We start from the raw sequence: 113,814 nt of genomic DNA on the forward strand, positions 1-113,814 counted from the left end.
TGGCCGCGCCGGCGCCGTAGAGACCGGCACCGGCGACGGCACACGCGGCGGCTATGGCCGCGATACGCAGTGGTTTTTGCATGACAGACGTTCTACGCGCGTCACCCGGGTGGGCGCGAGACCCGCCGGGCAAAAAACGGGTCAAGCACCCCGGGAGGTCAGTTCATCGTGGCGCCGATGGTCGTCGAGCCCGTGGTGAGGAAGGTCGTGGCCGGCAGGGTGCCGCTGGAGCCGCGGGCGTTGTACGTCGTCGAGGCGTCCGTGGAGCGGAAGGCCGGCGTCGGGATGCCGGAGTCCCAGTTGTTGCCGGACGAGGTGACCGAGGAGCCCTTGCTGACCGAGCCGCCGCGGTTGCTGACGGCGAGGTTCTTGCCGAGTCTGGCCGCGCCGGTGGCGAAGTAGTAGCCCCACTTGCTGTTGGCGTAGGCGGTGGTGCGGTTGATGACGATGGCGCCTTTGTTGGAGTTCTCGGTGAAGCCGTTGCCGGCGTTGCCCCAGGCCGCCGAGTTGTTGACGACGTGCGCGACGACCTCGCCGTCGCCGCCCAGCTTGTAGCCGTTGCCGTCGCCCGCGAAGGCCGGGTCGGACCAGCGGTTGACGCCGTTGCCCATGGCCCAGGTGTGCTCGACGGTGACGGGCGAGGAGAAGGACCAGAAGTCCAGACCGTCGTCCGAGTTGTTGTAGAGGCGGGCGCCGGTGATCAGGTTGCCGGTGCCGGAGCCGAACTTCACGGCGATGCCGTCGGCGTTCTCGCCGTGGCCCGCGGCGTCGTAGTGGCCGTAGGAGTCGATGTTCTTGACCGTGTTGTTGACGGTCCCGTCGCCGGTGAGCGTGAAGCCGGAGTCGCCGCCGTTGATGGTCCTGATGTTGTTCCAGACCGTGCCGGTGCAGGACTGGCAGACGACCGCGCTGTCCGGGGAGTTCTGGAAGGTGATGTTGGAGACGTTCCAGTAGTCCGCGGTCAGCTTGAAGATCCAGTCGCCGTCCGGCAGGTTCGAGCCGTCGATCTTCACGGTCTCCGAGCCGTACGCGGTGAGCTGGACGGGCGAGGACGAGGTGCCGTTGGCCGTGGACTGGAGGGTGGCCGTCGGGTAGTAGGTGCCGCCGCGGACCTGGATGACGGTCCCGGCGGTGGCGTTCTTGATGGCGGCCGACAGGTCGGCGGAGTTGCTGACGACGACGGCCTGGGCCTGGGCCTGGCCGGGGAGGACGGCGATGCCCGAGCCGAGGGCCAGGGCCGTCGCCGCGAGGAGAGCGGTACGACGAGACATGGAGTGCGGGTCCTTTCTCGCGGGTGGGGGGGAGGGTCACAGGACGCTGTCGAGCCAGCGGAAGACCTCGTCCTGCATGCGGTCGGCGAAGACATGGCCGAACTCGGGCCAGGTCCTCAAGGACAACCGCTCCTCGGCGTGACGGGAGTGCCAGACGGCGCGCAGCTTGTCGTGGGCGGCCTGGACACCTTCGGCGGTGAACAGCGGGTCGAGCCCGCCGTCGTAGAACAGCATCGGCCTGGGGGCGGCGATGCTCGCCACGTCGGGGAAGTCGAGGAACCGGGCGAGCCCGGGGTGGAGCATGTAGTAAGCGGACTGCCCGCGCAGCGCGTTGTTGCCGGGCACCATCATGTCCTTGAGGCCGGTCATCCAGCAGACGGCGGCGGTGGCGGAGACGGTGTCGGTCAGCGCGGCGGTCTGCCAGGCGCGGAAGGCGCCCATGGAGAACCCGAGTGCCGCGATCCGGCGGGGGTCCACGCGCGGGAGGCCGGCGAGGAACCCGGCGGCGCGGGCGTCCTCGCGAGCCATGAGCCCGGCGAGCGAGGCACCGAGCTGGTAGAAGGTGCTTGCCAGCGCCTGCTGTTGCTCGTAGGTGACCGGTCCGCGATCGCCCCAGCCGGGGGCGTCCAGGCACAGCACGACATAACCCCGTCGGGCCAGTTCGTCGCCCACGAACCGGCCGCCGTAGCACTGGTCGGCCCACGCCTGGGCGGGGTCGAGGCGGGTGTCGTCGTACCAGGGGCGTACGAGCTTCTCCTTGCCGATGCCGAACTCGGCCCCGTGGTCGTGGAGCAGCAGGACCGCGGGGAAGGGCCCGTGGCCGTGCGGGGTGAGCAGGATGCCGCGCACCCGCTCGTACCGGGTGAGGCAGAGGGTGACCAACTCCCGTGTGAAGCCGTTCGCTTGGTCGGCGTCGCTGTACTCGGGCGCGTACGGCGTCCGGTCCTCCCGGTCCACCAGAAGGTGGTCCTCGACCTTGCTCCGGGCCGCCATGCGCCAGGCCGGGAAGTCACGGATGGGGGAGGTGCCCCAGGCGAGCGGGAAGTCGAGCTCCTTCTTCAACGCCGGGTACAGGCTGTCAGGGGCGGCCATACGGCCTCCCCGCGCCGGCGTGGGTGAGGACGTGACGCTCCACCGCCGCGGCGGACCTGAGCGGCCGGTAGTCGTAGACGTCGGCCGGGTCCCAGCCGACGTCGTCGCTCAGTCCGAGACCGGCCGCCACCTCGCCCAGTCGGGCCGGGCGGCCGTCGGCCCAGGACCCGGTGTCGTGGAAGTGCTCGCCGCCGTAGACGGCCAGGACACGACTCGGGTCGTGGCGGAAGACGTTGCGCTCGGAGTAGAGGGCGGACTCGACGCCCACGCCCAGCGCGTAGAGCGGACTCGCGCCCCGGTAGACGTTGTTGACGACGTGCACCTGTCCGAAGCGGACGCGGGGCCCGCGCTGCGTGATGTCGGTGAACAGGTTCCGTGCGAAGGTCACCTTCAGGTGCCCGCGGTCGCGGTCGCCGCGGCCGTCGCCGGAGCCGATGAGCAGGGCCTTGTCGTGGTCGGTGAACCGGCTGTCGGAGACGGTGATGAGGTCGGAGCCGTCCTCGATGTCCAGCAACCCGTCGTGGCGCTGAACGTGTTCGCCATGGAAGCCGAGCGGTGCCTCGCGGTCGGGGAAGCGGCCGTCGGTGAAGGTGCAGTGGTCGACCCAGATGTGTGTGCCGGTGATGACGGTCATGGCGTCGAAGCGGGCGTTCCAGCTGCCCTGGGCGCCGTCTCCGGGTGACCAGCTGGTGAAGTGGTCGACGGGCGCCTCCAGTCGGAGGTTGCGGACGATGATGTTCGTGCCGGTGTCGACCGTCAGGAAGACGCCCAGCAGCCGGGCGTCGCGGCCGACGCCGACCAGGGTCGTGTTGCTCGGCACGGTCAGCTGGATCTGTGCCTTCTCCCGGTTGGAGCCGGTCTGCCTCAGCTGCCGCTGTTGTCGGCAGTAGTCGTGGCGGGTGTCGGACCAGGTGGTGCCGTCCTCGCCGAAGCAGGACATGTACCGGGCGAGGTCGTAGCCGGGCGCGTAGTCCTGCTCGCCGAGCAGTGAACCGTCGTCCGCCTCATGGCCGTTGACGTCCCCGACGACCCGGATGACCTTGGGCGCGGTGGGGTCGCCGGAGTTGGCCAGGGCTTCCTTGAGCTCGGCGCGGGTGCGCACCGTCCATGGGGTGCCGCCCGCGCCGCCGGTGGTCCCGGCGCCGGTGAACGCCCAGCCGACCGGGCCGTGTTCGGCCGCGGTGGCCCGTGGTGCCCAGCCCAGGACCAGGCACGCGCAGGCCAGGAGGGCGGCGGCCGCCCTACGCACGGGGCCGCCAGTCGCCGAGGTAGGTCGCCTTGGTGTGCGACCTGGCCTCCTCGGCGCTCAGTTGGGGCCGGTTCTCCGGGACCGAGATCACCGCGCCCGGACCACAGTTGCGGTACTCCCGAAAGCGCATGGTCTGCCAGGGGTACTGCTCGCGCATGTTCGTGTACGGCGTCACCGGGTCGATGCCGGGCCCGATCCGGGTGTCCCGCACCACGAGGGAGGGCCAGGCGGTCGTCTCGTACGACGGGACCCACGGCCGCGCCAGCTTGTACGCCGAGTCCTCGGCGCCGGAGGTGACGCGGCAGCGGACGGCGAGGATGCCGTGGGGGTTGGCGCGGGCGGTGGACGGGGCGAAGACCATGCCTTTCGGGGTGAAGCCGACGTCCCGCTGGAGGGTGTGGAAGTGGCAGTCCTCGAAGACGGCGGTGGCCCGGCCGAAGACGAAGTCGACGTCGCCCTCGATGTGGCAGCGGTGGAAGTACTGCCGGTCGAAGGAGGTGAGCGCGGTCGTCTCGACGAAGAGGGTGTCCTGGTGGGCGAGGAGCCGGACGTTGTCGAAGTGGGTGCGGTCGCCGTAGGTGTACGCGGCGACCGCCTGGGTGCCGGTGATGTCGGGGTGGTCGGCGCGCAGCCAGTCGTTGGCGATCGTCAGGTCGCGGACGGTGAGGCCGGGGGCGGCCGAGGTGAAGGTGGCGGAGCCCGCGGTGCCGTAGGTGGTCCCGTCGGGCTTCTTCGTGCCGTTCGCGTTGTCGTACACGAGGACCGTGTCGCGCGGGTCGCGGGAGGCGCCGCGCAGGGTCAACTCCGCCGCGCCGACAGGGACGTTGACGACCTCGCGATAGGTCCCCGGGTGCACGACGATCGTCCAACCGGGCCCGGTCACCGCGTCCACGGCGGCCTGGACGGAGTCGCCGGGGCGGACGTGCAGGACCCGGCGGGCGCCACGTGCGAGGGCCGGGGTGGCGCCGGTGGCGAGGACGCCCCCGGCGATGCCGGTCAGCAGGGTACGTCTGCGCATCTCAGCAGCCCTCCCGCCACGGCTTCCAGTCCCCGAGGTAGGCGGCGGCCGTCGCCGACTCGGCCTGGGCGCTGGTGAGTTGGGGCCGGTTCTCCGGGACGGTGATCCGGGCGCCGGGGCCGGTGTTGCGGTACTCGGCGAAGCGCTGGTTCTGCCACGGGAAGGAGTCGGACATGTTGGCGTAGGGGGCGACCGCGTCGATGCCCGCGCCGAGGTGCGTCTGACGGACGACGAGGCTCGGCCTGGCGGTGGGGTCGGAGCTGGGCACCCAGGGACGGGCCAGCTTGTAGGCGCCGTCGGGGGCCTCGCTGCTGACGCGGCTCCTCGTCACGAGGTGGCCGAGCGGGTTGGCGCCGGCCGTGGAGGGGGCGAAGACGAACCCGTACGGGGCGGAGGACAGGTCGGTGCGGGTCAGGGTGCGGAAGTGGCAGTGCTCGAAGACGGCGGTGGCCCGGCCGAAGACGAAGTCGACGTCGCCCTCGACGTAGCAGTGCGCGAAGTACTGGCGGGCGAGGACGGTCAGTGCGGAGGAGTCCGCGTACAGGGTGTCCTGGTGGCCGAGGAAGCGGCAGTGGTGGAACGCGGAGCGGTCGCCGAGGACCTTGACGGCGACGGCCTGGGTGCCGGACACACCGGGGTGGTCGGCGCGCAGCCAGTCGTTGGCGAAGGTGATCCAGCGGGCGGTGAAGCCGTCGGGGCGGATCAGGGTGGTGGCCGAGCCGGTGGTGCCGTAGGTGCCGGAGCCGTCGGGCTTGGGGGTGCCGGCCGCGTTGTCGTACACGACGACGACGTCACGGGGGTCCTCGCTCGCGCCGATCCAGGTCAGCCCGGTGGCCGTGGCGGGGACGGCGACCGTCTCGCGGTACTCGCCCGGCGCGATCACGAGCGTGTATCCGGCGGCGGTGACCGTGCTCACGGCCGCCTGGACGCTGGTGAAGTCGCCGCGGCCCCGGGTGTCGACGTAGAGGGTGGTCGGGGTGAGGCGGGCGGCCGGTGACCCGAACCGGCCGAAGGGCCGCCGGTTCCCGGCCGACGCGGGTACGGCGGCCAGTCCGAGCGCGGCGGCGGCGCCGGTGCCCGCGATGAGGAATCCCCTGCGGGACAGGGGGAGTCGGCGGTGGGGCGAGGGCATGGTGATGCTCCTTGGAGGTGCGGCTCTTCAGCGGTGTGCTCGGGGTACTTCCTCGCCGTGGGGGGTGTGGGCCGGGGCGGTGCGGTCCGCCCCGGCCGTTCGGGAGCGGCGTCAGCAGATGCGGCCGGCGCCCGCGCGGTGGTCGACGATCGCCGGGACCGCCCGCACCGGGTCGACCTTGGTGCGCAGGGTCGGGGTCCAGCCGGCGCCGGACGGCAGGGTCTCGGCGGGGATCTCGGCGTTGTGGACGGCGATCAGGTCGGTGACCTTTCCGTTGACGGTGTTGTCGGCGGCGGTCACCGGCGACACGTTCCACCGCTTGAGCACCTTGGCCGCGCTGATCCCCTCCGGCAGCGTGAACGCGTTGTGCTCGGCGACCAGTTGGGACTCCTTGCCGATGCCGAAGCTGTAGGAGTAGTCGCCCTTCGCCACGAAGTGGTTGTTGTAGGAGTCGACCTGCCCGAAGCGGACGCGCGGGGCGCGCTCGACGAGGTTCGAGAACAGGTTGTGGTGGAAGGTGACCTTGAGCTTGCCCCGGTCCCCCGCCGCCGTGGACTCGCTGTCGCTGTTGCCGATCAGGATCGTCTTGTCGTGCTCGGTGAAGACGTTCCAGGAGGCGGTGACGTAGTTCGAGCCGCGCACGATGTCCAGCTCGCCGTCGTGCTGCTGGTAGAGCATGCCGAAGTAGGTCGGCGCGGCACTGTCGGGGTGGCTGCCGTCGGTGAAGGTGTTGTGGTCCATCCACACATGGGTGGAGCCGTAGACGACGGCGGTGTCGTACTCGGAGTTCCAGTTGCCCTTGGCGCCGTCGGTCGGGTCCCACTGCGGGAAGCAGTCGATGGGGCTCTCGAAGGCGAGGTTGCGGATGATGACGTTGTCGACGGCCTTGATCTGGAGGCTGGCGCCCTTGATCCCGGCGTTCCTGCCGATGCCGATGATCGTGGTGTTGGAGGGGATGCTCGCCTTGATGGCCTTGTCCTGGTTGGCGGCGGAGGCACGGCGCAGGCCCTCGGGGCTGTCGTCGGGCTCGGCGCTGAGATCGGTGTCGAGCCCCCAGGTCTCCGGCGCGTACCTGGCGAGGTAGGCGTCGAAGTCGTACCCGGGGGCGGCGAAGGCCTCGCAGCCCTCGGAGACGGCGTCGATGGTCCCCCTGACCTTGATGATCTTCGGTGCGTCACCTCCGGCGGCGAGGGCGGCCTTGAACTGGGCCCAGGTGCTGACGGTGTGGACGTGCGCGGCGTCGGCGTCGGCACCGCCGGTGGTCCCCGTCCCGTACGAGGCCCAGCCGTCGTTCGCCGGAAGCGTCTGCCGGGCGGTGTCCCGGCCGCCCGCCTGGGCGCCTGGGCCGGTCACGGCCAGGACGAGCCCGGTGCAGCCGACGACGACGGCGGCACGCGCCACCTTCGCCGCTGTGTCATGCCCATGCCATTTCGATGTGCTCATGGTGCGGCTCTCTTCCGAATCCAGGGGGTGTCTAAGCGGTCGTGGCCTCGGGCCAGGTGATCCACGAGGCGGGGATCTCCTCGTCGAACCGTCGTACGTCCTGCGGGCGCAGCACCCGCGTCCGCAGCAGCTCCTGGGCGACGAGCCGCGCCACGGCGATCGCGCCCGGCGGGTTGAAGTGCGTGTTGTCCTGCTCGGTCGCCGTCCAGTTGAAGTAGGTCTTCGTCTCCTCGACCCCGAGCCTCTGCCACAGGGCGAGGGACAGCGCCTGGATGTCGAGCAGCGCGACCCGCTCCTCCTCGGCGAGCGCCCTCATCGACGCCGGGTAGTCGCCGTGGGTCGGCAGGGCGTTGCCGCTCGCGTCGAACTTCCTGCGCTCCACGGAGGTCGCGAGCACCGGCCGGGCACCCCGGGCGCGGGCGCCGTCGATGTAGAGGCGCAGGTGGTCCTGGTAGGTGGTCCAGGGCTCGGTGTAGCGGGTCGGGTCGGCGACCTTCTCGTCGTTGTGCCCGAACTGGATGAGGAGGACGTCGCCGGGTCTGATGGCACCGAGGATGACGTCGAGGCGGCCCTCGTCGACGAAACTCTTCGAACTCCGCCCGTTCACCGCGTGGTTGGAGACGGCGCGGTCCTTGTGGAGAAAGAACGGCAGTGCCATGCCCCACCCGGTCTCGGGAGCGGCGTCGGCGTACTTCTGGGCGGCGGTGGAGTCACCGGCGAGGTAGAGGGTGCGGGGGCGGCGGGTGCCGGCGGAGGCGGTACCGGTGGCCGCGAAGGTGAGAGGGACGGCGGCGAGGGCCGCCGAGGTGAGCTGTCTGCGGGTAAGGGACACAGCAAAGCCTTTCGTTGACGGACCCAGGGGCGCGGGGAACTGCGCGACCGGCCACGACGGACCCGCAGCTCCCCACCACCCGATGCACCCGAATGCTCAGCCGTTCTGCGACTTCCACTCGGCCTGCGCCTCGTTCAGCTGCTCGGCGAGCGTGTCCAGGAAGTCCTTCGCGCTCATCTTCCCGAGCAGCACCTTCTGGAAGTTCGGCTCGTTGTCGGCCTTCGAGATGGTGCCCCAGTCAGGCAGGTAGTACGGCAGCTGGACGATGGTCGTGGAGCCGTCGCTCAGCGCCGCCGCGGCCAGCTTGGTGGGCTCGGCCTTGGAGATCCACGCGTCCTGCGCGGCCTCGTTGTTCGCGGGCACCTGCCCGGCGGACTCGTTGAACTTCGAGTTCTCCTCGTGCGAGAGGGCGAACTCGATGAACTTCCAGGCGGCGTCCTTGTTCTTGGAGCTCTTGAACAGGCCGACGCCGTCCACCGGGTTGGAGACCTGGACCCGCTTGCCGTCGGGGCCCGTCGGCTGCGGGATGCCCCGGAACTTCTCCACGCCCAGCGCCTTCACATGGTCCTGGTAGGAGCCCAGGTTGTGGTTCAGCATGCCGATCGTGCCGGAGTCCCACTGCGCGACCATCTTGGTGAAGTCGTTGTTGAGGTCGGCGGACGGCGTGACCTTCTTGTAGAGCGCGGCGTACTTCTCCAGCGCGTCGACGTTCTTCGGGTCGTTGACCGTGGTCTTGTCGCCGTTCCAGAACGACGTGATCCCGGACTGCCCGTACATCGCGTCCAGCGCCTGCGCGATGGAACCGGCACCGCCGCGGATCGTGTAACCGAACTCGTTCTTCTGGGCGTCGGTGAGCTTCTCCGCCGCCTCGTAGAACGTGTCCCAGGTGTTCGGCTCGTCCAGGCCCGCCTTCTTGAACAGGTCGGTGCGGTAGTACAGCACACCGTTGTTCGCGGAGGTCGGCACCGAGTACAGCCGTCCGTCGCCACCGCCCGCGGCGGTCAGGGACTCCACCATGTCCTCGTTGAGCTTGCCGTTGAGGGAGGACTTGGCGAGCCGGCTGTCCAGCGGCTCCAGGGCGCCCTGCGCGGAGAACGACGCGAGCATCGCCGCGCCGACGCCACCGACGTCGGGGAGGCTGTCGGCCTGGATGGCGGTGTCGACCTTGGACTGGTAGTCGGTGGCGGCGATGCCGACGTACTCGACCTTGATGTCCGGGTTCGCCTTCTCGAAGTCGGCGATGATCTCCTTCCAGATGTCGGTGCGGACACCGCCGTTGTTGTCCCAGAAGACGATCTTGCCCTTGCCGCTGCCGTCGTCGCCCTTGTCTGCGCTGCCACTGCCGTCGTCACCGCAGGCGGTGGCGGTCAGCGCGAGGACGGAGCCCAGGGCGACGGCCACGGCGGCGCGCCTGCTTCTGCGGATGCTGATCTTCATTGGTCGGCTCTCTCTTCTGGATCACACACGGGATATGAAGTTGTGGGGGTCAGTTGCGGGCGTACGGCGCCCAGCCGTCCGTGCCCTGGAGGTAGTCGGCGACGGTGTGGGAGCGGGCGTCCGCCGCGCTCATCTGCGGCCGGTCCGCGGTGACTTCGGCACCGGGGCCGTAGTTGCGGTACTCGGTGAAGCGGGCGTCCTTCCACGAGAAGCCGCTCATGTCGGTCCACGGGGAGGCCTTGATCGCGGCGGGCAGCTCGGTGTCGCGGATCAGGACCTGGGCGACCGCCTCCGGCTCCCCGCCCGGGTGCCAGGGCCGGCCGAGGTGGAAGCTCCCGGCCGGGGCGTCGCTCACGATCCTCGAGCGGGTGATCAGGAAGCCGTACGGGTTCCCGGTCCACGTCGAGGCGGCCGTGATGTAGCCGTTGTTGGTCGCCGAGCCCCGGCTCAGCGCCTTGATGACCGACCGCTCGATCACGGTCGTCGCCCGGCCGTAGACGAAGTCGACGTCGCCCTCGATGTACGAGTCGCGGAGGTAGACCCGGCTGACGGTGGTCAGCTTGGGGCTGTCGGTCATCAGGGTGTCCTGGTTGCCCAGGAAGGCGGTGTCCTCGAAGACGATCCGGTCACCGGTCGTCTTCATCGCGAGCGCCTGCTCGCCCTTCAGCTCGACCGCGGCCTCGTCGAAGTCGTTGCTGAAGGTGAGGTGGCGCGCCGTGACGTCGTTCGCGGCGATCCGCACGGTGGCGCTGCCGGTCGAACCGCCGTACTCGGCGGGCGTGTCGTAGACGATGACGGTGTCGGACCGATCGTGTCCAGTCCCCTGCAGCACGATGTTCGGCTTGGTCGCGGGGATGAGGACCTTGGCGCGGTACGTGCCCGGAGCGACGGCGATCGTCACGGGCACGCTGTTGCCGTCCGGCACGGCGTCCACGGCGGCCTGCACGGTCGGGTAGGCGGCCGGGACGCGCAGGGTCACCCCGATCTGCCGCTGCGGTCCGGCGAACCGCTTGAGCAGCGCCGGGACGGCGGCGGCCGGGTCCAGCCGGTAGGTGTAGAACTCCCGGGGGTCAAAGGCCGTGCCCCAGGCGTCGGTTCGCCCGCTGGTGTTCCTCAGGATGGACCCGCGCTGCACCAACTCGGCCGTGCTGTCGGCCTGGTAGGGGTGCTGGACGCCGTCGTAGTAGCTGTTCTCTATGACCATCCTGGTCCGGCCACGTGCCCAGTTCCCGTACGTCCACGTCGGGTCGCCGTCGGTGACCTGGGCCGACAGGTAGTTGTTGTAGAGGTGGGCGTAGGCGCAGTTGTCCGCCGAGGGATTGCGTTGCTTGGTGCCGGTGAACCAGTTGTGGTCGATCGTGATCTCGGTGAGGGCGTTCGTCGTCCAGCCGATCCCGAACGCCTTGTTGTGATGGTCGAACCGGTTGTAGGAGACGGTGACGTACCGGCTGTCCTTGCGGATGTCGAGCAGCCCGTCGCCCATGTGCGTGAAGCGGTTGTGGTCGATCCAGACGTGGTCGGCGGTGTCCATCTGGAGGGCGTCGAAGTCGGTGGTCTTGCCGTCCCAGTCGCCCTCGACGTAGGAGTCCCGGATCGTCAGGTTGCGGATGATGACGTTGCTGGTACCGGGGTTGAGGTGCAGCTCGCCGTGGACGATCTCGCCGGTGTCGCCGACGCCGATGATCGTCTTGTTCGAGGTGACGACGACGTCCGAGCCGAACGGCTCGACGGCTATCGACCCCGAGACCCGGATGACGTACGGCTCCTCGGCCGCCGCGTACGTCATCAGCGAGGCCTGGTCGGTGACGGTGACGACCTTGCCGCCCGCCCCGCCGGTGGTGCCGCCCGCGAGGGAGGCGAAGCCGTGCGGCTGGTCGGTCCAGCGGGAGGCGGCCACCGGCGCGGGTCCGGTGCCGGTGGCGTCGGCCTCCCCGGCCGCCCCCAGCACGAGGGCGGCCAGCAGACTGACCACGGTGACCAGGACCCTGCCGGGACCAAGTCCCAACAAGCGCTTGCTATGGAGGTGCGTCATTGCGCTCCCAACAGGCGTACGAGGAGGGGTGTGCTACAGCTGGTTGATCCTGAAGCGCGTGAAGGTCGCCGCGCCGGCGTGCCCTTGTCCGCTGGGCGCGAGGGCGACGAGACCGAGCAGGGCACCGACCCAGCGCCACGGGGTGGCCGCGAAGACGGGACCGGACGGACGCGGGCCGTCGCCGACGTCGTAGGAGAAACGGCACCGCGCGCCCGCGCCGATCTCGATCCGCAGCCGGACCCGGCCCTCGGGGGCCGGCACGGGGTGGGCGGCGTCCCGCTCCCGTTCGGCGACCGACTCCGCGAACCGGTGGACGACCCGCACGGTCCCGTCCTCGTCCCGCTGGAGCCCGATCCAGCAGAACGCGTCGCCGAGCACCGCGAGGCCGGCCCGGGCACCCGGCGCCTCGCTGTCCAGGCGCAGCTCCACCTCGACGGCGGACGGCGTGCCGGGCAGCCGCTGGGTGAGCACGTTCGGCAGTCTGCGCAGGTCGTGCGCGTCGGCCGAGCGGACGCAGGTCAGCCGGAGCCCGTCGCCGGAGTGGTGGGTGGCCCAGCCGTCGCGCGGGTTGGCGGTCCAGCTCCACTGGCGGCCGAACCGCCCGCCGGGGAAGTCGTCGTCGGTGGCGGGCGCGGCGTCCGGCTGCGGCGGCAGCGCGGGGACCCGGTGGACGGCGACGGGGGCGCCCTCGTCCCCGAGCACCGGCCAGCCGTCGGGGTCCCAGCGCATCGGCTGGAGGTGGACGACCCTGCCGTAGGCACCCCTGTGCTGGAAGTGCAGGAACCAGTCCTCGCCGGACGGGGTGCGCACCCAGCCGCCCTGGTGGGGGCCGTTGACGTCGGTGTCGCCCTGTTCCAGGACGGTCCGCTCCTCGTACGGCCCGAAGAAGTCGCGGGAGCGGAAGGCGCCCTGCCAGCCCGTCTCCACTCCCCCGGCGGGCGCCAGGATCCAGAACCACCCGTCGTGCCGGTAGAGCTTGGGGCCCTCCAGGGTGAACCATCCCGGGATCCGGTCGCCGTCGACGATCACCTTGCCGTCGTCGAGGAGTTCGGTGCCGTCGGGGTTCATCCGGTGGCCGGTGAGGCGGTTCTTGACTCCGGAGCGGGACTTGGCCCAGGCGTGCACCAGATAGGCCTCGCCGGTCTCCTCGTCCCACAGGGGGCAGGCGTCGATCAGGCCCTTGCCGGCCTTCAGCAGGTGCGGCCGGCTCCAAGGGCCCCTGATCGCGGGGGCGTTGATCTGGAAGATGCCCTGGTCGGGGTCGCCCCAGAAGATCCAGAACCGGTCGTCGTGGTGGCGCAGCGACGGCGCCCAGACCCCGCAGTCGTGCCGGGGCGCCCTGAACTCGACGGCGGGCTCCAGGCGTTCGAGCGCGTGGCCGACCAGGGTCCAGTGGACGAGGTCGCGGGAGTGCAGCAGGGGCAGGCCGGGGGCGCGGCCGAAGCTGGAGGCGGTGAGGTAGAAGTCGTCGCCGACGCGGACCACGTCCGGGTCGGACCAGTCGGCGTTCAGGATCGGGTTGGTGTAGGTCCCGGCTGTCTGCGTGCGGGTCGCGGCGGTCACTGGTTCACCGCCTTGCGGATCAGGGCGGCGGCGCCGTCCCGGTCGAGCCGGCCGTCGGCGACGACCGTGACCACCCGGCGGACGAGGGTGTCGCCCGGGGTGATCGGCACCCGCTCCTGGTGGGCCAGCGACGAGCCCACCCCCGGGTACTCGCCGGTGCGCACGAACCACGGGTCCCGGCGAGTCTGCTGGGTGGCGCCGGCGAAGAGGAGCGTCCAGGTGGAGCCGGCGAGGGCGAGCCAGTCGGCGCGGTGACCGTGGACCTGCTCCTCGCCCTCGGCGACCGGGGTGAAGACGTCCGGGGCGCGCTCCTCCTTGCGGGCCCGCCAGAAGAAGCCCCCGTACGCGGCGCCCGGGCGGCCGTTGGTCGCCGGGCTGCCGATCGACAGCGGGTCGGAGGTGACGTTGGTCAGCGAGAATGTGAAGTCCAACGACCAGGCGGTGTCCGTGAGTCCGGTGGCCGCGACGGTACGCCGCTCACGCAGCAGCTCCGCCCCCGCGGCCACCCAGCGCAGCTCCTGGACGAAGCCGTCCGGGTCGCTCAGCTGGAAGGAGCTGTGGCGCTGGGCGCCGTGGTTGTCGAGTTCGGTGGGGCCCTGGTCGCGGACGTAGGTGCGGCCGCCCCAGAAGTTGAACCCCTCGACGTCGGGAACGGCGACACCGACGCCGAGGTGATGGAGGTGGTCGGCGGGGCTGAGCTCGGTGACTGCGGTGCCGGCCAGGGTGGTGACGGGGTGCAGATAGGGGCGCGGGGAGAGCCGCGCGGGCAGCTCGGGCCGGGTGACGTAACGGCCGACCGGGCGGCCCGCGACGCGCAGGACCGGGGAGTCGGTGGTCGTCATCAGGTACTCACCTCTTTCGGTAGGGCATCCACGACCCAGGGCGTGCCGAGTTCGGAGTAGAGGGCGAGGGTGTCCGCGGAGGCCGCGACGAGCCCCTCGACACCGGGCACCACCCTGCGGTCCTCGCCCGGGACCCGGTGCCAGGCGCTCGCGGGCAGCGGGGCGGGGTCGGGGGCGGTACGGATCGCCTCGACGACCTTCATGAAGGCGCCGGTGGCGTCCGGCGGGACCAGCAGGTCGGTGCCGTCGGTCAGGTGGTCGGCCAGGTTCTCCAGCAGGTCGGTGCGGCCGTACTCGTACTCCTGCGGGCCGTGGTCCGCGCGCTGGAGCAGGACGCGGTCCTGCTTGTACCAGAAGGTGATCCGGCCGCGCGTGCCGTGCACCAGGACGTACGGGTCGTCCGGGTGCTCGGCGCACAGGGTCGCGGCGACGGTGACCGGGCGGCCCTGGGCGGTGCTCACGCGGACGCAGGAGGTGTCGTCGGACTCGATGTCGTTGGCGCGCAGCAGCTCGGTCTCGATGCCGGTGACGTCCTCGGCGCGCGTGGAGCCGTTCAGGGCGAGACCGGTGGCGACGGCGTGCGCGAGCGGGTTGGTCAGGGCGCCGTCGATCACGTCGACGCCGTTCAGGCGCCGTTTGCCCGCCCAGGGGGCCCGCGTGTAGTACGCCTCCGGACGCGCCCAGGCACCGGCGCCGCCGACTCCGACCAGCTCCCCGATCGCCCCGTCCGCGATGAGCCGCCGGATCGCGGGCACGGCGTGCGAGCCCAGCGACTGGAAGCCGATCTGGCAGACCACCCCGGCCGCGGCGACCCCGTCGGCCATGCGCCGGTACTCGGCGTAGGACGGCGCCGGGGGCTTCTCCAACAGGATGTGCACCCCGTGGGCCGCCGCGACGAGCGCCAGGTCCGTGTGGGTGGGGATCGGCGTGCAGATCACCGCGATCCGGGCGCCCGTGGAGTCCAGGAGCGCCCCGAGGTCGGCGGACTGCTCGGGCGTGCCGAGGCCGTCCGGGATCTCGCTCGCGGTCAGCGGGGTCAGCTCGCAGATGCCCGCCAGCCGTACGATCCCCTTGTCCTGGAGCCGGCGGATGTTCTCCAGGTGCCAGCGGCCGTGACCGCGCGCTCCCGCCAGGACGATGTCTACGGTGCTCATGGGAGCCTCCCTGCGCCCGCGCCGCGCGCCACCTCTCGGTCGGCCACCTCGGCGCTGTCGATCTTTGTGTGCAGGGTAGGCGTCCAGCCGACGTCGGCCGTGAGGTCGCGCTCGCTGCCGGAGTTGTAGGCGTTGTGGATCGGCAGCAGGTCGACCGGGAAGCCGTTGAAGAGGGTGCCCTCGTCGTGCAGGGCGGTGCCGTTCCAGCTCTTGACCAGGTCGGCGACCTCGATGCGGCCGAGGGTGGTGAACGCGTTGTTCTGGACGTGGAGGGCGGACTCGGTCGAGACGCCCAGGGAGTAGCGGTAGTCGTCGGTGGGCACGACGTACCGGTTGTTGTAGACGTGCACCTGACCGAAGCGGACGCGGGGTGCGCGCTGGACGACGGAGTCGAACTCGTTGTGGTGCAGGGTGACCCGCAGCTTCCCGCGGTCCGCGGTGGCCGAGTCGCTGTTGCCGATGAGCATCGCCTTGTCGTGGCTCAGGAACCGGCTCCAGGAGACGGTGACCAGATCGGAGCCGCTGGTGATGTCCAGCAGGCCGTCGTGGCGCAGGTAGTTGCGGCCGAAGTAGGTCGGCTCCTTCTCGTCCGGGTGGCCCTTGTCGCTGAGGGTGGCGTGGTCGACCCAGACGTGGTGCGAGCCGGTCAGCCAGATGGTGTCGTACGCCGTCTTCCAGTCGCCGAGCCCGCCGGTGTTGGGCTGCCAGACGGGGAAGCAGTCGTAGGCGTCGCGCAGGTCGAGATTGCGGATGATGACGTTGGAGGCGTTCTTGACCTGGAGGCCCGCGCCTTTCAGGACGGCGCCCCGGAGCCCGACGATCGTGGTGTTGGAGCCGACCGGGAGGGTGACCCGCTCGGCCTGCCGGGCGGCGGAGGCCTGCCGGGCCTCCTCCTGTGGGCCACTGGGCTTGGCGGAACCCCAGGTGCGGGGGTCGTAGGCGGCGAGGTACTTCTTGATCGAGTAGCCGTCGGTCGCGTAGTCCGCGCAGTCCAGGTGGTCGCCGTCGGCGTCGGTGTTGGCGTCGATGGTCCCGGCGACCTTGATGATCTTCGGGGTGGCGCTGCCGCCGTCGAGGGCCTGAGCGAGCTCGGCGCGGTCGGTGACCGTGAAGACATGGGCGTCATCGGCGGCGGCGCCACCGGTGGTGCCCGCACCCTCGGCGGCCCAGCCGTCGTTCGCGGGCAGCGGGTCGCGGCTGATGTCGCGGTCCTCGGCGTGGGCGGGGACGCACAGCAGCCCCAACACGCCTGCAACGGCGGCGATCTGACGAAGTCTCATCACCAGGCCACCGTCCCTGTGCGGGCGTCGGTGATCAGGCGTGCCCGGTGACCGCCGGCCCGCCTGGCCGTCCGCGCGCCGCGGCGGACAGCGCCCGCTCCGGCTCGGGCTCCGGCGCCCGGCGATCCGGAGGCGCCGCCTGCCACGGTCGTCCGACGGAGGCTCATCCCTTCACCGCCCCCGCGCTGAAGCCGGTGATCAGCCACTTCTGGATGAAGGCGAAAACGATCACGACGGGTACGGCCGCGATGATGCCGCCCGCGGCGAGTGCCCCGTAGTCGACGCTGTCGGCGCCCATCAGGGTGTTGAGACCGACCGGGATGGTCTGCTTGTCCTGGTTGTTGAGGAACATGAGGGCGAACAGGAAGTGGTTCCAGGAGTGCACGAAGGCGAAGGAGCCGACGGCGATGAGACCCGGCCGCAGCAGGGGCAGCACGACGATCCGGAACGCGGTGAAGCGGTTGCAGCCGTCCACCCAGGCCGCCTCCTCCAGGGAGTACGGCACGTTCTTGATGAAGTTGCTGATCAGGATGATCGACAGCGGCAGCTGGAAGACCGTCTCGGCGATGATGACACTGGTCAGCGAGTTGATCATCTTCAGCTCGGCGAAGATCTCGAACAGCGGCACCAGCAGCAGCGCGCCCGGCACGAACTGGGAGCACAGCAGGCCGAGCATGAAGGCCCGCTTGACCTTGAAGTTGAACCGGGCGAGGGCGTACCCGCCGGCCAGCGCGACGAGGGTGGTCATCACCAGGGTGGCGAGCCCGACGTAGACGCTGTTCTCGAAGTAGGTACCGAACTGCCGTTCCGTCCAGACCTTCTCGAAGTGGTCGAAGGTGATCGGCCAGGGCACCAGTGAGGTCGAGCCGGACGGGCGGACGGCGAAGAGGAGGATCCAGTAGAACGGGATCAGGGTGAAGAGCAGGTAGATCGACAGCGGCAGGTAGATGTGCCAGCGGGGGACCTCGTCCCAGGAGCGCTGGTGCTTCTTCGGCCGGGGCGGCGTGGGCTCGGCCGCCTGCGGGGCGGGGGCGAGGGGGGTGGCTTCCTTGGTGATCACTTGTCGTCGCCTCCGAACTTGCTCAGGCGCAGGTAGACCATCGAGCAGAAGAGCAGGATCACGAACGCCACCGTGGTCAGGGCCGACGCGTAGCCGAAGTTGTGGGCGTCGACGGAGGTGTTGGCGATGTAGAGCGGCAGGGTCGTCGTCTCGCCCGCGGGTCCGCCGCCGGTGAGGGTGTAGAGCAGGTCGACGTTGTTGAACTCCCAGACCGCGCGCAGCAGCGTGGACAGGACGATCGCGTCCTTCAGGTGCGGCAGGGTGATGTGCCAGAACTGCTTGATCTTGCCGGCGCCGTCGACCTCGGCGGCCTCGTACAGGTCCTTCGAGACGGACTGGAGGTCGGCGAGGATGAGGATCGCGAAGAAGGGGACGCCGCGCCACAGGTCGGCGACGATCGCCGCCGGGAACACGGTGGAGGTGTCCGACAGCCAGCTGGTGCCGTAGGAGCCGATTCCCATGTCGGCGAGGTAACGGGTGATGCCCGTCTGGGAGTTGTAGAGCAGGACCCAGATCGCGGAGGTCAGCACGCCCGAGACGGCCCACGGGGAGAAGACCATCGCCCGGCCCAGCGAGCGGCCCACGAAGGTCTGGTTGACGATGAGCGCCAGCGCGAGACCGAACAGCAGCTGGAGGCCGACCTCGACGAAGACCCACTTGGCACTGAAGACCAGCGTGTCCCAGAAGATCGGGTCCTCGGTGAAGGCGTGGACGAAGTTGTCGAAGCCCGCGTACCCGTTCCGCCAGGGCTTGGTGGGGTTGTAGTTCTGCAGGCTGTAGTAGAAGACGCTGATCACCGGGTAGGCGATGAAGCCCAGCATGAGCAGGGCGGCCGGGGCGATCAGCAGGTAGGGAAGCCTGCGCGGGGTGGCGGAGGCACGGCGCCGCCGGGGTGGCGCGGGCGGTTTCGCCACGGCTGCGGCTTGGGCCATGACAGTTCTCCGTTCTCGTACGGCTTGCGTGGTGCGTTCGTGGTGCGTTCCCGACGCGTTCCTGGTGTCGGGAAGCGCTTTCTCGATGTGCAGAGCTGTGCTGGTCGTGCCGGTGCGCTGTTCGCTGTGGTTCAGCCCGCGTTGGGGTCCGCCACCGTGCCCGGGCGGGCGAGGAACTCGAAGTCGCAGCCGGTGTCGGCCTGCGTGATCTGCTCGTTGTAGAGCGCGCCGTAGCCCCGTTCGTAACGGACCGGCGGCGGCGTCCACTCGGCCCTGCGCCGCTCCAACTCCGCGTCGTCCACGTGCAGATGGAGAGCGCGTGCCTCGACGTCCAGGGTGATCCGGTCGCCGGTGCGGACCAGGGCGAGCGGTCCGCCGATGTACGACTCGGGGGCGACGTGCAGCACACACGCGCCGTAACTCGTGCCGCTCATCCGGGCGTCGGAGATCCGGACCATGTCCCGCACCCCCTGCTTGAGCAGATGGTCGGGGATGGGCAGCATGCCGTACTCGGGCATGCCCGGGCCGCCCTTGGGTCCCGCGTTGCGCAGCACCAGCACACTGTCGGCGGTGATGTTCAACGACTCGTCGTTGATGGTGCGTTGCATGGTCCTGTAGTCGTCGAAGACGACGGCGGGACCGGTGTGCTTGAGCAGGTGCGGCTCGGCGGAGATGTGCTTGATGACGGCGCCGTCCGGGCAGAGGTTGCCGCGCAGGACGGCGACCCCGCCCTCGGCGGCCACCGGGTTCTCACGGGTGCGGATGACGTCGTCGTCGTGCACGACGGCACCTTCGAGCTGCTCCCCCAGCGTGCCGTTGACGGTCGGCCGGTCCAGGTGCAGCAGGTCGGTGATCCGCGAGAGGAAGGCGGGCAGTCCGCCGGCGAAGTGGAAGTCCTCCATGAGGTACGTCTGTCCGCCGGGCCGCACGTTCGCCAGCACCGGGACGGTACGGGCGACGCGGTCGAAGTCGTCGAGGGTGAGCTTGGTCCCGGCCCGGCCCGCCATCGCGATCAGATGGATCACCGCGTTGGTGGAGCCACCGAGTCCGAGCACCGTGGTGACGGCGTCCTCGAAGGCGTCCCGGGTGAGGATCTCCGAGGGCTTGAGGCCGGTCCAGGCCAGCTCCACGGCCCGGCGCCCGGAGGCGGCGGCCATCCGCTCGTGCCCGGACTCCACGGCGGGGATCGAGGACGCGCCCGGCAGGGTCATGCCGAGGACCTCGGCCGCCGCGGTCATCGTGGAGGCGGTGCCCATGGTCATGCAGTGACCGGGGGACCGCGCCAACCCGCCCTGGAGTTCCCGCAGTTCGCAGTCGGTGAGGTTGCCCGCGCGGTGCTCGTCCCAGTACTTCCACATGTCGGTGCCGGACCCGAGAGTCTCCCCGCGCCAGTGTCCCGGCAGCATCGGGCCGGCGGGCACGAAGATCGAGGCCACGTCGGCGGAGGCCGCGCCCATGAGCAGCGCGGGCGTCGACTTGTCACAGCCGCCGAGCAGGACCGCCGCGTCGATCGGATACGACCGCAGCAGTTCCTCGGTCTCCATCGCGAGGAGGTTGCGGTAGAGCATCGGGGTCGGCTTCTGGTAGGTCTCCGAGAGGGTGGAGACCGGGAACTCCAGCGGGAAGCCACCCGCCTGCCACACCCCCCGCTTGACCGCCTCGGCGCGCTCGCGCAGGTGGACGTGGCAGGGGTTGATGTCGGACCAGGTGTTGAGGACGGCGATCACCGGGCGCCCCCGGTACTCCTCGGCCTCGTAACCGAGCTGGCGCATCCGGGCGTTGTGCGACCAGGTGCGCAACTGGCCCTCGGTGCCGTACCACTGGTGGCTGCGCAGTTCCTCGGGGCGTTTTCTCGGTGCGCTCACAGGGACCACCCGGCGGCTATCTCGGCGACCTCGGCGCGTTCGTCCTCGGGCAGCGGCTTGCTGGGCGGGCGGACGTCGCGGCGGCACAGGCCGAGGGAGGCGAGGGCCTCCTTGACGACGGTGACGTTGTTGGCGGAGCCGTTGGCGGCCCGCAGCTCCTCGAAGCGGCGGATCTGCTCCCAGACCTTCATGGCGGCCGCGAAGTCCCCGGCCCGGAGCGCCTCGATCATGTTCAGCGAGATGGCCGGGGCGACGTTCACCAGCCCCGAGGTGAAGCCGGTGGCGCCCGCCGAGAAGTACGAGGGGGCGTAGGGCTCGGCGAGCCCGGCGACCCAGACGAATCTCTCCAGACCCGCGTCCCGGGCGAAGGCGGCGAACCGCGCGGCGTCCGGCACGGCGTACTTCACGCCGATGACGTTCGGGCAGTGGTCGGCGAGTTCGGCGAGGCGGGCGCCGACGAGCTGCGCGTTGCGGATGTACGGCACGACGCCCAGCTCGGGCACGGCCTCGGCGATCGCGCGGTGGTAGTCGACCCAGCCGGCCTGGGAGACGTACGGGTGGACGGGCTGGTGGACCATCACCATCTGCGCGCCCAGCTCCCGGGCGTGCCGGGCGGTGGCGACGGCCGTCGGCACGTCGTGGCCGACCCCGACGAGGATCCCGGCGCGGTCGCCGGCCTCGTCGACCGTCAACTCGGTGACGAGCTGCCGTTCCTGGGGGGTCAGGGCGTAGAACTCGCCGGTGTTCCCGTTGGGGGTGAGGGTCGTGATCCCACCGTCGAGGAGACGACGCAGCAGGGCCCGGTGGGTGTCCTGGTCGACGGTGCCGTCCTCGGCGAACGGTGTCACCGGGATCGCGACCACGTCGGCCAGGGCCGCCCGCTGGGTCTCGAACGTCGTTGTCATGCCTGACCGTCCTCTCCCTGGGGCTCGGACCCGGCGTCCGGGAAGGCCCGTTGCACGAACGACGCGATGTGCGCGTGGAGGGCGCGGGCCGCGCCGTCGGCGTCACCGGCGAGGGCGAGCCGCAGGATCTCCCGGTGCTCACCGGCCTCCCGCTCCCAGGACGGCGAGGCAGCCCAGGCGACCGCGGAGACCAGCGCCGCCTGGTCGCGGACCTCGTCGAGCATCCGGCCGAGCAGCGGGTTGCCGCACGGCAGGTACAGGGCGCGGTGGAACTCCCGGTTGGCCAGGGAGCGTTCGGCGGTGTCGGTCGCCCCGTCGGCGCGGGTGAGCGCTTCGCGGGCCTCGTCGAGGGAGGCGCCGCGCTTCACCGCCCGCTTCAGGGCCTCGGGTTCGAGGAGGAGCCGGACGTCGTAGACCTCGCGCGCCATGTCCGCGTCCACCATGCGCACCGTGACGCCCTTGTACTGGTTCATCACGACGAGCCCGGTGCCGGCCAGGGTCTTGAGCGCCTCGCGCACCGGAGTCTTGGACACCCCGAACTGTGCGGCGAGCTCGGTCTCGACCAGAGCCTGCCCCGGCGTCAACTGGCCGGTGAGGATGCGGCGTTTGATCTCCTCCAGCACGAACTGCGTGCGGGAGGGGATCGGCGTGGGCACAGAGGTCATGCGCGCCTCTCGGATCTTCGCGGGCGTATCTCGCGTATGAGATCTCGCGTATCGCGTCTCATATATGACGTACGAAGTACGACGCGTTGAACCTAGGAGGGGGGCCGTGTTCCGTCAATGCTTCTGACAGAAGAAGTTGACGTTGCCGTCAGACGGCGTGCGTCTCACGGACGCGGGCGGTGGCGGTGGGGCCGCCGAAGACGGAGGCGGCGCGCACGGTGGCGTCCTCGGGGGTGAGGGTGGGGCCGACGTGGGTGACGAGAAGGCGGCCGACCCCTGCGCGGCGGGCCGTCTCACCGGCGTCCTCGGGGGTGAGGTGAACCTGTTCACCTTCGCGATGTGCGTCGATGTCGGCCTCGCACAGGAACAGGTCGGCGTCGCGGGCGAGTTCGGTGAGGGCGGCACAGGGCCCGCTGTCCCCGGAGTACGCGAGGACGCGGCCGGCGCTCTCGGCGCGCAGCGCGTACGCCTCGACGTCGTGGGCGACGGCACGGGAGGTGAGGATGAGATCGCCGTGCCGGACGACGTGGCCGTCGTACAGGGTCCGGAAGTCGAGGACGCCGCTCAGGAAACCGGTGTCGGGCCGCCCGAAGAACCCGGCCAGACGCCGGTCGCACCCGGCGGGCGCGTACACGGGGACGGGCCTCGGCGGGGTGAGCCCTCCGTAGGCCAACCCGTAGACGGCGGCGAGCAGATCGGCGCTGTGATCGGCGTGCAGATGCGAGATCCAGATCGCGCCGAGCCTCGCCGGATCGGTGTGCCGCCGCAACTCCGCGAAGGTCCCGAACCCGGCGTCCACCCACACCTCGGCGCCGCCGCCCCGCAGCAGATAGCCGGAGGAGGGCGTGTCCGGGCCGGGGTGCGGAGAGGCGGTACCGAGGACGGTGAGGGTGAGAGACATGCGGGGAGCGTAGGTGCCCGCTCCCCGCGGCGCCTCTGAATACCAGCTGCGCCTACGGTCGCCGCCACCCCGGGTCGCGCCCGCTCAGCCCGATCGCCCGGTCCAGCAGCGGCGCGCCCTCCGGCACCGGCACCACGGGACCGAAGATGCCGCCGCCGCACTCGTCGTCCTTGGTGGCCGCGAGGAGGAAGTCGTACGCGGCCTCCAGGGCCGCCGGGTCCGGTTCGTACGGGAGGCCGGTCGCGCGGGCCAGGTCCCAGGCGTGGACGACCAGTTCGTCGACCGCGACGGCGGCGGCGACCTCGCCGGGCAGGTCGACCCCGCCCGCCCGGGTCATCCCGGTCCACGCGTCCGGTGCCCGCCAGGCCTCGGCGAGTTCGTCGAGGACCTTGGGCAGTTCCTCGCGCCATCCGGGACCGATGTCCGGCACGGCCGACGCCGGGTCGGTGTCGGTCGTCGGCCCGAGGTCCTTGCGGGCGGCGTCGCGGAAGGCGACGGTCAGGCCCAGCAGGTGGCCCAGCAGATTGCGGACCGCCAGGTCCGGGCAGGGGGTGGGGTCCGCCAGCTGCTCGTCCCGCACGGCCTGCGCGAGGCGCGCCACGATGCGGGTCTGAGGGCCGAGGTCGAGAGTCATGCGCGCTCCTCCGGGACAGGCACCCGTCGGGGTGGGTGCCCTTCGGAAGATGGACCGACGGCGACCCCGGAACTCATCGGCGTACGGAAGACTCGTCGCCACAGGGAAGCCGCAGGGAAGCCGCAGGGAACGCGCAGGGGAAGCCGTCGGCCCCGCGCGCCCCCTGAGGCGCCGTCCCGCCCTCTCAGAGGCCGGCGAGAGCCTCGCGGACCCTCTCCAGGTCGCCGTCCGACGCCAGCCCCGCGTGGTAGAGCCGCATTTCGGTGGCGCCCAGCTCACGCGCGCGTGCCGCGTCCGCCGCGAGGGTGCCGGGGCTGCCGCCCATCCCGGAGACCACGCCGAAGTTGGCGGCGATCACCGCGCCCTCACGGCCCTGCTCGGCGAACGGCGTCAGCAGGCCCGGCCCGCCCGCGCACGGCACGACCACGCCGTCCGCCACGGACAGGATGTGCGCGGGGTCCACGCCCGGGTTGGCGCCGACGTGGTAGGTCACCGGGTCGGCGTGCAGCAGGATCTGGAAGCCCTCCGGGGCCGCCGCGCGCACCGCCCCGACCGCCGCCTCCTGGAGGGTGCGGGCGCTCCCGTCGCGCCACGCGCGCGTGGCCGCCGCGTTCTGCGAACCGAGCAGCTTCTCGACGCCGGCCCAGCCCCCGTCGTCCGGCGCGCCCTGCCACAGCGGCTCCAGGGCCCGCCGTACGGCGGCCGCGAGCGCGTCGGCGTCCAGGCCCTGGGCGGCGTATCCCTCGCGGCAGACCGCGCAGAAGCAGAGCGCCATCAGGTACATCCCGGCGTCGCCGAGACCGACGCCGCCGGTCTTGTCGTGGGCGTGCAGATGCTGAAGGCCGTACCAGCCGAGGGACTCCAGTTCGGTGCCGCGCGCGCCCGGCCGTACCGCCGCCTCGGCGGCCAGGTCGACGAGGTACGCGCGCGTGGCGGGCTGGGCGATGCAGGGGGCCCAGGGGTAGCGGTCGCCGTAGGCGTTGACGACGGAGGTGTCCGGGTGTTCGGCGCCCAGGCGGGAGTTGTGGGCGAGGACCACCCAGGAGTGCACCTCCAGGCCCGCCTCCGTCAGCGCCGCCGCCGCCTCGCCGAACGCGTCGCCCGGGGCCCAGTCACCGGCCGCGTAGGGGCGCAGCTCCCGTCCCTGCCAGCGGTCGTCGGTGGGGTACAGCACGGACGCGTGCTCGGCGGTGACGATGCGGCGCCGCGGGTGGCGGGGCGTCAACGCGCGCGTGGAGTGGTAGGCGGCGGCGAGCGTCACCTGCCGCACACCGAGGGAGGCGATGCGCGCGGCGGCCTCGGGGTCCCCGTTGACGTCCCAGGGGTAGACGAATGTCGACGCCTTCACTTGGTGCCCTCCTCCAGCGGCGCCGCCGTCCGGGTGCCGCCTTCCGACGGCGCCCCCACCTGGGCGCCCTCTTCCCGCGGCGCCGTCCGCGCGCCCTCCTCCAGCAACGCGTAACCGCGGTCGATGATCCCCGCGAGCCGCTTCACATGGTCCTCGGTCGGCTCGTGCAGCGGCGGCCGGACCTCCCCCACGTCGAGCCCGCGCAGCCGTACACCGGCCTTGACCAGGGAGACGGCGTACCCGCGGCCCTCGGCGCGCAGTTCGACGAACGGGCGGTAGAAGCCGTCCAGGAGTCGCTCGGCGGTCGCCGTGTCGCCCGTCTCCAGCGCCCGGTGGAAGGCGAGGGCGATCTCCGGGGCGAAGCAGAACACCGCGGAGGAGTAGAGCGGGACGCCGACGGCACGGTAGGCGAGCTGGGTCTGCTCGGCGGTCGGGAGCCCGTTGAAGTAGAGGAAGTCGCCCGGGACGTCGGTGCGCACGGCGCTGACGATCCGCTGCACGAGGTCCAGGTCGCCGAGGCCGTCCTTGAGCCCGATGATCCCGTCGGTGCGGGCCAGCTCGACCACCGTCCGCGGCGTGAACACGGCGTTGTCGCGCTGGTAGACGATGACGGGCAGCGCGGTGGCGGCGGCGATCTCCCGGTAGTGCCGCAGCAGCCCCTCCTGCCCGGCGATCACGAGGTACGGCGGCAGCGCGAGCAGTCCGTCCGCCCCGGCCGCCTCCGCCAGCCGCGCGTACCGCACGGCGAGCGCGGTGCCGTACCCGGTGCCCGCGACGACCGGGACCCGCCCGGCCGTCTCCGCCACGGCCGCTCGGACGCAGGCCTCGAACTCCTCCGGTGCCAGCGCGTGGAACTCCCCGGTGCCGCAGCAGGCGAAGACCGCGGCGGCCCCGGCGTCGACGCCGCGCCGGACGTGCGCGCGATAGGTGTCGAGGTCGACGGAGCCGTCGGGGGCGTAGGCGGTGACGGGGAAGAACAACGGGCCGCTGGGGATGCCGAGTCGGGTGGCGAGGTCGGCAGACGTCACGGGCTCTCCCTGGGACGAGGAACGGATGCGTGCGGACAGCGAAAGCGTACGGGATTCTGATTGAAGTTTATGGTTATGAACAGCGGTCGCACCACCCTTGTCAAGGCCGCACCCTTGACGAGGCCGCGCACTGATCCTTAACTTGTCCATGAATGTGAATGCCGTGCGCCCTTGCGGCCGTCGGCCGCTCGTCGATCGCCACCGCCCCTCCCCCGCAGCCCCAAGGAGAACCGAGGATGCCAGCGCCCCGCACCGTTCTGCTCACCGGCGCCGCCGGCGGGGTCGGCACCCTGATGCGGGAGCTGCTGCCCGCGTACGGCTACGAGCTGCGCCTGCTCGACCTGGTCCCCATCGAGGGCGAGCCGGACGCGATCGTCGCCGACCTCGCCGACCGGGAGGCCGTGCGCGAGGCCGTACGGGGTGTCGACGCGATCATCCACCTCGCGGGCATCTCCCTGGAAGCTTCCTTCGACAAGATCCTCAAGGCGAACATCGAGGGCACCTACCACCTGTACGAGGCCGCCCGCGAGGAGGGCGTGCCGCGGATCGTCTTCGCCTCCTCCAACCACGCGGTGGGCTTCACCCCGCGCCCCCAGGGCGACGAGCCGCTGATCCCGATCGACACCCCGCGCCGCCCGGACACCTTCTACGGCCTGTCCAAGTGCTTCGGCGAGGACCTGGCCCAGCTCTACTGGGACAAGCACGGCCTGGAGACGGTGTCGGTGCGCATCGGCTCCTGCTTCCCGGAGCCCACCAGCGTGCGCATGCTGTCGGTCTGGATGAGCCCCGCCGACGGCGCCCGGCTCCTGCACGCGGCGCTGACCGCCGAGGACGTCCAGCACACCGTCGTCTACGGCTCCTCCGCCAACACCCGCCTGTGGTGGGACCTGAGCACCGCCAGGGCGCTCGGCTACGACCCGCAGGACGACTCCGAGCCCTATGCCGAGAAGCTGATCGCCGAACAGGGCGAGCTGGACCCCGACGACATCGCCCACGCCAACCTGGGCGGCCACTTCGTGAGCGACCCGCCGATCTGGCCGCACTGACGGTCACAGAACGGACCGGCCCGCGGGTCGATACGGGCATCGCGGGCGCCGTGGATCGTGGCGCGCGGCGCCACGTCCAGGGGCGCGGGGAACTGCGCGACCAGCCACGACGAGCCCGCGGCCGCCACACAGCCGCACCCTCCGAGCCCGTAGGCCCGCTCCGCCCGAACGGGCACACCCGGTCACGATCGCCGCCGTAACAGACCTGGTCACCGCCACTCACCCGCTGTAGAACTTCCTCCATAAGGCCCGAACGGGCAGTACCACCGGGGAAGGCGGGTGACATGACCGGCACCGCAGAGGACCGCCAGCGGCACATCGTGCGGGCCGCCCGCACCACAGGCGCCGTGGACGTCAACACGCTCGCCACCCAGCTCGGCGTGGCGAAGGAAACCGTGCGCCGAGACCTGCGCGCCCTGGAGGACCACGGCCTGATCCGCCGCACCCATGGCGGCGCCTACCCCGTGGAGAGCGCCGGCTTCGAGACGACACTCGCCTTCCGCGCCACCAGCCACGTCCCCGAGAAACGCCGGATCGCCACCGCCGCGGCCGAGTTGCTCGCCGACGCCGAGACGGTCTTCGTCGACGAGGGCTTCACCCCCCAGCTCATCGCCGAGGCCCTGCCCAGGGACCGCCCCCTGACCGTGGTCACCGCCTCCCTCCCGGTCGCGGGCGCCCTCGCCGAGGCCCCGAACACCAGCGTCCTCCTCCTCGGCGGCCGGGTCCGCTCGGGCACCCTGGCCACCGTCGACCACTGGACGACGAAGATGCTGGCCGGTTTCGTCATCGACCTCGCCTACATCGGCGCCAACGGCATCTCCCGTGAACACGGCCTCACCACCCCCGACCCCGCGGTCAGCGAGGTGAAGGCGCAGGCGATCCGGGCCGCGCGCCGCACGGTGTTCGTGGGCGTCCACACCAAGTTCGGGGCGGTCAGCTTCTGCCGGTTCGCGGAGATCGGCGTGTTGGAGACGATCGTCACGAGCACGCTGCTGCCCTCGGCGGAAGCACACCGCTACTCCCTGCTCGGCCCCCAGGTCATCCGAGTCTGATTTTCCAACCCACCCGGTCCCCCGAAGTCCAGAAGTCCAACCGAGGGCACCCCCTTGCCAGACGGGCGCCCTGAATCTCCCCATACGTCCAGGAGCGATCCATGCGAACCCAGAGCCGACGACGGCCACCGCGAGCGAGGCTCGCCCTGGCCGCCGCAGGGACGCTGCTCGCCCCGCTGCTCTCCGGCTGCTGGGCCGGGGCCGGCGGGGCGGGGTCGGGCGGCGACGCCATCAACGTCCTGATGGTCAACAACCCCCAGATGACCGAGCTGCAGAAGCTCGCCCCCCGCTTCACCGAAGAGACCGGCATCGAGGTCAACTTCACCGTGCTGCCCGAGAACGACGTCCGCGACAAGATCAGCCAGGACTTCGCCAACCAGGCGGGCCAGTACGACGTCGCCACCCTCTCCAACTACGAGATACCGATCTACGCCCGCAACGGCTGGCTGCGCGAGATGGACTCCTACGTCGCGAAGGACCCGGCGTACGACGAACAGGACGTTCTGAGGCCCATGCGCCAGTCCCTGACCGGCGACGACGGCAAGCTCTACGGCCAGCCCTTCTACGGCGAGTCGTCCTTCCTGATGTACCGCAAGGACGTGTTCGCCCAGGCCGGTCTGACCATGCCGGCCCACCCCACCTGGACCCAGGTCGCCGACCTGGCCGCGAAGCTGGACGGCGCCGAGCCCGGCATGAAGGGCATCTGTCTGCGCGGACTGCCGGGTTGGGGCGAGGTGATGGCCCCCCTGACGACCGTCGTGAACACCTTCGGCGGCACCTGGTTCGACAAGGACTGGAAGGCCCGGCTCGACTCCCCCGCCTGGCAGAGGGCGACCGAGTTCTACGTCGGCCTCGTCCGTGAACACGGCGAGTCGGGAGCGCCCCAGTCGGGCTTCGCCGAGTGCCTGAACAACATGACGCAGGGCAAGGTCGCGATGTGGTACGACGCCACGAGCGCCGCCGGTTCCCTGGAGGCGAAGGGCTCCCCCGTCAAGGGCAGGATCGGCTACGCGCCCGCCCCCGTCGAGGAGACCAGGTCCTCCGGCTGGCTCTACACCTGGGCCTGGGGGATCCAGGACGCCTCCCGCAACGCCGACAAGGCCTGGAAGTTCGTCTCCTGGGCCTCCGGCAAGGAGTACGAGCAGCTGGTCGGCGACGAGATCGGCTGGTCCAACGTCCCGGCCGGCAAGCGCGCGTCGACGTACGCCAACCCCGCCTACGTCAAGGAAGCCGCCGCGTTCCAGGAGATGACCAGGGAGGCCATCGAGGGCGCCCGGCCCGACAACCCGGGGGTGCAGCCGCGCCCCGCGCCCGGCATCCAGTTCGTCGGCATCCCCGAGTTCACCGATCTCGGCACCAAGGTCTCCCAGGAGATCAGCGCGGCCATCGCCGGCCGCCAGTCCGTGGAGTCGGCGCTGGAGAAGTCCCAGCGGCTCGCCGAGAAGATCTCCGAGGAGTACGAGGGACGATGACAGCGACCACGACGGCCCCCGTGGCCGCGACCCCCCTGCGCACCGCCCGCCCCCCGTCGGCCCGCCTGCGCACCTGGGCCACCCGCGCCCCGCTCCTGCCCGCCCTGATCTTCATGATCGTGGTCACCCAACTCCCGTTCGTGGCCACGCTGGTGATCTCCTTCTTCGACTGGAACGCCCTCTACCCCGACGCCCGCCGCTTCACCGGCGTCGACAACTACCGCCAGGTCCTCACCGACGCCGACCTGCGCCACTCCGTGGGGACGACCGTCCTGCTGACGGCGACCGTGGTCCTGGTCAGCCTGGTCCTCGGCCTGGTCCTCGCGCTCCTGCTGGACCGCCGCTTCCGTGGCCGCGGGGTGGTCCGCACCCTCCTGATCGCCCCCTTCCTCGTGGTCCCCGTGGCGGCGGCGCTGCTCTGGAAGCACGTGCTCTACAACCCTGAATACGGCCTGCTCAACGGGTTGTTGCACTATGTGGGCGGCCCACAACCCGACTGGATCTCCCGCACCCCGCTCCTGGCGGTGGAGGCCTCGCTCGTCTGGCAGTGGACCCCGTTCATGATGCTGATCCTGCTGGCCGGCTTGCAGAGCCGCGACCCCCAGCAGATCGAGGCGGCGAAGGTGGACGGCGCGAGCGACTGGCAGATCTTCCGCCACCTCACCCTCCCCCACCTGCGCCGCTACCTCGAACTGGGCGCCCTGCTGGGCTCGATCTACATCGTCCAGAACTTCGACGCGGTCTTCACGATCACCTCCGGCGGCCTGGGCACCGCCAACCTCCCCTACACCGTCTACCAGAGCTTCTACCAGGCCCACGAGAACGGCCTCGCCTCGGCCGCGGGCGTCCTGGTGGTCATCGGCTCGATCGTCATCGCGACCTTCGCCCTGCGCGTGGTGTCGTCACTGTTCCGTGAGGAGGCGGGTCGCGCATGAGCACAACGACCGTGCGCCGCAAGGGCGTTGGCCTGGGTCTGCTGGCCTGGCTGCTGGGGGTGGTGTTCTTCCTCCCCATCGCGTGGATGGCCCTGACGTCCTTCCACTCCGAGGCGGACGCGGCGACCAACCCGCCCTCCTTCGGGGCCGCCCTGACCCTCGACGGCTACCGTGAGTTCTTCGGCACGGGCGGCGGCGCGAGCCCCTGGCCCGCGCTGATCAACTCGACCGTGGCATCGGTGGCGTCGACGCTGTTGGTGCTGCTGCTGGCCCTGCCCGCGGCGTACGCGCTGTCGATCCGTCCGGTGAGGAAGTGGACGGACGTCCTGTTCTTCTTCCTGTCGACCAAGATGCTGCCGGTGGTGGCGGGCCTGCTGCCGATCTACCTGTTCGCCAAGAACACCGGGATGCTCGACAACATCTGGCTCCTGGTCATCCTCTACACCTCCATGAACCTGCCGATCGCGGTGTGGATGATGCAGTCCTTCCTCGCCGAGGTGCCGGTGGCGATCATCGAGGCGGCCCGGGTGGACGGGGCACGCCTGCCGACGATCCTGGCACGCGTGGTGGCCCCGATAGCCCTGCCGGGCATCGCCGCGACCGCCCTGATCTGCTTCATCTTCAGCTGGAACGAACTGCTGTTCGCCCGGGTCCTGACGGGGGTCGTCGCGGAGACCGCCCCCGTCTTCCTGACCGGCTTCATCACCAGCCAGGGCCTGTTCCTGGCGAAGGTGTGCGCCGCTTCGCTCGTCATCTCCCTGCCGGTGCTCGCCGCGGGGTTCGCCGCCCAGGACAAACTCGTCCAGGGCCTGTCCTTGGGAGCCGTGAAATGAGGGCCGCCGTCATCGAGTCCGTCGGCAGGGCAGTGGTCACCGAGGTCCCGGACCCGACGCCGGGGCCGCGCGAGGTGGTGGTGGAGGTCGCGGCCTGCGGCCTGTGCGGCACCGATCTGCACATCCTCCAGGGCGAGTTCGCGCCGAAGCTGCCGATCGTGCCGGGACACGAGTTCGCGGGCGAGGTGGTCGGCGTCGGCACCCAGGTGACGGAACTGTCGGTGGGCGACCGGGTGGCCGTCGACCCGTCCCTGTACTGCCACGAGTGCCGCCACTGTCGTACCGGCCACAACAACCTCTGTGAACGCTGGGCCGCGATCGGCGTGACCACGGCCGGGGGCGCGGCGCGGTACGCGGTCGCGCCGGTGGCGAACTGCGTACGGCTCCCCGAGCACGTCCGCACCCAGGACGCGGCCCTGGTGGAGCCCCTGTCCTGCGCGGTACGCGGCTACGACGTCCTGCGCTCCCGTCTCGGCGCGCACGTCCTGATCTACGGCTCCGGGACGATGGGTCTGATGATGCTGGAGCTGGCGAAGCGGACCGGCGCGGCGAGCGTGGACGTGGTGGACGTGAACCCGACCCGTCTGGAGACGGCCCGTCGGCTGGGGGTCTCGGCGGCGGCGGTGAACGCGGACGAGCTGGACCGTCCGCGGGGCTGGGACGTGGTGGTCGACGCGACGGGGAACGGGGCGGCGATCCAGGACGGCCTGGAGCGGGTGGCGAAGGCCGGCACGTTCCTCCAGTTCGGCGTGGCGGACTACGCGACCCGGGTCACGATCGACCCGTACCGCATCTACAACCAGGAGATCACCATCACCGGCTCCATGGCTGTCCTCCACAGCTTCGAACGCGCGGCGGAACTCTTCGCCAACGGTGTCCTGGACCCGGAGATCCTCATCAGCGACCGCGTCCCGCTGGAGCGGTACCCGGAGGCACTGGACCAGTTCGCGGCGGGCGTGGGCAGGAAGATCGTGGTCGTGCCGTAGGCCTTTTCCTCGCCCCCGCCGCCCTTACCCGTTCCCATCCCCAGGGGCTACCGCCCCTTCACCCCCGCTCCCGCTCCCGCTCCCGCTCCCAGGGGGCGCTGCCCCCTGGACCCCCGCTCCTCAAACGCCGGAGAGGCTGAATCAAGCTCAGCTCCTGCGGGGGCATCGCCTCTCGACGCAGGCCCAGGCAAACTCAGCCCGTCCGGCGCTTGAGGACGAGGCCCGTTCAGGGCCGATGCGGGGGTCCGGGGGCGGCAGCCCCCGAGGACGGGACGGGTAGGGGCGGCGGGGGCGAAAACCATTGGGGCCCGCCCCCACCGGCCCCCTACCATCCCCGCATGCCAAGCCCCCAGGGATTCCACTACGAGGCCCACACCAACGGAACCGTCCACATCACCCACCACCACCGCCCCGCCACCACCCTCCACGGCCCCCGAGCGGCCCAGTTCCTCGCCGAGGTCGAATCGTCCTCCGACCCCCAGCTCGTCATGGCCCGCTGGACCGGGAACTACAAGCGCGGCAACGAACGCACCGCCCGCAACCACCCCAGAAACCGCCGCTGACCCGATCGCTCGCAGGTAAGGGAACGGCAAAGCGGGCTCGATCGTTCACCCGGCATGACAGCTATGACCCCCGGCTCGAACATCCCTCTCTCCGCCGCGCGCGTGACAGTGGACGTCGCCGCTCCGGTGCGGCTCGACGTATCGGGCCTGCTGCTCACCGCCGACGGCAAGGTGCGCTCGGACGACGACTTCATCTTCTACAACCAGCCCAACGGCCAGGGCGTGACGTATCGCGCGGGCGGTGGCTCCGCCCCCGACGCGATCGTGGTCGACACCGCCGCGCTCCCGCCCGGCATCGAGAAGATCGTCGTCACCGCCAGCCCGGACGCCGCCGGCCAGACCTTCCAGGGCATCGAACCGACGGCGACGATCCGCAGCGCCGACGACAACTCCGTCATGGCCACCTTCACGCCCCCGCAGCTCGGGGCCGAGACCGCCCTGGTGGTCGTGGAGATCTACCTGCGCAACGGCGCGTGGAAGGCCCGCGCGGTCGGCCAGGGGTACGCCAACGGCCTGGCCGGCATCGCCACCGACTTCGGCGTGAGCGTGGAGGAGCCCGCCCCGGCGCCCGTCGCCCCGCCCCAGCCGGTCGCCCCGGCCCAGCCCGTCGCCTCGCCCCAGCCCGTCGCCCCGGCCCAGCCGGTCGCCCCGCCGGTGACCACGCCCCCGCCGCCGCCCGCGCAGGCGCCCGGCACCGGGAAGATCAACCTCGACAAGGGCCGCGTCAGCCTCCAGAAGAACCAGACCGTCTCGCTGGTCAAGGGCGGCCGCCCGCTGCTCTCCTCGGTGAAGATGGGCCTCGGCTGGGAGCCGGCGTACCGCGGCAAGGACATCGACCTGGACGCCTCGGTCATCGCGTACGGCCCGCAGCGCAACCACGTCGACAGCTGCTACTTCGGCAAGCTCCAGATCGTCGGCGGCGCCATCCGGCACTCCGGTGACAACCTCACCGGCGAGGGCGGCGGCGACGACGAGGTGATCACCGTGGACCTCGGGCAGCTGCCGCAGGAGGTCACCGGTCTGGTCTTCACGGTCAACTCCTTCTCCGGGCAGAAGTTCACCGAGGTCGCCAAGGCCTACTGCCGGCTGCTGGACGGCACCACCGGCGAGGAGCTCGTCCGTTTCGACCTCACCAGCGCCGAGCCCCAGACCGGCGTGATGATGGCCAAGCTGATCAAGCAGTTCTCCGGCGAGTGGGAGATGACGGCGATGGGTGACTTCGTGAAGTCGCGCACGGTACGCGGCATGGTGAAGCCGGCCGCCCAGGCGCTGTAGCCGTCAGGGGTCCGGCCCGGTTCCCGCGGGCCGGACCCGCCAGGATCCAGAACAGCGTGCCGTTCCCGTGCGGCGCCGACCGGCCGCCCGGGCCCGGGCGGGCAGCCAGGCGGAAACGGCAGGCGCCGCTCAGGGGTGTGGCCCGCACTCCCCGTGAAAGTGCGGGCCACGCTCGTCAGGGCTCAGACGGCCCAGGGCCAGTCGGCGTCGCGGGCGCTCTCCAGCAGCGGAGCCATCCGGAACGCCGCGTCCGTGAGGCCGCCGAAGGTGTGCCGGTTCGCCTTGCCGGACGGGCCGTGACCCGCTCGGTAGCCGGCCAGGTTCCAGGTGTAGACCGGGACATGGGCCGGGACCTGCTGGGTCGGGTCGCCGTGCCGGTTGAAGGCGTACTGCTCGTCGGTGACGATCAGCACCCGGTCCTGCCCCCGGTAGTGCGCCCGCACCGCCGAGGTGGTGTCGGTGCCGCCCAGGTCGCCGAAGCGGCCCAGGATCTTCAGCACCGATTCGCCCTTGTCGTACGGCAGGTTCCGGCTCGTGGTGCCGAACTCGACGAGGTCCGCCCGCTCGGCCCGCAGCGCCAGCGCCGTGCCGAAGATCGCCGCGGCGTCCGCCCGGTTCAGCTCCGAGCGGTCCGACAGCCGCGCCCACATCGAGCCCGAGCGGTCGACGAGGACCAGCGTCCGCCCCGGCAGCGCGGGCACGTTGGCCAGCGAGTGGCCGAGCGCCTGCTCCAGCGGGTACGCCCAGCGCAGCGAGGGCGCGTGCTGGTACGCGGCGAGGTACCGGAAGGGGAACTGCCGCGACCGTACGACCTCGGCCGGGTCACTGATCCGTGCCGCCACCTGGGCCGCGACCTCGTCGCAGACCCCGGCCTGGTCGAAGTTGCGCAGGTTGCGGACGAGCGCCATGGCACCCATGGACGGGATCACGGCCTCCCAGGCCGCCTTGTCCATCGGGCCCTGGAGCCAGCCGGCCAGCGCCTCCCACGTCATCCCGGCCGCCGCGAGCCGCTCGGCACCGCCCTCGGAGGTGACGACCGCACGCCGCCGCTCGACGGGCAGCGCCATCAGCTCGCGGTGCGCGGTCAGCACGGTGTTCGACACGGGCGGCACGGCCGTGTCCGGGTTGTGCCGGCGGTCCAGCGCGTACCGGAACAGCTCACCCTGCCACGGCTTGTCGGGGTCCGGGGACGCGTGCACCAGGTTGAGGATGTCGCCGAAACGGTAGCCCTTGGACGCGGTGTCGTACTTCAGCAGCGACCTGCCGCTGTAGAGCCGCCGCACGGCGTCGGCGATGCCGCGCTTGACGGGCTTGGGCACGTTACGGCCGTAGGTCGCCGTCCAGTACGCGAGCAGCTCGCCGGGCTCGTCCGGCCGGCGCAGCACGGAGTCGACGACCTGCCGGTTGGACGGGCCGCCGGTGGCACCGGCCGCCAGCCGGGCGTGCACGTACTCCGCGGCGCCCACGATCGAGGCCGTCCGCAGGTTGCCCTCGCCGCGCAGCCAGCCGAGCAGACCGGCCGTCCACTCGGGATCGGAGACGGCGAGCTCACGCACGAGCTTCGCGAAGCGCGCGTCACGGTCGTCGCCGGTCTCGTAGAAGGTCTTCTGGGCGACGAAGTTGGCGACAGCGAGCAGGAAGAGCTCGGAGCGCTTGTCCCGCTCCCGGCCTCGGCCGCCCTCGAAGGTACGGAGCAGGCGCCCCGTGGACGTCACGCGGGAAGTGGGCTGGGCCTTGGCGGCTCGCCTGTTGAATCGCGACATGCTGAATTCCCCCGAATTCATGGAAGGTTCGGAGGGAGGCACAGCAGAAGGAGGGTGTCCGAGGTCGAATTCGACTGCGGTGACTATAAACTGGCGCGTCTTTCGTTCCGCCACATCGACCCTGGGCCGATGACGGGATTTGAACCCGCACCCTCCGCGAGGAGGACCAGTTCCCTGAAGTATCCGCCGCCTGCGCACCGGACACCCACCATGAGCTGCGCCTCCCGAGATCAAGTCGGCTGCGGCATCGGATTCTTTTTGGAGAAGAAGTAGCCGCGGCCTGCGCACCGGGAGGTGCATGAAGTTGTGGTGTCCAGAGTTCAGGTCGGCGGAACCGACATTAGGTGCTCTAACCCCTGAGCTACACCGGCATGTTGTACCGGTGGCGGGACTCGAACCCGCGGCCGCCCCATTATGAGTGGAAGTAGGTCCTGCCTTCGCACCTGGACATTCATCACTCTAGGAGGGGAGCCGCGGGACGGGCGAGCGAATTAATCAGCCGCGCTTCTGGCGCTTCCAGGGGCCGGTGATGGCGAGCATGATGCCGGGCGTCTGGATGTTGGCGTACAGGGTCCGCCCGTCGGGCGAGAAGGTGACGCCGGTGAACTCGCTGTACTCGGGCTGGTCTTCGGTGCCGATGTTGAGTTCGTTGCGGGCGATGGGGTAGGTGCGGCCGCTGTCGGTGGCACCGAAGAGGTGCTGGACGCCCTCGCCGTCCTCAGCGATGACGAGGCCGCCGTAGGGGGAGACGGTGATGTTGTCGGGGCCGTCGAAGGTGCCGTCCTTGGACGGGTCGGGGTTCACGCCCAGTAGGACCTTCAGCGTCAGGGTGCGGCGCCTGGGGTCGTAGAACCAGACCTGGCCGTCGTGCTGGACGGGGCTCTCGGCGCGGGCGAAGGAGGAGACGATGTAGGCGCCGCCGTCGGCCCACCACATGCCCTCCAGCTTGCGGGCGCGGGTGATCTCGCCGTCGGCGAACTGCTTGCGGACGGGGACGGACCGGGCGTCGCGGTCGGGGACGTCGACCCAGTCGACGCCGTAGACCGTGCCGACCTTCGTGGCGCGGGAGAGGTCGTCGACGAACTTGCCGCCGGCGTCGAAGCACTTGGGGGCCTGGAGGACACCGGCGTCGTCGGCGAGGGTACGGAACGTGCCGCGGCCGTAAGTGAAGCCCTTCGGCGGGGTCCAGCGGAAGAGCAGGCCGTTGGGGTTCGCGGCGTCCTCGGTGAGGTAGGCGTGGCCGCGCTTGGGGTCGATGACGACGGCCTCGTGGTCGTAACGCCCGAAGAACTTCAGGGGCTTGGGGTTCTGGTTGGCGCGGCGGTCGATGGGGTCGACCTCGAAGACGTAGCCGTGGTCCTTGGTCATGCCGTTCGTGCCGGCCTTGTCGGAGTTCTCCTCGCAGGTGAGCCAGGTGCCCCAAGGGGTGCGCCCGCCCGCGCAGTTGGTGGAGGTGCCGGCGATGCCGACCCACTCGGCGACCCGTCCGTCGGGGCGCACCTCGACGACGGTGCAGCCGCCGGACGCGGCGGGGTCGTAGACGAGGCCCTCGGTGAGCGGGACGGGGTGCGGCCAGTTGGCGCGCGGGCCCTTCAGCTCGTGGTTGTTGACGAGGAGGGTGGTGCCGCGGGGGCCGTCGAACGTGGCCGTGCCGTCGTGGTTGGAGGGCGTGTACTCGCCGGACTCCAGCCTGGTCTTCCCGCTGTGGGTGATGACGCGGTACGTGAATCCGGCGGGCAGGGCGAGGATGCCGTCGGGGTCGGGCACGAGCGGCCCGTAGCCGACGCCGCCGTGCCCGTGACCGTGGCCGTCCGCCTCGCTCTCGGTGTCGGTGGAGGCGAGGGCGTTCGGCGCGGTGGCGAGGGCGCCGACGCTGCCGGCGAGGGCGACCCCGGCACCGGTGATCGCGGACTTCCTGGCGAAGTCCCTGCGGGTGAGCGACATGGTGTCTCCTGAGACGGTGGGTGTGGCCTGGGAGGGTGGGGGACCTCGGGTCGGCGCCACCGTCCCGCCCACGTCTGAACGGAGGTTGAACACAGGGCGACGCCCTCGGCCCCGCTTCCGTGAATCCGTACGCCACCCCACGCGCAGCCCCGCGACCCCATGTCCACCGGCCCCGGCCCAAGCCCCGGCCCGGGCCACACACCGACCGCACCGCCACGACCGGTCGCCGACAGCCGAGTCGACAACCGAGCCGACACTGCCAGCCGACACCGACGGCCGCGCCGACACCGACAGCCGCGCCCTGCCACCGTCTCCGCCACCCGGTCACCGGCCGCGACCACACCCACCGCGCCGCCACCGCCCGGCCGACCACCGCGCCGCCACCACCAACCGGCCGACCGCCGCACCACCACCGACCGCAGCGCCCCGCACCGGCCCCCGCCCCCGCCCCCGCCGCAACGCCCGCAAAGCCAGCGCCAGCGCAGGCGCAGCCGCGGCTTCCGTCACCCCCCCTGCTGCGAGCGCGCCTTGAACGCCGCCTTCCGCGCTTCCTTGGCGACCTTCTTGTCGGGGTGCAGCCGCCCCATCGCCTCGAGCACGTCCGCGGTGGCGGGGTGGTCCACCCGCCAGGCGGCGGTGAAGAACCCGCTGTGCTGCTGGGCGAGTCCCTCAACCAGTGCCCTCAGTTCGTCGGAGTTCCCCTCGGCCGCCAGCTGGGCGGCGACCGTGTCGACGGTGAGCCAGAAGATCAGCGCCTCTGACGGCGGGGGTACGTCGGAGGCGCCCTGCTCGGTCAGCCAGACCCGGGCCAGACCGCCGAGCTCGGGGTCGTCGAGGACCTCCCGCAGCGCGGGCTCGGCCGTGCCGCCGACGAGGGTCAGGGCCTGCTGGCAACGCAGCCTGCGCAGCGGGGCGCCCGAGTCGCCGCCCCGGGCCGCGGCGAGCAACTCCCGTGCCGCGGCGAGGGGTTCGCGTCGGGCCAGCCACTGCTCGGTCTCGGCCTGGGCGGCGGCGGGCGGGAAGTGGGCGGTTCCGTCGAGCAGCGCGTCGGCGCCCTTGTCGGCGAGGTCCCCGACCGCGGGTGCCTCGAACCCGGCCTCCAGCAGCCGGGCCCGCAGCCCGTACAGCCCGAGCGGGGTGAGGCGCACCATGCCGTACCGGGAGACGTCGGTGTCGTCGACCGGAGCGGCGGGCTCCTCGTCGGGGTCGGCCATGAGCGCCTCGTCGACGGGCTGGTACTCGACCAGACCGACCGGCTCCAGGAGCCGGAACTGGTCGTCCAGGCGCATCATCGCGTCGGAGACCTGCTCCAGGACGTCGTTGGTGGGCTCCCCCATGTCGCTGGGGACGATCATCGACGCGGCGAGCGCGGGCAGCGGGACGGGGCCTTCGCCGGGCCCGTCCTCGTTGACGGTCAGCAGATACAGGTTGCCGAGCACCCCGTCGAGGAACTCCGCCTCGGCCTCCGGGTCCCAGTCGAGGGCGGAGAAGTCGATCTCGCCGCCGTCGTCCATGGCCCCGACCAGGTCGTCGAGGTCGGGCACGCTCGCGTCGGCCAGCACCGTCTCCAGGGCCGCCTGCCACACGGCGAGCACGTCGTGCGGGGTGCCGCCGGTCAGCAGGGCGAGGTCCTCGCCCGGGGTGACGCTGCCCTCGTCCTCGTCGGTGAGGGCGACGAGCCCGGTGTCGACGGCGACCCGCCAGGCCTCGCTCGCGTACGCGGCGGCGTCGTCCCCGGTCAGGCCGAGCACCTCGGCGGCGGCGGGCAGCTGCTCCTCGACGAGCCCGCCGCCGGCGTCGACGCGGGTGTCGGGTCCGGCCCAGCGGGCGAGCTTGGCGGCCCGGGACAGCAGGGGCGTGGACAGCGCGTCCCGCGCCAGCTCCGCTTCGGGGTGCAGCCGCACCGGCGGCAGGGAGGAGCTGTCTGACATCGGCTGGTTCTCCTAGAGACGCGTCGTACCACTCGTCGGCAGGGTCGCGCGGCGGCTGGGACCACCGAGCCGCCGGACCACACAGCCGCTCAGCCTAGACGGATTTCCACCCATGCCGCCCGGTTCATCTCTCCGTCGGGCCCCGTACATGGCCGAAACCTTGACAAGTGGCCTGACCAGGCAGGAGATTACGCGCGTAGAAATCTGCTGGTCATCTGTTCCCTGTATTTTCTACGCGCGTCGCACCGCCCCACCGGTTCGGCTCCACACACGTTTCACCCTCGTCCCGGCGCCCACGTACGTCCCCGGAGGGATCCCGTTGCCGAGCAAGTCCACCGCGCGCCTCGCCGCGCTCACCGTCGCCGCCGCCTGTTCCGCGGCGTCCACCCTCGTCCTGACCTCCCCCGCGCACGCGGACTCCGTGCGTATCCACGACATCCAGGGCACCACGCGGATATCCCCGTACGCGGGCAAGGCCGTCACGGATGTGTCCGGAATCGTCACCGGCATCCGTGCCTACGGCTCCTCCAAGGGCTTCTGGATCCAGGACCCGGACGCCGACGCGAACCCGGCCACCAGTGAGGGCGTCTTCGTCTTCACCAGCTCCACCCCGAAGGGCGTCGCCGTCGGCGACCTCGTCACGGTGTCGGGCACGGTCTCGGAGTACGTCCCCGGCGGCGCCTCCTCCGGCAACCAGTCGATCACCGAGATCACCAAGCCGGCGTTCACCGTCGTCTCCAGCGGGAACGCCGTGCCGGCCGCGAAGGTCGTCGACGCGAGGTCGGTGCCGGCCGCGTACACCCCGGCGGGTGACAGCGCCGCGAACAACTCGATCAACGGTCTGACCCTGGAGCCGTCGAAGTACGCCCTGGACTACTACGAGTCCCTGGAGGGCGAGAACGTCCAGGTCGCGAACGTGCGCGTCGTGGGCGCCACCGACCCGTACACCGAGCTGTGGGTCACGGTGAAGCCTCGGGAGAACGCGAGCCCCCGCGGCGGTACGGTCTACGGCTCCTACACGTCGCAGAACACCGGCCGGATCCAGATCCAGTCCCTGGGCGCGACCTCCGCCTTCCCCAAGGCGAACGTCGGTGACGTCCTGGAGGGCGCGACCACCGGCCCGTTGGACTACAACCAGTTCGGCGGCTACACCCTGGTCGCCCACACGATCGGCACGCTGAAGAGCGCCGGTGTGGCCCGCGAGACGACCGAGAAGCAGAAGAACGGCGAGCTGGCGGTCGCGACGTACAACGTCGAGAACCTCGACCCGTCCGACGACACCTTCGCCGCGCACGCCGCCGCGATCGTGCACAACCTCCAGTCGCCCGACATCGTGTCCCTGGAGGAGATCCAGGACAACAACGGCGCCACCAACGACGGTACGGTCGCCGCCGACCAGACGGTGCGCAAGCTGATCGACGCGATCGCGGCCGCGGGCGGCCCGACGTACGACTGGCGTTCCATCGACCCGGTCAACGGCACCGACGGCGGCGAGCCGGGCGGCAACATCCGCCAGGTGTTCCTGTTCAACCCGGAGCGGGTCTCCTTCACGGACCGCGCGGGCGGCGACGCCACGACGGCGGTCGGCGTGACGAGGGAGAGGGGCAAGGCGGCCCTCACGGTCTCCCCCGGCCGTATCGACCCGGCCAACGCGGCCTGGGCGAACAGCCGCAAGCCGCTGGTCGGCGAGTTCGTCTTCCGCGGCCGTACGGTCTTCGTGATCGCCAACCACTTCAACTCCAAGGGCGGCGACTACGGTCTGACCTCGGCGACCCAGCCGGTGCCGCGCAGCTCGGAGACCCAGCGCCACCTCCAGGCGACCGCGGTGAACACGTTCGTCAAGGACATCCTGGCCACCCAGAAGAACGCGGACGTCATCGCCCTCGGCGACATCAACGACTTCGAGTTCTCCGACACGGCCAAGATCCTGGAGGACGACGGCGCCCTGTGGTCGGCGATCAAGTCGCTGCCGAGGAACGAGCGTTACTCGTACGTCTACCAGGGCAACGCCCAGGTCCTGGACCAGATCCTGGTCTCCCCGTCGATCCGGCGCGGCTGCGACTTCGAGTACGACAGCGTGCACGTCAACGCGGAGTTCAACGACCAGATCAGCGACCACGACCCGCAGGTGCTGCGCTTCAAGCCGTGACTCCCCCTCGGTCAGGGCTGGTCGAACACCGTGTTCGGCCGGCCCTGCCAGGCGGTCCCGCGCTCCCTGCTCAGGGGACCAGTCCGAGCACATGCTGGTACCGGCTGCCGGTGAAGCCCAGGACACCGGGGTACGTCCGCACCCGCTCCCACTGCGGCGACTCGGCCCCGCCGATGGCCTGGTCGTAGGCCTGTTCGCTCTCCCACTCGGCGTAGTTCAGCACATGCGTGCCATCGGTACTGAGATGGAAGTGCGCGGAGATCAGCCCCGGGTCGGCGTCCGGCCCGCCGAGGGCGTCCACCACGAGGTCCACCCAGTCGGCCCGCTTCTCGGCAGCGTCCGGCGCGAAGTCGATGCGGACGGTCACGACCAGACCGGGCTCCCGGGTGTCACCGGCGGACCGGTGATGACTGCGCCGGAGCCGGTAGCGCTCCAGCCGGACCCGCTCGATGCCGGGCACGGCGGTGTCGATCTCGTCGTTGCGTTCCTGGCGACGGGTCCTGAAGAAGGCCTCGTACCCCTCCTCGCTGCGCCACTGGGAGTGGTGCATCAGCGTCGTACCGTCGTGACCGGCGTAGACGTGGTAGCCGAGCAGCTCCGCGCTCCCCCAGGGCCGGCTCTCCCAGGTGCGGGCGATGGCCTCGACGGCCCGCGCCTGCCGCTCGGGGATCCCCACCCGCCAGGTGCTGAAGAACGGGGCGCCGGTACGGGGGTCGGTCAGGTCGGGATGGGTGTCGGTACGACGAGTCATGGTGGACTTCTCCGTTCGCTCGCGAGGGATGCGGTGCCCACCCTCCAACCTCAACCGAGATTCAGGTCAAGCCCGCGCTTCACCGCGGGATTTCGGGAGACTCGCCCGCTCATGGACGAGGATGAGAAGGACGACACGGACAGTCCCTCCGAGCTGCCCGCACGGTCCTGGCGGGCGGTGGTGCGGCGCACGGCGACGGAGTTCCTCGACGACGAACTCTCCGACCGGGCGGCCGCGCTGACGTACTACGGCGTGCTGTCGCTGTTCCCCGCGCTGCTGGTGATGGTGTCCCTGCTGGGCGTGGTCGGGCAGAGCGCCACGGACAAGATCCTGGACAACATCGGGGACCTGGCCCCGGGCCCGGCGCGGGACATCCTGCGGGACGCGGTGGTGCAGTTGAGCGACACCGGCGGCACCGGCAGCGTGCTGGCCGTCGTCGGCCTGCTCGCCGCCCTGTGGTCCGCCTCCGGATATGTGGCCGCGTTCATCCGGACGTCCAACGCGGTGTACGACCTTCCCGAGGGCCGGCCCGTGTGGAAACTGACGCCGCTGCGGCTGGTGTTGACCGTCGCGCTGATGCTGATGCTCTGCGCGAGCGCGGTGATCGTCGTCTTCACGGGCCCCCTGGCGGAGCGGGCCGGTACCGCGATCGGCCTCGGCGACGCGGCGATCGCCCTGTGGGGCATCGCCAAGTGGCCGGTCCTGCTGATCCTGGTGATCATGATGATCGGCCTGCTCTACTGGGCCGCCCCCAACGTGCGTGGCCGCGGCTTCCGTTGGATCTCCCCCGGCAGCTGTCTGGCCACCCTCGTCTGGCTCGTGGCCTCCGCCGGCTTCGCTCTCTACGCCGCCAACTTCGGCTCCTACAACAAGACGTACGGCACCCTCGCCGGCGCCGTCGTCTTCCTCGTCTGGCTCTGGCTGTCCAACCTCGCCATCCTCCTGGGCCTGGAGTTCGACGCGGAACTCGCCCGCGAACGAGCCATCAGCGAGGGCCAGTCCCCGACGGAGGAGCCCTACGTGGAACCCCGCGACACAAGGAAGTGGCCCCGCACGTGGAAGGCGGCCCGAGAAGCCTGACGGTCCTGCCGTGCGGGTTCACCGGGGCGGCTCGCAGGCGGCCCGGTGAACCCGCACGACGACGCCGACCGGTCGACGATCACCGGTCGGCGTCCCCCACTCACCTGCACCCGCTCCTCGCGCGCCCCGCCTCACCGGCGCCTGCGCACCATCTCCTCCACGACGATCAGCCCGACCACGGCGCCCACGACCATCATCGGCCGCGGATTCCGCAAGCCCATCCGAATGACGCTGCGCACCGGCCGCGGCGCGTTGTGCTCCACCGCGTGCCCCGCGTGACTCGCCTTGCCCTGGACGGTGTGCCCCACCGCCGCCGCCCGCTCCTGGACGACGTGCCCCGTCCTGCCGGCCCGGTCCTGCACCACGTGCCCGGCCTGCGCCACAGTGCTGCGCAGCTGCACGGTCATCGCCCCGGCCTTGTCCCTGAGGTCCGCGGCACGGGCCATCGCCCGTCCCTTCACATCCGCCCGGCCCGCCAACTCCTCGACCGTGTAACCGAGTTGGCTGCGCGTCCGCTCGATCTGCCGGCGAAGCTCCTCGGGGCCCTTGGCCCCGCCCGTCACGTCCGGCGTCGTCCTGTTCGTCATCGGTGCGCCCTTTCCTTGATCTCCTCGACATCGGCCCTGACGCTGCCGAGCGCCTCCTCGGGCGTCGGCGGCGCGGCACGACGCAGCTGAGCGCGTCCGCTCGCGGCGAGTACGGCCGCGATCACGAACAGCACCACTGTCACGATGAGCACCGCGGCCCAGACGGGCAGCGCCAGCGAGAGGGCGGCGGCGGACGTGCCGGCGAGGAAGAGCAGACCGGCGTAGGCGAACGCGCCCGCCGCGCCGAGCAGCCCGCCGCCCCGGCCCGCGCGTTTGCCCTTCTCGGTCAGCTCCTCCTTGGCGAGGGCCATCTCCTGCCGCACCAGCCGTGACAGCTGTTCGGTGGCCTGTCCGACCAGTTCACCGACCGAATGGTGTTCGTTGGGGTTCGTGGTCCCGGGCACGGTGTCCGCCTCCTCTCGGTTCGGAGCACCGGGTACCCGGAGGGGTCCCCTCTACCCGTGGGTCCCGCCGCCCGGCCCGGGCTCACCGAGCCTCGCCAGCTGCGTCTGGAACCAGTCCAGCCTCGCCTGCAACAGAGCCGCCTCCGCGGCCAGTTCGGGCACTCCCAGCCCGCCCGCCGCTGCGTCCACCCTGCCGTCCACCACCACCGCTCCGCGGTCCGCCACGACCCGCAGCCCGTCCCCGGCCAGCCGGGCGAACGTGGCGAGCGAGACGGACGTACGACCGCGCAGGCAGCCTGCGCAGGAGGGCGCGAGGGCGCGCCAGCCGGGGCGGCCCCAGGCGGCGTCGGCCAGCGCGGAGGCCACCGTGCCACAGGCGCAGGGGCCGACGGTGGCGGTGCGGATCCGCTGCCGGGCGTAGCGGAAACCCAGCTCGAAGCGGAGATAGCGGCCGAGCACCGTCACCTCCAGCAGGACGGCCGACCGGTGCTCGGCCGTGCACAGCAGTGCCTCGGCCGTCGAGCGGTCGTGCACGCAGTGGAAGCCGCAGTCGCAGCGGCGGTGCGGTGCCCGGTGCCGCAGGCCGTAGACGCAGGACGCGTCGGCCAGGACCCCGTACGGCAGCGCGCCGCCCAGCGACACACCGGTGAAGCCGGCCCGGGTGCCGTCGTGGGACAGCACCGGGTGGGCGATCTTGTATCCGGTCGGCGGCTCCGCAGGGCGTTCCTCCGGGAGCCGCAGTCTCATCGGGCGGCCGGGGCCTCTTCGGGCGCCGTCAGTTCCTCGATCTCCTCGGGCAGTCGCAGTTCCGGCTCTTCGATGCCCTGAGCCTCCGTCTGCGCCCGCTCCTGCGCGACTCCGGTGGCGAGTGCCTTGCCGAGCTTCATGACGCCTCCCATGACCAGGGGCCGATGACCGTCCTGGCCATGGTGACCCATGGGCACCCCATCTGGACATAGGGCCTGCCCCGGCGGACCTGACCCCGTCCTCTCAGTAATGCTTATCAATACAGCGTAGGAAATTTAAGTGGAGCTTCATGGTGATGGTGCCGAGACTACTCCCATGACGTATCCCGGCCCCTCGGCCCCACCCTTCGGCCGCGCTCTCTGCGCGATGATCACGCCCTTCACGCCGGGCGGCACCCTCGACCTCGACGGCGCCCAGCGGCTCGCCGAGCGGCTCGTGACCGAGGGGTGCGACGGACTGGTGCTGTCCGGCACGACGGGCGAGTCGCCGACGACCTCGGACGCCGAGAAGGCGGACCTGGTGCGCGCGGTGCGGGAGGCGGTGGGCGGCCGGGCGTCGGTCCTGACCGGCGTCGGCACCTTCGACACCCGGCACACCGTGGAACTCGCCCTCCAGGCCGAGAAGGCGGGCGCGGACGGCCTGTTGGCGGTCAGCCCCTACTACAGCCGGCCCCCGCAGGACGCCGTGGAGGCGCACTTCCGGCACCTCGCGGACTCCGTGGGACTGCCGATCGCGCTCTACGACATCCCCGGCCGCACCGGCACCCGCATCGAGCCCGACACGATGCTCCGCCTCGCCGAGCACCCGAGAATCGTCGCGGTCAAGGACTGCTCCTACGACTTCCTGGCCGCTCAGAAGGTCATCGCCGCAACAGAGTTGGCGTACTACGCGGGCTGCGACGAGCACAATCTCGCCCTGTACGCGGTGGGCGGCGCCGGATACGTGAGCACCGTGGCGAACATCGCCCCCGCTCAACTCCGCGCGGTCCTGGACCTGTTCGACGCGGGCGACACGACCGGCGCGGCCCGGCTCCAGCGACGCGCCACGCCCCTCATCGAGTTGACGATGTCGGCGGGCCTGCCCGGCACGGTCACCGTGAAGGCCCTCCTCGACGACCTGGGCCTGCCCGCGGGTCCGGTCCGCGCACCGCTGCTGCCCGCCGACCGGGAGACGGTCGACGGGCTGCGGGCGGCCTACGAGGAGCTGACGGCCGGCTGATCAGCGCACGGCGAAGACGGGCTCCCACGGCTCCGGGCCGGTCTCCGGATGCTCGCGGACTCCGCTCAGGGGTACGACCTTGTCGCTGCCGATCGTGACCAGCACGAGCCGGTCCTTGTACAGCTCGTCGTCACCGGTGGTCCGCTCCCAGGCGATGAGCCGCTGGTCGTCGACCCAGGCGAGCAGTTCGGCGCCGCGGACCTTGGTGATCTCCTTGCCGGTGAGGGGGTCCTTGATGGAGGAGTACGACTTGACGGCCATGGTCCTGGTCCCCGGGGCGCTGGGAGGCTCGACCGCCTCCACCGGACCGAGGGCGGCCAGCTCGCCGTTCGGGGACAGCCGCGCGGGCACGTCCCACCGCAGGTGTTTCTCGTTCGCGGGCGCGGCGGTCTCCTTGCCCGACAGGTCGTAGAACGTCGGCCGGACGAGGGTGCCGAGGCCTCCGCCGGCCGCGTACAGGTGCTGGTCGTCACGGGTGAAGGCGAAGTCGGCGCGGCCCGCCGCGGAGGAGCTCGGGACCGGGTGCCAGACACCCCCGCCCTTCGCGGCCAGGTCCAGGAGGAGGAATCCGGTCCGGCTCACCCTGTGCACGGACGTCCACTCGCCGTCGAGCTTCTCGAGCGTGTCGGGGCGCTCGGAGTACGTCGTGGCGACCAGCTCGGTCCCGCCGTTCGAGAACGCCAGCCCGGCGACCCCCTTCCCGACCGGGATCCACCGCTCGACCTCCCCCGTCGCGAGGTCGAGCAGCCCGATCCGGGTGGCGGGCAGGGTCCGCTCCAGCACGGCGGCGGTCTTCAGCCCCGGTGCCACGGCGACGAAGGACCACCGGCTGTCCTTCTTGTACCTGCCGGTGTCGGGATCGAGCAGCCAGTAGGTCCGCTCGTGGGTCGCCTCCTTGTCGTTCTTCGCCACGAGCGCCGTCGTGCAGTACGCGGCGAGCGCCGACCGCCCCGCCGCGATCGCGTCGCTCGGCGGTGACTGGTCGGGGTGGGCGCTGATCCCGTCCTGCTGGGAGACGCTCGCGGGCCGTACGTCCTCCCGCCCCTGGTCCAGCAGCGGCACCGCCACGCCGACGGCGATGACGGCCGCGGTGGCGGCGGCGACGGACACGAGCCTGCGCGTACGGCGGCGCCGGCGGACGGCCAGCACCCGGTCCGCGAACCCCGCTCCGGCAGGCGGCTGATCGACGGCGAGCTCCCGCAGGGAGTCCCGCACAAGTTCCTCGACGTTCACGGACGTACCTCCACGGGTGCGTTGTCACGGGTCCGGCGCACGGCGTGCTCGCCGCCACCCAGGGCGGCCAGTTCGGGCGCGAGGGTGCGCAGCCGGGCGAGCGAGCGGTGGGCGGTGGACCGAACGGTGCCGACGGAGCAGCCCAGGATGCGGGCCACGTCCGCTTCGGGCAGGTCCTCGAAGTAGCGCAGGACGAGCACGGTGCGCTGCTTGGCGGTGAGCCGGGCGAGCGCACCCCGCATCACCAGACGCAGCTCGGCGGCGGACGAGGCGTCGGCGTCCGCCCGCCCCTCCGGCGGCTCGGCGACGCTCAGCTCGCGTCTGGGCCACTTCAGCCGCCACCGGCTGATCTGCTGCCGGTACAGGATCTGCCGTACGTAGGCCTCGGGTTCGTCGATGCGGTGCCAGCGGCCGGCCGCCTTGATCAGCGCGTTCTGGAGCAGGTCCTCGGCGGTGTGCCGGTCCCCGCCGCTGAGCAGCACGGCCGTCTTCAGCAGCGCGGACGACCGGTGCTCCACGAACTCCCGGAACCTGTCCTGCGCTTCGGCATCCATCGTCACCTTCTCTTCCCCCGGGGCGGACCCTGTGCCCGCCCCCTGTGCCCCTTGTGACGCGCGCGGAGCCGGGCCGCTATGCCTGTCCACCCGAGGAGATTCGACCCGCCGGTGCCCGGGACATGGGTGAGCGCCCTCCCGCACAGTGCGGAAGGGCGCTCACCGTCGGACGCGGGGCGTCAGTTGTGGCTGTGCAGGATCTCGTTCAGGCCGCCCCAGACCGCGTTGTTCGGGCGGGCCTCGACCGTGCCGGTGACCGAGTTGCGGCGGAAGAGGATGTGGGAGGCGCCGGAGAGCTCGCGGGCCTTGACGATCTGGCCGTCGGGCATGGTGACGCGGGTGCCGGCGGTGACGTAGAGCCCCGCCTCCACCACGCACTCGTCGCCCAGCGCGATCCCGACGCCCGCCTCGGCGCCGATGAGGCAGCGCTCGCCGATGGAGATGATGACGTTGCCGCCGCCGGACAGGGTGCCCATGGTGGAGGCGCCGCCACCGATGTCGGAACCGTCACCGATGACGACACCGGCGGAGATCCGGCCCTCGACCATGGAGGTGCCGAGCGTGCCCGCGTTGAAGTTGACGAAGCCCTCGTGCATGACGGTGGTGCCCTCGGCGAGGTGCGCGCCGAGCCGTACCCGGTCCGCGTCGGCGATCCGGACGCCCTTGGGGGCGACGTAGTCCGTCATGCGCGGGAACTTGTCGATCGAGGTCACCTGGAGGTGCAGTCCCTCGGCGCGCGCGTTGAGCCGCACCTTCTCGACGTCGTCGACGGCGACGGGGCCGAGCGAGGTCCAGGCGACGTTGGCGAGGAAGCCGAACATGCCGTCCAGGCTCTGGCCGTGCGGCTTGACGAGCCGGTGCGAGAGCAGGTGGAGCCGCAGGTAGACGTCGTGGGCGTCGATCGGCTTCGCGTCCAGCGAGGAGATGACCGTACGGACCGCGACCACCTCGACGCCGCGCCGGGCGTCCGGCCCGATCGCCTTCGCGGCACCCTCGCCGAGCAGCTCGACGGCCGTCTCGGCGGACAGCCGCTCGGTACCGGACGGACCGGCCTCCGCCTTCAGCTCGGGCGCGGGGAACCAGGTGTCGAGAACAGTGCCGTCGGCGGCGATCGTGGCGAGGCCGGCGGCCACCGCCCCGGTGGTGCTGGGTGCAGTCGTGTCGGTCATGAGGGCAACCTAACCGTCCGGAGCCCGAGGAGGCCAACCAGCGAGCCGGCGTCTCAGGTACCGAACCGGACCCGGGCGCCGGGCTGCTCGGTACCGGACACCACGCGCGTGTCGGCGCGGCGCCGCCGGTCAGAGGCCCGGGCGTCCGGGGGCGGCGGCACTCGTGCCTGCGGAGACGACCCGCCCCAGCACCTCCCGCGCGTACTGCTCGTCGTACTCCCCGTCCGTCAGCAGCACCTGGAGGCAGATCCCGTCCATCAGCGCCACCAGCGCCCGCGCGGTGACCCGGTCGGTGCGGCGGGCCAGCCGTTCGGCGAGGGCCTCGGCCCACTCCGCGGCGACCGGCCGCAGCGCGGGGCGCCGCAGGGCGGCGAGATACAGCTCGTACTCCAGCTCCACGCCGGTCCGGTCCCCCGCGAGCCACTCCCCCAGCCATCCCGCGAGTTCGGCGGCGAGATCCGCGTCCGGGTCCTCCAGGCCGCCCCGGGAGGCGATCACCTTGGCGAAGCCCTCGTTCGCCTGCCGCAGCGCGGCGACCATCAGCTCGTCGAGGGTCTTGAAGTGGTACGTCGTGGAGCCGAGCGGCACGTCCGCCTCGGCGGCGGCGCTGCGGTGGCTGAGCCCCGCCAGTCCCTGGCGTCCGACGACCCGGATCGCCGCGTCGATGATCCGCTGCCGCCGCTCGGGGTCGTGGCGCCGGGCCATCAGTGCGCCCCGCCCAGGTTCAGCACGACCACCCCGACGATGATCAGCACGATTCCGGCGGCCTTGGCGGTCGTCATCCCCTCCCCGAGGAAGACCATGCCGATGGTGGCGATGGTCGCGGTGCCGACCCCGGCCCAGATCGCGTACGCGGTGCCGACCGACACCGACTTCAGGGTCTGGGCGAGCAGCGCGAAGGAGACGACGTAGCCGAGGACGGTCAGCAGTGACGGCAGCAGCCGGCTGAAGCCCTCGCTGTACTTCATGGCGGTCGTCGCGGCCACTTCGGCGGCGATGGCTCCGGCGAGCAGCACGTATCCCATGTGTACGAGCGTACACAACGCTGTGTACGACCGTACACAACGACGATCGCGCAGACCCGGGCGGTGACGCCCCCCGGTTCGTCGAGGAAACGATCTGGAAACCGCTCTCTCAAAGGGGCTGCTTGCTGAGCACACCGTCCACTACTGTGCCGTCTGCTTCACCGTTCAACCTAACCCCCCTCACATCCGCGGCCTGTTCCATGGGCTCCGCCGGAGGAACCGCGCATGCCAGAAACCCAGAACCGTCCTTCTCAGCCATGGGAGAACGGGTGGAATCCCGACACCTCCCGGGCCCCCGGGACCCGACGGCTCTATCTCGCGGGCGTGCTGGCGGTGGCCACGATCGCCGCCTGCGTCGGGGCGATCGCCTGGACGGACAAGGGCCCTGACACCCTGTCGGGCCCGGCCGCCGGGGACACCACGTCGTCGGACGGTCTGATCTCCTTCGCCACCCCGACCGGCACCGAGACCGTCCCGCCGAAGGGCAAGAGCGGTCTGATCACGGCCGAGGCCACCACGTCCGCCCCGCGCCAGCAGGGCTCCACGCCCTCACCGGCCCCGGAGCCGTCGTCCAAGGCCCCCTCGTCGCACCCGAGTTCCCCGGCCACCCCGAAGCCGGCGGCCACCTACCGCTCGGTGCGCTCGGTCAACTACCCGGACCGCTACTGGCACGTGAGCGGCGGCTATGTGAAGCTCGACCGGGTCGGCGGCTCGCAGTCCCGTGCGGACTCCACCTTCAAGCTGGTCAAGGGCCTGGCGAACGGCTCCTGTTACTCCTTCGCCACCCACGACGGCACCCACCTGCGCCACCGCGGCTTCGTCCTGGTCGCCGAGCGCGACGACGGCTCGTCCCTGTTCCGCCAGGACGCCACCTTCTGCCCGCGGTCCTCGCCGGTCCACGGCGCGACCATGCTGGAGTCGGTGAACTACCCGGGCCGCTTCCTGCGCCACCAGAACTTCCAGCTGCACCTTGACCCCTACCAGAACAGCGACCTGTACCGCGCCGACTCGGCGTTCCAGCTGGTCGGCGGACTGGCCTGAACAACCGAAAAAGCGGCGGCACCCCTCGGGGCGCCGCCGCTTCTCCTGGTGAACTCAGACGTTGAACCCGAGCGCCCGAAGCTGCTCCCGGCCATCGTCCGTGATCTTGTCCGGGCCCCACGGCGGCATCCAGACCCAGTTGATGCGCAGCTCGTTGACGAGGCCGTCCGTGGCGGACTTGGCCTGGTCCTCGATGACGTCGGTCAGCGGACAGGCCGCCGAGGTCAGGGTCATGTCGATCGTCGCGATGTTCGCGTCGTCGATGTGGATGCCGTAGATGAGGCCGAGGTTGACGACATCGATGCCCAGCTCGGGGTCGACGACGTCGTACAGGGCCTCGCGGACTTCCTCTTCGGAGGCCGGCTTCATCTCAAGGGTCTCGCTCATGCCGTCTTCCTTTCGGCGTCGGCCCCACCCAGGGCCTGGGCCGTCGCGTCCTTCCACGCCATCCAGCTGAGGAGGGCGCACTTGACCCGGGCCGGGTACTTGGAGACACCGGCGAACGCGACCGCGTCCTCCAGCACCTCCTCCATGGCGTCGTCGGGCTCGATCCTGCCCTTGGACTGCATCAGCTCCAGGAACGTCTCCTGGATCTTCTGCGCGTCCGCCAGCTCCTTGCCGACCAGCAGGTCGTTGAGCACGGAGGCCGAGGCCTGGCTGATCGAGCAGCCCTGGCCCTCGTAGGAGACGTCCTCGATCTTCGTGCCGTCGTACTTCACGCGCAGCGTGATCTCGTCGCCGCACGTCGGATTGACGTGGTGCACCTCGGCGTCGCCATCCCGCAAGCCCCGCCCGTGCGGGTTCTTGTAGTGGTCCAGGATGACTTCCTGGTACATCGAATCAAGCTTCACGACCAGCCCTTCAGCCGAAGAAGTTCCGTACGTGCTCCAGACCGTCGACCAAGGCGTCGATCTCGGCCGGCGTGGAGTACAGATAGAACGACGCTCGCGTGGTCGCAGGAATTCCGTACCGGAGGCAGACCGGGCGGGCGCAGTGGTGACCCACACGGACCGCGATGCCCTCCTCGTCCAGTACCTGGCCCACGTCGTGCGGGTGGATGTCCCCGAGCGTGAAGGAGATCGCCGCGCCCCGGTCCTCGGCCGTGGCGGGGCCGATGATCCTGAGGTCGGGGACCTCGCCGAGCCGCTTCACCGCGTACTCGGTGATCGCGTGCTCATGGGCGAGGATCTTGTCCATGCCGATCGAGTTCAGGTAGTCGATCGCCGCGCCCAGACCGACCGCCTGCGCGATCGGCGGGGTGCCCGCCTCGAACTTGTGCGGGGCGGGAGCGTACGTCGACGAGTGCATCGACACGGTCTCGATCATCTCGCCGCCACCGAGGAACGGGGGCAGGTCCTCCAGGAGCTCCTGGCGGCCCCACAGCACGCCGATGCCCGTCGGGCCGCACATCTTGTGACCGGTGAAGGCCACGAAGTCGGCCTGCAGGGCCTGTACGTCCAGCGGCATGTGCGGCGCGGCCTGCGAGGCGTCGATGCAGACCAGTGCGCCGACCTCCTGCGCGCGGCGCACTATCGCCTCGACCGGGTTGACCGTGCCGAGGATGTTCGACACCAGCACGAAGGAGACGATCTTCGTCTTCTCGGTGATGATCTCGTCGATGTTGGAGAGGTCGAGCCGGCCGTCGTCGGTCAGGCCGAACCACTTCAGCTTCGCACCCGTGCGCTGCGCCAGCAGCTGCCACGGCACGATGTTGGAGTGGTGCTCCATCTCCGTGATGACGATCTCGGTCTCGTGGTCCACGCGGTAGGGCTCGTCGGCCCAGCCCAGCATGTTCGCGACGAGGTTGAGCGACTCGGAGGCGTTCTTGGTGAAGATCACCTCGTTGCGCGAGGGCGCGTTGATGAACTCCGCGACCTTGTCGCGCGCGCCCTCGTACAGCGCCGTGGCCTCCTCGGCGAGCACATGCACACCGCGGTGGACGTTGGCGTTGTAGCGCTCGTAGTACTCGCTCAGGGCGTCCAGTACCTGGCGCGGCTTCTGCGAGGTCGCCGCGTTGTCCAGGTAGACGAGCTTCTTACCGTCGTGGACCTGGCGGTCCAGGATGGGGAAGTCCTTGCGGAGCGCCTCGGTGTCGAGGAGGCCCGGCAGCTGTGTCACGCGGATACGCCACCCTTCGTGTCGACTCCGTCGAGCTTCGCATATGCCTCGTAGCCCTCGTTCTCCAGCTTGTCGGCGAGCTCGGCGCCGCCGGACTCGACGATGCGACCGCCGGAGAAGACGTGGACGAAGTCGGGCTTGATGTAGCGCAGGATGCGCGTGTAGTGCGTGATCAGCAGGGTGCCGACCTCGCCGGTCTCGCGGACGCGGTTGACGCCCTCGGAGACGACGCGAAGGGCGTCGACGTCGAGGCCGGAGTCCGTCTCGTCGAGGATCGCGATCTTCGGCTTGAGCAGTTCGAGCTGGAGGATCTCGTGGCGCTTCTTCTCACCGCCGGAGAAGCCCTCGTTGACGTTGCGCTCGGCGAAGGCGGGGTCCATGTTCAGGCGCTGCATGGCCTCCTTGACCTCCTTCACCCACAGGCGGAGCTTGGGGGCCTCGCCGCGGACGGCGGTGGCGGAGGTGCGCAGGAAGTTGGAGACCGAGACCCCGGGGATCTCGACCGGGTACTGCATCGCCAGGAAGAGGCCGGCGCGGGCGCGCTCGTCGACCTCCATCTCCAGGACGTCCTCGCCGTCGAGGGTGACGGTGCCGCCGGTGATCGTGTACTTCGGGTGACCCGCGAGCGAGTAGGCGAGCGTCGACTTGCCGGAGCCGTTGGGGCCCATGATGGCGTGCGTCTCGCCCTGCTTCACGGTGAGGTCGACACCCTTGAGGATTTCCTTCGTGCCGTTCTCGACCTCGACGGTGACGTGCAGGTCTCGGATTTCAAGCGTTGCCATGGGTGCCTCAGGACTCCTGGGAAAGGGAGACGAGCACATCGTCCCCTTCGATCTTTACGGGGTATACGGGGACGGGGCGCGTCGCGGGAAGGCCGGACGGCTTGCCGGTGCGGAGGTCGAACGCGGAGCCGTGCAGCCAGCACTCGATCTGGCAGTCCTCCACCTCGCCCTCGGAGAGCGAGACGTTCGCGTGCGAGCAGATGTCGTGGATCGCGAACACCTCCCCCTCGGTACGGACGACCGAGACCGGCGTGCCGTCGAGTTCCACCCGCTTCGGGGTGTCCTCCTCCAGCTCGCTCAGCCCACAGGCGCGTACGAAGGCCATCAGACGGACGCCTCCAGCTCTTCGTCGATCTTCTCGAGCAGACGGGCCTCGATGTCGTCGACGTCGATCTGCTGGACCAGTTCGGCGAAGAAGCCGCGGACCACCAGGCGGCGGGCCTCGTCGGCCGGGATGCCGCGGGCCATCAGGTAGAAGAGCTGCTCGTCGTCGAAGCGGCCGGTCGCGGAGGCGTGTCCGGCGCCGACGATCTCGCCGGTCTCGATCTCCAGGTTCGGCACGGAGTCGACACGGGCGCCGTCGGTGAGCACCAGGTTGCGGTTCATCTCGTAGGTGTCGGTGCCCTCGGCCTTGGCCTCGATCAGCACGTCACCGATCCACACGGCGTGCGCGTCCTGGCCCTGGAGCGCGCCCTTGTAGACGACGTTCGACTTGCAGTGCGGGGTGTTGTGGTCGACCAGGAGACGGTGCTCCTGGTGCTGGCCGGCGTCCGTGAAGTACAGACCGAACAGCTCGGCCTCGCCGCCGGGACCGGCGTACGCGACGCGCGGGTGCAGGCGGACGAGGTCGCCGCCGAAGGTGACCACGAACGACTTGAAGGTGGCGTCCCGGCCGATCAGCGCGTTGTGCTGGGCCACGTGCACGGCCTTGTCGTCCCAGTCCTGGACGGAGACGACGGTCAGCTTGGCGCCGTCGCCCAGGATGTAGTCGACGTTGGCGGCGAGCACGGCGTCACCGGTGTGGTCGATGACGACGACCGCCTCGGCGAAGGCGCCCAGCTCGATCACCTGGTGGGCGAAGGTGGTGCCGCCCTCGCCGTGCACGGCGATCCGGATCGGCTCGGTGAGCACCGTCTCCTTGGGGACGGTGATGACACCGGCCTTCTCGAAGGCGGAGTACGCCTGGGCGGCGACGCGGTCCACCGGGGTGCCCGCCTTGCCCAGGCGGGCGTCGTCGCGGCCGACGGTCTCGACGGTGACGCCCTCGGGGGCCTGCACGTCGACCTTCACGGCGTCGCCGGTGGCGACGGCGGTGCCGTCGTGCAGCCCGCGCAGGCGCTCCAGCGGGGTGAACCGCCACTCCTCCTCACGCCCGTGCGGGACCGGGAAGTCCGCCACGTCGAAGGAGGGGGGCGCGCTCATGCGCGTGGCGACGGTCGACTCGGCCGCCACCGCGATCGAGCCGGCGGTGGTGGAGCCCACCGGGATGTTCTGAGCCTCAGCCATGGCTGTCGGTCTGCTCTCTTCCTACGTCAGAAATCTGCTGCTGCTTCTGCAAGGGGCGGTCAGCCGACCGCGCCTTCCATCTGCAGCTCGATCAGCCGGTTGAGCTCGAGGGCGTACTCCATCGGCAGCTCCTTGGCGATGGGCTCGACGAAGCCGCGCACGATCATGGCCATCGCCTCGAACTCGGTCAGACCTCGGCTCATCAGGTAGAAGAGCTGGTCCTCGGAGACCTTGGAGACGGTCGCCTCGTGGCCCATGGACACGTCGTCCTCGCGGACGTCCACGTAGGGGTAGGTGTCGGAGCGGGAGATGGTGTCGACGAGTAGCGCGTCGCACAGCACGTTCGACTTGGAGCCGTGGGCGCCCTCGCCGATCTCGACGAGACCGCGGTAGGACGTACGACCGCCACCGCGCGCCACCGACTTGGAGACGATGTTCGAGGAGGTGTTCGGCGCCATGTGGACCATCTTGGAGCCGGCGTCCTGGTGCTGGCCCTCGCCCGCGAAGGCGATGGAGAGGGTCTCGCCCTTGGCGTGCTCGCCCATCAGGTAGACGGCCGGGTACTTCATGGTGACCTTGGAGCCGATGTTGCCGTCGATCCACTCCATGGTCGCGCCCTCGTACGCCACGGCGCGCTTGGTGACCAGGTTGTAGACGTTGTTCGACCAGTTCTGGATGGTCGTGTAACGGCAGCGGGCGCCCTTCTTCACGATGATCTCGACGACCGCGGAGTGCAGGGAGTCCGACTTGTAGATCGGGGCCGTGCAGCCCTCGACGTAGTGGACGTAGGCGTCCTCGTCGACGATGATCAGCGTCCGCTCGAACTGGCCCATGTTCTCGGTGTTGATCCGGAAGTAGGCCTGGAGCGGGATCTCCACGTGCACGCCCTTCGGCACGTAGATGAAGGAGCCGCCGGACCACACCGCGGTGTTCAGAGACGCGAACTTGTTGTCGCCGACCGGGATGACGGTGCCGAAGTACTCCTTGAAGAGCTCCGGGTGCTCCTTGAGAGCGGTGTCGGTGTCCAGGAAGATGACGCCCTGCTCCTCCAGGTCCTCGCGGATCTGGTGGTAGACGACCTCGGACTCGTACTGGGCCGCGACACCGGCGACGAGGCGCTGCTTCTCCGCCTCGGGGATGCCGAGCTTGTCGTACGTGTTCTTGATGTCCTCGGGCAGGTCCTCCCAGGACTCCGCCTGCTTCTCCGTGGACCGCACGAAGTACTTGATGTTGTCGAAGTCGATGCCGGAGAGGTCCGAGCCCCAGTTCGGCATGGGCTTCTTGTCGAAGAGGCGCAGGCCCTTGAGGCGGAGCTTGGTCATCCACTCCGGCTCGTTCTTCTTGGCCGAGATGTCGCGGACGACGTCCTCGTTGATACCGCGCCGCGCGGAAGCGCCGGCCGTGTCGGAGTCGGCCCAGCCGTATTCGTACTTACCCAGGCCCTCGAGCTCAGGGTGGGCAGTCTCCGTGGGGAGAGTCATGCGGGGTTCCTCCCGGCCGTGCTTGCGGATGCGTTGTGTGTGGTGTGGGAAATCTTGGGGATGAACGTCGTGCAGACGCCGTCACCGTGCGCGATGGTCGCCAGTCGCTGGACGTGCGTGCCGAGCAGCTGGGAGAAGATCTCGGTCTCCGCCTCGCAGAGCTGCGGGAACTTTTCCGCGACGTGGGCGACGGGGCAGTGGTGCTGGCACAGCTGCTCGCCGACCGGTGCGCTGCGCGCCGTAGCAGCGTACCCGTCCGCGCTCAGGGCCTTGGCGAGGGCTTCGGTGCGCTCCTCGGGGGCGGCGGACTCGATGGCCCTGCGGTACGCGGTCGCCTGCTCGGCGATCCTGGCGCGCGCGAAGGCGACGACGGCCTCGTCCCCGCCGAACCGCTCCCGGATGAAGGTGAGGGCGTCCGCGGCGAGCTTGTCGTAGGACTGGTCGAAGGCGTCCCGGCCGCAGTCGGTGAGCGCGAAGACCTTGGCGGGACGACCGCGGGTCCGCGCTCCGTAGACCTTCTGCTCGCGTGCCGTCACGACGTCGTCGGCGACCAGCGCGTCGAGATGCCTGCGTACGGCGGCCTGGGTCAGGCCCAGCCGGCCGGCCAGCTCGGCGACGGTCGAGGGCCCGTGGTCCAGGATGGAGCGCGCGACCCGGTTGCGGGTGGACCGCTCACCGGTCGCGAGTTCCTCCTGCCGGGTCCCCGTGGGGGTCTCCCGAGCCTCGCCGACGTTTTTCACAACGCCATTGTTGCGTAATTCCTCAAGGCCCGGCAAGCCGCGTCCGGGCCTCGGACGGTGCGGTGCGTCACTTAGGTAAAGCTAACCTGACCTGCGGGAACGATCTTTGATCGATCAAATCGGTGGCATCACCCAGCCCCTTCCGGGACACTCCTCAACCATGTCCGCACCCCCTCCGACCGGCCCTCTTGTCACCCGAGGCACCCTCGCCGCAGACCTGCGCGAACTGGGCGTCCAGGACGGCGAGACCCTCCTCGTCCACTCCTCCCTTAAGTCGCTCGGCTGGGTCTGCGGCGGCCCCGTGGCCGTCGTCCAGGCGCTGCTCGACGCCCTCGGACCGGACGGCACCCTCGTCGTCCCCACCCAGACCGGCGACCTCTCCGACCCCGCCCTGTGGGCAAACCCGCCGGTGCCCGAGGAGTGGTGGGACACGATCCGCACCGCCATGCCGCCCTACGACCCCCTTCTCACGCCCTCGCGCGGGGTCGGCGTGCTCCCGGAGACCGTCCGCACCTGGCCGGGCGCCCTGCGCAGCGCGCACCCGCAGACCTCGTTCGCGGCGCTCGGCCCGCGCGCCGCCCAGGTGCTGGACGGTCACGCCACCGACTGCCGGCTCGGCGAACGCAGCCCCCTCGCCCGCCTGGAGGCGCTCCCCGCGCGCGTGCTGCTCCTCGGCGCCGGATACGACACCTGCACCAGCTTCCACCTCGCCGAGTACCGCATCCCGTCGCCGCTGGTACGGGTCGGCCGCCCGGGCCCGGCAGGCTGGGAGACGGTGACCGAGGTCGCGATCTCCTCGGACCGCTTCGACGAACTGGGCCACGACTTCGAACGGGACCGTCCGGTCGTGCGCGGCACGGTGGGCGCGGCCGACGCCCGGCTGTTCCCGGTGGCGGACGCCGTGGCCTACGCGGAGCGGTGGCTGGCGACCCACCGCCCCCCGGAGGAGGAGTTCCCGTACCCGGCCGCCTGAGGGCCCGGGAACGTACCTAGACTCTTGAGTCATGCGAAGTGAGCCCGTGGTCCAGGTCCAGGCCCTGGTGAAGCGGTACGGCGACAGAACCGCGGTGAACGGTCTCGACCTGGTGGCCCGGGCCGGTGTGACCGCCGTGCTCGGCCCCAACGGGGCGGGCAAGACGACCACCGTCGAGACCTGCGAGGGATACCGCAGGCCGGACTCCGGCACGGTGCGCGTCCTGGGCCTCGACCCGGTCCGGCACTCCCGCGACCTGCACACCCGTATCGGCGTAATGCTCCAGTCCGGCGGCGTCTACTCGGGCGCGCGGGCGGAGGAGATGCTGCGCCATGTCGCCAGGCTGCACGCCCACCCGCTGGACGTGGACGCGCTGATCGAGCGGCTGGGTCTGGGCGGCTGCGGCAGAACGACGTACCGCCGGCTGTCCGGCGGTCAGCAGCAGCGCCTGGCCCTGGCGATGGCCGTCGTGGGCCGCCCGGAGCTGGTGTTCCTCGACGAGCCGACGGCCGGACTGGACCCGCAGGCCCGCCACGCGACCTGGGACCTGGTGCGCGACCTGCGGGCGGACGGCGTCTCGGTCATCCTCACCACGCACCACATGGACGAGGCCGAACAGCTCGCCGACGACGTGGCGATCATCGACGCGGGCCGGGTCATCGCCCAGGGCTCCCCCGAGGAGCTGTGCCGCGGCGGCGCCGAGAACACCCTCCGCTTCAGCGGCCGCCCCGGCCTGGACGTGGGCTCCCTGCTGAAGGCCCTCCCGGCCGACTGCACGGCCGTGGAGCTGACCCCGGGCTCCTACCGGGTCGGCGGCAAGGTGGACCCGCAGCTGCTCGCGACGGTGACGTCGTGGTGCGCGCAGCACGGGGTGATGCCAGAGCGGATCTCCGTCGAGCGGCACACGCTGGAAGACGTATTCCTGGAGCTCACGGGCAGGGAGCTGCGCTCATGACGACCACAGGCACCGGGGTGTACTCCCCCAAGCCGGGCGCGGCCCCCCTGGGGCGCATGATCGCCGCCCAGGCCGCGCTCGAGACGAGAATGCTGCTGCGCAACGGCGAGCAACTCCTGCTGACGGTGGTGATCCCGACCCTGCTGCTGGTGCTCTTCAGCTCGGTGGACGTCGTGGACACCGGCGCGGGGGAGGCGGTGGACTTCCTCACCCCCGGCATCCTCGCCCTCGCGGTCATGTCCACGGCCTTCACCGGCCAGGCCATCGCCACCGGTTTCGAACGCCGCTACGGCGTCCTGAAGCGCCTCGCCGCCTCGCCGCTGCCCCGCTGGGCCCTGATGACGGCGAAGACGGCGTCGGTGCTGGTCACGGAGGTCCTCCAGATCGTCCTGCTGACGGTGATCGCCTTCGCCCTGGGCTGGTCACCGCACGGCAACCCCGCGGCCGTCCTGCTCCTGCTGATCCTCGGCACGGCCGCCTTCTCGGGCCTCGGCCTGCTGATGGCGGGCACCTTGAAGGCGGAGGCGACCCTGGCCGCCGCCAACCTCGTCTTCCTGCTCCTCCTCGTGGGCGGCGGAGTGATCGTGCCGATGGACAAGTTCCCCTCCGGCGCCCAGGACGTCCTCGGCCTGCTGCCCATCTCGGCCCTCTCGGACGGCCTGCGGGACGTGCTCCAGCACGGGGCCGGGATGCCGTGGGGCGACCTGGGGATTCTCGCGGTGTGGGCGGTGGTCGGACTCGCGGCGGCGGGAAAGTTCTTCCGCTGGGAGTAGCGCGTCTCACGAACCCCTCGTGAACGCGTGCACAAGCAGCCCCCTACGATGGACCCCGTGCCAAAGATGACCCGCGCCGACGCCACGGCAGCCGTGCGCAACCCGCTCGCCTTCATCGCCGCGCGCTGGACCCCGGACCCCCGGACGGTGCAGCGGGCGGCTCTCGCCGCGCTCGTCATGTCGGTGGTCATCGTGGTCACCGGCGGGGCGGTGCGGCTCACCGGATCGGGCCTCGGCTGCCCGACCTGGCCGAAGTGCACCGAGGACTCGATCAACAACACCGCCGCGATGGGCATCCACGGCTACATCGAGTTCGGCAACCGCATGCTGACGTACGTGCTGTGCGCCGCCGTCGGCTGGGCGATCATCGCCGCGCGCTCGGAGAAGCCGTACCGGCGCGGACTGACCCGGCTGGGCTGGGCGCAGTTCTGGGTCGTGATGGGCAACGCGGTCCTCGGCGGCATCGTGGTCCTGGTCGGCCTCAACCCGTACACGGTCGCCGCGCACTTCCTGCTGTCGACGGCCCTGATCGCGGTGGCCACCGTGATGTGGCAGCGCACCCGGGAGGGGGACGGACAGCCGCGTCCGCTGGTCGGCACGTCGGTGCAGCAGCTGGTGTGGGTCCTGGTCGGCGCGTCGGTGCTGCTGATCGCGGTCGGCACCGTGGTGACCGGTTCCGGCCCGCACGCGGGCGACTCCAGCGAGGTCGAGCGGATGCCGCTGGACTGGGAGACCGTCAGCAAGCTGCACGCCGTCCTGGCCTGGATCGTCGTCACGCTGACGTTCGCCCTGTGGTTCGTCCTCAAGGCCGTCGACGCCCCGAAGGGCCCCCTGGCCCGCACCCGCGACCTGTTCCTGGTCCTGCTCGCCCAGGGCGTCATCGGCTACGTCCAGTACTTCACCGACCTGCCCGAGATCCTGGTCGGCGTCCACATGTTCGGCTCGTGCCTGGTGTGGATCGGGGTCCTTCGGGTGCTGCTGGCGCTGCGGGAGCGCCCGGCGCCGGAGATCCGGCTGCCGGATCAGGCGTACGCGGCCACCAGTTCGTCGATCGCGGGCCCCAGGTAGCCCCTGGCCAGCTCTCCCCTGCGCGCCGTCCACTGCTTGGTGGGCGGTGCCGGTCGCTCGTCGTAGCGCCGCCGCCGGATGTCCTCGACCACCTCGACGGGCGCGCCGAGTTCCGGCAGCAGGTCCAGCGCCTCCCGCTTGGAGATGAGCTGTCCCCGGCGCAGGGTGGCGGTCGCGCGGGCGAAGGTCGTCAGGCCCACGTCGATCCACGGGTCCTGCCGCCACAGCTCCGCCCTGTCCACCATGGGCCGCCAGAAGTCGCGCTGGTCACGGACGACGAACGCGTCCAGCTCCAGGTCCGACACCGGTGGCAGCAGTCCGGCGGGCGCCTTCCCGTGCAGCACCCGTCCGAAGGTGTGCAGTTCCCGCCGGGTCACCGGGGTGACGGGCCGCTTGAACAGATGCTCGTGCGCCCAGGTCAGATGGCGCCGGTCGGGGCCGTCGAGGGTGTCCGGGGTCAGATAGGTGCAGTGCAGCTTCGCGGCGAGGGGCTCGCCCCGCAGCCGGGCGTGCAGCGTCGCCAGCCGCCACAGCGGCGGTTCCTCCAGTACGGCGATCAGGTCCAGGTCGCTGCGGCCCTCCTGGTAGTCGCCGCCCGCGAGCGAGCCGTGCGCCCAGACGGCGACCGGGTCGAGCGGGGCGAGGCCGGCGAGGAAACGGTCGAGCAACGCGTCGGTGCGGGTCCGTGCGGTGAGTAAGTCGTCGGTCTGCATCCGTCCAGTCTGGACAGTCGGCCCGCGGCTGTGAACCAGGCGTCACTCCAGCCCGTACACCCGGCGCGCGTTCCCCGCCGCGATCAGCCCCGCGACGCGCTGCGCGTCCGCCAGCGACCACGCCCCCTCGGCGACCCAGGTGCCGAGCACCCGCGCCAGCGCCTCGCGGAACAGCCGGGCGCCCACGACGTGCAGTTCGGGCAGGCCCTGGGCGCCGCTGGAGAAGAGGATCTTGCCGAAGGGGGCCAGTTCCAGGATCTCGGCGAGGACGGTGGCGGCGCGGGCGCCCGTGCGCACGAGGGCGGCGCCGGAGTCGGCGTACACATGTGGGAAGACCCCGGCCAGGTGGGCGGCGTGCCGGTGGTACGGGTAGCCGTGCAGCAGGACCAGGTCGGTGCCGAGCCCGGCCGTGGCGCGGACGAAGTCGGTCAGCAGGACGGGGTCCGTGCGGTCGATGCGCAGGCCCGGTTCGCCGAGCCCGGCGTGCAGTTGCAGGGGCAGCCCCGAGGCGACGGCGATCCACAGCAGGTGCCGTAGGAGCACGGGGTCGGACAGCTCGCCGCCCACCCTGCGGTCCGCCAGCCAGCGGCCCGCCGCGCCCCGCACCTCCCCCGGCCCCGGCGGCTCGGGCGCCAGCGCCAGTCCGTGCCGCACGCCGGCCACGGAGGTGAAGGCGACCGCGCCGACCGCCGCGCCGTGCACGGACTCGGCGAGGTTGGCGAGGAAGGACTCCACGGTGCCGGAGGTGTCGGCGACCTGTTCGGCGAGGAGTTCGAGCCGCACGATCTCGCGGGCCTCGGCGGCCGAGGCCCGCGCCATCTCGTCCGGGCCGGTCAGATCACCGGGCAGCCCGGTGTCGACGAGGAACGTCGTGATGCCGCTGCCCCGCAGCAGCCTGCGCCCCGCCTCCAGTACGCCGAGTTCACGGCGCCGGGCGAGATAGCGGGCGGGCGGGCAGTGCGGTTCCAGGCCGAGCAGCGGGGGGCACAGCCGCCGCACCGCGAATCCGGTCTGGGTGTCGAAGAGGGTCGTACCGGGGGCGGGCGGCCCCTCGGTACGGGCCAGCTGGGCCTCGAAGGTGCCGAGGCCCAGCTCTGTCCTCAGTACGCCGTGGCAGTACTGGTCCACGAGGGACGGCGTCTCGATCATCCGGGCTCCCGTGGCTGGACCGTGTCGTTGCTACGGGGCCTAACGGGTGAACGGGGCGTCAGGTGTTGCTGTCACACACCCGGTGTGAAAGCGGGGCGTGTCAGGGGTTCTTCGGGCCGCCGAGCTGGATCCCCGCCATCCGGGTCCACTCGTACGGGCCCGTGCGCACCTTCGCCGCGAACTCGCCGTCGAAGTCCTCGTGCAGGGTGATGCCGGCCTTCTCGACGGCGTTCCGGGCGATCTCGGTGCTGGGGGCCACCAGGTTGCCCCATTCGCCGTCCTCGCCGACGAGGGCGATCCGGGCGCCGCGGTCGCCGAGGTAGGCCACCTGGCCCTCGGCGCCGCCGTGTGCCTTGGAGAAGGCGCTGATCTGCTTGGCCAGTCTGGCCGCCGTGCGCTCGGCCTTCGCGTCAACCGCTTGCGTGTCTGCCATGCCCAGGATGCTACCGACGGGTAGATCAAACGGCGACGGCCGGGGTGCGTGGCCTTGACCACGCACCCCGGCCGTCGGGGCGTCTTGGGGGTGTCAGCGCAGGAACGGGTCCACCGCGACCGCGAGGAACAGGATCGACACGTAGGTGATCGACCAGTGGAACAGGCGCATCTCCTTGAGCTTCGCGCCCGTCGCCTCGGCCTTGGCCCGGTTCTGCAGCCCGTGCGCCTCCCACAGCCAGAAGCCGCCGGCCAGCGCCGCCACCAGCGTGTAGAACCAGCCCGTGTAGCCGAGCGGGGTCAGCAGCAGCGAGACGGCGACCATGACCCAGCTGTAGATCACGATCTGCTTGGCGACCACCTTGTTGGAGGCGACCACCGGCAGCATCGGCACGCCCACGCGCGCGTAGTCCTCCTTCACCTTCATGGACAGCGGCCAGTAGTGCGGCGGCGTCCAGAAGAACATCACGAGGAACAGGATGACCGGCGCCCACGACATGGAGTTGGTGACGGAGGACCAGCCGATCAGCACCGGCAGGCAGCCGGCGATGCCGCCCCACACGATGTTCTGCGAGGTGCGGCGCTTGAGGATCATCGTGTAGACGACGACATAGAAGAGCAGCGCGCCGAGGGACAGCCAGGCGGACAGCCAGTTGACGGCGAGGCCGAACAGCAGCGTGGAGACGATCGCGAGGGTGATGCCGAAGGCGAGGCACTCGCGCGGCGACACCATGCCGGTGACCAGCGGTCTCTGCGAGGTGCGGTCCATGAGCGCGTCGATGTCGCGGTCGATGTACATGTTGAGCGCGTTGGCGCCGCCCGCGGAGAGGTAGCCGCCGACGCAGGTGAGGAGCACCAGCGTCAGGTCTGGCACCCCCTGCTCGGCGAGGAACATCACCGGGACCGTGGTGATCAGCAGCAGCTCGATGATCCGGGGCTTGGTCAGCGCCACGAATGCCTTGACACGGGCCCCGAACGGCCGGTGACTCGAGCTCTTGCTCTCCCCCAGCACCCCGGCTGGACGGGATTCGACGGCCGTCACGCACACCCCTACAGAGACATCCCAGCAAGCCCCACCCTGTGAAGTCCCGGTAAAGGCTCGCGCGTACCACGCCACTGTAGACGTTGCCCATACCCCGACATTCGCGGGGGTGGGGTCGTGTTGGGCGGCGCCCCCGTACGAGCGGATCCGCACACCGCCGAGGCGCCGGTCGGCGCCGCGCGCAGGAGCCGGTCGGCACCCGATCGGGTGGCTGCCGGACGAGCCGGTCGGCACTCGGTTGAGCACTCGAACGAGCGGGTCCGTATTCAGTTGCCAAATAGGTGACGGCCCAGTCGGGAGGCGGATCGTCACGACTCCCGGCAGTCTGGAATGACGCGAAAAAACGCACGTACATACGGGGGTAGGCTCGACAACGGCCGGGGCGTCCCGTGCACCGGCATTTCGACATGCGTGACATGTGGAGAGGAGCCCTGACCCAGGGTGAGCACCAAGCCGACCAGCACAGACCTCGAGTGGACCGAGTTGGACCAGCGGGCCGTGGACACCGCCCGCGTCCTGGCCGCCGACGCCGTACAGAAGGTCGGCAACGGCCATCCCGGTACGGCGATGAGCCTGGCTCCCGCCGCCTACACCCTCTTCCAGAAGGTGATGCGGCATGACCCCGCCGACCCGGAGTGGGTGGGGCGTGACCGCTTCGTGCTGTCCGCGGGCCACTCGTCCCTGACCCTCTACACCCAGCTGTACCTGGCCGGCTTCGGCCTGGAGCTGGACGACCTCAAGTCGTTCCGGACCTGGGGCTCCAAGACCCCCGGTCACCCGGAGTACGGCCACACCAAGGGTGTCGAGACGACGACCGGCCCGCTCGGTCAGGGCGTCGCCAACGCGGTGGGCATGGCCATGGCCGCCCGCTACGAGCGCGGTCTGTTCGACCCGGAGGCCGCCCCCGGCGAGTCCCCGTTCGACCACTTCGTCTACGTCATCGCCGGTGACGGCTGCCTCCAGGAGGGCATCTCCGGCGAGGCGTCCTCGCTGGCCGGGCACCAGAAGCTGGGCAACCTGGTCCTGCTGTGGGACGACAACCACATCTCGATCGAGGGCGACACCGAGACGGCCGTCTCCGAGGACACCGCCAAGCGCTACGAGGCGTACGGCTGGCACGTGCAGCGCGTCGAGCCGCAGGCCAACGGCGACCTCGACCCGGTCGCGATCTTCGACGCCATCCAGAAGGCCAAGGCGGTCACCGACAAGCCGTCCTTCATCGCGATGCGCTCGATCATCGCCTGGCCGGCCCCGAACGCGCAGAACACCGAGGCCGCGCACGGCTCGGCGCTCGGCGACGACGAGGTCGCGGCCACCAAGCGCGTCCTCGGCTTCGACCCGGAGCAGACCTTCGAGGTGGCCGACGAGGTCATCGCGCACACCCGGCGTGCCCTGGACCGCGGCCGCGACGCCAAGGCCGAGTGGGAGAAGCAGCTCCAGGAGTGGCGCAACAACAACGCCGAGCGCGCCGCCGAGTTCGATCGCATCGTCGCGGGTGAGCTGCCCGCGGGCTGGGAGGACAAGCTCCCGGTCTTCGAGCCCGGCAAGGCCGTCGCCACCCGTGCCGCCTCCGGCAAGGTGCTGCAGGCGCTCGGCGCGGTGATCCCCGAGCTGTGGGGCGGTTCCGCCGACCTGGCCGGCTCGAACAACACCACGATCGACAAGGACAGCTCCTTCCTGCCTGCGGACAACCCGCTGCCGGAGGCGAACCCGTACGGCCGCACGATCCACTTCGGCATCCGCGAGCACTCCATGGCCGCGGAGATGAACGGCATCGCGCTGCACGGCAACACCCGCATCTACGGCGGCACCTTCCTGGTGTTCTCCGACTACATGCGCAACGCCGTCCGGCTCTCGGCGCTGATGCACCTGCCGGTGACGTATGTGTGGACGCACGACTCCATCGGTCTCGGCGAGGACGGCCCCACCCACCAGCCGGTCGAGCACCTGGCCTCGCTGCGCGCCATCCCGGGCCTGAACGTGGTCCGCCCGGCCGACGCCAACGAGACGGCCATCGCCTGGCGCGAGATCCTCAGGCGCTACACCAAGGTCTACGGCAAGGGCGCCCCGCACGGCCTGGCGCTGACCCGTCAGGGCGTGCCGACGTACGCCCCCAACGAGGATGCCGCGAACGGCGGTTACGTCCTCTTCGAGGCGTCGAACGGTGCCCCCGAGGTCATCCTGATCGCCACCGGTTCCGAGGTGCACGTGGCCGTCGAGGCGCGCGAGCAGCTGGAGGCCGACGGTGTGCCGACCCGGGTGGTGTCCATGCCGTCCGTGGAATGGTTCGAGGAGCAGGACCAGGGGTACCGGGACAGGGTTCTGCCGCCCTCCGTCAGGGCGCGCGTCGCGGTCGAGGCCGGTATCGGTCTCACCTGGCACCGTTTCGTCGGGGACGCCGGTCGCATCGTTTCCCTGGAGCACTTCGGTGCTTCGGCGGACGGAAAGGTGCTCTTCCGCGAGTACGGCTTCACTGCGGAGAACGTATCCGCGAAGGCGCGGGAATCCCTCGCCGACGCACAGCGCTGACGCTCACACACGACACGTAGGAGATGTAATTCCATGACAGACGCACTCAAGCGCCTCTCCGAAGAAGGCGTCGCGATCTGGCTGGACGACCTGTCGCGCAAGCGGATCACGTCCGGCAACCTCGCCGAGCTGATCGACCAGCAGCACGTCGTGGGCGTCACCACCAACCCCTCGATCTTCCAGAAGGCGATCTCCGAGGGCGACGGCTACGACCAGCAGCTCTCCGACCTGGCCTTCCGCAAGGTGTCCGTCGAAGAGGCCCTCCGCATGATCACGACGGCGGACGTCCGGGACGCCGCCGACATCCTGCGCCCGGTCTTCGACGCCACCGGCGGCCAGGACGGCCGGGTGTCGATCGAGGTCGACCCCCGCCTGGCCCACAACCTCAAGGCGACGGTCGCCGAGGCCAAGCAGCTCGCCTGGCTGGTGGACCGTCCCAACACCCTCATCAAGATCCCGGCCACCCGCGCCGGCATCCCGGCGATCACCGAGGTCATCGGCCTCGGGATCAGCGTCAACGTCACGCTGATCTTCTCGCTGGAGCGCTACCGCGAGGTCATGGACGCCTACCTGGCCGGTCTGGAGAAGGCCAAGGAGCGCGGCCTGGACCTGTCGAAGATCCACTCCGTGGCGTCCTTCTTCGTGTCCCGCGTGGACACCGAGATCGACAAGCGCCTCGACGCGCTCGGCACCGACGAGGCCAAGGCCGCCCGCGGCAAGGCCGGCCTCGCCAACGCGCGCCTCGCCTACCAGGCGTACGAGGAGGTCTTCTCCTCCGACCGCTGGGCCGCCCTCGACAAGGCGCAGGCCAACAAGCAGCGCCCGCTGTGGGCCTCGACCGGCGTGAAGGACCCCGCCTACAAGGCGACCCTGTACGTCGACGAGCTGGTGGCGCCGAACACGGTCAACACCATGCCGGAGGCCACGCTGCGGGCCACCGAGGAGAGCGGCGAGATCCGCGGCAACGCCGTCGCCGGTACCTACGAGCAGGCCCGTGCCGAGCTCGACGCCGTGGAGAAGCTCGGGATCTCCTACGACGAGGTCGTGCAGCTCCTCGAGGACGAGGGCGTCGAGAAGTTCGAGGCGGCCTGGAACGACCTGCTGAAGTCGACCGAGGCGGAGTTGCAGCGCCTCGCCCCCTCGGAGGACTGAGACCTTGCCGGCCTTTTCCGGTTCCGGGGCGAACCCGCTTCGTGACCCCGCCGACCGACGGCTCCCGCGTATCGCGGGGCCGTCGGGCCTGGTCATCTTCGGCGTCACGGGCGATCTGTCCCGGAAGAAGCTCATGCCCGCCGTGTACGACCTCGCCAACCGGGGTCTGCTGCCGCCGGGTTTCTCGCTGGTCGGTTTCGCCCGGCGGGAGTGGCAGCACGAGGACTTCGCGAAGGAGGTCCACGACGCCGTCAAGGAGCACGCCCGTACGCCGTTCCGCGAGGAGGTCTGGCAGCAGCTCATCCAGGGGATGCGTTTCGTCCAGGGCACCTTCGACGACGACGACGCCTTCGAGCGGCTGCGCGGCACCATCGAGGAGCTCGACAAGGCCCAGGGCACGGGCGGCAACTTCGCCTTCTACCTGTCGGTGCCGCCGCGCTCCTTCCCCGTGGTCATCCAGCAGCTGAAGAAGCACGGTCTCGCCGACCAGTCCTCCGGCTCCTGGCGCCGCGCGGTCATCGAGAAGCCGTTCGGGCACGACCTGAAGTCGGCCGAGGAGCTCAACCAGGTCGTCCACGAGGTCTTCGCCCCGGACCAGGTCTTCCGCATCGACCACTACCTGGGCAAGGAGACCGTCCAGAACATCCTGGCGCTGCGCTTCGCCAACCAGATGTTCGAGCCGATCTGGAACCGGTCGTTCGTGGACCATGTACAGATCACGATGGCCGAGGACATCGGCATCGGCGGCCGGGCCGGCTACTACGACGGCATCGGCGCCGCCCGTGACGTCATCCAGAACCACCTGCTCCAGCTGATGGCGCTCACCGCCATGGAGGAGCCCGCCTCCTTCGACGCGGACGCGCTGGCCGCCGAGAAGACCAAGGTGCTCGGCGCGGTCCGGCTGCCGAAGGACCTGGGCCGGGACACCGTGCGCGGTCAGTACGCGGCGGGCTGGCAGGGCGGTGAGAAGGCGGTCGGGTACCTCCAGGAGGAGGGCATCAACGCCAAGTCCAAGACGGACACCTACGCCGCGATCAAGCTGGAGGTCGACAACCGCCGCTGGGCGGGCGTCCCCTTCTACCTGCGCACCGGCAAGCGTCTGGGCCGCCGCGTCACCGAGATCGCGGTGGTGTTCCAGCGGGCGCCGCACTCCCCCTTCGACTCGACGGCCACCGAGGAGCTGGGCTCCAACGCGATCGTCATCCGCGTCCAGCCCGACGAGGGCATCACGGTCCGCTTCGGTTCGAAGGTGCCGGGCACGTCCATGGAGATCCGGGACGTGTCGATGGACTTCGCCTACGGCGAGTCGTTCACCGAGTCCTCCCCCGAGGCCTACGAGCGGCTCATCCTCGACGTCCTGCTCGGCGACTCCAACCTCTTCCCGCGCACCGAGGAGGTCGAGCTGTCCTGGAAGATCCTCGACCCGATCGAGGAGTACTGGGACCAGCACGGCAAGCCGGCCCAGTACCCGGCCGGCACCTGGGGCCCGGTCGAGGCGGACGAAATGCTCGCACGAGAGGGACGGAGCTGGCGCCGGCCATGAAGATAGACCTCACGGACACCACGGCCAGCAAGATCAACAAGGCGCTGGTGCAGGGCCGTCGGGCCATCGGCACGCCGGCCGTCGGCATGGTGCTCACGCTGGTCATCGTCACGGACGAGGAGAACGCGTACGACGCTCTGAAGGCCGCCAACGACGCGTCGCGCGAGCACCCCTCGCGCACGCTCGTGGTCGTCAAGCGCGTCTCCCGCACCCCCCGCGACCGCACCCAGTCCCGCCTCGACGCCGAGGTGCGGGTGGGCGCGGACGCGGGCACCGGCGAGACCGTGGTGCTGCGGCTGCACGGCGAGGTCGTCGAGCACGCCCAGTCCGTCGTCCTGCCGTTGCTGCTGCCGGACGCCCCCGTGGTCGTCTGGTGGCCGGTGGACGCCCCGCTGGACCCGGCGAACGACCCGCTGGGCGCGCTCGCCCAGCGCCGGGTCACCGACACCTACGCCTCCGAGCAGCCGGTGCGGGACCTCGGTGCCCGCGCGGACACCTACACGCCCGGCGACACCGACCTGTCGTGGACCCGCATCACGCCCTGGCGCTCGATGCTGGCCGCGGCCCTGGACCAGGTCACCGTCGACGTCAACGCCGTCGAGGTGGAGGGCGAGGAGTTCAACCCGAGCTGTGAGCTCCTTGCGATGTGGCTCGCGGACCGGCTGGACGTCCCGGTCAGGCGCTCGCTGTCGGCGGGCCCCGGGCTCACCGCGGTCCGCATGGACACCGATCACGGCCCGATCACCCTGGACCGCGCCGACGGCTCGCTGGCGACACTGTCCATCGAGGGCCAGCCGAATCGTGCGGTGGCGCTCAAGCGGCGCGAGACGGCCGAGCTGATCGCGGAGGAGCTGCGGCGGCTCGACCCGGACGACACGTACGCCTCGGCGCTGCGGTTCGGCGTGGAGCGGCTCAACCCCGCTGCCGCCGCGGCCGGGACGCCCGTGGCCGAGGCCACCGCTGCGGAGGCGGTCGGGACGCCCGTCGAGAAGGCCGCGAAGGCGCCCGCGAAGAAGGCGGCCGCCAAGCGGGCCACGGTTTCTTCGAGGAAGGCGGCGGCCAAGTGAGCACTCCACAGCTGGTCGTGCACCACGACAAGGAACTGATGGCGCAGGCCGCCGCGGCCCGCCTGATCACGAAGATCGTGGACGCGCAGGCCTCCCGGGGCTCGGCGTCCGTGGTCCTCACCGGCGGCCGCAACGGCAACGGCGTGCTGGCCGCCCTGGCGGCGGCCCCCGCGCGGGACGCGATCGACTGGGGCCGTCTCGACCTGTGGTGGGGCGACGAGCGGTTCCTGCCCGAGGGCGACCCGGACCGCAATGTCACGCAGGCCCGTGAGGCCCTGCTGGACGCGGTGCCGCTCGACCCGAAGCGGGTGCACGCCATGCCCGCCTCGGACGGTCCGTACGGCGCCGATGTCGACGCCGCCGCGGCCGCCTACGCCGAGGAACTAGCCTGCGCCGCGAGCCCCGAGAACCACGGCGCGGTGCCGACCTTCGACGTGCTGATGCTGGGCGTCGGTCCGGACACGCATGTCGCCTCGCTGTTCCCGGAGCTGCCGGCGGTACGGGAGATCGAGCGCTCGGTGGTCGGTGTGCACGGCGCGCCGAAGCCCCCGCCGACCCGGGTCACCCTGACCCTGCCCGCCATCCGGGCCGCCCGTGAGGTGTGGCTCCTGGCGGCCGGTGAGGACAAGGCCGGTGCCGCGGCGATCGCGCTCTCGGGCGCGGGTGAGATCCAGGCCCCGGCGTCCGGCGCACGGGGCCGCCGGCGCACGCTCTGGCTCCTGGACTCGGCGGCGGCCTCCCAACTGCCGCGCTCGCTGTACCCGCCGGCATCGCCCTGAGCGGACCGGGCCCGCTGCACAGCGACAGCGGCCCGACCGCTCCAGTGCCTCCAGCGGGCCGGGATCTCTCCCGGCCCGCTGGAGGAGGGCGCGGAAGACCGGGCGGGCGTCGGTGAGGCCGTCCAGCCGCACACCGCCTCAGCGCCCGTGCGGCCCCGGCCCGTAAGGACTGCCCTGGTTGTAGGGATTGCCCGGGTGGTACGGGCTCCCGGCGGGCGGCCCGTACGGATTTCCCTGCGGCGGCGCGTACGGCGGCGCGTACGGGGGCGTCGGCCCGCCCGGCGGCATCGGCGGGGCGTTCGGGGGCATCGGCGGGGGCGGGGTGAGCCGGGGCAGGGTGGCCGGGTGGGCCGCCAGTCGGATGCCGTACCGGCGGTCCAGGCGCCGCATCTCCAGCAGCGCGATCGCCGTGACCGTCGTCGGGGCGCCCAGGATGAACAGGACGCCCATACCGAGGCCCAGCCCGTGCAGGTCGCCCGTGACAAGGTCGGGAATGGCCATCAGCCAGGCCGTGACCGAGGCGAGCAGGGGCGGCAGAGCGCGGTGCACACCCGCGGTGCCGAAGAAGTTCGCGCCGACGTGCCAGGCGCCGCGGGCCACGAAACCGATCATCCACAGCACCAGCGGGCCGAGGAGCAGGACGAAAAACCCGGCGCCGCCCGCCGCTCGCAGCATCACGACCGTGAGCACGATCGAACCCACGAAGAGCAGCAGCAGCTTCAGCGAGTTGAACAGCGACGGCTTCAGGCCGCTCACCGAGCCGTCGGCCCGCCGCCACACGAAGAGCATCACGGCGACCGTCAGCGGTGTGATGAACAGCAGGACGACCGACGCCGTCAGCATGTTCTCCAGCATCTCCTCGAAGGCGAAACCGCCCTCGACGACGGTGTAGACGCCGATCGCCGCGACCGTCCCGGCGACGAGGCGGATCTTCTTCAGCTGCTCCACCGCCGGGTCGACGGACTGAGGGATCCACGCCGGGTGGAACACCGCGCGCGCCGCGTACTTCGGTTTCCACAGCGGTCCCGCCGTCAGCGCGCCGCCCGTCCAACCGCCTTGCGAACCAGCCACTTCGCCCTCCCCCGAGCCATGGCTTCCATGATCGTCGGGGATTCTACGGGAAGCGGACAGCTATGCGCCGCCCACTTTCCCTACGGACGGCGACCGTCAACGACCGCGCAGCTCCCGGCACTTGGCGACAAGCGCCGGGGTCGAAGGAGTCGATGCTCCAGACGGCGCAAGTTCGCCGTCAACAGCTGTTGATCAGCGCGGGACATGGGCTGTCGTGGCACCCTCGCGCGGCGCGACCTCAGGTACGTCCGGCTTGAGCGCGGGTGTCAACGAGACGACGGACAGGACGAAGAACCCGGCGGCGAGCAGCGCCGGGGTGTTGAGGCCCCAGGCGGTCGCGACGACACCGCCGAGCAGCGCGCCGAGCGGTGCGCCGGCGACGGCCAGGGTGCGGAAGGCCGAGCTGACCCGGCCCAGCATCTCGGCGGGGCTGCGCTGCTGCATGAGGGTCGTGGTGTTGACGTTCCACACCATGCCCATGAGTCCGAAGACGGCCATCGCCGCCACCAGCGCGGTCAGGCTGCGCACCGACCCCATCACGACGAGCGCGCCGATCTGCACGGTCCCGGCGAGGAGTATCGCCCGCACCCGACCGGCGCGGGAGACCAGGGGGCGGTTGAGCGCTCCCCCGGCCAGGGAGCCCACGGTGTAGGCGGTGGTCGCCGCCGCGAACCCGGCGTGGCCCGCGCCGACCCAGTCGGTCGCCAGCAGCACCATGGTGGCGATGAGGGCGCCCACTCCGACGTTGCACAGCGCCGTGGCCGCGCACAGACCGCGCAGGGCCCGGTCCCCGCGCAGGGTGCGCAGCCCCTCCGCGATCTCCCGGCGCAGGGTGCTGCCGGCCGGTCTCGGCTTCCGGGCGGGGCCGGCGGTGCGCAGGGAGGCCACCAGGGCCGCGGCCACCAGGAAGGTGGCGGCGTCGGCGACGAAGGGCACGGGTGCGCCGACCACCAGCAGCAGGGGCACGATCGGGGCGCCCAGCAGCCCGCCGGCGATTCTCTGCCCGGTCATCAGGCGGGCGTTGGCGCTGCCGAGGGCCTCGCCGTCCACCAGTGCGGGCAGCAGGGCGGTGGACGCGTTGTCGAACAACGTCTGAAGGGTGGTCAGGGCGAAGGCCAGCGCGATCAGCAGACCGATGGAGGCCTGCCCGAGCGCGACGGCCACCGCGAATCCGGCGACCAGCAGGCCTCGTACGGCGTCGACCATCCACATCGCGCGCCGCTGGTCCACGCGGTCGGCGACGGCGCCGCCGAGCAGCCCGAAGACGACCCAGGGCAGATAGCCGCAGGCGGTGACCACCGCTATCGCCAGGGGCTCGTCGGTCAGGGTGGCGGCCAGCAGGGGCAACGCCGCCGTCCGCAGCGCGTCACCGAAACTGGAGAGCACGGCGGCGCTCCACAACCGCCCAAATCCCCCACGCCACGCGGGCACCTGTACACCCGCAGCCTGAACCGTCGCCACAGCTCCCCCTCACGATTCGTCCGCACCGAAGCGATGCACAAACCGTAGAGGTCGCCACTGACACTCGGTCCGGGCTGTGGACAACCGGGACCACGGCGACGGATCGGGGGCGAGAACAGCTCCGGCCAGGCACCTCTCGGTGCCTGGCCGGCTGTCAATTCCTAGATCTCGCCCCGCAGTTTGGCGAGCGCCTCGGCGAGGATCGCCTCGCCGTCCGCGTCGCTGCGCCGCTCCCGTACGTACGCCAGGTGCGTCTTGTACGGCTCGGTGCGCGGCGGGTCCGGCGGGTTGTCCCGGTCCTGTCCGGCGGGGAAGCCGCAGCGCGGGCAGTCCCAGGTGTCGGGGACCTGCGCGTCGCTGGCGAAGCTGGGCTGCGTCTCGTGCCCGTTGGAGCACCAGAAGGAGATGCGCAGCCGGGGCGCGGACTCGCCACGCTCGGCCTCGCCCATCGGCCCCGCCCCGACCCGGCTTCCTCGGATCGCGTTGCCACTTGCCACGGTCGTAACTCCCTGCGTGATGGTGCCGCGAAGCGAGTCGGCGTTTCGCCTCGTTGCGAGCGCCTCAGTCTACGTAAGGCCCAACGCACGTCCAGTGGTTGGAGTTACAACCCTCACACCTAGACGCAAGCCCCATGATAGGCCGCGCTCAGGGGCGCGTACCGAACATGGGGCCTTACGTACGGAAAGTGCGTGCCGGTCAGTTGTTCGTCTTCATGAGAAGGCCGAGCACGATGATGCACGCGAACCACAGCAGACCGACCACGATGGTGATCCGGTCGAGGTTGCGCTCCGCGACGGACGAGCCGCCGACGGAGGACTGCATGCCGCCGCCGAACATGTCGGAGAGGCCGCCGCCCTTGCCCTTGTGCATGAGCACCAGCAGCATCATCAGCCCGCTGAAGACGATCAGGGCGATCGAGAACCCCATAACCACGGCTGGACCAACTTCCTCGGATCTGGATGGACGACAGGGGCACAGCCACCGGGCTGTGCCCCCGCAAGGGTACGACGGATCGCCGCTACCGCATACTTACTGGTCGCGGAAGCGCACGATCTTGACGAACTCGTCGGCATCGAGCGAGGCACCGCCCACGAGCGCACCGTCGATGTCGGCCTGCGCCATGATCTCGGCGACGTTGCCCGACTTCACGGAGCCCCCGTACTGGATGCGGACCAGGTCGGCCAGCTCCTGGGTGTACAGCTCGGCGATCTTGCCGCGGATGGCGGCGCAGACCTCCTGGGCGTCCTCGGCGCCGCAGACCTTGCCGGTGCCGATGGCCCACACGGGCTCGTAGGCGATCACGACGGACTCGGCCTGCTCGGCGGGGAGGTCCTTCAGACCGCCCTCGACCTGGGCGAGGGTGTGGGAGACGTGGTTGCCCGCCTCACGGACGTCCAGCTCCTCGCCGACGCACAGGATCGGGGTCAGGCCGTGCTTGTAGGCGGCCTTGACCTTGGCGTTGACGATCTCGTCGGTCTCCGCGTGGTACTGGCGGCGCTCGGAGTGGCCGACGGCCACGTACGTGCACTTCAGCTTGGCCAGCATCGAGCCGGAGATCTCACCGGTGTAGGCACCGGAGTCCTGCGCCGAGATGTCCTGGGCGCCGTACTTGATCTTGAGCTTGTCGCCGTCGACCAGGGTCTGCACGGAGCGCAGGTCGGTGAAGGGCGGCAGGACGGCGACCTCGACGGCCTCGTAGTCCTTGTCCGCGAGGGCGAAGGCGAGCTTCTGGACGTGCGCGATGGCCTCGAGGTGGTTGAGGTTCATCTTCCAGTTGCCCGCCATCAGCGGCGTGCGCGTGCTCATAAAGGGTCAGTCCTCCAGTGCGGCGAGGCCGGGGAGCGTCTTGCCCTCGAGGTATTCGAGGGAGGCGCCGCCGCCGGTCGAGATGTGGCCGAATGCGTTCTCGTCGAAGCCCAGGATGCGGACGGCCGCGGCGGAGTCGCCACCGCCGACGACCGTGAAGCCCGGGGAGTCGAGGAGGGCCTGGGCGACCGCCTTGGTGCCCTCGGCGAAGTCGGGGTGCTCGAAGACGCCCATGGGGCCGTTCCAGAAGACGGTGGCGGCGTCGGCGATCTTCGAGGCGTACAGCTTTCCGGAGCCCGGGCCGATGTCCAGGCCCATCTGGTCGGCCGGGATGGCGTCCGCGGCGACGGTGGTGGCGTCCGCCGGGGCCTTGGTCTTGAGGTCCGGGAACGCGGGGGCGACCACCGCGTCGACGGGGAGCACCAGCTCGACGCCGGTCTTCTCGGCGCGCTCGATGTACTCGAGGACCGCCGGGATCTGGTCCTCCTGGACGAGCGACTTGCCGATCTCGTGGCCCTTGGCCTTGAGGAAGGTGTACGCCATGCCGCCGCCGATGAGGATGCGGTCGGCCTTGCCGAGGAGCTGGTCGATGACGGCGAGCTTGTCGGAGACCTTGGCGCCGCCGAGGGCGACGACATAGGGCCGCTGGACCTCGTCCGTCAGCTTCTTCAGGACGGCGACCTCGTTCGCGATGAGGTAGCCCGCGGCGTGCGGCAGCCGGGCGGGGAGGTCGTACACGGAGGCGTGCTTGCGGTGCACCGCGCCGAAGCCGTCACCGACGTAGACGTCGGCGAGGGCGGCCAGCTGGTCGGCGAAGGCGCCGCGCTCGGCGTCGTCCTTGGACGTCTCGCCGGCGTTGAAGCGGAGGTTCTCGATGACCGCCACCCGGCCGTCGGTGAGGCCGGCGACGGTGGCCGTGGCGGACTCGCCGACCGTGTCGGTCGCGAAGGCCACGTCGGCGCCGAGCAGCTCACCCAGGCGGGAGGCCGCGGGCGCGAGGGAGAAGGCCGGGTCCGGGGTGCCCTTGGGGCGGCCCAGGTGGGAGGCGACGACCACGCGGGCGCCCGCCTCCGCCAGCGCCTTCACGGTGGGCACCACGGCGCGGATACGGCCGTCGTCGGTGATGGTCGTGCCGTCCAGCGGCACGTTGAGGTCGGCGCGGACGAAGACCCGCTTGCCGCCTACTCCTTCGGCGAGGAGTTCGTCGATCGTCTTCATGGAAGGGACTCCCGAGGAGGGTGTGGTACTCGGATCGCTCGTGATCCTAAGAGGGCCGTTCTGTACGCGAGTCAGGGCCCGGGCTGCGCGTCCCTGCGCCGCCCGGGCCCTGACTCACATCAAGCTGCCTGCTCTGTCGGTCAGAGCTGGTTGCCGACGAAGACCGTGAGGTCGACGAGGCGGTTGGAGTAGCCCCACTCGTTGTCGTACCAGCCGAGGATCTTCACCGACTTGCCCTCCTGGACCATGGTCAGGGAGGAGTCGAAGGTGCAGGAGGCCGGGTCGCTCACGATGTCCGAGGAGACGATCGGGTCCTCGGTGTAGACGAGGATGCCCTTGAGGTCGCCGTCGTCGGCGGCCTTCTTGAACGCCGCGTTGACCTCGTCCTTGGTGACCTCGCGCTGGAGCTCCACGACCAGGTCGGTGGCCGAGCCGGTCGGGACCGGGACGCGCATCGCGATGCCGTCGAGCTTGCCCTTGAGCTGCGGGAGGACCAGGGCGGTGGCCTTGGCGGCGCCCGTCGTGGTCGGGATGATGTTCTCGGCGGCGGCGCGGGCGCGACGCAGGTCCGAGTGCGGGAAGTCCAGGATGCGCTGGTCGTTGGTGTACGCGTGGACCGTCGTCATCAGACCCTTGACGATGCCGAAGTTCTCGTCGAGGACCTTGGCCATCGGCGCCACACAGTTGGTGGTGCAGGACGCGTTGGAGATGACGTGGTGGTTGGCCGCGTCGTACTTGTCCTGGTTGACGCCCATCACGATGGTGATGTCCTCGTCCTTGGCCGGAGCCGAGATGAGGACCTTCTTGGCGCCGCCCGCGATGTGCTTCTCGGCGTCGGCCTTCTTGGTGAAGATGCCGGTCGACTCGATGACGATGTCGACGCCCAGCTGACCCCACGGGATGTCGGCGGGGTTGCGCTCGGAGAGCACCTTGATGGTGTGTCCGTCGACCGTGATGGTGTCGGCGGTGTGGGTGACCTCGGCCTTGAGGCGGCCCAGGATGGTGTCGTACTTCAGCAGGTGAGCGGTGGTGGCAGTGTCACCCAGGTCGTTGACAGCCACGATCTCGATGTCAGCGCCCTGCTCCAGCAGCGCGCGGAAGTAGTTGCGACCGATACGACCGAAGCCGTTGATGCCTACGCGGATCGTCACGAACCGATCTCCTCGTTGGTAGCCGGCCATGCGGTGCCGGCGAGCTCTGTTTGGGATGTCCCCGACCGCCTACGACCCTACCTCTCCGATGCCTCCGGAGTGACATCGAGATGCCGCATACATGGGCAGGCGGTCCGTACCCGCCAGTAGGGGTACGGACCGCCCGGGCCGGAAGACCCGTTCACTCGAAACGGTTACGGAGGGTCAGCCGTCGTCGACCGCCGTGTTCACCCTCCGACCGCGGTGAGCGCCTTGCGGATCAGGGCCGCACGGTCGGCCGCCGCGGTGACGTGCTCCAGGCCGAAGCCCAGCAGCACGGTGTCGTCCGTGGTGGTGGCGCCGTACGTCTTGAACAGCTCCCCGGTGCGCGCCCAGTCCTTCACGACCGGCGGGCTGCCCGCGGGCGGCCCCGGAACGCTCCAGGCGCCCAGCGACGTCTCGAAGCCCTCGGTCTCCGTGGCCTGGCCGCCGATGACCACGGACGCGTTGTCGGCGAGGACACCGCGACCGCCGGAACCGGGGTCGGTGATGTAGCTGAGGGAGACCTCGACCGTCTTCCCGGCGTACGCGGAGAGGTCGAAGGACACCTCCTGCCAGCCGGCCGACGCGCCGGTGAAGCTGTTCCACCGCCCGCTGGTGCCGGTGGGCGTGCAGGCGTCCGCACCGAGCGTCAGATACCGCTTGAGCGCGGGGTGGGCCGCGATGAAGTACCCGGCCTCGCACTCCGCCGGTACGGCGCTGCTGGTCCTGCCGTCCTTGTCCGGGAGCGTGGTCCAGTCGTCGTTGCCGGCCGTGTGCGCCTCCAGCACGGCGTGGTCGTAACCCTCCTCGGTGCTCCACAGCAGGCGGGTGCGGAGCGTGGGCGCCTGTGCGGCGGTCACCTGGGTGAGGTCGATGGTGCGGGTGAGCCGGTTCCAGGCGTAGTCGGTGTGCGTGACGGCCGCCATGGAGGCGCCTTCGTAGGGCCCGTACGGGTTGACCGTGCCGGGGTAGGTGCCCGCGCCCGCACTGGCGAACTGCGGGAACGTGGCGACCGGCAGGTTGTCCGAGGTGACGCTGAAGGACCCGGCGGTGTCCAGCGGGTTGCCCGGGGCGGCCCCGAGCGGACCGCCGGCCCCGGCGAGTGCGCCGGCGCCCTGGAAGGCCGTCACGCCCGGCAGGGACGTACGGGAGTACGCGCCCAGGTAGTACTGGCTGAAGTCGTTCGACAGGGTGCCGCCGCCGAGGTCGACGGTGCCGCCCGCCCGCTCGCCCGCCTCGATCAGCTTGCCGCCCTCGTTGAGGAAGGCGCGCAGCTGGAGCTGGGTGGCGTTGCCGGGGACGCTCGCGCCCGTGTAGTGCACGACCGTCCTGAAGTGGTCCAGGACACCGAGCGCGTCCGGCGCGCCCTGGGCCGCCACGTCCCAGACGACCGCCTTGCGGCCGTTGGCCTTCAGCGCCTCGACGTAGGTCTGCGCCTGGGCCGCGGTCGCGCCCTCCTCGGCGACCACGAGCGTGTCCGCGCGCGGGCGTTCGGCGACCGTGTACGTGAAGTGCTCGCTGGAGGTGCGCTTCCCGCTCCTGGTCCGGCCGGTGAACCACACCTCGACCTTGTCGCCCGGATCGCCGTCGGCGACCTTCGCGCGGTACTCGTCGAAGTAGAGGTTGTCGTCACCGCCGTAGGTCTCGCCGCCCTTCCAGGCCCTGAGCGCCATGTCCTCGACCTTGCCGCCGTTGACGCGGTACCTGAGCTCCTTGTCGCGCACGGACCTGCGTACGACGACGGCGACCTCCTGGTCCGCGCCGCGGGAGTACGACGTGGTGAACGGCTTCGGGGTGAAGTCGGCGGCCGTCAGTCCGAGCGAGGACTTCGGCCGGTCGGGAGTGACGGCCGACTCGGCGACCGAGAGCGCGAACGGGACGTTCTTCTCGAACTCCTGCTGGATCAGCTTCTCGTCGTCCGGGAAGTGGAAGACCGACTGGCAGTCGGACGCGTTCCACCGGTCGTTCGGGTCGAGGTCCGACGCGGTCTGGCAGGTCGACATCTCGGGGGTGTACATCGCCAGCCCGTTGACGTTCGACGCGTGGCCGTCCGCCTCGCCGTTGGTGGTGTACAGCTCCGAGGAGACCTGCGGCCGGTAGCCGGGGACGGCGGGGTTGTCGGGGGTGCCGGCGAGCGCCTTGTAGAGCACGTCGTCGGGGCTGTCGGTGGCCACCTGCCAGCCGACGCCGTAGAGGATGAGCTCGGCGGCGGAGTGGTAGTTGATGCCGTACGTGAACCCGATCCGCTTCTGGAAGGCGTCGATGGCCTTCGTCTCGGGCTCGGAGCCGGGGCCGGGACCGCGGTAGGTATCGCTGGTGGGGGTGGGTGACGAACCCTCGTTGTCGTAGCCCCACTTGTAGGAGAAGTTGCGGTTGAGGTCGACGCCGTCACCGACCGCGATGGTGCCGTCGGTGTTGTTGTCCCGCAGGTTCTTGCGCCACAGGCGGGTGTCGTCGCTCCGGAAGGTGTAGTCGTAGCCGTCGGGGTTCGCGGAGACGACGAACCACAGCTCGGTGGTGTCGACGATCTTCTTGATGCGTTTGTCGGTCTTGTAGTGGTCGATGTAGTGGTGGAGCAGCCGCCGGGTCATCTCCGGGGTGATCCACTCACGGGCGTGCTGGTTGGACATGTACAGCACGGAGGGCTTGGCGCCGTCCTTGGTCCTCTTCGCGTTCTTGGTGAGCTTGAGCGCGAGGATGTCCTGGCCGTTGACGGTCTTGCCGATGGAGACGACCTTGGTGAGACCGGGGTTCTCCTGTCCGGTGCGGAGGATCTCCTCCTTGAGGTTCCCGGCGCCGCTGTACGGGCGGTACACGCCCTCGGCGGCGGCCTCGACCCGCTTCTCGGCCTGGGCCGTCAGGGTGTGCTCGGTGAGCTCGACGCCCTGTTTCTCCAGCTTGTCGGCCTGCTGGTCGGTGAGGTAGACCTCGACCGTCGCGGTGCCCCTGGCGGGTACCTGCTCGGTCAGTTCATGGCCGTCCTGACCGGCCGCCAGCAGCAGGGGTACCTGCTTGTTGGTGACCTCGGCCCGGAAGACCTTGATCTCGTTCGGATCGGGAGAGCCGGCGCTCTCGGCGGCCTGGGCGATGGGTGCGATGCCCGCGCCGCCGAGAAGGAGCGCGCCCACAGCGAGGATCGGTCTCGCTCTTCGTCTCATGTGCCCCCCTTGCGTTGGTCCGCCACAGCAGCGAACAGATGCCAGGCTCATGACAGTTCATGATCCAGTCAAGGGGTCCTCACACACACGCGAAAGCCGGTGCCGTCACTCCAAGGGAGCAGCGACACCGGCTTTCTGAGAGCGGATCAGCCCACGAGGTTGTCGGCCATCTCCTCGGTGAGGCTCGATTCCGTGCCCGGGATGCCGAGGTCCTGGGCCCGCTTGTCGGCCATGGCCAGCAGTCGGCGGATACGGCCCGCGACGGCGTCCTTGGTCAGCGGCGGGTCGGCGAGCGCGCCCAGCTCCTCCAGGGAGGCCTGCTTGTGGTCCATGCGCAGGCGCCCCGCGGCCGCGAGGTGCTCGGGGACCTCCTCGCCGAGGATCTCCAGCGCGCGCTGGACCCGGGCTCCGGCGGCGACGGCCGCGCGGGCCGAGCGGCGCAGGTTGGCGTCGTCGAAGTTGGCGAGACGGTTCGCCGTCGCGCGCACCTCGCGGCGCATCCGGCGCTCCTCCCAGGCCAGCACCGACTCATGGGCGCCGAGCCGGGTGAGCAGCGCGCCGATCGCGTCGCCGTCCCGGACGACCACCCGGTCCACGCCGCGCACCTCGCGGGCCTTCGCGGCGATGGAGAGCCGGCGGGCCGCGCCGACCAGGGCGAGCGCGGCCTCCGGACCCGGGCAGGTCACCTCCAGGGAGGAGGAGCGCCCCGGCTCGGTCAGCGAGCCGTGCGCCAGGAAGGCCCCGCGCCAGGCGGCCTCGGCGTCGCAGGTGGCGCCGGAGACGACCTGCGGGGGCAGACCGCGGATCGGCCGGCCACGCCCGTCGACCAGGCCGGTCTGGCGGGCCAGCTGGTCACCGCCGGCGACCACGCGCACCACGTACCGCGAGCCGCGGCGCAGTCCGCCCGGTGCCATCACGATCAGCTCCGAGCTGTGCCCGAAGATCTCCAGAATGTCCCGCTTGAGCCGACGAGCCGCCATCGCGGTGTCCAGCTCCGCCTCGATCACGATGCGCCCGCTCACCAGGTGGAGGCCGCCGGCGAACCGCAGAATGGCGGAGACCTCCGCCTTTCTGCAGCAGGTACGGGTGACGGGGAGCCGGGAGATCTCATCCTTCACCGCTGCCGTCATCGCCATGGGCCGATCCTTCCATGCATCCGAAAAATACGGTCGTACGCGGCGGCCAACAGCTCCGGGTCGTGCCTCGGGGTTCCGTCGGGCCGGGCCACCGGGGCCAGCTCGACCGCGGCGCCGAGCCGCTTGGCGGCATCGGTCAGCGAGTCACGGTCGGGCACGGCGGCCTGGTCGGCCAGCACCACGTCCAGGGCGAGTTTAGGGGCGTGTCGTCCCAAAACCTCCAAATGACGCTGCGGGGAGAAGCCATCGGTTTCTCCGGGTTGCGGCGCGAGGTTCAGCGAGAGTACCCGGCGCGCCTTCGTCTGGGTGAGCGCGTCCAGCAGCTCGGGGACCAGCAGGTGCGGGATGACCGAGGAGAACCAGGAGCCGGGGCCGAGCACCACCCAGTCCGCGTCCAGGACGGCGGCCACCGCCTCGGGGACGGCGGGCGGGTCGTGCGGTACGACGTGCACGGACTGCACCTCGCCGGGGGTGAGGGCGACGGTGGCCTGCCCCCGGACGGTGTCCACGTCCTCGGGCCGCTCCGGGTCGTGCCCCTTGACCAGGGCCTGGAGTTCCAGGGGCACGGCCGACATGGGCAGCACGCGCCCGTGCGCGCCGAGCAGTCTGCCGACCAGGTCGAGGGCCTGGACGTGGTCGCCGAGCTGCTCCCACAGGGCGACGATCAGCAGGTTGCCGACCGCGTGATCGTGCAGGTCGCCCTGGGAGTGGAAGCGGTGCTGGATGACCCGGGACCAGGTCTGGCCCCAGTCGTCGTCGCCGCACAGCGCCGCCAGGGCTTTGCGCAGGTCGCCGGGGGGCAGCACACCCAGCTCGTCGCGCAGGCGCCCGCTGGAGCCGCCGTCGTCGGCCACGGTCACGACGGCGGTGAGGTCGCCGGTGATCCGGCGCAGTGCGGCGAGCGAGGCGGACAGGCCCATGCCGCCGCCGAGGGCGACGACCTTGGGCTGGGCACCGCGGCGGCGCGGCCTGGCGCCGCGGGCCTCCACGGGCCGGGTCGCGCGTCCCTCGGGCACGACCCGGCGCAGCCTGCTCAGCCGCGGAGAACGTCCGGTCATTCCCGTCCCATGTCCCGGTGTACGACCACCGTCTCCACGCCCTGGGAGGCGAGTCGGGCGGCGAGCTTCTCGGAGGTGGCGACGGAGCGGTGCTTGCCGCCCGTGCAGCCGACCGCGATCGTCACGTACCGCTTGCCCTCGCGGCGGTAGCCCGCGGCGATCAGCTGGAGCAGCTCGGAGTAGCGGTCGATGAACTCCTTCGCGCCGGGCTGGTTGAAGACGTACGCCGACACCTCCTCGTTGAGGCCGGTGAAGGGGCGCAGCTCCGGGACCCAGTGCGGGTTGGGCAGGAAGCGCATGTCCACGACCAGGTCGGCGTCCACGGGGAGGCCGTACTTGAAGCCGAAGGACATGACGGTCGCCCTGAGCTCGGGCTCCTCCTCGCCGGCGAACTGGGCGTCCATCTTGGCGCGCAGTTCGTGGACGTTGAGGCTGGAGGTGTCGATGACCAGGTCGGCGTCGCCGCGCAGCTCGCGCAGCAGCTCGCGTTCGGCGTCGATGCCGTCGACGATGCGGCCGTCGCCCTGGAGGGGGTGCGGGCGGCGCACCGACTCGAAGCGGCGGACCAGGGCCTCGTCGGAGGACTCCAGGAAGACGATCCGCCGGGTGACGTGCTTGGCCTCGAGGTCGGCGAGGGACTCGCGCAGATTGTCGAAGAAGCGGCGGCCCCGGACGTCGACGACGACCGCGATCCGGGCGACATTGCCCTGGGAGCGGGCGCCGAGCTCCACCATGGTGGGGATCAGCGCGGGCGGCAGGTTGTCGACGACGAACCAGCCGAGGTCCTCCAGACACTTGGCGGCGGTCGACCGGCCGGCCCCGGACATCCCGGAGATGATTACCAGTTCGGGGATGGCCACGTCGGGGATCCCGGCGTTGTCGGTGGTCGCGCCCGTGCTCACCTGTGCTCCGTCTCCGGTGTGGCTCTGTTGTCCGTCGTGCTCGTTCACATTCATGTCTCCTGCCCCCGTCGTTCGTCCGGGGTGCCCGCCGTCACGGGCTCCCCTGTGGAACCCATGGTGCCGGGTTCCTCTTCCATGATCTCTCCAGTAGCTGTGTTCACCGCGGGTGCGGCCGGTGCCGCCTGGGCGAGGGCCACGGCGATGGTCTCAGCCGTTTTGCGGCCTATGCCGGGTACCTCGCAGATCTGGTCGATGGTGGCAGAGCGAAGTTTCTTCAACGAGCCGAAATGTTTCAGAAGCGCCTGCTTGCGCGTCTCCCCGAGCCCCGGGACGTCGTCGAGGGGGCTGGCCCGGAACCGCTTGCCCCGCTTGGTGCGCTGGTAGCTGATCGCGAAGCGGTGAGCCTCGTCACGGACCCGCTGGAGGAGATAGAGGCCCTCGCTGGTGCGGGGCAGGACGACCGGGTCGTCCTCCCCCGGCAGCCACACCTCCTCCAGGCGCTTGGCGAGACCGCAGACGGCGATGTCGTCGATGCCGAGCTCGTCCAGGGCCCTCTTGGCGGCCGCGACCTGCGGCTGCCCCCCGTCGACGACGACGAGCTGGGGCGGGTAGGCGAACTTCTTGGGGCGGCCGTTGTCCTCGGTCAGGGTGTTGCCGGCGGCGTCCAGGGTGTCGCCGAGGGAGCCGCCTTGCGCGGAGCCGTCCGGGAAGCCGGCCGGGGGGTCGACCCGGGAGTCGACCTGGGAGGAGCCGTCGTCCACCCACTCGCCGGTCTTCTCCTTCTCGGCGATGTACCGCCGGAAGCGGCGGGTGATCACCTCGTGCATGGAGCGGACGTCGTCCTGGCCCTCGAAGCCCTTGATCTGGAAGCGGCGGTACTCGCTCTTGCGCTGCAGACCGTCCTCGAAGACGACCATGGAGGCCACGACGTCGTCGCCCTGAAGGTGCGAGATGTCGTAGCACTCGATCCGCAGCGGGGCGCTGTCGAGGTCGAGGGCCTCGGCGATCTCCTCCAGGGCACGCGAGCGCGTGGTCAGGTCGGAGGCGCGCTTGGTCTTGTGCAGTCCGAGAGCCTGAAGGGCGTTGCGCTGCACGGTCTCCATGAGGGCCTTCTTGTCGCCCCGCTGCGGGATGCGCAGGGAGACGTTGGACCCGCGGCGTCCGGTGAGCCACTCCTGGACCGGCTCGACGGGATCGGGCAGCGCGGGGACGAGGACCTCCTTGGGGACGGAGTCGCCGGTCTCCTCGCCGTAGAGCTGCTGGAGGGCGTGCTCGACGAGGGCGCCGGTGGTGATCTCCTCGACCTTGTCGGTGACCCAGCCACGCTGACCGCGCACGCGTCCGCCGCGGACGTGGAAGATCTGCACGGCCGCTTCGAGCTCGTCCTCGGCGATCGCGATGAGGTCGGCGTCGGTCGCGTCGGCGAGCACGACCGCGTTCTTCTCCATGGCCTTCTTCAGGGCCTCGATGTCGTCGCGCAGGCGGGCGGCCCGCTCGTACTCCATCTCCTCGGCCGCCTCCATCATCTGCTTCTCCAGGCGGCGCAGGTACGTCCCGGTCCGGCCGGCCATGAAGTCGCTGAACTCCTCGGCGAGTTCCCGGTGCTCCTCGGCCGAGACCCGGTCGACGCAGGGCGCCGAGCACTTGCCGATGTAGCCGAGCAGGCAGGGGCGGCCGGTGCGGGCGGCGTTCTTGAAGACGCCGGCCGAGCAGGTGCGGACGGGGAAGACGCGCAGCAGGAGGTCGACGGTGTCGCGGATCGCCCACGCGTGCGCGTACGGCCCGAAGTACCTGACACCCTTCTTCTTGTGACCGCGCATCACCTGCACGCGCGGGAACTCCTCGTTCATCGTCACCGCGAGGTACGGGTAGCTCTTGTCGTCGCGGTACTTGACGTTGAACCGGGGGTCGTACTCCTTGATCCAGGAGTACTCCAGCTGCAGGGCCTCGACCTCCGTGGACACCACCGTCCACTCCACGGACGCGGCGGTGGTCACCATCGTGCGCGTGCGCGGGTGCAGGCCCGCCAGGTCCTGGAAGTAGTTCGCCAGGCGTTGGCGCAGGCTCTTCGCCTTTCCGACGTAGATCACCCGGCGGTGCTCGTCACGGAACCTGTACACCCCCGGAGAGTCCGGGATCTGTCCCGGCTTGGGGCGGTAGCTGGAGGGGTCGGCCATGTCTCACACCCTACTGGCGGGCGCTGACACTCCGGCGAGGCTGTGGACGACGCCGGGCACCGGGTCCGGCCGAGGAGGGCCCACGTCAGGGAGCGTCCGAGGCCGCGGCCGGCCGGGGTCCGTCACGCGGCCCGCCTTCCCGTACCCCGGCGGACCTCCAGGAGCGTGAGCACGGCGACGACCTCGCGTTCACGGCAGCTGTCGGGGGACGGCGGGGCGGGTGGGCGCTGCGGTAGCGGGGCGGCGGGGCGCCGCGCTGCGGCAGGGGGTCGGAGCGCTGCGCTGCGGCAGCTGGTCGGCGGCGCTGCTGTAGCGCGTCCCGAGGGCGTCGAGCCGGCCCCTCCCGGCACATCCCGGCCAGGAGTGCGCGGCTGTTGGGCATGAGGTGTTGTCGGGACTTGGTCAACACGCTTCAATGCGGGGGAACTCGGGGCCGTGAAGAACGGCTTACGGATGTGAAGACGCCCCCACACAGCCAGGGCGGCCCCGGTGCGAATCCGCGCGAACGGTCTGACCAGCCGTCGTGAACACACAGAAAGGCCCCTGCATGCCGCACGCCACACAGCACGGGGACGTCTCCGCCGTCGCGGACACCGAACTGGACACGGCCCTGCGAGGCGGCCCCTTCCACGTCGCCCTGCGGGCCGCGATCGCCGCCCGGGGACTGCCGCTCCAGCGCGTGCAGCACCATCTGTCGCGCTACGGGGTCAAGGTCGGCGTCACGAGCCTGAGCTACTGGCAGCAGGGGGCGCGGCGCCCGCAGCGCCCGGAGTCGCTGCGCGCGGTGCGGGCGCTCGAGGAGATACTCCAGCTGCCGGAGGAGTCGCTGATACGGCTGCTGGCCGAAGCCGACGCCCACTCCTCCGGCCAACGCCCCGCCGTCCGCTCCTACCGGTCCCTCATCGAGGCCTCCGGCGCCCTGGAGCGGCTGCTGGCCGAGCTCGACTCCCCGCCTGACGGCGGGCTGCACACCCTCGGCCACCACGAGCGGGTACGGATCGGCGCCCGCCGGGAACTCCTCGGACGCGAGTCCCACCACATCGTGCGCGCCTACAAGGACGGCGTCGACCGTTTCGTGGCCGTCCACCACGGCGACCCGGGGTGCGCGCCGGAGCGGATGCAGGTGCACGCCCTGGAGAACTGCCGCACGGGCCGGGTCCGCCTCCACCACGGCACCGGTGTCCTCGTGGCCGAGTTGCTCTTCGACACCTGGTTGCGGGCCGGCGACACCTACCTGTTCCGCTACGGCGTCGAGGACGGCACCGCCGGCGTCTCCCGCGAGTACGTCCGAGGCTTCGGGCCCTCCGGCGGGCAGTACGCGCTCCAGGTGCGCTTCGACGAGAACGCCCTGCCCGCACGCTGTCACCGGTTCACCCAGCACTCCGCGGCGGCCCCCCGCAGCGGTCGCCAGGACCTGGCCCTCACCGGGACCCACCGCTCGGTGCACATCGTCGAGCCGCGCGTCCGGACAGGGATCGTGGGGATCGGCTGGGACTGGGAGTAAGGGGGCGTGCGGGGCCGGGGATGAGGCGGGGACAGGCTCAGAACAGTCAGGCAAGGGGGCGGGGCGCGCCGAGGGAGTGAGGCGGGGGTCGGCGGCGTGCCAAGTGCGCGGGCAGGGGCGGCAGGCGCCCAGGGAACAGGGGAGGCCCCGTGTGACATGGGGCTCGACCCGCATCGAGAGGCCAGGCGGGGGTCACCCGCCCCGAGAGGCCGGACGGGGGTCACCTGCGATCAGCACGGCGGGCCGGAGCCTGGGCCTACTCCAGGCCGCGTAAACGCTTGCGCAAGCGTTTACGTCCGGTGCCGGATGAGGTACGTTCCGGGCCTGGAAGAGATCCGGAGGGGGCTTCATGCCGACCATGGCCGACGTGGCCCGCCGCGCGGGCGTGTCCGTGGCGACCGTGTCGCACGTCCTCAACGACACCCGGCCGGTGCTGCCCCGGACCCGCCAGGCCGTGCTGGACGCCATCGATGAGCTCGGCTACACCCCCAACACCCTCGCCCGCTCACTGGTGACCTCCCGAACCCGCTCGATCGGGCTCGCGGTGTCGGCGATCAGCAATCCGTACTTCACGGAGATCCTCCAGGGCGTCGAGGCCGAGGCCCTGGCACACGGCTACAGCCTGCTCATCGCCGACCCGCACGACGACCCGGCCCATGAGCGCAAGGTCGCCCAACTGCTGCACGAGCGACGGGTGGACGGCATGATCGTCGCACCCTCCGCGGATCCCGCCGAGCTGCTTTCGTATCTCGGCCGCCATCGCGTACCCACCGTGCTCCTCGACCGGGTCGTCGACGCCGAGCCCCGCTTCGACCAGGTCTGCGCCGAGAACACCGCGCCCACCAGCGAGCTGGTCGCCCATCTCGCCGGGCTCGGCCACCGGCGGATCGGGCTGGTGGCGGGACTGGCCGGGCTCAGCACCAGCAGCGAGCGGATCGCCGGCTACCGTGCCGCGCTCGCGGCCACCGGGCTGCCCTACGACGAGGGGCTCGTGGTCCACGGCGACTCCGCGTCGGCCGGCGCCGAGCGCGCCACCGCCGCCCTGCTGTCCCGCGCCGATCCGCCGACGGCGCTCGTCACCGCCAACAACGCGATGACCATCGGCGCGCTGCGCGCCCTGCGCGACCACGGGGTCTCCGTGCCCGGCGACATCGCGCTGTGCTGCTTCGACGACTTCGCCTGGGCCGACCTCTTCTCCCCGCGGCTCACCGCGATCGCCCAGCCCAGCAGGGAGATCGGGGCCCAGGCGGTGCGAGTGCTCCTGGAACGCCTGGCCGATCCGGACCGGCCCGCCCGGACGGTGCGGCTGCCCTGTGCGTTCGTGCATCGGACGTCGTGCGGATGTCCGGAGGGGGCCGGGGCGTCCGAACGGCGGCCGTCCGAAGGGGGCGGAGTGCCCGAGGGGACTTCGGTATCCGAAGGGGCCAGGGCGCCCGAAAGAGCCGGGGTGCCCGAAGGAGCCGGGCTGTCCGAGGTCCAGTCGCGCGGGGACGCCGTGGGCTCCGAACTCCGACCGCCCGAGGGGGAGTTGTCGCCGCCCTCATCCATGGCCGCGCCGCCGCGCGGTCCCGCAAGTGCGAGAAAGGAATCCGCTCGTGATCGTCGTCGCCGGTGAGGCCCTCATCGACCTGGTACCGCAGGGCACGGGAGCCCTGGCGGGGCTGACGCCGGCGCTCGGCGGTGGCCCGTACAACACGGCCGTCGCTCTCGGTCGGCTCGGCTCCGCCACCGCCTTCTGCTCCCGTACCTCCTCCGACGCGTTCGGCGAGGCGCTGCTCGACGGGCTGCGGCAGGCCTCGGTGGACGTGTCGGGAGTGCAGCGCGGTCCGGAGCCGACCACCCTGGCGGTCGCCACGATCGACGCGAGCGGGTCGGCCGCCTACTCCTTCTATGTCGAGGGCACCGCCGATCGCCTGTTCACGGCCCCCTCGGAGCTTCCCGCCGGCACGCGCGCGGTGTCCTTCGGTACCTGCTCGCTCGTCCTGGAGCCGGGGGCCGGCGCCTACGAGAAGCTGCTGCGGACCGCGGCCGAGCAGGGCGTGTTCACCGCGCTCGACCCGAACATCCGGGCCGGGCTCATCCCCGATCCGGACGCCTACCGGGCCCGGTTCAAGAGCTGGCTGCCCTCGGTGTCACTGCTCAAGCTCTCCGAGGAGGACGCGCTGTGGCTGGGGGGCACACCGCGCGAGTGGCTCGAGGAGGGGCCCTCGGCCGTCGTGATCACACGGGGCGGTGACGGTCTGACGGCGTACACGCGGGACGGCTCGGTGCACTCCGTGCCGGGCGAGAAGGTCGACGTCGTCGACACGATCGGGGCCGGCGACACCGTGAACGCGGCGCTCCTGCACGCTCTGTCCGCCCAGGACGCCCTGTCCGCCGAGGCGCTCCTGGGACTGGGCGCCGACGGCTGGACAAGGCTGTTGCGATACGCGGCGCGGGCAGCCGCGATCACCTGCTCCCGGGCAGGGGCGGAGCCGCCGTACGCCTCCGAACTCGGGACCTGGTAGGAGACGTTCGGCACCTTCGCCGATTCCACTGTTCAGGAGTCAAGGTGCGGTGCAGCCGCAGGGAACGGGCGGCTGATCTTGCAACGACCGGCGCCCCGCGGGGAGTTCCCACGGGGCGCCGAACTTTTCCGGATTTCTCGGGATCCGTTCCCGACAGACCTCAGGCCTTGCGGGCCCGCGTCGCCTTCTTGGCGGTAGCCGCCTTCTTCGTGGCACCGGCCGTCTTCTTGGCCGCCGCCGTGCCGGTGGCACGCTTGCTCGCGGTCGACTTGGCGGCGGTCGTCCTGCTCGCCGCCGTCTTGGCCGTGACCGTCTTGGCCGTGGCCGTCTTCTTCGCCGTCGACTTGGCCGCGACCGTCTTCCTGGCCGCCGTCTTGCGCGGGGCCTTCACGGAAGAGGCGTCGCTGATCCGGTCGGCACCGAGGACCTCCCGCAGGAACTTGCCGGTGTGGCTGGCGGGGACCCCGGCGACCTCCTCGGGGGTGCCCTCGGCGACGACGAGGCCGCCGCCGGCGCCGCCCTCGGGACCCATGTCGACGATCCAGTCCGCCGTCTTGATCACGTCGAGGTTGTGCTCGATGACGATGACCGTGTTGCCCTTGTCGACCAGACCGGAGAGGACCTTCAGCAGCTTGCTGATGTCCTCGAAGTGCAGACCGGTGGTCGGCTCGTCCAGGACGTAGACCGTGCGGCCGGTCGAGCGCTTCTGGAGCTCGCTGGCGAGCTTCACGCGCTGGGCCTCACCGCCGGACAGTGTGGTCGCGGACTGGCCGAGACGGACGTAGCCGAGGCCGACGTCGTTGAGCGTCTTGAGGTGGCGGTTGATCGCCGGCACGGCCTCGAAGAAGTGCATGGCTTCCTCGATGGGCATGTTCAGGACCTCGGCGATGGACTTGCCCTTGTAGTGGACCTCCAGGGTCTCCCGGTTGTACCGGGCACCGTGGCAGACCTCGCACGGGACGTAGACGTCCGGGAGGAAGTTCATCTCGATCTTGATCGTGCCGTCGCCCGCGCAGTTCTCGCAGCGGCCGCCCTTGACGTTGAAGGAGAAGCGGCCCGGCATGTAGCCGCGGACCTTCGCCTCGGTGGTCTCGGCGAACAGCTTGCGGACGTGGTCGAAGACACCGGTGTACGTCGCCGGGTTGGACCGCGGGGTGCGGCCGATGGGCGACTGGTCGACGTGCACGACCTTGTCGACGAGGTCGTCGCCCTCCACGCGCGTGTGGCGTCCCGGAACGCTCCTCGCGCCGTTCAGCTCGCGCGCCAGGTGCGTGTACAGGATGTCGTTGACCAGCGTGGACTTGCCGGAGCCGGAGACGCCGGTGACCGCGGTGAACACACCGAGCGGGAACGACACGTCGATGTCCTGGAGGTTGTTCTCCCGGGCCCCGTGCACCGTGAGGCGACGGGAGGGGTCCTGCGGGCGGCGGATGTCCGGCAGCGGGATCGCCTTCCTGCCGGACAGGTACTGCCCGGTCTGCGACTCCTCGTTGGCCAGCAGTTCCTTCAGGGAGCCGCTGTGCACGACCTTGCCGCCGTGCTCACCGGCGCCGGGGCCGATGTCGACGATCCAGTCGGCGACCTTGATGGTGTCCTCGTCGTGCTCGACGACGATGAGCGTGTTGCCCATGTCCCGCAGCCGGACCAGGGTCTCGATCAGCCGGTGGTTGTCGCGCTGGTGCAGACCGATGGACGGCTCGTCGAGGACGTACAACACGCCGACCAGCCCGGAGCCGATCTGGGTGGCGAGGCGGATGCGCTGGGCCTCACCGCCGGAGAGGGTGCCGGACGCGCGGTTCAGCGACAGGTAGTCCAGGCCCACGTCGACCAGGAACCGCAGCCGCTCGTTGACCTCCTTCAGCACTCGCTCGGCAATCTTCTTGTCGCGGGCGTTCAGCTTCAGCTCGCCCAGGAAGTCCGCGCAGTCGCTGATGGACATGCCGGAGACCTCGGCGATCGACTTCCCCATGATGGTGACCGCGAGGACGATCGGCTTCAGTCGGGTGCCCTCACAGGTGGGGCAGGGCACCTCTCGCATGTAGCCCTCGAAGCGCTCCCGGCTGGCGTCGCTCTCGGACTCGCTGTGCCGGCGCTTGATGAAGGGGACGGCGCCTTCGAAGGGCGTGGTGTAGACCCGCTCGCGGCCGTACCGGTTGCGGTAGCGGACCTCGATCTGGGTCTTGTGCCCGTGGAGCAGGGCCTTCTTGGCGCGCTGCGGCAGGCCCGCGAAGGGGATGTCGGTCCGGAAGCCCAGCGCGTCCGCGAGGGCGCCGACCAGGCGGCCGAAGTAGTCCTTGGTGTGCCCGTGCGACCAGGGGTGGATGGCGCCCTCGTCGAGGGACTTGTCCTCGTCCGGGACGATCAGCTCCGGGTCGACCTCCATGCGCGTACCGATGCCGGTGCACTCGGGGCAGGCGCCGAAGGGCGAGTTGAAGGAGAAGGAGCGGGGCTCCAGCTCCTCGAAGGACAGGTCGTCATAGGCGCAGTACAGGTGCTCGGAGTACATGCGCTCGCGCTCGGGATCGTCCACGGGCAGGTCGACGAAGTCGAGCACGACCATGCCGCCGGACAGGCCGAGGGCCGTCTCCACCGAGTCGGTGAGGCGGCGCTTGGCGGTGTCCTTCACGGTGAGGCGGTCGATGACCACCTCGATGGTGTGCTTCTCCTGCTTCTTCAGCGTGGGCGGGTCGGAGAGCTGGATGGTCTCGCCGTCCACGCGCGCGCGGCTGTACCCCTTGGTCTGGAGGTCGGCGAAGAGGTCGACGAACTCGCCCTTGCGCTCGCGCACCAGCGGGGACAGCACCTGGAAGCGGCTCCCCTCCGGCAGCTCCAGGACCTTGTCGACGATGGCCTGCGGGGACTGGCGCGAGATGGGCCGGCCGCACTCGGGGCAGTGCGGCTTGCCGATGCGCGCGAAGAGCAGGCGCAGGTAGTCGTAGACCTCGGTGATCGTGCCGACCGTGGAGCGCGGGTTGCGGGAGGTCGACTTCTGGTCGATGGAGACCGCGGGCGACAGGCCCTCGATGAAGTCGACGTCCGGCTTGTCCATCTGGCCGAGGAACTGGCGGGCGTACGAGGAGAGCGACTCCACGTAGCGCCGCTGGCCCTCGGCGAAGATCGTGTCGAAGGCCAGGGAGGACTTGCCCGACCCGGACAGGCCCGTGAAGACGATGAGCGAGTCACGCGGCAGGTCGAGCGAGACGTTCTTGAGGTTGTGCTCGCGCGCGCCACGGACGATGAGACGGTCGGCCACGCCGGTCCGCACCTTTCTTGAGAGTGGTGACAGGGGCGAGGCCCCCGTGTCTTCTCACACTAGGGGGAGCCACTGACAACGCCGGTCGGATTCCCGAATGGGACAACAATCCCGGACCATCCAGCATGCCCGACGCCGCTCCCGACCATATAGCACGTGCTTTCGATTAACGGCACCGCTTCACCACCTTCACCCAAAGGTGTGGCGGGACTAATGTCAGCAGCATGATTGATCACGCGCATGACCTGGCGTCTGTACGTGACGCGACGGAACGGCTGCTCACCGCAGCCGCCAAACTGGACAACGCGTCTGTGACCAAGCCGTCACGACTTCCCGGCTGGACCCGCGGCCACGTTCTCGCCCACCTCGCCCGCAACGCGGACGCCCTCGTGAACGTCCTGGAGGGCCGCCCCATGTACGTCAGCGGCGACGCCCGGGACGCCGACATCGAGCGGGACGCCCCGCGCCCCCTCGACGTGCAGCTCGCGGACGTCCGGGACAGCGCCGCCCGCTTCCAGGAGGTGGGAGCCGTCCCCGCCGACTGGTCGCGCGTCGTGCAGCTGCGCAACGGGGTCACCGACGCCGCGGCGCGGGTGCCGTTCCGGCGCTGGGTGGAGGTGGAGCTGCACCACGTGGACCTCGGCATCGGGTACGAGCTGGAGGATCTTCCGGCGGAGTTCATCCAGCGGGAGATCGAGTTCCTGGCCGACCGCTTCTCCGGTCACCCCGACGTACCGCCGACCCGCCTCACGGACGGCACGCACGCGTGGACCACGGGCCGGGTCGCGGAGGCCCTCGTGGTCACGGTGACGGGCTCCCCCGCCGACCTGCTCGGCTGGCTCGCCGGGCGCCGGGACGGCTCTCCCCTCGGTGTCGAGGGCGGCCGTCTGCCGGACCTCCCGCCGCTGTAGGACCGGCCCTCGCCAGGGAGGGCCGACGGGACACCTCGACAGCCCTCCCCCGCCCCGCCCGCTATAGGCTGCCGCCATGACGTACAGCGGACAGGTGACGGTCGGCGGCCCGGCGCACGTGCACGAGCTGAAGGACCTGATGATCACCAAGATCGCGGTCGGCCCGATGAACAACAACGCCTATCTGCTGCGCTGCCGGGCCACAGACGAGCAACTGCTGATCGACGCGGCCGACGACGCGGAGGCGCTGCTCGGCACGATCGGCGCCGACGGCATCGCGTCCGTCGTCACCACGCACCAGCACGGCGACCACTGGCAGGCCCTCGCCCGGATCGTCGAGGCCACCGGCGCCCGTACGTACGCGGGCCGCGAGGACGCCGGCGGCATCCCCGTACCCACCGACGTCCTGGTCGACGACGGCGACACGATCCGGGTGGGGCACGTGGAGCTGACCGCGCGTCATCTCGTCGGCCACACTCCCGGCTCGATCGCGCTCGTCTACGACGACCCGCACGGCCATCCCCACGTGTTCACGGGCGACTGCCTCTTCCCGGGGGGGCCTGGGCGGACAACACGTCCCCAGGACTTCGAGTCGCTGATGTCGGGCCTGGAGGCGAAGGTCTTCGCACTCCCGGACGAGACCTGGATCTACCCGGGCCACGGCAACGACACCACACTCGGCGCCGAGCGGCCTCACCTCGGGGAGTGGCACAAGCGGGGCTGGTAGATCAGCGGCATCGCCGCCCTGGTGCTCTCAAGGAAATAGCCGCGTCTCTGGCAGTCGGTCGGAGCCGGCAGCCACCGCACAAAAGCGGTCAGCCGAAGAGCCCCGCACCCGCCGCGATCGCCGCCTGGACAGCGACATCGGCACCCGCCGCCGCAGCTGCGGGCAGGGCGGGCGTGACGATGCGCGCGATTCGACGAATGCGGCTGCTGAGTGCTCATGAAGGCCCGCCCTCAAGGTCATGTGGGAGAGGGCGAAGTTCATACCCAGGAATGTCGGCCGGACGCCGATGCGGCCGGGGATGCGCTCTACGGCGAGGAGGTTCTCGGCCTCAAGGAAAGCGCGCCGCCGGGTACGAAGATGGAGGCAAACCCCAGCGCTTGGCCGCCGTAGCTGAGCCGCCCCCGGCCGAGAGTCGGCCGGGGGCTCCCGTGTGTAGTGGCTGTACCAGATCAGAGCGTCTCGTTACTTCTTTTCACGCTTGAGTCGCCAGTAGAGCAGGGCGAATGCCACCACCATGACTATCGCTCCGAGGATGACGGTGGCTGCTGTGTTGTCCTCGAACCCGATGCCCACTACCGCTAGGTCCACTTGTTTTCACCTTTCAGAGCCATCCGCCCGTTATTCCTGCACCGCCGAAGTAACCCAATGCGGTGTATCCGAGGTCAACCCCCAGGCCTGTTTTTCCCCCTATACCAGCCAGCTTTGTCGCGGCTCCGACGCCACCCGTCCCTAGTCCCAGGATTCCGACCGCTGCAGTTTCCCCTGCAGAATTGCCCGATGCGATGGACCCCGCAACACTCAAGCCGGTGCCCACTGCGGCCGCTCCGATTGCCACGGGCGCCGATACCGGGGCCAGGGCGACAAGTCCAACTACGGTTCCTGCCAGGCCGAGTCCTTCGCCCAGTGAAAGTAGTCCGCTGGGGTCGGTGCGGTTGATGGGGTCTCCGGCGGCGTAGGCGTAGGGGTTGCTTTCCTTGCCGGAGGGGTCGGGCTGGGTGAAGCGGCCGAGCTGGGGGTCGTAGTAGCGGGCGCCCATCTTGTACAGGCCGCTGGGGTCGAGGTAGGTGCCGGTGTAGCGGTAGGGCTGGTTGGTGCCGGTGGTGGTGCGGGCCTCGCCGTAGGGGCCGTAGCTGTAGGTCGCGGTGCGCTTGCCGGAGGCGTCGACGAGGCCGATGACGCTGCCCTGGACGTCGGTGAGGTAGTACTGGCTTGCCCCGCCGGTGGTCATGGCTGTCAACGTGCCCGACGGTTCGCGAACGAAACCGGTGGCATTCTCGCGCGTCATGCCCGTCGCGGCGTTGGTGAAGGTCGAACTGCCGCGCGTGAGGCGGTCGTTGTGGTCGAGTCCGGCGTAGGTGTAGTTCGAGGCAGCGCCCGAGGCTGTCAGGTCGGACAGCTGGGTGAAGGGTGTCCACTGGCCGCTCGTACGGGTACCGGTGGGAGAGGCCGCTGAGGTCTCGTTGCCGTCGCCGTCGTAGGAGAAGCTCGTGTTACCACCAAGGGAGGTCAGTTCGCCTGCGTTGTTGTACTCGCGAACGGACTGGGCGTTGTCGCAGGCGGGCAGGCTGGTGCCGGTGGAACGGCCGGTCATGTTGCCGGACTTGTCGTAGCAGTAGGCCCAGCCGGCGGTGGTGGAGCCGTCCTTGGTCTCCACGGCCTTGGTCAGGCGGCCCTTGGAGTCGTAGGTGTAGGCCAGGGCGGCGCCGTCCGTGGTCCGCTTGTAGATCTTGTCAGTGTCCTTGCCGGACTTGTCGTAGTCGTAGGTGATCGTGGACAGGACGGTGGAGCCGTTCTTGACCTCGATCTTCTCGGCGCGGCTGGACTTGTCGTAGTCCGTCTTCTGGACCGTTCCGCCGGGGTAGGTCGTGGTGGTGCGGTCGCCGTTCTTGTCATAGTCGTAGGTGGTTGTCGCGCCGCCCGGCTGCGTGAGGGTGGCCAGCTGGTTGGCGTCGTTGTAGTCGTACGTGGTGGTGCCGCCCGGATCGGTGGTGGTCTTCACGTTGCCGGCGGCGTCGTAGGTCACCGAACTGGTACCACCGGCGGGCAGGGTGCGGATGCGTTCGCGGTTCTGCTCGTCGTAGGTGTAGCTGCTGGTGCCCGCCGGGGTGGTGCGCGTTTTGATGTTGCCGTCGGCGTCGTAGGTGAAGGTGGCGGTCTTGCCGTCACTGGTCTGGGTCTTGAGTCGGTCGCGCTTGTCGTAGGTGTAGACCGTCTTCACGCCGCGGCCGTCGGTGACAGTGTCGGTGCGGCCCAGATCGTCGTAGGTGTAGGTGATGTCCTCCTGTGCGGAGGGACGGTCGACCTTGGCCAGGTTGCCCTTGGAGTCGTAGGTGAACGACGTCTTGTGGTCCTCGGGGTCGGTGGCCGAGCAGCGCTGGCCGGGCAGCCCCCCGCAGTCCATCGCTCCCGACTTCGGGTTGTAGTCGTAGGTCCACTTCGCGCCGTCGGAACCGGTGGTGGTGTCGGTCTGCGACATCATGTTGCCCGAGGTGTCATAGCCATTGGTGACCTTGTCGCCGCTGGCGGAGGTGAGGGTCTCGGGGTAGTGGCCGCCGGCCTTCTGGGTCCAGGCCATCGTGGACTGCGCGCCGGTGGGCTGGGTCGCCGACTTCGGATTGAAGGAGTCGTCGTAGTCGAACTTCACGGTGTTACCCGGAGTCGATCCGACCCCCATCCCGTCGACCGCGCTGGTGACATTGTTGTCCGGACCCCACGACTTGGAACGCTCGTGGCCCAGCGGGTCGGTGGTCTTCTTCACTCGCCAGCGGGCGTCGACCGTCTTCTCGGTGTTCTTGCCGCGCGGGTCGGTGATCCGGACGACACCCTCTCCCTCGCTGCCGGGCTGCGGGAGGATGTAGCGGAAGGCGGTGGTGGCACCGGTTCCGGCGGTCTTGTCGACGACGCGGGTGATCGAGGCGAGCCGGTTGGTGCCCCAGGTGAAGCGGGTCTCGCGGCCCTCCGGGGTGGTCACCTTCGTCATGCGGTGCGAGGTGTCGTAGTCGAAGACGGTGGTCTTGCCGTCGGTGTCGGTGAACGTCTTCAGATCGTCCCCGGACCACGTGTAGGTGGCGAACCGACCGGTGTTGTCAGTGACCTTGGTGATCTGCTGGCCGTCGTTGCCGAAGGTCAGGGTGCGGCCGGAGGCGGCGGTGATCTTCGAGGTGAAGGCGCCGGAGTAGGCGATGGTGGTGGCGTTGCCGTTCTTGTCCTCGACCTTGCTCACCCGTGCGTCCCCGGTTGTGCCGGAGCGGGTGAAGGTGGTCTTCTGCCCGTTGTTGCGGGAGGTGAGCGTGAAGGACTTCTTGTCCGAGGACTCGGTCAGGTCCTGCTTGTAGCCGGGGGCCGGGGTGAAGTTCGAGCCGTCCCGCTCGAACACGGCGATCGTGCTGGAGGGGCCCTGCACGTACACCGACGTGGTGTTGGGCTCGTGGATCAGGTAGTCACTGCCGGTCGTCGCCTTCCAACTGGTGTTCAGGCCGTTGTAGGCGTGCCCCAGCGACAGGCCGGGGCCGGCGTCGGCGATGTCGAAGGCGTTCACGCTGACCAGCAGGTTGCCGTTGCCGTAGTTGACCTGCGCACCGACCGAGTCCGAGAGCGGGGCCTCGTGGAACTCCGACCACGGGACCTGGCCGATCCCCAGGCCCTGGAAGGTGGACTGCAGGATGCCGGCCGTCACCAGCTCGCGGTCCTTGCCCGCGACCCCGATGGGCGTGCTTCTGGGCGCCTTGGTCTGCCCCACGGGGGAGGACGAGTTCGGCTTCGGAGACGGTTCGTCGAGGCCGGGCGACGCTGACGCCTGCATGGGTAACAGAGCAAGTAACAGTGCCGCGCCGGTGGTTGTGGCGACTGCGGCGGTGGAGACGGTACGTCTGCCGCGTCTGATGCCGCTTCTGGGCGCCTTGTTTTCGGGCATGACGGAGTGCATGACGGTCTCTCCTTGGATCGTTGGATCGTTCGGGCCTTCACAGCCGGTTGACGGGAGGCAGACCTCGGCGGGTGGCAGCCGGTGGGCGGCTGTCACCCGCGCTCGGTGTCTGCCTTACGTGGCGACCCCGGCCCAGGACGACGCACTGGATCAGCGCGGGGCCGGCGGTTGGGCACCGCGTATCGAATCGACGGGCAGCCGCGATCGGGTCAGCAGCGCTTGGACGTCCTGGCGGAATAGCCGCCCTGCTCGTCGGCGATGGTCAGGGTGCCGTCGCCGGAGGTGCAGTCATCCACCGTGTCGGCGCCGTTGCCCCAGAACTCCTGGTTGTGCGTGTCGAACTCGGTGCGAGCGCCCAACAGCGTCTCGCGGTCGTAGGACCACACGCCGACCTGGACGTCGAAGTTGATCCCTTTGTCCAGGAACGACTTCCACACCCACACGTAGCCGTAGTTCTCCTTGCACTCGGGCGAGTAGAACTGCTTGACCGAGGCGATCTGCTCCGTACCCCGGTAGGCGTACGACGTCGTGCCGATCTGATAGGCGTCCGAGCACACACCGGCGGCCTGAGCACGTGCGGACAGCGGATTACCCGCCTCCACCGGCACAGATGACATGGGCGGCTGCCGGTCCGCCGGCGTCGGCCCCGCCCCCGCGGACGCGGTGCCCGCGCATGCCAATACCGTTGCGAATCCTGCCGCCGCCAGCGACAGCGTCCGGTGAACACGCTTCACGTGAATCCCTCCCCTGGGCATGCAGAATCGAACAACCAGCATGGTTCGATGCTGCATGAATGAAAGGCGCATTCCCCGATGCGCCTTCACATCATCCCTGCGAGACGGTGCGGACTACATAATTCCGCACTTCGATCACACACAGCTAAGGTAATCACATGCCGTTATCGAACGGATCTGGAATGCGTTCCCCTTCGAAACCAGGGTCAAGCCGCGTTCACGATTTGGAAAAGTGAAGGTGGTGTCCCTTGCTGTCTGAGCATCCACAGATGCCCCTCCAGTGGTGATGTGCCTCACATGAATGTTCGGGTAGCACCTGGGCACACGACGTTGTTTGATCGGCCGCTCACCGGGGCGGGTGCTCAGCGGAACGGATGCTCGCCGGGGCGGCCGACGGCGGTCCGTACGCGGGTGAGCTGCACCGGGGGGCGGCGGTGGCGTCCAGCGCCTGACCGACGCTCATGTTGGCGACGTTCGCGGCGGGTTGGAAGTCGTCGCCGACGTGAAGACGAAGATCTTCGACGCGCTGCCGGACGAGACGTGGGTCTACCCGGGCCACGGCAACGACACCACGCTCGGCGCCGAACGCCCCCACCTGCCGGAGTGGCACGCGCGCGGGTGGTGATCCGCGGGACAGGCGGCGCACACGCACGCCTGTACGCCAACCGCGGGACGACCGACCGCAGGCCCGGCGCGTAGCCGCTGCCGGCCGCCCGGCACACGGCACACGGCACACGGCACACGGCACACGCCCAGCGTGGAACCTCCCTGCCCCTCCCACCCGGCACGTGTCCCCCTCGCACGCCCCGTATGCAACGCGCCCACACATGCCACCCCTTCGCGCCCCCGGCGTGCACCCCTTCGCACGCGCCCCGCGTAGACCGCCCACACGCGCCCCGTGTGAACCGATCGCTCGCGTCGGCGCCCCGCGCACGCTCCCGGCGCACATCGTTGCGCGGTCAACTGGTGACAGCCCCGCACAGGAAGACGGCTCCTGCGCGGCACGGGCCGCCGGTCTTCCGATCCCCGCCCTCGGCCGGCGGCCCCGGCGACGCGCCAGAGGGGCGTTCACAGGGGGCGTTCACAAGAACGCAACACCTGTTCCCAGTATGCGGACAGATCCCGTCGTGACCTCGACAAACGGGGCGACCGGCTGTCAATCTCCCGCCATGCACCTCGCCCCTCGCACACTGCGCCGCGCTGTCGCCGCCGCGACCATAGCCCTGCTCGCCACCGCCGTAGGCTGCGCCCCGCAGCCCGAGGAGGACTCGGCCGCCACGCCCTCGGGGTCGGCGGCCGGCACCACGTGCGCCAAGGGCAAGCTGGCCACCGAGACCTCCGGCAAGCTGACGATCGCCACCGACGAACCGGCCTACGAGCCCTGGTTCAAGGACGACAAGCCCGCCAACGGCAAGGGGTTCGAGTCCGCGGTCGCGTATGCCGTGGCGGAGCAGCTCGGTTACGACAAGAGTGCCGTCGTCTGGCAGAGCGTGCCGTTCAACAAGGCGTTCGCGCCCGGGGAGAAGACGTTCGACTTCGACATCAACCAGGTGTCGATCAGCGCCGAGCGCAAGAAGGCCGTGGACTTCTCGTCCGGCTACTACGACGTGCGCCAGGCCGTCATCGCCCTCAAGGGCACCAAGGCGGCGAAGGCGACGAGCATCGCGGACCTCAAGGGCCTCAAGCTGGGCGCACAGGTCGGCACGACCAGCCTCAACTACATCGCGGACGTGGTGAAGCCGACCCAGGAGGCCGCCGCCTACGCCAAGAACGACCAGGCCAAGTCCGCGCTGAAGAACGGCCAGGTGGACGCCATCGTCGTCGACCTGCCGACCGCGTTCTACATCACCGCGGCCGAGGTGACGGACGCCGAGATCGTCGGGCAGTTCGAGAACCAGGGCGGTACGCCGGAGCAGTTCGGCCTGGTCCTCGACAAGGGCAGCCCGCTGACCTCCTGCGTGACCGAGGCCGTCGACACCCTGCGCGAGAGCGGCACCCTGGCGAAGATCGAGCAGCAGTGGCTGTCCGACGCCGTCGACGCCCCGGTGCTCAAGTGACGCTCACGAAGGACGAGTCGGGCGCGTCGTCGCCGGACCCGGGGGACTCGTACACGCCCTCCGAGCGACGGCTCGCGCGGGAGCGCCACCAGCGCGCCCGCTCCCGTCGGGCCACGGCGCTCGCCGCCCTCTCGACGCTCGTCACGGCTGTGGTGCTCTACCTGGTCGTCGTCAACGCGCCCGGCTGGCCGCGCACCAAGGAGACCTTCTTCGACGCGGAGTACGCGCGCGAGGCGCTCCCCAAGGTCCTCGAAGGGCTGTGGCTGAATCTCCGGCTGCTGCTGATCTGCGGCGTGGCCGTGCTCGTCCTCGGCATGCTCATCGCGATCGCTCGCACCCTGCGCGGCCCGGTGTTCTTCCCGCTGCGCGTGCTCGCCGCCGCCTACACGGACTTCTTCCGCGGGCTTCCGCTCATCATCAACCTGATGATCGTCGTCCTCGGCGTGCCGGCGCTCCGGCTCCAGGGCGTGACCGTCGACCCGGTGCTGCTGGGCGGAACGGCGCTGACGCTGACGTACTCGGCGTATGTGGCCGAGGTGTTCCGCGCCGGCATCGAGTCCATCCACCCCTCGCAGCGTGCGGCGGCCCGCTCGCTGGGCCTCTCCAGCCGGCAGACGCTGCGGCACGTGGTGCTGCCGCAGGCGGTACGACGCCAGGTGCCGCCCCTCCTGAACGACCTGGTGTCGCTCCAGAAGGACACCGGCCTGGTGTCGATCGGCGGCGCGGTGGACGCCGTGCGGGCCGCCGACATCATCGTGGGCCGCAGCCTCAACTACACGCCGTACATCGTCGCGGGCCTGGTCTTCGTCGCGCTGACCATCCCGATGACCCGGTTCACGGACTGGGTGACGGCCCGGATGGACCGGCAGCGGGCCCAGGGAGGGACCACATGAGCGACGCGGACGCACCGGTGCTGCGGATGGAGTCCGTCCGCAAGACGTTCGGTGGCTCGGTCGTCCTGCGGGACGTGGACCTGGAGGTCGCCCCGCACACGGTGACCGCGCTGATCGGCGCCTCCGGTTCCGGCAAGTCCACCTTGTTGCGCTGCGCCAACCTCCTGGAGGAGATCGACGACGGGGCGATCTGGCTGGACGGCGAGGAGATCACCGATCCGCGGGTCGACCAGGACGCGGTGCGCCGCCGTATCGGTGTGGTCTTCCAGGCGTACAACCTCTTCCCGCACATGACCGTGCTGGAGAACATCACGCTCGCCCCGCGGCGGGTGCACGGGGTCTCCCGCGCGGAGGCCGAGGAGCGCGGCAGGGAGCTGCTGGAGCGGCTCGGGCTCGGCGGCAAGGCGGGCGAGTACCCGGACCGGCTCAGCGGCGGTCAGCAGCAGCGGGTCGCGATCGTGCGCGCGCTCGCCGTGCGCCCCCGGCTGCTGCTGCTCGACGAGATCACCGCCGCCCTCGACCCGGAGCTCGTGGGCGAGGTGCTCACCGTCGTCCGCGACCTCAAGGACGACGGGATGACGATGGTGCTGGCCACGCACGAGATGGGCTTCGCGCGTGACGTCGCCGACCAGGTTTGTTTTCTGGACGGAGGCGTGGTGCTGGAACACGGGACGGCCGAGCAGATCTTCGGCGACCCGCGGCAGGAGCGCACGCAGCGCTTCCTTCGGCGGATCGTGGAGGCGGGGCGCCTGTAGGTGGGGCGCGGCGCCTGTAGGTGAGGCGGGGCGCCTGTAGGTGGAGCGGGTGGCGCCGGTAACAGGCGCCCTCCAGGAGGACGGGGCTTACCCCTCGGCCTGTCCCGCCCCCGCCAGCGCCGCCACCCGCTCCACGCCGAACGCGTATCCCTGCACGCCACAGCCCGCGATGACGCCGTCGGCGCGCAGGGAGACGTACGAGTGGTGCCGGAAGGACTCCCGCTGGTGGATGTTGGAGATGTGGACCTCCAGCACCGGCAGTCCGTCACAGGTGTTGAGTGCGTCCAGGATCGCGACCGACGTGTGCGAGTAGGCGCCGGGGTTGATGACGACCCCGCAGTGGTTCAGACGCGCCTCCTGGATCCAGTCGACCAGCTCGCCCTCGTGGTTGGACTGCCGGAAGTCGACGGTGCCGCCGTGCGCGGCCGCCGTCTTAGCGCACAGGGCCTCCACGTCGGCGAGCGTGTCGGAGCCGTAGATCTCCGGCTGGCGCTGACCGAGCAGGTTCAGGTTGGGGCCGTTGAGGATCATGATCGGGGCGTTGGCCAGGGTGCGGGGCACGGTTCCTCCGGTCCGGTGAAGGGTGGGCGATCGCGTGAGGACCGCTGCTCGGACCCGGTTTATCACGGTGCGCCGACGCGGTGATCGCCCCTACCCTCCTGCAATGACGACGATCTCGTACCCGCCCAAGCCCGTGCCCGGCGACCGTATCGCGGTCGTCTCCGCCGGCGCCGGCCTGCCCGGCCTCTTCCCACGCCCGTACGAACTGGGCCTGGCGCGGCTGCGCGAGGAGTACGGTCTCGAGCCCGTCGAGTACCCGACGACCCGCAGGATGGGCGCGAGCCCGCAGGAGCGGGCCGCGGACCTCAACGCCGCCTTCGCCGACCCGGACGTCAAGGTGGTCATGGCCTCCATCGGCGGCGACGACCAGATCACCGTGCTGCCCTTCCTGGACCGGGAGTTGATCCGGGCGAACCCGAAACCGTTCTTCGGGATGAGCGACAACACCAACCTGCTGATGTACCTGCGCAACACGGGGATCGTCGGGTACCACGGCTCGACGGTGATGTGCGAGCTGGGCCGCCCCGGCGCCATGCACCCGCAGACCGCCGCGAGTCTGCGGGCCGCTCTGTTCACCTCCGGCGAGTACGAGTTGCGGCCCGCCGACCGCTGGAACGACGTCAACGGCGACTGGGCGGACCCGGCGACGTTCGACGCGGAGCCGGAGAGCAAGCCGGGCACCGGCTGGACCTGGGTCAACGCCGACCGCGTGGTCGAGGGCCGGACGTGGGGCGGCTGCCTGGAGATCGTGGGCTGGCTGCTGATGGCCGACCGCGAGATCTCGCACGATCTGGGCGAGTACGACGGCGGTGTGCTGCTCCTGGAGACGTCGGAGGACATGCCCAGCGCCAACGAGGTCTTCTGGACCCTCAGGAACATGGGCGAGCGCGGGCTCCTCCAGCGGTTCTCCGCGCTGCTGATGGGCCGCGCGAGGACATGGTCCTTCGAACGGCCCAACGGTCCCGAGGACGCGGCTCGTTACGCTGCCGACCAGCGCGAGGCCGTGCTGCGCGCCATGCGGGCGTACGCCCCCGAGACCCCGGTCGTCCTCGACGTCGACTTCGGCCACACCGACCCTCAACTGGTCATTCCCTACGGCGGTCTTGTCCGCGTCGACGGCCCCGCCCGGCGCATCACCGTCACGTACTGAGCCTGGAGGCCCGCCACCGCAGGCCCCCGTAACCCGTGGTGACCGTGGGTGGTTGACGCGGCATGCACGACGTACGCACCGTAAGGGCGCCTTCCATGCCGCGGCTCGCGGCCGCCTCGCTCGCCGGCACGGCCATCGAGTTCTACGACTTCTTCGTCTACGGGACCGCGGCGGCACTGGTGCTGGGGCCGCTGTTCTTCCCGACGTTCTCGCCGCTCGCGGGGACACTGGCCGCGTTCGGCACGTTCGGGGTCGGGTTCGTCGCCCGGCCGTTGGGTTCGGTGCTGTTCGGGCACATCGGGGACCGGCACGGGCGGCGGCCGGTCCTCGTCGCCTCGCTGTTGCTGACCGGCGGCGCCACGGTCGCGGTGGGCTGTGTACCGACGTACCACTCGATCGGGGTGGCCGCTCCCCTGCTGCTGCTCGTGCTGCGGTTCCTGCAGGGCCTCGGCCTGGGTGGGGAGTGGGGCGGAGCCGTACTGCTGACGGCCGAGCACGCGCCACCCGAGCGGCGCGCCCTGTGGTCGAGCTTCCCGCAGATCGGCCCCGCGGTGGGCTTCCTGCTCGCCAACGGTGTGATGCTGGTGCTGTCGGCGACGCTGACCGAGGCCCAGTTCGCCGCCTGGGGGTGGCGAGTGCCGTTCTGGGCGGCCGGGGCGCTGGCCCTGGCCGGGCTGTGGCTGCGCTCCTCGCTCACCGAGAGCCCGAGCTTCCTCGAGCTCGACGACCACGCGCGCGTGCCGCTCGTCGAGGTGGCGCGCCACCACTGGCGGCTCGTCCTGCTCACCGCCGGCGCGCTCGCGGTCGGGTACGCGATCTTCTACGCCGTCACGACCTGGTCCCTCGCCTACGCCACGGAACGGCTGGAGGTGGGCCGTACCGTGATGCTGGCCTGCATCATGGCCGCGGTCCTGGTGAAGGGCTCTCTCACGCCGGTGGCCGCGCTGCTCGGCGACCGTTACGGGCGGCGGCCGTTGTGTCTGGCCGGGTGTGCGGCGGCGGCCGTGTGGATGTTCCCGATGGTGGCCTTGCTGTCGACGGGTGAGCCGCTGCTGATGTTCGTGGGATTCCTGGGCGCCCTGCTCGCGTTCGTCACGATGTTCGCGGTGATCGCCGCGTATCTGCCCGAGCTCTACGAACCGCGGGTGCGCTGCACGGGCGCAGCGGTCGGCTACAACCTCGGCGGGGTCCTCGGGGGCGCGCTCACGCCGATCGTGGCGACAGCTCTCGCCGAGCAGGGCGGCCGGGTGCCGTGGGGCGTGGGGGCGTATCTGACGGGGGTCGCGCTGGTGAGTCTGGGCTGCTTCGCGCTGTTGCCGGAGACGCGCCCCGTGCCGGTGGTCGCCGCGACCGCGACGGAACCTGCCATGGATTGACGTCCGCCCAGAGGCTGATCGCGGCCGCCCCAGGGGTTGACCGAGGGCCGTCGCCGCCGGGGTCGACCGAGGCCGTCGCCGAGGGGCGCGATGACCCGGGCCGCGATCTTCGGTGCCAGGTCGGCGCCTGGCGATCGATCGTCGGCCCAGGGATCGACAGGGATCGACCGGCAGCACAGGGATGATCGTCGACCAAGGAGTCGATCGTCGGCCTAAGGGTTGATCGCCAGTTCCAGATAGGCCGCGAACAGCACCAGGTGCACGCCGCCCTGGAGTGGGGTGGCCCGGCCCGGGACCACTGTCAGGGAGCTGACCACCACGGTGAGGGCGAGCAGCACCATGTGGGTGGCGCCGAGGCCGAGGACGAGCGGCCCGTCCAGCCAGATGGAGGCCAGGGCGACCGCGGGGATGGTGAGGCCGATGCTGGCCATCGCCGAGCCGAGGGCGAGGTTGAGGCTGGTCTGCACGCGGTCGCGGCGGGCGGAACGCAGCGCGGCGATGGTCTCCGGGAGCAGCACCAGCAGGGCGATGATCACACCGACGACGGCGTGCGGCAGGCCTGCGGCCTCGACCCCGGACTCGATGGTGGGCGACACGCCCTTGGCCAGGCCGACGACCCCGACCAGGGCCAGGCCCAGCAGCCCGAGGCTGATCAGGGCGGTGCGGGCGGTCGGCGCGTCGGCGTGGTCGTCGGCGGTGATGACCTCGCCCTGGCGGGTGATCGGGAGGAAGTAGTCGCGGTGCCGCACGGTCTGCGTCGCCACGAACAGGCCGTACAGGACCAGCGAGGAGAGGGCGGCGAAGGTCAGCTGCACACCGGAGAACTCCGGGCCGGGCTTGCTCGTCGTGAAGGTCGGCAGGACCAGGCTCAGGGTGGCCAGAGTGGCGACGGTCGCGAGGGCGGCGCCGGTGCCCTCGGGGTTGAAGACGGCGAGGCCGTGGCGCAGGGAGGCGACCAGGAGGCAGATGCCGACGATGCCGTTGCAGGTGATCATCACGGCCGCGAAGACGGTGTCCCGGGCGAGGGTCGATCCTTTGTCGCCGCCATCCGCCATCAGGGTGACGATGAGGGCTACCTCGATGATGGTGACGGCCACGGCGAGGACGAGGGAGCCGAAGGGTTCGCCGACCCGGTGGGCGACCACTTCGGCGTGGTGCACGGCGGCCAGGACGGCGCCCGCGAGGACCAGCGTCACCAGGGCGACCATCGCGCCCGGAAGGTCGCGGCCCCAGGTGAAGGCCAGGAGCACGACCGCGAGCACCGGCACGAGCGCGGTCCACTGGGTGGTGAGCGCCCTGAGCCGATTGATCATGCAGCGATGATCGCAGAGGCACGTGGGCCCCGCACCCGGGTGGGACGGGGCCCCGTGGACCTACCTGAGGTCGGTGCTGTCCACGACGTCACAGTTGGTGAACGTCGGCTGCTTGGTGCAGAGCGCGGCCATCTCCTGCGCGAACTGGCCCGTCTCCGGGTCGCTGCTGTTGCGCATGGCCTCCTCGTAGGAGTCGAACTCGATCACGGCGAGGTAGCGGTTGGGATGGTCGCGGTCCCGCAGGATGAGACGGTGGGTGGGGCCACCGCTGCGACCGCCGAACCGCTGCTCCGCCTGCTCGCCCAGCTCACGCATCTCGTCGGCGCGATCGGTCTCGTATTCGATGATCTGCACGAACTTCATGGGTGCGTCCATGGTGCCTCCACCCGGCTGGGGCGTCCCCGGGCTGGGAACGCTTCGGACATAACGGAAGCACCGGGAGCGGTGCGCGGCAATCGGCCGCGAGGTGCTCCCGGTGCTCGTTGGTCCTACGTCCGACGTGGTCAGGCGTCGATGCTGTCCTTCGGAGCGCCATCGCTGCGCTTCTGCGCCGCCTCGACCGCCTGCTTCTTGGAGGCTCGCAGACTGGTGATCGTGGTGATGATCAGGACCGAGCAGATCACGCCGAGGGAGACCGGGATGGAGATCTCGGGGACGTGGACACCGGACTCGTGCAGCGCGTGCAGCACCAGTTTGACGCCGATGAAGCCCAGGATGATCGACAGGCCGTAGCTGAGGTGGACCAGCTTCCTCAGCAGGCCGCCGATGAGGAAGTACAGCTGGCGCAGACCCATCAGGGCGAAGGCGTTGGCCGTGAACACGATGTACGGGTCCTGCGTGAGGCCGAAGATCGCGGGGATCGAGTCGAGGGCGAAGAGGACGTCGGTGGTGCCGATCGCGAGCATCACGACCAGCATCGGGGTCATGATCCGCTTGCCGTTCTCCTCGATCCACAGCTTGGTGCCGTGGTACCGGTCGGCGACACCGAAGCGGCGCTCGGCTGCCTTGAGCAGCTTGTTCTCCTCGAACTCCTCGTCGTCCTCGTCGGCCCGGGCCTCCTGGATGAGCTTCCAGGCGGTCCAGATCAGGAACGCGCCGAAGAGGTAGAAGACCCACGCGAAGCTGGCGAGGATGGCGGCGCCCGCGGCGATGAAGATCGCCCGAAGGACCAGGGCTATGAGGACACCGATGAGGAGTACGCGCTGCTGGTACTGCGAGGGGACCGCGAACTTCGCCATGATCAGGACGAAGACGAAGAGGTTGTCGACGCTCAGCGACTTCTCGGTGATGAAGCCGGCGAAGAACTCACCGGCGGGCTGCCCGCCACCGAAGACGAGCAGGCCGAGGCCGAACAGGCCGGCCAGGGCGATCCAGACGGCCGTCCAGATCCCGGCTTCCTTGATGGACACGTCGTGCGGCTTGCGGCCGATGAAGAAGTCGACCGCGATCAGGGCGGCGAGGCCCACGATCGTCAGGACCCACAGGGTCACGGAAACATCCATTGCTGCGCCTCCGGCATTACGTAACGGCAAATAACCAGCGTCGTCGCGCTGCCGGAGGTCTCTTCCACCCAGGGTGGGCCGACGCCCCGGGATTCAGGCCTGATCCGCCTGGCCTGATCCGTATTGACGGGAACGCCGCATCGACAGGGAGTACTCCCCTCCGTGAAGACAACCGTACCCCAATTACCAAGGGACGGTAAAGTGATTGGCAAAAGAAAGGTCAAAGTGCCTGGTCAGGCGTCTTTACGTGTACTTGGTGCGAGCCATTGCCACCTGCTGGAGCACCTGTTGGAGCACCTGGCTGTCCGAGGGCACGAGCGCGGGCTCGTACGTCCAGGCGTGCCCCACCCACGGGTCGGCGAGATGGTCGTCCGGCACCGGTGTCAGTCGCAGCAGCGAACGCCACAGGGGGTCGAGCAACGGGCCGTACGCGGAGGCCTCCTCGCGGTCCGCGACCATCATCAGGTGGACACCGACCGCCGGCCCCTCGTCCGCGAGGTAGCGCAGCTGGGTCACGGCGCGGTCGTCGAAGCCGTGCGGGAAGTCGTTGACGATCAGCAGTTGCTCGGAGGTGTCGAAGCCCGGCGGGAGCGCGTCTGGCGCACCGCCCCGCACCGCCATCTGCACCAGGTCGACCCGCTGGGTGAGCCGGGCGAGGACGTCCGTCACACCGGCGGCGCCGATGGCCGGCGGGCCCGCGAGCACGCCAGGCTGCACCAGCGGCACCAGCGCCTGTCCGCCCGAGCCCGCCGGGTCGATGGCGTGCACGGTGAACTCGCCCGCCGGATAGACGGCCAACAGCCGCGCCGCGATCGCCACGGCGGTGTCCATGGCCAGCCGCTTCACCTCGTGGGCGTCGGCGAACGAGCCGTCGACCGTGCCGCTCCGCCCGCTGTCGATCCACAGCCCGCGCTCCAGCGGCAGCCTGACCAGCATCGGGATGGTCACGACCGGGGCCTCGGGCAGATGGAGGTCGCCCAGGCGCAGGGCCATGGGTATCTCCATCGGCACCCGGTAGCCGTGCCAGACGGGGTTGTCCCAGCGCGCGTACGCGGGCGGGAGCGCGGGCTCCACGACGTCGGCCTCGGCGGCGAGCTGGGCGAGGTCCCGGTCGAGGGCGGCCTGGGCCTGCTCGACCAGCTGGGCGTGCTTGGCGCGGGCCGTCTCGCGCGCGGCGTCGCCCTGGCCCCCGATGCGGCTGCGCGGGTCGGACAGGACCTGGTCGAGCTCCTTCTCCATGCGCGAGTCGGCGAAGTCCACCGCGCTGCGGTACGCGGCCGTGCTGCGGGCCAGGTCCTCGAACATGCCCCACACCTGGTTGTAGAGCCGCTCGTCCATGGACCAGCCGGTCGCGTCCCCCGCGACGGGCTGCTGCGGCTGTCCGGGCTGGGCCGGGGGTGCGGTCGGCGGGGGCGGGGGTGGCGCGGTGGTCTGCCGACGCGGGTGGCTGTAATCGACGGGGCCACCCGCGGGGGGCGTGGTGGGTGTCGACGGCTGGGTGGCCGCCGAGGGGTCGGTGGGACCCTGCGGGCCGCCCTGGGCGCCGTACGTCTGCTGGCCGGGTGACGGCGCGCCGTAGGACGGCATCGGCGGCTGCGGCGGTACGGGGCTCTGCGGGGACGTTCCGCTCTGGTCGGCGCCGAGCGCCGGGGCGGCCGTCTGCCGGGTGCGCTCGCCGTCGGTGCTGCGCTGCGGGGCCTGCACGGAGCGGGCCAGGCCCTGGGCCACGGCCTCGTTGATGCCGCCGGCGAGGGTGTGCGCCTCCGCGAGGCCCTGGTCGGCGAGGAGGTCGGCGAGGCCGCCGGCGTACCCCTGGCCGACCGCGCGCACCTTCCAGGCGCCCTGGCGGCGGTAGAGCTCCAGGGCGACGACGGCCGACTCGGCCTCCAGGCCGGTGATGGTGTAGCTGGCGACCTCGGTGCCGTCGAGACCGGTGACGGCGACGAAGGGGGCGGCCAGACCGCCGAAGCGGGCGGGTCCCGCCACCCCGGTGGGCAGGGCGAGCAGCACGCTGATCCGGTGCACGGCCTCCGGCATGGCGTCGAGGTCCACCGCGAGGCGGTGGTCGGCGGCGGCCTGCCGGGACACCTCCAGGCCGGGCAGGGTGGGTGCGCCCGGATGGGCCACCCACTCCACGCCGTGCACCTTGCCGTGCTCGTCGCTCAGCGTCGCTCCGGCCACGACCGGCTTGCCGGCCGAGACCCGGAGCTCCAGACGGGCCTGGGAGAGCGGGTGGTTCTGCCCCCGCACCAGCTCGGCCGTCATGCCTTCGTCCCCCTGTGTCGCTGTTCGGTGTCGGGTGCCGCTCGCGGCCTACAGGTGCGGCAGGATCGCCGGCATCAGGTCCTGGAAGGTGCGGCCGTTGGCGGGCGTGCCGAGGGCCGTCATCGTCCAGCCGGCGCCCGTGCGGTGCACCTTGGCCATGATCTGGGCCGTGTAGGCGCCGCCGCCCGCGAGCGTGTAGCGGGCCAGCTCCTGGCCGTTGGTCTCGTCGACCAGGCGGCAGAACGCGTTCTGCACCTCCTGGAAGGTCTGGCCCGTGAAGGAGTTCACGGTGAAGACGATCTGGTCGATGTGGACCGGGACGCGCGCCAGGTCGACGAGGATCGCCTCGTCGTCGCCGCCCTGACCGACACCGCCGACGAGGTTGTCGCCGGTGTGGCGCACCGAGCCGTCGTCGCTCACCAGGTGGCGGAAGAAGACGACGTCGACCGGCTGCTTGTCCGCGAACAGCACGGCGGAGGCGTCCAGGTCGATCTCCCGGGTGCGCGAGCCGAACAGGCCGCGACGGGGAGCCGCCTGCCAGCCGAGACCCATGCGCACCGAAGTCAGGCTGGCGCCATCGTTCTTCTGCAGACTGATGGCCTGACCCTTGGTCATGTTGACGGTCACGCGCTGATTCCCCTCTCGGACTGTCCCCTGTTGCCGCGCAGTGCGCGGTTGACCAGAACCCTACGCAGGGGCACTGACAGTGCCGCTACCCAGGTCCGCACTTTGTGTCGGTCTTGCAACACAGCGCGTTCGAATCGGGGTCGAGTGCCGGTCAGGCCAGGCCGGCCTCCCGCATCTGGCGCAGCTCCTTCTTCATCTCGGAGACCTCGTCGCGCAGCCGGGCCGCGATCTCGAACTGCAGGTTCGCGGCGGCGGCGCGCATGCGCTCGGTCATCTCCTCGATCTGCTCGGCGAGTTCCGCCGCGGGACGGTCGGTGGGCGCCGTCTGCTTGGCCTTGCCCTTGGCGCCCTT

General features: G+C 70.6%; 101 protein-coding genes and 1 pseudogene (2 of these 102 only partly in view). 32 read left to right on the forward strand and 70 right to left on the reverse strand.

All coding sequences use genetic code 11. The features are described from left to right. The 23 genes from ACZ56U_RS29975 to ACZ56U_RS30085 all read right to left on the reverse strand — a co-directional run. A protein-coding gene (locus ACZ56U_RS29975) for an HAD family acid phosphatase (protein ID WP_469087088.1) crosses the window boundary here: on the reverse strand, positions 1–82 show its 5' portion. It extends 719 nt beyond the left edge of the window; the window shows 82 of its 801 coding nt (coding positions 1–82); its start codon is at positions 80–82; the stop codon falls past the left edge of the window. A gap of 76 nt (positions 83–158) precedes the next feature. Further along, the gene (locus tag ACZ56U_RS29980; protein ID WP_469087089.1) at positions 159–1,271 is read right to left on the reverse strand and encodes a right-handed parallel beta-helix repeat-containing protein; all 1,113 of its coding nucleotides are present in this window, start codon (positions 1,269–1,271) and stop codon (positions 159–161) included. Between the two features lie 36 nt (positions 1,272–1,307). Further along, positions 1,308–2,363, reverse strand: a complete 1,056-nt coding sequence (locus ACZ56U_RS29985; RefSeq protein WP_469087090.1) for a dienelactone hydrolase family protein — start codon at positions 2,361–2,363, stop codon at positions 1,308–1,310. Beyond that, on the reverse strand, positions 2,350–3,612 hold the full coding sequence (locus ACZ56U_RS29990) for a pectate lyase family protein (RefSeq protein WP_469087091.1): 1,263 nt from the start codon (positions 3,610–3,612) through the stop codon (positions 2,350–2,352). The genes ACZ56U_RS29985 and ACZ56U_RS29990 overlap by 14 nt, the downstream gene beginning before the upstream one ends. Continuing rightward, positions 3,605–4,630, reverse strand: a complete 1,026-nt coding sequence (locus ACZ56U_RS29995; RefSeq protein WP_469087092.1) for a pectinesterase family protein — start codon at positions 4,628–4,630, stop codon at positions 3,605–3,607. The genes ACZ56U_RS29990 and ACZ56U_RS29995 overlap by 8 nt, the downstream gene beginning before the upstream one ends. Before the next feature lies 1 nt (position 4,631). Beyond that, positions 4,632–5,762 carry a pectinesterase family protein gene (locus ACZ56U_RS30000; RefSeq protein WP_469087093.1) on the reverse strand — a complete coding sequence of 377 codons (1,131 nt, stop codon included), beginning with the start codon at positions 5,760–5,762 and terminating at the stop codon, positions 4,632–4,634. A gap of 111 nt (positions 5,763–5,873) precedes the next feature. Then, positions 5,874–7,205 (reverse strand): pectate lyase family protein, encoded by a 1,332-nt coding sequence (locus ACZ56U_RS30005; protein WP_469087094.1) that lies wholly within the window; start codon positions 7,203–7,205, stop codon positions 5,874–5,876. A 31-nt stretch (positions 7,206–7,236) separates the two neighbouring features. Beyond that, complete coding sequence (locus ACZ56U_RS30010; RefSeq protein WP_469087095.1) at positions 7,237–8,037, reverse strand: rhamnogalacturonan acetylesterase; 801 nt, start codon at positions 8,035–8,037, stop codon at positions 7,237–7,239. A 96-nt stretch (positions 8,038–8,133) separates the two neighbouring features. Continuing rightward, positions 8,134–9,474, reverse strand: a complete 1,341-nt coding sequence (locus tag ACZ56U_RS30015) for an ABC transporter substrate-binding protein (RefSeq protein WP_469087096.1) — start codon at positions 9,472–9,474, stop codon at positions 8,134–8,136. Positions 9,475–9,523: 49 nt separating this feature from the next. Next, positions 9,524–11,506 (reverse strand): pectinesterase family protein, encoded by a 1,983-nt coding sequence (locus tag ACZ56U_RS30020; RefSeq protein ID WP_469087097.1) that lies wholly within the window; start codon positions 11,504–11,506, stop codon positions 9,524–9,526. 33 nt (positions 11,507–11,539) lie between these two features. Then, positions 11,540–13,069 carry a glycoside hydrolase family 43 protein gene (locus ACZ56U_RS30025; protein ID WP_469087098.1) on the reverse strand — a complete coding sequence of 510 codons (1,530 nt, stop codon included), beginning with the start codon at positions 13,067–13,069 and terminating at the stop codon, positions 11,540–11,542. After that, the gene (locus tag ACZ56U_RS30030; RefSeq protein ID WP_469087099.1) at positions 13,066–13,911 is read right to left on the reverse strand and encodes a DUF6807 domain-containing protein; all 846 of its coding nucleotides are present in this window, start codon (positions 13,909–13,911) and stop codon (positions 13,066–13,068) included. Before ACZ56U_RS30030 ends, ACZ56U_RS30025 begins: the two co-directional genes overlap by 4 nt. After that, positions 13,911–15,065 carry a Gfo/Idh/MocA family protein gene (locus ACZ56U_RS30035; protein ID WP_469087100.1) on the reverse strand — a complete coding sequence of 385 codons (1,155 nt, stop codon included), beginning with the start codon at positions 15,063–15,065 and terminating at the stop codon, positions 13,911–13,913. Before ACZ56U_RS30035 ends, ACZ56U_RS30030 begins: the two co-directional genes overlap by 1 nt. After that, positions 15,062–16,345, reverse strand: coding sequence for a pectate lyase family protein (locus ACZ56U_RS30040; protein WP_469087101.1), 1,284 nt, complete (start codon positions 16,343–16,345; stop codon positions 15,062–15,064). Before ACZ56U_RS30040 ends, ACZ56U_RS30035 begins: the two co-directional genes overlap by 4 nt. A gap of 163 nt (positions 16,346–16,508) precedes the next feature. Then, entirely contained in the window at positions 16,509–17,405 is an 897-nt protein-coding gene (locus ACZ56U_RS30045) for a carbohydrate ABC transporter permease (protein ID WP_469087102.1), read from the reverse strand. Beyond that, entirely contained in the window at positions 17,402–18,337 is a 936-nt protein-coding gene (locus ACZ56U_RS30050; RefSeq protein ID WP_469087103.1) for a carbohydrate ABC transporter permease, read from the reverse strand. The genes ACZ56U_RS30045 and ACZ56U_RS30050 overlap by 4 nt, the downstream gene beginning before the upstream one ends. 131 nt (positions 18,338–18,468) lie before the next feature. Then, a complete protein-coding gene (gene araD / locus ACZ56U_RS30055) occupies positions 18,469–20,202 on the reverse strand; it encodes an L-arabinonate dehydratase (protein ID WP_469087104.1) in 1,734 nt (577 codons plus the stop codon). Further along, on the reverse strand, positions 20,199–21,107 hold the full coding sequence (locus ACZ56U_RS30060; RefSeq protein WP_469087105.1) for a dihydrodipicolinate synthase family protein: 909 nt from the start codon (positions 21,105–21,107) through the stop codon (positions 20,199–20,201). Before ACZ56U_RS30060 ends, araD begins: the two co-directional genes overlap by 4 nt. Then, positions 21,104–21,772 carry a GntR family transcriptional regulator gene (locus tag ACZ56U_RS30065; RefSeq protein WP_469087106.1) on the reverse strand — a complete coding sequence of 223 codons (669 nt, stop codon included), beginning with the start codon at positions 21,770–21,772 and terminating at the stop codon, positions 21,104–21,106. The genes ACZ56U_RS30060 and ACZ56U_RS30065 overlap by 4 nt, the downstream gene beginning before the upstream one ends. A 148-nt stretch (positions 21,773–21,920) precedes the next feature. Then, positions 21,921–22,673, reverse strand: coding sequence for an MBL fold metallo-hydrolase (locus ACZ56U_RS30070; RefSeq protein ID WP_469087107.1), 753 nt, complete (start codon positions 22,671–22,673; stop codon positions 21,921–21,923). Between the two features lie 52 nt (positions 22,674–22,725). Then, a complete protein-coding gene (locus tag ACZ56U_RS30075) occupies positions 22,726–23,307 on the reverse strand; it encodes a TIGR03086 family metal-binding protein (protein ID WP_469087108.1) in 582 nt (193 codons plus the stop codon). A gap of 184 nt (positions 23,308–23,491) precedes the next feature. Next, positions 23,492–24,655 (reverse strand): hypothetical protein, encoded by a 1,164-nt coding sequence (locus ACZ56U_RS30080; RefSeq protein ID WP_469087109.1) that lies wholly within the window; start codon positions 24,653–24,655, stop codon positions 23,492–23,494. Then, complete coding sequence (locus ACZ56U_RS30085) at positions 24,652–25,683, reverse strand: 5-dehydro-4-deoxyglucarate dehydratase (protein WP_469087110.1); 1,032 nt, start codon at positions 25,681–25,683, stop codon at positions 24,652–24,654. Before ACZ56U_RS30085 ends, ACZ56U_RS30080 begins: the two co-directional genes overlap by 4 nt. Before the next feature lie 236 nt (positions 25,684–25,919). Between ACZ56U_RS30085 and ACZ56U_RS30090 the strand changes: the two genes are divergently transcribed. From ACZ56U_RS30090 to ACZ56U_RS30125, 8 genes are all read left to right on the forward strand, one after another. Continuing rightward, positions 25,920–26,729 (forward strand): NAD-dependent epimerase/dehydratase family protein, encoded by an 810-nt coding sequence (locus ACZ56U_RS30090; RefSeq protein WP_469087111.1) that lies wholly within the window; start codon positions 25,920–25,922, stop codon positions 26,727–26,729. Positions 26,730–27,013: 284 nt separating this feature from the next. Beyond that, positions 27,014–27,781 carry a DeoR/GlpR family DNA-binding transcription regulator gene (locus ACZ56U_RS30095; RefSeq protein ID WP_469087112.1) on the forward strand — a complete coding sequence of 256 codons (768 nt, stop codon included), beginning with the start codon at positions 27,014–27,016 and terminating at the stop codon, positions 27,779–27,781. 101 nt (positions 27,782–27,882) lie between these two features. Continuing rightward, complete coding sequence (locus ACZ56U_RS30100; RefSeq protein ID WP_469087113.1) at positions 27,883–29,253, forward strand: ABC transporter substrate-binding protein; 1,371 nt, start codon at positions 27,883–27,885, stop codon at positions 29,251–29,253. Next, complete coding sequence (locus ACZ56U_RS30105) at positions 29,250–30,188, forward strand: carbohydrate ABC transporter permease (RefSeq protein ID WP_469087114.1); 939 nt, start codon at positions 29,250–29,252, stop codon at positions 30,186–30,188. Before ACZ56U_RS30100 ends, ACZ56U_RS30105 begins: the two co-directional genes overlap by 4 nt. After that, a complete protein-coding gene (locus ACZ56U_RS30110) occupies positions 30,185–31,021 on the forward strand; it encodes a carbohydrate ABC transporter permease (RefSeq protein WP_469087115.1) in 837 nt (278 codons plus the stop codon). Before ACZ56U_RS30105 ends, ACZ56U_RS30110 begins: the two co-directional genes overlap by 4 nt. Beyond that, entirely contained in the window at positions 31,018–32,007 is a 990-nt protein-coding gene (locus tag ACZ56U_RS30115) for a zinc-dependent alcohol dehydrogenase family protein (protein WP_469087116.1), read from the forward strand. Before ACZ56U_RS30110 ends, ACZ56U_RS30115 begins: the two co-directional genes overlap by 4 nt. A 338-nt stretch (positions 32,008–32,345) precedes the next feature. Continuing rightward, the gene (locus ACZ56U_RS30120; RefSeq protein WP_307032334.1) at positions 32,346–32,570 is read left to right on the forward strand and encodes a hypothetical protein; all 225 of its coding nucleotides are present in this window, start codon (positions 32,346–32,348) and stop codon (positions 32,568–32,570) included. Positions 32,571–32,633: 63 nt separating this feature from the next. Further along, the gene (locus ACZ56U_RS30125; protein ID WP_469087220.1) at positions 32,634–33,845 is read left to right on the forward strand and encodes a TerD family protein; all 1,212 of its coding nucleotides are present in this window, start codon (positions 32,634–32,636) and stop codon (positions 33,843–33,845) included. A 182-nt stretch (positions 33,846–34,027) separates the two neighbouring features. On the opposite strand, the gene ACZ56U_RS30130 is transcribed toward ACZ56U_RS30125, so the two are convergent. The 3 genes from ACZ56U_RS30130 to ACZ56U_RS30140 form a co-directional block, all read right to left on the reverse strand. Next, the gene (locus ACZ56U_RS30130; RefSeq protein ID WP_469087117.1) at positions 34,028–35,608 is read right to left on the reverse strand and encodes a TROVE domain-containing protein; all 1,581 of its coding nucleotides are present in this window, start codon (positions 35,606–35,608) and stop codon (positions 34,028–34,030) included. A 495-nt stretch (positions 35,609–36,103) separates the two neighbouring features. Then, a complete protein-coding gene (locus ACZ56U_RS30135) occupies positions 36,104–37,552 on the reverse strand; it encodes an alkaline phosphatase PhoX (RefSeq protein ID WP_469087118.1) in 1,449 nt (482 codons plus the stop codon). 503 nt (positions 37,553–38,055) lie between these two features. Continuing rightward, positions 38,056–39,483 carry a hypothetical protein gene (locus tag ACZ56U_RS30140; RefSeq protein WP_469087119.1) on the reverse strand — a complete coding sequence of 476 codons (1,428 nt, stop codon included), beginning with the start codon at positions 39,481–39,483 and terminating at the stop codon, positions 38,056–38,058. A 319-nt stretch (positions 39,484–39,802) separates the two neighbouring features. Between ACZ56U_RS30140 and ACZ56U_RS30145 the strand changes: the two genes are divergently transcribed. After that, entirely contained in the window at positions 39,803–41,632 is a 1,830-nt protein-coding gene (locus tag ACZ56U_RS30145; RefSeq protein ID WP_469087120.1) for an endonuclease/exonuclease/phosphatase family protein, read from the forward strand. Between the two features lie 70 nt (positions 41,633–41,702). Here the strand turns inward: ACZ56U_RS30145 and ACZ56U_RS30150 are convergent, their stop codons facing one another. Beyond that, positions 41,703–42,383 carry an antibiotic biosynthesis monooxygenase gene (locus ACZ56U_RS30150; protein WP_469087121.1) on the reverse strand — a complete coding sequence of 227 codons (681 nt, stop codon included), beginning with the start codon at positions 42,381–42,383 and terminating at the stop codon, positions 41,703–41,705. Positions 42,384–42,494: 111 nt separating this feature from the next. On the opposite strand from ACZ56U_RS30150, the gene ACZ56U_RS30155 reads away from it, so the two are divergent. Beyond that, positions 42,495–43,463, forward strand: coding sequence for a YihY/virulence factor BrkB family protein (locus ACZ56U_RS30155; RefSeq protein WP_469087122.1), 969 nt, complete (start codon positions 42,495–42,497; stop codon positions 43,461–43,463). Between the two features lie 131 nt (positions 43,464–43,594). Here ACZ56U_RS30155 and ACZ56U_RS30160 read toward each other — a convergent pair whose 3' ends face one another. The 4 genes from ACZ56U_RS30160 to ACZ56U_RS30175 are packed head-to-tail and all read right to left on the reverse strand — an operon-like array spanning position 43,595 to position 45,341. Further along, positions 43,595–44,050, reverse strand: coding sequence for a DUF3618 domain-containing protein (locus ACZ56U_RS30160; RefSeq protein ID WP_469087123.1), 456 nt, complete (start codon positions 44,048–44,050; stop codon positions 43,595–43,597). Then, positions 44,047–44,454 carry a phage holin family protein gene (locus tag ACZ56U_RS30165; protein ID WP_469087124.1) on the reverse strand — a complete coding sequence of 136 codons (408 nt, stop codon included), beginning with the start codon at positions 44,452–44,454 and terminating at the stop codon, positions 44,047–44,049. Before ACZ56U_RS30165 ends, ACZ56U_RS30160 begins: the two co-directional genes overlap by 4 nt. Before the next feature lie 51 nt (positions 44,455–44,505). Further along, positions 44,506–45,201 (reverse strand): hypothetical protein, encoded by a 696-nt coding sequence (locus tag ACZ56U_RS30170; RefSeq protein WP_469087125.1) that lies wholly within the window; start codon positions 45,199–45,201, stop codon positions 44,506–44,508. Continuing rightward, entirely contained in the window at positions 45,198–45,341 is a 144-nt protein-coding gene (locus ACZ56U_RS30175) for a hypothetical protein (RefSeq protein WP_469087126.1), read from the reverse strand. The genes ACZ56U_RS30170 and ACZ56U_RS30175 overlap by 4 nt, the downstream gene beginning before the upstream one ends. 175 nt (positions 45,342–45,516) lie before the next feature. Here ACZ56U_RS30175 and dapA point away from each other — a divergent pair, with 175 nt between their 5' ends. After that, complete coding sequence (gene dapA, locus ACZ56U_RS30180; RefSeq protein ID WP_469087127.1) at positions 45,517–46,419, forward strand: 4-hydroxy-tetrahydrodipicolinate synthase; 903 nt, start codon at positions 45,517–45,519, stop codon at positions 46,417–46,419. On the opposite strand, the gene ACZ56U_RS30185 is transcribed toward dapA, so the two are convergent. The 5 genes from ACZ56U_RS30185 to ACZ56U_RS30205 form a co-directional block, all read right to left on the reverse strand. Beyond that, positions 46,420–47,652, reverse strand: coding sequence for a YncE family protein (locus ACZ56U_RS30185; protein WP_469087128.1), 1,233 nt, complete (start codon positions 47,650–47,652; stop codon positions 46,420–46,422). Then, on the reverse strand, positions 47,649–48,206 hold the full coding sequence (locus ACZ56U_RS30190; protein WP_469087129.1) for a SigE family RNA polymerase sigma factor: 558 nt from the start codon (positions 48,204–48,206) through the stop codon (positions 47,649–47,651). Before ACZ56U_RS30190 ends, ACZ56U_RS30185 begins: the two co-directional genes overlap by 4 nt. 179 nt (positions 48,207–48,385) lie before the next feature. Further along, complete coding sequence (dapD, locus tag ACZ56U_RS30195; protein WP_391230336.1) at positions 48,386–49,375, reverse strand: 2,3,4,5-tetrahydropyridine-2,6-dicarboxylate N-succinyltransferase; 990 nt, start codon at positions 49,373–49,375, stop codon at positions 48,386–48,388. A 129-nt stretch (positions 49,376–49,504) separates the two neighbouring features. Next, positions 49,505–50,080: a TetR/AcrR family transcriptional regulator gene (locus tag ACZ56U_RS30200; RefSeq protein WP_469087130.1), complete on the reverse strand. Its 576-nt coding sequence runs from the start codon at positions 50,078–50,080 to the stop codon at positions 49,505–49,507. Further along, positions 50,080–50,400: a DMT family transporter gene (locus ACZ56U_RS30205; RefSeq protein ID WP_469087131.1), complete on the reverse strand. Its 321-nt coding sequence runs from the start codon at positions 50,398–50,400 to the stop codon at positions 50,080–50,082. The genes ACZ56U_RS30200 and ACZ56U_RS30205 overlap by 1 nt, the downstream gene beginning before the upstream one ends. Before the next feature lie 225 nt (positions 50,401–50,625). On the opposite strand from ACZ56U_RS30205, the gene ACZ56U_RS30210 reads away from it, so the two are divergent. Then, positions 50,626–51,441, forward strand: a complete 816-nt coding sequence (locus ACZ56U_RS30210) for an AbfB domain-containing protein (protein WP_469087132.1) — start codon at positions 50,626–50,628, stop codon at positions 51,439–51,441. Between the two features lie 54 nt (positions 51,442–51,495). Here ACZ56U_RS30210 and ACZ56U_RS30215 read toward each other — a convergent pair whose 3' ends face one another. From ACZ56U_RS30215 to ACZ56U_RS30250, 8 genes are read right to left on the reverse strand one after another with little or no spacing between them, the layout of a single operon-like run. Next, the gene (locus ACZ56U_RS30215; RefSeq protein WP_020130530.1) at positions 51,496–51,828 is read right to left on the reverse strand and encodes a metal-sulfur cluster assembly factor; all 333 of its coding nucleotides are present in this window, start codon (positions 51,826–51,828) and stop codon (positions 51,496–51,498) included. Next, the gene (gene sufU / locus ACZ56U_RS30220; RefSeq protein WP_391230332.1) at positions 51,825–52,292 is read right to left on the reverse strand and encodes a Fe-S cluster assembly sulfur transfer protein SufU; all 468 of its coding nucleotides are present in this window, start codon (positions 52,290–52,292) and stop codon (positions 51,825–51,827) included. The genes ACZ56U_RS30215 and sufU overlap by 4 nt, the downstream gene beginning before the upstream one ends. Positions 52,293–52,302: 10 nt before the next feature. Next, positions 52,303–53,559 carry a cysteine desulfurase gene (locus ACZ56U_RS30225; RefSeq protein WP_469087133.1) on the reverse strand — a complete coding sequence of 419 codons (1,257 nt, stop codon included), beginning with the start codon at positions 53,557–53,559 and terminating at the stop codon, positions 52,303–52,305. After that, entirely contained in the window at positions 53,556–54,341 is a 786-nt protein-coding gene (gene sufC, locus ACZ56U_RS30230; protein WP_469087134.1) for a Fe-S cluster assembly ATPase SufC, read from the reverse strand. The genes ACZ56U_RS30225 and sufC overlap by 4 nt, the downstream gene beginning before the upstream one ends. Before the next feature lie 7 nt (positions 54,342–54,348). After that, positions 54,349–54,666 (reverse strand): non-heme iron oxygenase ferredoxin subunit, encoded by a 318-nt coding sequence (locus tag ACZ56U_RS30235; protein WP_391230328.1) that lies wholly within the window; start codon positions 54,664–54,666, stop codon positions 54,349–54,351. Continuing rightward, positions 54,666–55,847, reverse strand: coding sequence for a Fe-S cluster assembly protein SufD (sufD, locus tag ACZ56U_RS30240; RefSeq protein ID WP_469087135.1), 1,182 nt, complete (start codon positions 55,845–55,847; stop codon positions 54,666–54,668). Before sufD ends, ACZ56U_RS30235 begins: the two co-directional genes overlap by 1 nt. Before the next feature lie 59 nt (positions 55,848–55,906). Next, on the reverse strand, positions 55,907–57,328 hold the full coding sequence (gene sufB, locus ACZ56U_RS30245; RefSeq protein WP_359029633.1) for a Fe-S cluster assembly protein SufB: 1,422 nt from the start codon (positions 57,326–57,328) through the stop codon (positions 55,907–55,909). Next, positions 57,325–58,068 carry a helix-turn-helix transcriptional regulator gene (locus ACZ56U_RS30250; RefSeq protein ID WP_469087136.1) on the reverse strand — a complete coding sequence of 248 codons (744 nt, stop codon included), beginning with the start codon at positions 58,066–58,068 and terminating at the stop codon, positions 57,325–57,327. Before ACZ56U_RS30250 ends, sufB begins: the two co-directional genes overlap by 4 nt. 160 nt (positions 58,069–58,228) lie before the next feature. On the opposite strand from ACZ56U_RS30250, the gene ACZ56U_RS30255 reads away from it, so the two are divergent. From ACZ56U_RS30255 to ACZ56U_RS30270, 4 genes are all read left to right on the forward strand, one after another. After that, positions 58,229–59,041, forward strand: a complete 813-nt coding sequence (locus tag ACZ56U_RS30255; protein WP_469087137.1) for an AAC(3) family N-acetyltransferase — start codon at positions 58,229–58,231, stop codon at positions 59,039–59,041. A 31-nt stretch (positions 59,042–59,072) separates the two neighbouring features. Continuing rightward, positions 59,073–59,996 (forward strand): ABC transporter ATP-binding protein, encoded by a 924-nt coding sequence (locus tag ACZ56U_RS30260; RefSeq protein ID WP_469087138.1) that lies wholly within the window; start codon positions 59,073–59,075, stop codon positions 59,994–59,996. Beyond that, on the forward strand, positions 59,993–60,769 hold the full coding sequence (locus ACZ56U_RS30265; protein WP_469087139.1) for an ABC transporter permease: 777 nt from the start codon (positions 59,993–59,995) through the stop codon (positions 60,767–60,769). The genes ACZ56U_RS30260 and ACZ56U_RS30265 overlap by 4 nt, the downstream gene beginning before the upstream one ends. A gap of 66 nt (positions 60,770–60,835) precedes the next feature. Then, positions 60,836–61,837, forward strand: a complete 1,002-nt coding sequence (locus tag ACZ56U_RS30270) for a COX15/CtaA family protein (RefSeq protein ID WP_469087221.1) — start codon at positions 60,836–60,838, stop codon at positions 61,835–61,837. Here ACZ56U_RS30270 and ACZ56U_RS30275 read toward each other — a convergent pair. The 4 genes from ACZ56U_RS30275 to ACZ56U_RS30290 form a co-directional block, all read right to left on the reverse strand. Further along, positions 61,792–62,550: a nucleotidyltransferase gene (locus tag ACZ56U_RS30275; protein WP_469087140.1), complete on the reverse strand. Its 759-nt coding sequence runs from the start codon at positions 62,548–62,550 to the stop codon at positions 61,792–61,794. The genes ACZ56U_RS30270 and ACZ56U_RS30275 overlap by 46 nt on opposite strands. Before the next feature lie 42 nt (positions 62,551–62,592). Further along, complete coding sequence (locus ACZ56U_RS30280) at positions 62,593–63,699, reverse strand: amidohydrolase family protein (protein ID WP_469087141.1); 1,107 nt, start codon at positions 63,697–63,699, stop codon at positions 62,593–62,595. Positions 63,700–63,799: 100 nt separating this feature from the next. Further along, on the reverse strand, positions 63,800–64,132 hold the full coding sequence (locus tag ACZ56U_RS30285; protein WP_469087142.1) for a hypothetical protein: 333 nt from the start codon (positions 64,130–64,132) through the stop codon (positions 63,800–63,802). A gap of 93 nt (positions 64,133–64,225) precedes the next feature. Further along, positions 64,226–65,179 carry a heme o synthase gene (locus ACZ56U_RS30290; protein ID WP_391230319.1) on the reverse strand — a complete coding sequence of 318 codons (954 nt, stop codon included), beginning with the start codon at positions 65,177–65,179 and terminating at the stop codon, positions 64,226–64,228. 435 nt (positions 65,180–65,614) lie between these two features. Here ACZ56U_RS30290 and tkt point away from each other — a divergent pair, with 435 nt between their 5' ends. From tkt to pgl, 5 genes are read left to right on the forward strand one after another with little or no spacing between them, the layout of a single operon-like run. Further along, positions 65,615–67,702: a transketolase gene (gene tkt, locus ACZ56U_RS30295; RefSeq protein ID WP_469087143.1), complete on the forward strand. Its 2,088-nt coding sequence runs from the start codon at positions 65,615–65,617 to the stop codon at positions 67,700–67,702. A gap of 33 nt (positions 67,703–67,735) precedes the next feature. Next, positions 67,736–68,854 (forward strand): transaldolase, encoded by a 1,119-nt coding sequence (gene tal / locus ACZ56U_RS30300; protein WP_469087144.1) that lies wholly within the window; start codon positions 67,736–67,738, stop codon positions 68,852–68,854. Between the two features lie 4 nt (positions 68,855–68,858). Then, entirely contained in the window at positions 68,859–70,397 is a 1,539-nt protein-coding gene (gene zwf / locus ACZ56U_RS30305; protein ID WP_469087145.1) for a glucose-6-phosphate dehydrogenase, read from the forward strand. Beyond that, positions 70,394–71,464 carry a glucose-6-phosphate dehydrogenase assembly protein OpcA gene (gene opcA, locus ACZ56U_RS30310; protein WP_469087146.1) on the forward strand — a complete coding sequence of 357 codons (1,071 nt, stop codon included), beginning with the start codon at positions 70,394–70,396 and terminating at the stop codon, positions 71,462–71,464. The genes zwf and opcA overlap by 4 nt, the downstream gene beginning before the upstream one ends. Then, on the forward strand, positions 71,461–72,243 hold the full coding sequence (gene pgl / locus ACZ56U_RS30315; protein WP_469087147.1) for a 6-phosphogluconolactonase: 783 nt from the start codon (positions 71,461–71,463) through the stop codon (positions 72,241–72,243). The genes opcA and pgl overlap by 4 nt, the downstream gene beginning before the upstream one ends. A gap of 138 nt (positions 72,244–72,381) precedes the next feature. Here the strand turns inward: pgl and ACZ56U_RS30320 are convergent, their stop codons facing one another. The 12 genes from ACZ56U_RS30320 to uvrC form a co-directional block, all read right to left on the reverse strand. Further along, positions 72,382–73,314 (reverse strand): hypothetical protein, encoded by a 933-nt coding sequence (locus ACZ56U_RS30320; RefSeq protein WP_469087148.1) that lies wholly within the window; start codon positions 73,312–73,314, stop codon positions 72,382–72,384. Positions 73,315–73,506: 192 nt separating this feature from the next. Beyond that, the gene (locus tag ACZ56U_RS30325; RefSeq protein WP_469087149.1) at positions 73,507–74,775 is read right to left on the reverse strand and encodes an MFS transporter; all 1,269 of its coding nucleotides are present in this window, start codon (positions 74,773–74,775) and stop codon (positions 73,507–73,509) included. 161 nt (positions 74,776–74,936) lie between these two features. Next, positions 74,937–75,272 (reverse strand): RNA polymerase-binding protein RbpA, encoded by a 336-nt coding sequence (locus ACZ56U_RS30330; protein ID WP_003957010.1) that lies wholly within the window; start codon positions 75,270–75,272, stop codon positions 74,937–74,939. Between the two features lie 199 nt (positions 75,273–75,471). Next, positions 75,472–75,702, reverse strand: a complete 231-nt coding sequence (gene secG, locus ACZ56U_RS30335; protein ID WP_194080280.1) for a preprotein translocase subunit SecG — start codon at positions 75,700–75,702, stop codon at positions 75,472–75,474. Positions 75,703–75,804: 102 nt separating this feature from the next. Beyond that, complete coding sequence (gene tpiA / locus ACZ56U_RS30340; protein WP_391230310.1) at positions 75,805–76,581, reverse strand: triose-phosphate isomerase; 777 nt, start codon at positions 76,579–76,581, stop codon at positions 75,805–75,807. 6 nt (positions 76,582–76,587) lie between these two features. Then, on the reverse strand, positions 76,588–77,799 hold the full coding sequence (locus ACZ56U_RS30345) for a phosphoglycerate kinase (RefSeq protein ID WP_469087150.1): 1,212 nt from the start codon (positions 77,797–77,799) through the stop codon (positions 76,588–76,590). Between the two features lie 140 nt (positions 77,800–77,939). Next, entirely contained in the window at positions 77,940–78,950 is a 1,011-nt protein-coding gene (gene gap, locus ACZ56U_RS30350; protein ID WP_046261779.1) for a type I glyceraldehyde-3-phosphate dehydrogenase, read from the reverse strand. Positions 78,951–79,177: 227 nt separating this feature from the next. After that, positions 79,178–82,129 (reverse strand): M14 family metallopeptidase, encoded by a 2,952-nt coding sequence (locus ACZ56U_RS30355; protein ID WP_469087151.1) that lies wholly within the window; start codon positions 82,127–82,129, stop codon positions 79,178–79,180. Between the two features lie 146 nt (positions 82,130–82,275). Further along, positions 82,276–83,265, reverse strand: a complete 990-nt coding sequence (gene whiA / locus ACZ56U_RS30360; protein ID WP_362261733.1) for a DNA-binding protein WhiA — start codon at positions 83,263–83,265, stop codon at positions 82,276–82,278. Next, positions 83,256–84,323, reverse strand: a complete 1,068-nt coding sequence (locus ACZ56U_RS30365) for a gluconeogenesis factor YvcK family protein (RefSeq protein ID WP_469087152.1) — start codon at positions 84,321–84,323, stop codon at positions 83,256–83,258. Before ACZ56U_RS30365 ends, whiA begins: the two co-directional genes overlap by 10 nt. Beyond that, a complete protein-coding gene (rapZ, locus tag ACZ56U_RS30370; protein WP_469087153.1) occupies positions 84,320–85,279 on the reverse strand; it encodes an RNase adapter RapZ in 960 nt (319 codons plus the stop codon). The genes ACZ56U_RS30365 and rapZ overlap by 4 nt, the downstream gene beginning before the upstream one ends. Further along, positions 85,276–87,402, reverse strand: coding sequence for an excinuclease ABC subunit UvrC (gene uvrC, locus ACZ56U_RS30375; RefSeq protein ID WP_469087154.1), 2,127 nt, complete (start codon positions 87,400–87,402; stop codon positions 85,276–85,278). The genes rapZ and uvrC overlap by 4 nt, the downstream gene beginning before the upstream one ends. 547 nt (positions 87,403–87,949) lie before the next feature. Here uvrC and ACZ56U_RS30380 point away from each other — a divergent pair. The 3 genes from ACZ56U_RS30380 to ACZ56U_RS30390 all read left to right on the forward strand — a co-directional run bounded on the left by ACZ56U_RS30380 (position 87,950) and on the right by ACZ56U_RS30390 (position 91,413). Beyond that, positions 87,950–88,906, forward strand: coding sequence for a hypothetical protein (locus tag ACZ56U_RS30380; protein WP_469087155.1), 957 nt, complete (start codon positions 87,950–87,952; stop codon positions 88,904–88,906). Positions 88,907–89,255: 349 nt separating this feature from the next. Continuing rightward, positions 89,256–90,521 carry a LacI family DNA-binding transcriptional regulator gene (locus ACZ56U_RS30385; RefSeq protein WP_469087156.1) on the forward strand — a complete coding sequence of 422 codons (1,266 nt, stop codon included), beginning with the start codon at positions 89,256–89,258 and terminating at the stop codon, positions 90,519–90,521. Then, positions 90,502–91,413, forward strand: a complete 912-nt coding sequence (locus tag ACZ56U_RS30390) for a carbohydrate kinase family protein (RefSeq protein WP_469087157.1) — start codon at positions 90,502–90,504, stop codon at positions 91,411–91,413. Before ACZ56U_RS30385 ends, ACZ56U_RS30390 begins: the two co-directional genes overlap by 20 nt. A 160-nt stretch (positions 91,414–91,573) precedes the next feature. On the opposite strand, the gene uvrA is transcribed toward ACZ56U_RS30390, so the two are convergent. After that, positions 91,574–94,666: an excinuclease ABC subunit UvrA gene (uvrA, locus tag ACZ56U_RS30395; RefSeq protein WP_469087158.1), complete on the reverse strand. Its 3,093-nt coding sequence runs from the start codon at positions 94,664–94,666 to the stop codon at positions 91,574–91,576. A gap of 224 nt (positions 94,667–94,890) precedes the next feature. On the opposite strand from uvrA, the gene ACZ56U_RS30400 reads away from it, so the two are divergent. Both ACZ56U_RS30400 and ACZ56U_RS30405 read left to right on the forward strand, forming a co-directional pair. After that, a complete protein-coding gene (locus ACZ56U_RS30400) occupies positions 94,891–95,577 on the forward strand; it encodes a maleylpyruvate isomerase family mycothiol-dependent enzyme (protein WP_469087159.1) in 687 nt (228 codons plus the stop codon). Between the two features lie 76 nt (positions 95,578–95,653). After that, on the forward strand, positions 95,654–96,304 hold the full coding sequence (locus ACZ56U_RS30405; RefSeq protein ID WP_469087160.1) for an MBL fold metallo-hydrolase: 651 nt from the start codon (positions 95,654–95,656) through the stop codon (positions 96,302–96,304). Between the two features lie 601 nt (positions 96,305–96,905). On the opposite strand, the gene ACZ56U_RS30410 is transcribed toward ACZ56U_RS30405, so the two are convergent. Beyond that, entirely contained in the window at positions 96,906–100,106 is a 3,201-nt protein-coding gene (locus tag ACZ56U_RS30410) for an RHS repeat-associated core domain-containing protein (RefSeq protein WP_469087161.1), read from the reverse strand. A 332-nt stretch (positions 100,107–100,438) separates the two neighbouring features. Beyond that, a complete protein-coding gene (locus ACZ56U_RS30415; protein WP_469087162.1) occupies positions 100,439–100,846 on the reverse strand; it encodes a hypothetical protein in 408 nt (135 codons plus the stop codon). Positions 100,847–101,384: 538 nt separating this feature from the next. Between ACZ56U_RS30415 and ACZ56U_RS30420 the strand changes: the two are divergent. The 4 genes and pseudogenes from ACZ56U_RS30420 to ACZ56U_RS30435 form a co-directional block, all read left to right on the forward strand. Next, a pseudogene (locus tag ACZ56U_RS30420) lies at positions 101,385–101,588 on the forward strand (hypothetical protein); the annotation flags it as partial. Between the two features lie 544 nt (positions 101,589–102,132). Beyond that, complete coding sequence (locus ACZ56U_RS30425) at positions 102,133–103,020, forward strand: ABC transporter substrate-binding protein (RefSeq protein ID WP_469087163.1); 888 nt, start codon at positions 102,133–102,135, stop codon at positions 103,018–103,020. Further along, a complete protein-coding gene (locus ACZ56U_RS30430) occupies positions 103,017–103,913 on the forward strand; it encodes an amino acid ABC transporter permease (RefSeq protein ID WP_469087164.1) in 897 nt (298 codons plus the stop codon). Before ACZ56U_RS30425 ends, ACZ56U_RS30430 begins: the two co-directional genes overlap by 4 nt. After that, complete coding sequence (locus ACZ56U_RS30435) at positions 103,910–104,668, forward strand: amino acid ABC transporter ATP-binding protein (RefSeq protein WP_469087165.1); 759 nt, start codon at positions 103,910–103,912, stop codon at positions 104,666–104,668. The genes ACZ56U_RS30430 and ACZ56U_RS30435 overlap by 4 nt, the downstream gene beginning before the upstream one ends. Positions 104,669–104,755: 87 nt before the next feature. Here ACZ56U_RS30435 and aroQ read toward each other — a convergent pair whose 3' ends face one another. Then, positions 104,756–105,229 carry a type II 3-dehydroquinate dehydratase gene (gene aroQ / locus ACZ56U_RS30440; RefSeq protein WP_469087166.1) on the reverse strand — a complete coding sequence of 158 codons (474 nt, stop codon included), beginning with the start codon at positions 105,227–105,229 and terminating at the stop codon, positions 104,756–104,758. Between the two features lie 103 nt (positions 105,230–105,332). Between aroQ and ACZ56U_RS30445 the strand changes: the two genes are divergently transcribed. Continuing rightward, positions 105,333–106,379 carry a S66 family peptidase gene (locus tag ACZ56U_RS30445; protein WP_469087167.1) on the forward strand — a complete coding sequence of 349 codons (1,047 nt, stop codon included), beginning with the start codon at positions 105,333–105,335 and terminating at the stop codon, positions 106,377–106,379. Positions 106,380–106,441: 62 nt separating this feature from the next. After that, complete coding sequence (locus ACZ56U_RS30450) at positions 106,442–107,755, forward strand: MFS transporter (protein ID WP_469087168.1); 1,314 nt, start codon at positions 106,442–106,444, stop codon at positions 107,753–107,755. Between the two features lie 212 nt (positions 107,756–107,967). Here the strand turns inward: ACZ56U_RS30450 and ACZ56U_RS30455 are convergent, their stop codons facing one another. The 6 genes from ACZ56U_RS30455 to uvrB all read right to left on the reverse strand — a co-directional run. Then, positions 107,968–109,068 (reverse strand): calcium:cation antiporter, encoded by a 1,101-nt coding sequence (locus tag ACZ56U_RS30455; RefSeq protein WP_469087169.1) that lies wholly within the window; start codon positions 109,066–109,068, stop codon positions 107,968–107,970. A gap of 60 nt (positions 109,069–109,128) precedes the next feature. Beyond that, on the reverse strand, positions 109,129–109,443 hold the full coding sequence (locus ACZ56U_RS30460) for a hypothetical protein (RefSeq protein ID WP_469087170.1): 315 nt from the start codon (positions 109,441–109,443) through the stop codon (positions 109,129–109,131). 128 nt (positions 109,444–109,571) lie between these two features. After that, positions 109,572–110,570, reverse strand: coding sequence for a TerC/Alx family metal homeostasis membrane protein (locus ACZ56U_RS30465; RefSeq protein WP_469087171.1), 999 nt, complete (start codon positions 110,568–110,570; stop codon positions 109,572–109,574). A 243-nt stretch (positions 110,571–110,813) separates the two neighbouring features. After that, a complete protein-coding gene (locus ACZ56U_RS30470) occupies positions 110,814–112,835 on the reverse strand; it encodes a TerD family protein (RefSeq protein WP_469087172.1) in 2,022 nt (673 codons plus the stop codon). Between the two features lie 48 nt (positions 112,836–112,883). Then, complete coding sequence (locus ACZ56U_RS30475; protein WP_469087173.1) at positions 112,884–113,462, reverse strand: TerD family protein; 579 nt, start codon at positions 113,460–113,462, stop codon at positions 112,884–112,886. A gap of 151 nt (positions 113,463–113,613) precedes the next feature. Continuing rightward, positions 113,614–113,814, reverse strand: partial view of an excinuclease ABC subunit UvrB gene (gene uvrB, locus ACZ56U_RS30480; protein ID WP_469087174.1) — the end only. It continues 1,929 nt past the right edge of the window; only the last 201 of its 2,130 coding nucleotides appear in the window; the start codon falls outside the window, past its right edge — the gene reads right to left on this strand; it ends in the stop codon at positions 113,614–113,616.

The sequence above is a fragment of the Streptomyces sp. NPDC034103 genome (assembly GCF_055575395.1).

Bases quoted from the DNA above. Each gene is read 5' to 3' on its own strand.
- ACZ56U_RS29980 (WP_469087089.1), bottom strand. From the start codon at position 1,271: ATGTCTCGTCGTACCGCTCTCCTCGCGGCGACGGCCCTGGCCCTCGGC.
- ACZ56U_RS29985 (WP_469087090.1), bottom strand. From the start codon at position 2,363: ATGGCCGCCCCTGACAGCCTGTACCCGGCGTTGAAGAAGGAGCTCGAC.
- ACZ56U_RS29995 (WP_469087092.1), bottom strand. From the start codon at position 4,630: ATGCGCAGACGTACCCTGCTGACCGGCATCGCCGGGGGCGTCCTCGCC.
- ACZ56U_RS30000 (WP_469087093.1), bottom strand. From the start codon at position 5,762: ATGCCCTCGCCCCACCGCCGACTCCCCCTGTCCCGCAGGGGATTCCTC.
- ACZ56U_RS30005 (WP_469087094.1), bottom strand. From the start codon at position 7,205: ATGAGCACATCGAAATGGCATGGGCATGACACAGCGGCGAAGGTGGCG.
- ACZ56U_RS30015 (WP_469087096.1), bottom strand. From the start codon at position 9,474: ATGAAGATCAGCATCCGCAGAAGCAGGCGCGCCGCCGTGGCCGTCGCC.
- ACZ56U_RS30020 (WP_469087097.1), bottom strand. From the start codon at position 11,506: ATGACGCACCTCCATAGCAAGCGCTTGTTGGGACTTGGTCCCGGCAGG.
- ACZ56U_RS30030 (WP_469087099.1), bottom strand. From the start codon at position 13,911: ATGACGACCACCGACTCCCCGGTCCTGCGCGTCGCGGGCCGCCCGGTC.
- ACZ56U_RS30035 (WP_469087100.1), bottom strand. From the start codon at position 15,065: ATGAGCACCGTAGACATCGTCCTGGCGGGAGCGCGCGGTCACGGCCGC.
- ACZ56U_RS30040 (WP_469087101.1), bottom strand. From the start codon at position 16,345: ATGAGACTTCGTCAGATCGCCGCCGTTGCAGGCGTGTTGGGGCTGCTG.
- ACZ56U_RS30050 (WP_469087103.1), bottom strand. From the start codon at position 18,337: ATGGCCCAAGCCGCAGCCGTGGCGAAACCGCCCGCGCCACCCCGGCGG.
- ACZ56U_RS30060 (WP_469087105.1), bottom strand. From the start codon at position 21,107: ATGACAACGACGTTCGAGACCCAGCGGGCGGCCCTGGCCGACGTGGTC.
- ACZ56U_RS30065 (WP_469087106.1), bottom strand. From the start codon at position 21,772: ATGACCTCTGTGCCCACGCCGATCCCCTCCCGCACGCAGTTCGTGCTG.
- ACZ56U_RS30070 (WP_469087107.1), bottom strand. From the start codon at position 22,673: ATGTCTCTCACCCTCACCGTCCTCGGTACCGCCTCTCCGCACCCCGGC.
- ACZ56U_RS30075 (WP_469087108.1), bottom strand. From the start codon at position 23,307: ATGACTCTCGACCTCGGCCCTCAGACCCGCATCGTGGCGCGCCTCGCG.
- ACZ56U_RS30090 (WP_469087111.1), top strand. From the start codon at position 25,920: ATGCCAGCGCCCCGCACCGTTCTGCTCACCGGCGCCGCCGGCGGGGTC.
- ACZ56U_RS30095 (WP_469087112.1), top strand. From the start codon at position 27,014: ATGACCGGCACCGCAGAGGACCGCCAGCGGCACATCGTGCGGGCCGCC.
- ACZ56U_RS30100 (WP_469087113.1), top strand. From the start codon at position 27,883: ATGCGAACCCAGAGCCGACGACGGCCACCGCGAGCGAGGCTCGCCCTG.
- ACZ56U_RS30105 (WP_469087114.1), top strand. From the start codon at position 29,250: ATGACAGCGACCACGACGGCCCCCGTGGCCGCGACCCCCCTGCGCACC.
- ACZ56U_RS30110 (WP_469087115.1), top strand. From the start codon at position 30,185: ATGAGCACAACGACCGTGCGCCGCAAGGGCGTTGGCCTGGGTCTGCTG.
- ACZ56U_RS30115 (WP_469087116.1), top strand. From the start codon at position 31,018: ATGAGGGCCGCCGTCATCGAGTCCGTCGGCAGGGCAGTGGTCACCGAG.
- ACZ56U_RS30120 (WP_307032334.1), top strand. From the start codon at position 32,346: ATGCCAAGCCCCCAGGGATTCCACTACGAGGCCCACACCAACGGAACC.
- ACZ56U_RS30125 (WP_469087220.1), top strand. From the start codon at position 32,634: ATGACCCCCGGCTCGAACATCCCTCTCTCCGCCGCGCGCGTGACAGTG.
- ACZ56U_RS30130 (WP_469087117.1), bottom strand. From the start codon at position 35,608: ATGTCGCGATTCAACAGGCGAGCCGCCAAGGCCCAGCCCACTTCCCGC.
- ACZ56U_RS30135 (WP_469087118.1), bottom strand. From the start codon at position 37,552: ATGTCGCTCACCCGCAGGGACTTCGCCAGGAAGTCCGCGATCACCGGT.
- ACZ56U_RS30140 (WP_469087119.1), bottom strand. From the start codon at position 39,483: ATGTCAGACAGCTCCTCCCTGCCGCCGGTGCGGCTGCACCCCGAAGCG.
- ACZ56U_RS30150 (WP_469087121.1), bottom strand. From the start codon at position 42,383: ATGACTCGTCGTACCGACACCCATCCCGACCTGACCGACCCCCGTACC.
- ACZ56U_RS30155 (WP_469087122.1), top strand. From the start codon at position 42,495: ATGGACGAGGATGAGAAGGACGACACGGACAGTCCCTCCGAGCTGCCC.
- ACZ56U_RS30160 (WP_469087123.1), bottom strand. From the start codon at position 44,050: ATGACGAACAGGACGACGCCGGACGTGACGGGCGGGGCCAAGGGCCCC.
- ACZ56U_RS30170 (WP_469087125.1), bottom strand. From the start codon at position 45,201: ATGAGACTGCGGCTCCCGGAGGAACGCCCTGCGGAGCCGCCGACCGGA.
- ACZ56U_RS30175 (WP_469087126.1), bottom strand. From the start codon at position 45,341: ATGAAGCTCGGCAAGGCACTCGCCACCGGAGTCGCGCAGGAGCGGGCG.
- dapA (WP_469087127.1), top strand. From the start codon at position 45,517: ATGACGTATCCCGGCCCCTCGGCCCCACCCTTCGGCCGCGCTCTCTGC.
- ACZ56U_RS30190 (WP_469087129.1), bottom strand. From the start codon at position 48,206: ATGGATGCCGAAGCGCAGGACAGGTTCCGGGAGTTCGTGGAGCACCGG.
- dapD (WP_391230336.1), bottom strand. From the start codon at position 49,375: ATGACCGACACGACTGCACCCAGCACCACCGGGGCGGTGGCCGCCGGC.
- ACZ56U_RS30200 (WP_469087130.1), bottom strand. From the start codon at position 50,080: ATGGCCCGGCGCCACGACCCCGAGCGGCGGCAGCGGATCATCGACGCG.
- ACZ56U_RS30205 (WP_469087131.1), bottom strand. From the start codon at position 50,400: ATGGGATACGTGCTGCTCGCCGGAGCCATCGCCGCCGAAGTGGCCGCG.
- ACZ56U_RS30210 (WP_469087132.1), top strand. From the start codon at position 50,626: ATGCCAGAAACCCAGAACCGTCCTTCTCAGCCATGGGAGAACGGGTGG.
- ACZ56U_RS30215 (WP_020130530.1), bottom strand. From the start codon at position 51,828: ATGAGCGAGACCCTTGAGATGAAGCCGGCCTCCGAAGAGGAAGTCCGC.
- sufC (WP_469087134.1), bottom strand. From the start codon at position 54,341: ATGGCAACGCTTGAAATCCGAGACCTGCACGTCACCGTCGAGGTCGAG.
- ACZ56U_RS30235 (WP_391230328.1), bottom strand. From the start codon at position 54,666: ATGGCCTTCGTACGCGCCTGTGGGCTGAGCGAGCTGGAGGAGGACACC.
- sufD (WP_469087135.1), bottom strand. From the start codon at position 55,847: ATGGCTGAGGCTCAGAACATCCCGGTGGGCTCCACCACCGCCGGCTCG.
- sufB (WP_359029633.1), bottom strand. From the start codon at position 57,328: ATGACTCTCCCCACGGAGACTGCCCACCCTGAGCTCGAGGGCCTGGGT.
- ACZ56U_RS30255 (WP_469087137.1), top strand. From the start codon at position 58,229: ATGTCCGCACCCCCTCCGACCGGCCCTCTTGTCACCCGAGGCACCCTC.
- ACZ56U_RS30260 (WP_469087138.1), top strand. From the start codon at position 59,073: ATGCGAAGTGAGCCCGTGGTCCAGGTCCAGGCCCTGGTGAAGCGGTAC.
- ACZ56U_RS30265 (WP_469087139.1), top strand. From the start codon at position 59,993: ATGACGACCACAGGCACCGGGGTGTACTCCCCCAAGCCGGGCGCGGCC.
- ACZ56U_RS30270 (WP_469087221.1), top strand. From the start codon at position 60,836: ATGACCCGCGCCGACGCCACGGCAGCCGTGCGCAACCCGCTCGCCTTC.
- ACZ56U_RS30275 (WP_469087140.1), bottom strand. From the start codon at position 62,550: ATGCAGACCGACGACTTACTCACCGCACGGACCCGCACCGACGCGTTG.
- ACZ56U_RS30280 (WP_469087141.1), bottom strand. From the start codon at position 63,699: ATGATCGAGACGCCGTCCCTCGTGGACCAGTACTGCCACGGCGTACTG.
- ACZ56U_RS30285 (WP_469087142.1), bottom strand. From the start codon at position 64,132: ATGGCAGACACGCAAGCGGTTGACGCGAAGGCCGAGCGCACGGCGGCC.
- tal (WP_469087144.1), top strand. From the start codon at position 67,736: ATGACAGACGCACTCAAGCGCCTCTCCGAAGAAGGCGTCGCGATCTGG.
- opcA (WP_469087146.1), top strand. From the start codon at position 70,394: ATGAAGATAGACCTCACGGACACCACGGCCAGCAAGATCAACAAGGCG.
- secG (WP_194080280.1), bottom strand. From the start codon at position 75,702: ATGGGGTTCTCGATCGCCCTGATCGTCTTCAGCGGGCTGATGATGCTG.
- tpiA (WP_391230310.1), bottom strand. From the start codon at position 76,581: ATGAGCACGCGCACGCCGCTGATGGCGGGCAACTGGAAGATGAACCTC.
- ACZ56U_RS30345 (WP_469087150.1), bottom strand. From the start codon at position 77,799: ATGAAGACGATCGACGAACTCCTCGCCGAAGGAGTAGGCGGCAAGCGG.
- ACZ56U_RS30355 (WP_469087151.1), bottom strand. From the start codon at position 82,129: ATGAGACGAAGAGCGAGACCGATCCTCGCTGTGGGCGCGCTCCTTCTC.
- whiA (WP_362261733.1), bottom strand. From the start codon at position 83,265: ATGGCGATGACGGCAGCGGTGAAGGATGAGATCTCCCGGCTCCCCGTC.
- ACZ56U_RS30365 (WP_469087152.1), bottom strand. From the start codon at position 84,323: ATGACCGGACGTTCTCCGCGGCTGAGCAGGCTGCGCCGGGTCGTGCCC.
- rapZ (WP_469087153.1), bottom strand. From the start codon at position 85,279: ATGAATGTGAACGAGCACGACGGACAACAGAGCCACACCGGAGACGGA.
- uvrC (WP_469087154.1), bottom strand. From the start codon at position 87,402: ATGGCCGACCCCTCCAGCTACCGCCCCAAGCCGGGACAGATCCCGGAC.
- ACZ56U_RS30380 (WP_469087155.1), top strand. From the start codon at position 87,950: ATGCCGCACGCCACACAGCACGGGGACGTCTCCGCCGTCGCGGACACC.
- ACZ56U_RS30385 (WP_469087156.1), top strand. From the start codon at position 89,256: ATGCCGACCATGGCCGACGTGGCCCGCCGCGCGGGCGTGTCCGTGGCG.
- ACZ56U_RS30400 (WP_469087159.1), top strand. From the start codon at position 94,891: ATGATTGATCACGCGCATGACCTGGCGTCTGTACGTGACGCGACGGAA.
- ACZ56U_RS30405 (WP_469087160.1), top strand. From the start codon at position 95,654: ATGACGTACAGCGGACAGGTGACGGTCGGCGGCCCGGCGCACGTGCAC.
- ACZ56U_RS30410 (WP_469087161.1), bottom strand. From the start codon at position 100,106: ATGCAGGCGTCAGCGTCGCCCGGCCTCGACGAACCGTCTCCGAAGCCG.
- ACZ56U_RS30415 (WP_469087162.1), bottom strand. From the start codon at position 100,846: ATGTCATCTGTGCCGGTGGAGGCGGGTAATCCGCTGTCCGCACGTGCT.
- ACZ56U_RS30425 (WP_469087163.1), top strand. From the start codon at position 102,133: ATGCACCTCGCCCCTCGCACACTGCGCCGCGCTGTCGCCGCCGCGACC.
- ACZ56U_RS30435 (WP_469087165.1), top strand. From the start codon at position 103,910: ATGAGCGACGCGGACGCACCGGTGCTGCGGATGGAGTCCGTCCGCAAG.
- ACZ56U_RS30445 (WP_469087167.1), top strand. From the start codon at position 105,333: ATGACGACGATCTCGTACCCGCCCAAGCCCGTGCCCGGCGACCGTATC.
- ACZ56U_RS30450 (WP_469087168.1), top strand. From the start codon at position 106,442: ATGCACGACGTACGCACCGTAAGGGCGCCTTCCATGCCGCGGCTCGCG.
- ACZ56U_RS30455 (WP_469087169.1), bottom strand. From the start codon at position 109,068: ATGATCAATCGGCTCAGGGCGCTCACCACCCAGTGGACCGCGCTCGTG.
- ACZ56U_RS30460 (WP_469087170.1), bottom strand. From the start codon at position 109,443: ATGGACGCACCCATGAAGTTCGTGCAGATCATCGAATACGAGACCGAT.
- ACZ56U_RS30465 (WP_469087171.1), bottom strand. From the start codon at position 110,570: ATGGATGTTTCCGTGACCCTGTGGGTCCTGACGATCGTGGGCCTCGCC.
- ACZ56U_RS30470 (WP_469087172.1), bottom strand. From the start codon at position 112,835: ATGACGGCCGAGCTGGTGCGGGGGCAGAACCACCCGCTCTCCCAGGCC.